Source organism: Acidobacteriota bacterium, assembly GCA_020845575.1.
GTDB lineage: Bacteria > Acidobacteriota > Vicinamibacteria > Vicinamibacterales > Vicinamibacteraceae > Luteitalea.
This window is the reverse complement of the sequence record JADLFL010000016.1, coordinates 1-115,343: the sequence shown is the minus strand read 5'-3', so window position 1 is coordinate 115,343 and position 115,343 is coordinate 1. Positions and strand designations below refer to the sequence as shown.

78 protein-coding genes, 3 tRNA genes and 1 pseudogene (1 of these 82 running past the window's edge) are annotated in these 115,343 nt (G+C 68.1%); 34 read left to right on the top strand and 48 right to left on the bottom strand.

What is annotated here, in order from left to right:
• A protein-coding gene (locus IT182_04810; protein MCC6162652.1) for an NAD-dependent epimerase/dehydratase family protein crosses the window boundary here: on the bottom strand, positions 1–335 show its 5' end (the start). Its footprint begins 703 nt before the window's first position; the window shows 335 of its 1,038 coding nt (coding positions 1–335); its start codon is at positions 333–335; the stop codon falls past the left edge of the window.
• Between the two features lies 1 nt (position 336).
• Positions 337–1,464 (bottom strand): glycosyltransferase family 4 protein, encoded by a 1,128-nt coding sequence (locus tag IT182_04805; protein ID MCC6162651.1) that lies wholly within the window; start codon positions 1,462–1,464, stop codon positions 337–339.
• 41 nt (positions 1,465–1,505) lie between these two features.
• Here IT182_04805 and IT182_04800 point away from each other — a divergent pair, with 41 nt between their 5' ends.
• Positions 1,506–5,489, top strand: a complete 3,984-nt coding sequence (locus tag IT182_04800; protein MCC6162650.1) for a glycosyltransferase family 39 protein — start codon at positions 1,506–1,508, stop codon at positions 5,487–5,489.
• 38 nt (positions 5,490–5,527) lie between these two features.
• Here the strand turns inward: IT182_04800 and IT182_04795 are convergent, their stop codons facing one another.
• The gene (locus IT182_04795; protein ID MCC6162649.1) at positions 5,528–7,135 is read right to left on the bottom strand and encodes a hypothetical protein; all 1,608 of its coding nucleotides are present in this window, start codon (positions 7,133–7,135) and stop codon (positions 5,528–5,530) included.
• Between the two features lie 108 nt (positions 7,136–7,243).
• Here IT182_04795 and IT182_04790 point away from each other — a divergent pair, with 108 nt between their 5' ends.
• A complete protein-coding gene (locus IT182_04790) occupies positions 7,244–9,697 on the top strand; it encodes an ATP-binding protein (protein ID MCC6162648.1) in 2,454 nt (817 codons plus the stop codon).
• 9 nt (positions 9,698–9,706) lie between these two features.
• Here the strand turns inward: IT182_04790 and IT182_04785 are convergent, their stop codons facing one another.
• Positions 9,707–12,403 carry a protein kinase gene (locus IT182_04785; protein ID MCC6162647.1) on the bottom strand — a complete coding sequence of 899 codons (2,697 nt, stop codon included), beginning with the start codon at positions 12,401–12,403 and terminating at the stop codon, positions 9,707–9,709.
• A gap of 65 nt (positions 12,404–12,468) precedes the next feature.
• Here IT182_04785 and IT182_04780 point away from each other — a divergent pair, with 65 nt between their 5' ends.
• Positions 12,469–13,410, top strand: a complete 942-nt coding sequence (locus IT182_04780) for a hypothetical protein (protein ID MCC6162646.1) — start codon at positions 12,469–12,471, stop codon at positions 13,408–13,410.
• Positions 13,411–13,423: 13 nt separating this feature from the next.
• Here the strand turns inward: IT182_04780 and IT182_04775 are convergent, their stop codons facing one another.
• The 3 genes from IT182_04775 to IT182_04765 form a co-directional block, all read right to left on the bottom strand.
• Entirely contained in the window at positions 13,424–13,849 is a 426-nt protein-coding gene (locus IT182_04775) for a hypothetical protein (protein ID MCC6162645.1), read from the bottom strand.
• Positions 13,846–14,610 (bottom strand): TerC family protein, encoded by a 765-nt coding sequence (locus IT182_04770; GenBank protein ID MCC6162644.1) that lies wholly within the window; start codon positions 14,608–14,610, stop codon positions 13,846–13,848. The genes IT182_04775 and IT182_04770 overlap by 4 nt, the downstream gene beginning before the upstream one ends.
• 126 nt (positions 14,611–14,736) lie before the next feature.
• On the bottom strand, positions 14,737–15,594 hold the full coding sequence (locus IT182_04765) for a Ku protein (protein MCC6162643.1): 858 nt from the start codon (positions 15,592–15,594) through the stop codon (positions 14,737–14,739).
• Between the two features lie 136 nt (positions 15,595–15,730).
• On the opposite strand from IT182_04765, the gene ligD reads away from it, so the two are divergent.
• From ligD to IT182_04745, 4 genes are all read left to right on the top strand, one after another.
• Positions 15,731–17,839, top strand: a complete 2,109-nt coding sequence (gene ligD / locus IT182_04760) for a DNA ligase D (protein ID MCC6162642.1) — start codon at positions 15,731–15,733, stop codon at positions 17,837–17,839.
• 325 nt (positions 17,840–18,164) lie between these two features.
• A complete protein-coding gene (locus IT182_04755) occupies positions 18,165–18,425 on the top strand; it encodes a hypothetical protein (protein MCC6162641.1) in 261 nt (86 codons plus the stop codon).
• Complete coding sequence (locus IT182_04750; protein MCC6162640.1) at positions 18,418–18,993, top strand: hypothetical protein; 576 nt, start codon at positions 18,418–18,420, stop codon at positions 18,991–18,993. The genes IT182_04755 and IT182_04750 overlap by 8 nt, the downstream gene beginning before the upstream one ends.
• Positions 18,994–19,104: 111 nt before the next feature.
• On the top strand, positions 19,105–21,009 hold the full coding sequence (locus IT182_04745; GenBank protein MCC6162639.1) for a PQQ-binding-like beta-propeller repeat protein: 1,905 nt from the start codon (positions 19,105–19,107) through the stop codon (positions 21,007–21,009).
• Between the two features lie 16 nt (positions 21,010–21,025).
• On the opposite strand, the gene IT182_04740 is transcribed toward IT182_04745, so the two are convergent.
• The 3 genes from IT182_04740 to IT182_04730 form a co-directional block, all read right to left on the bottom strand.
• A complete protein-coding gene (locus IT182_04740; protein MCC6162638.1) occupies positions 21,026–22,210 on the bottom strand; it encodes a rhomboid family intramembrane serine protease in 1,185 nt (394 codons plus the stop codon).
• A 12-nt stretch (positions 22,211–22,222) separates the two neighbouring features.
• The gene (locus tag IT182_04735; GenBank protein ID MCC6162637.1) at positions 22,223–23,083 is read right to left on the bottom strand and encodes a rhomboid family intramembrane serine protease; all 861 of its coding nucleotides are present in this window, start codon (positions 23,081–23,083) and stop codon (positions 22,223–22,225) included.
• Positions 23,084–23,288: 205 nt separating this feature from the next.
• A complete protein-coding gene (locus tag IT182_04730; protein ID MCC6162636.1) occupies positions 23,289–26,573 on the bottom strand; it encodes a TonB-dependent receptor in 3,285 nt (1,094 codons plus the stop codon).
• Positions 26,574–26,805: 232 nt separating this feature from the next.
• Between IT182_04730 and IT182_04725 the strand changes: the two genes are divergently transcribed.
• Complete coding sequence (locus IT182_04725) at positions 26,806–28,827, top strand: response regulator (GenBank protein MCC6162635.1); 2,022 nt, start codon at positions 26,806–26,808, stop codon at positions 28,825–28,827.
• A 60-nt stretch (positions 28,828–28,887) separates the two neighbouring features.
• Here IT182_04725 and IT182_04720 read toward each other — a convergent pair whose 3' ends face one another.
• The gene (locus IT182_04720; GenBank protein MCC6162634.1) at positions 28,888–30,360 is read right to left on the bottom strand and encodes a hypothetical protein; all 1,473 of its coding nucleotides are present in this window, start codon (positions 30,358–30,360) and stop codon (positions 28,888–28,890) included.
• A gap of 211 nt (positions 30,361–30,571) precedes the next feature.
• Between IT182_04720 and IT182_04715 the strand changes: the two genes are divergently transcribed.
• The 9 genes and pseudogenes from IT182_04715 to IT182_04675 all read left to right on the top strand — a co-directional run bounded on the left by IT182_04715 (position 30,572) and on the right by IT182_04675 (position 39,240).
• Positions 30,572–30,648, top strand: a tRNA-Arg gene (locus IT182_04715).
• A gap of 200 nt (positions 30,649–30,848) precedes the next feature.
• Positions 30,849–31,190: a helix-turn-helix transcriptional regulator gene (locus tag IT182_04710; GenBank protein MCC6162633.1), complete on the top strand. Its 342-nt coding sequence runs from the start codon at positions 30,849–30,851 to the stop codon at positions 31,188–31,190.
• A gap of 104 nt (positions 31,191–31,294) precedes the next feature.
• Complete coding sequence (locus tag IT182_04705) at positions 31,295–32,143, top strand: arsenite methyltransferase (GenBank protein MCC6162632.1); 849 nt, start codon at positions 31,295–31,297, stop codon at positions 32,141–32,143.
• A gap of 22 nt (positions 32,144–32,165) precedes the next feature.
• A pseudogene (locus IT182_04700) lies at positions 32,166–32,273 on the top strand (dihydrofolate reductase).
• 111 nt (positions 32,274–32,384) lie between these two features.
• A complete protein-coding gene (locus tag IT182_04695; GenBank protein ID MCC6162631.1) occupies positions 32,385–33,761 on the top strand; it encodes a DegT/DnrJ/EryC1/StrS family aminotransferase in 1,377 nt (458 codons plus the stop codon).
• Between the two features lie 4 nt (positions 33,762–33,765).
• Positions 33,766–36,315 (top strand): glycoside hydrolase family 95 protein, encoded by a 2,550-nt coding sequence (locus tag IT182_04690; protein MCC6162630.1) that lies wholly within the window; start codon positions 33,766–33,768, stop codon positions 36,313–36,315.
• A complete protein-coding gene (locus tag IT182_04685) occupies positions 36,312–38,183 on the top strand; it encodes an acetylxylan esterase (protein MCC6162629.1) in 1,872 nt (623 codons plus the stop codon). Before IT182_04690 ends, IT182_04685 begins: the two co-directional genes overlap by 4 nt.
• A 22-nt stretch (positions 38,184–38,205) precedes the next feature.
• Positions 38,206–38,282, top strand: a tRNA-Arg gene (locus IT182_04680).
• 67 nt (positions 38,283–38,349) lie between these two features.
• Entirely contained in the window at positions 38,350–39,240 is an 891-nt protein-coding gene (locus IT182_04675) for a hypothetical protein (GenBank protein ID MCC6162628.1), read from the top strand.
• On the opposite strand, the gene IT182_04670 is transcribed toward IT182_04675, so the two are convergent.
• Together IT182_04670 and IT182_04665 are read right to left on the bottom strand one after the other, a co-directional pair.
• Positions 39,153–41,048: a pyrroloquinoline quinone-dependent dehydrogenase gene (locus IT182_04670; GenBank protein MCC6162627.1), complete on the bottom strand. Its 1,896-nt coding sequence runs from the start codon at positions 41,046–41,048 to the stop codon at positions 39,153–39,155. The two genes, IT182_04675 and IT182_04670, sit on opposite strands and share 88 nt — an antisense overlap.
• A gap of 74 nt (positions 41,049–41,122) precedes the next feature.
• On the bottom strand, positions 41,123–41,503 hold the full coding sequence (locus IT182_04665; GenBank protein ID MCC6162626.1) for a YtxH domain-containing protein: 381 nt from the start codon (positions 41,501–41,503) through the stop codon (positions 41,123–41,125).
• A gap of 345 nt (positions 41,504–41,848) precedes the next feature.
• On the opposite strand from IT182_04665, the gene IT182_04660 reads away from it, so the two are divergent.
• Positions 41,849–41,921, top strand: a tRNA-Lys gene (locus tag IT182_04660).
• Positions 41,922–42,272: 351 nt separating this feature from the next.
• Here the strand turns inward: IT182_04660 and IT182_04655 are convergent.
• From IT182_04655 to IT182_04625, 7 genes are all read right to left on the bottom strand, one after another.
• Positions 42,273–42,629, bottom strand: coding sequence for a zinc ribbon domain-containing protein (locus IT182_04655; GenBank protein MCC6162625.1), 357 nt, complete (start codon positions 42,627–42,629; stop codon positions 42,273–42,275).
• A gap of 446 nt (positions 42,630–43,075) precedes the next feature.
• Positions 43,076–44,137: a nucleotidyl transferase AbiEii/AbiGii toxin family protein gene (locus IT182_04650; GenBank protein ID MCC6162624.1), complete on the bottom strand. Its 1,062-nt coding sequence runs from the start codon at positions 44,135–44,137 to the stop codon at positions 43,076–43,078.
• Entirely contained in the window at positions 44,137–44,757 is a 621-nt protein-coding gene (locus IT182_04645; protein MCC6162623.1) for a hypothetical protein, read from the bottom strand. The genes IT182_04650 and IT182_04645 overlap by 1 nt, the downstream gene beginning before the upstream one ends.
• Before the next feature lie 263 nt (positions 44,758–45,020).
• Entirely contained in the window at positions 45,021–45,479 is a 459-nt protein-coding gene (locus tag IT182_04640) for a type II toxin-antitoxin system VapC family toxin (GenBank protein ID MCC6162622.1), read from the bottom strand.
• Complete coding sequence (locus IT182_04635; GenBank protein MCC6162621.1) at positions 45,479–45,724, bottom strand: AbrB/MazE/SpoVT family DNA-binding domain-containing protein; 246 nt, start codon at positions 45,722–45,724, stop codon at positions 45,479–45,481. Before IT182_04635 ends, IT182_04640 begins: the two co-directional genes overlap by 1 nt.
• A gap of 653 nt (positions 45,725–46,377) precedes the next feature.
• Complete coding sequence (locus IT182_04630) at positions 46,378–47,520, bottom strand: class I SAM-dependent methyltransferase (protein MCC6162620.1); 1,143 nt, start codon at positions 47,518–47,520, stop codon at positions 46,378–46,380.
• Between the two features lie 198 nt (positions 47,521–47,718).
• Positions 47,719–49,098 (bottom strand): ATP-binding protein, encoded by a 1,380-nt coding sequence (locus IT182_04625; GenBank protein ID MCC6162619.1) that lies wholly within the window; start codon positions 49,096–49,098, stop codon positions 47,719–47,721.
• Positions 49,099–49,646: 548 nt separating this feature from the next.
• Here IT182_04625 and IT182_04620 point away from each other — a divergent pair.
• Positions 49,647–53,105, top strand: a complete 3,459-nt coding sequence (locus IT182_04620) for a pyruvate carboxylase (protein MCC6162618.1) — start codon at positions 49,647–49,649, stop codon at positions 53,103–53,105.
• 8 nt (positions 53,106–53,113) lie between these two features.
• Here the strand turns inward: IT182_04620 and IT182_04615 are convergent, their stop codons facing one another.
• The 5 genes from IT182_04615 to IT182_04595 all read right to left on the bottom strand — a co-directional run bounded on the left by IT182_04615 (position 53,114) and on the right by IT182_04595 (position 61,831).
• On the bottom strand, positions 53,114–54,421 hold the full coding sequence (locus IT182_04615) for a hypothetical protein (GenBank protein MCC6162617.1): 1,308 nt from the start codon (positions 54,419–54,421) through the stop codon (positions 53,114–53,116).
• Positions 54,418–55,659: a dipeptidase gene (locus tag IT182_04610; GenBank protein ID MCC6162616.1), complete on the bottom strand. Its 1,242-nt coding sequence runs from the start codon at positions 55,657–55,659 to the stop codon at positions 54,418–54,420. The genes IT182_04615 and IT182_04610 overlap by 4 nt, the downstream gene beginning before the upstream one ends.
• A 57-nt stretch (positions 55,660–55,716) precedes the next feature.
• Entirely contained in the window at positions 55,717–56,721 is a 1,005-nt protein-coding gene (locus IT182_04605) for an SMP-30/gluconolactonase/LRE family protein (GenBank protein MCC6162615.1), read from the bottom strand.
• Positions 56,722–56,754: 33 nt separating this feature from the next.
• The gene (locus IT182_04600; protein MCC6162614.1) at positions 56,755–58,722 is read right to left on the bottom strand and encodes a peptidase S41; all 1,968 of its coding nucleotides are present in this window, start codon (positions 58,720–58,722) and stop codon (positions 56,755–56,757) included.
• A 106-nt stretch (positions 58,723–58,828) separates the two neighbouring features.
• Complete coding sequence (locus IT182_04595; protein ID MCC6162613.1) at positions 58,829–61,831, bottom strand: protein kinase; 3,003 nt, start codon at positions 61,829–61,831, stop codon at positions 58,829–58,831.
• Between the two features lie 88 nt (positions 61,832–61,919).
• Here IT182_04595 and IT182_04590 point away from each other — a divergent pair, with 88 nt between their 5' ends.
• A complete protein-coding gene (locus IT182_04590) occupies positions 61,920–63,572 on the top strand; it encodes a serine hydrolase (GenBank protein ID MCC6162612.1) in 1,653 nt (550 codons plus the stop codon).
• A gap of 285 nt (positions 63,573–63,857) precedes the next feature.
• Positions 63,858–64,919, top strand: a complete 1,062-nt coding sequence (locus tag IT182_04585; protein MCC6162611.1) for an acetylxylan esterase — start codon at positions 63,858–63,860, stop codon at positions 64,917–64,919.
• Between the two features lie 15 nt (positions 64,920–64,934).
• Here IT182_04585 and IT182_04580 read toward each other — a convergent pair whose 3' ends face one another.
• The 4 genes from IT182_04580 to IT182_04565 all read right to left on the bottom strand — a co-directional run bounded on the left by IT182_04580 (position 64,935) and on the right by IT182_04565 (position 70,847).
• Complete coding sequence (locus IT182_04580) at positions 64,935–65,879, bottom strand: alpha/beta fold hydrolase (GenBank protein ID MCC6162610.1); 945 nt, start codon at positions 65,877–65,879, stop codon at positions 64,935–64,937.
• Positions 65,880–66,100: 221 nt separating this feature from the next.
• Positions 66,101–67,864, bottom strand: coding sequence for a hypothetical protein (locus tag IT182_04575; GenBank protein MCC6162609.1), 1,764 nt, complete (start codon positions 67,862–67,864; stop codon positions 66,101–66,103).
• Between the two features lie 107 nt (positions 67,865–67,971).
• Positions 67,972–70,518, bottom strand: a complete 2,547-nt coding sequence (locus tag IT182_04570; protein MCC6162608.1) for an ABC transporter permease — start codon at positions 70,516–70,518, stop codon at positions 67,972–67,974.
• Positions 70,515–70,847, bottom strand: coding sequence for a PadR family transcriptional regulator (locus IT182_04565; GenBank protein ID MCC6162607.1), 333 nt, complete (start codon positions 70,845–70,847; stop codon positions 70,515–70,517). Before IT182_04565 ends, IT182_04570 begins: the two co-directional genes overlap by 4 nt.
• 157 nt (positions 70,848–71,004) lie before the next feature.
• On the opposite strand from IT182_04565, the gene IT182_04560 reads away from it, so the two are divergent.
• The gene (locus tag IT182_04560) at positions 71,005–71,232 is read left to right on the top strand and encodes a hypothetical protein (GenBank protein MCC6162606.1); all 228 of its coding nucleotides are present in this window, start codon (positions 71,005–71,007) and stop codon (positions 71,230–71,232) included.
• Positions 71,229–71,759, top strand: coding sequence for a hypothetical protein (locus tag IT182_04555; GenBank protein ID MCC6162605.1), 531 nt, complete (start codon positions 71,229–71,231; stop codon positions 71,757–71,759). Before IT182_04560 ends, IT182_04555 begins: the two co-directional genes overlap by 4 nt.
• Positions 71,760–71,976: 217 nt before the next feature.
• On the opposite strand, the gene IT182_04550 is transcribed toward IT182_04555, so the two are convergent.
• The 6 genes from IT182_04550 to IT182_04525 form a co-directional block, all read right to left on the bottom strand.
• Positions 71,977–73,413 (bottom strand): beta-ketoacyl synthase, encoded by a 1,437-nt coding sequence (locus IT182_04550; GenBank protein ID MCC6162604.1) that lies wholly within the window; start codon positions 73,411–73,413, stop codon positions 71,977–71,979.
• 300 nt (positions 73,414–73,713) lie between these two features.
• Positions 73,714–74,397, bottom strand: coding sequence for a TrkA family potassium uptake protein (locus IT182_04545; protein ID MCC6162603.1), 684 nt, complete (start codon positions 74,395–74,397; stop codon positions 73,714–73,716).
• Complete coding sequence (locus IT182_04540) at positions 74,394–75,926, bottom strand: sodium:proton antiporter (GenBank protein MCC6162602.1); 1,533 nt, start codon at positions 75,924–75,926, stop codon at positions 74,394–74,396. The genes IT182_04545 and IT182_04540 overlap by 4 nt, the downstream gene beginning before the upstream one ends.
• A gap of 189 nt (positions 75,927–76,115) precedes the next feature.
• Positions 76,116–77,006 (bottom strand): substrate-binding domain-containing protein, encoded by an 891-nt coding sequence (locus IT182_04535; GenBank protein ID MCC6162601.1) that lies wholly within the window; start codon positions 77,004–77,006, stop codon positions 76,116–76,118.
• A gap of 82 nt (positions 77,007–77,088) precedes the next feature.
• On the bottom strand, positions 77,089–79,635 hold the full coding sequence (locus IT182_04530) for an ABC transporter permease (protein MCC6162600.1): 2,547 nt from the start codon (positions 79,633–79,635) through the stop codon (positions 77,089–77,091).
• A 4-nt stretch (positions 79,636–79,639) separates the two neighbouring features.
• Positions 79,640–80,005 (bottom strand): helix-turn-helix transcriptional regulator, encoded by a 366-nt coding sequence (locus IT182_04525; protein ID MCC6162599.1) that lies wholly within the window; start codon positions 80,003–80,005, stop codon positions 79,640–79,642.
• A gap of 122 nt (positions 80,006–80,127) precedes the next feature.
• Here IT182_04525 and IT182_04520 point away from each other — a divergent pair, with 122 nt between their 5' ends.
• On the top strand, positions 80,128–81,492 hold the full coding sequence (locus tag IT182_04520; protein ID MCC6162598.1) for a TrpB-like pyridoxal phosphate-dependent enzyme: 1,365 nt from the start codon (positions 80,128–80,130) through the stop codon (positions 81,490–81,492).
• A gap of 171 nt (positions 81,493–81,663) precedes the next feature.
• On the opposite strand, the gene IT182_04515 is transcribed toward IT182_04520, so the two are convergent.
• Both IT182_04515 and IT182_04510 read right to left on the bottom strand, forming a co-directional pair.
• Positions 81,664–82,170: a CopD family protein gene (locus tag IT182_04515; GenBank protein ID MCC6162597.1), complete on the bottom strand. Its 507-nt coding sequence runs from the start codon at positions 82,168–82,170 to the stop codon at positions 81,664–81,666.
• A 63-nt stretch (positions 82,171–82,233) separates the two neighbouring features.
• A complete protein-coding gene (locus IT182_04510) occupies positions 82,234–83,313 on the bottom strand; it encodes a hypothetical protein (GenBank protein MCC6162596.1) in 1,080 nt (359 codons plus the stop codon).
• A gap of 228 nt (positions 83,314–83,541) precedes the next feature.
• Here IT182_04510 and IT182_04505 point away from each other — a divergent pair, with 228 nt between their 5' ends.
• The 3 genes from IT182_04505 to corA all read left to right on the top strand — a co-directional run bounded on the left by IT182_04505 (position 83,542) and on the right by corA (position 85,993).
• Entirely contained in the window at positions 83,542–84,588 is a 1,047-nt protein-coding gene (locus IT182_04505; protein ID MCC6162595.1) for a M4 family metallopeptidase, read from the top strand.
• A 3-nt stretch (positions 84,589–84,591) separates the two neighbouring features.
• Positions 84,592–84,897, top strand: coding sequence for a hypothetical protein (locus IT182_04500; protein ID MCC6162594.1), 306 nt, complete (start codon positions 84,592–84,594; stop codon positions 84,895–84,897).
• A 118-nt stretch (positions 84,898–85,015) separates the two neighbouring features.
• Positions 85,016–85,993: a magnesium/cobalt transporter CorA gene (gene corA / locus IT182_04495; protein MCC6162593.1), complete on the top strand. Its 978-nt coding sequence runs from the start codon at positions 85,016–85,018 to the stop codon at positions 85,991–85,993.
• A 48-nt stretch (positions 85,994–86,041) separates the two neighbouring features.
• Here corA and katG read toward each other — a convergent pair whose 3' ends face one another.
• Both katG and IT182_04485 read right to left on the bottom strand, forming a co-directional pair.
• Positions 86,042–88,210 carry a catalase/peroxidase HPI gene (gene katG, locus IT182_04490; protein MCC6162592.1) on the bottom strand — a complete coding sequence of 723 codons (2,169 nt, stop codon included), beginning with the start codon at positions 88,208–88,210 and terminating at the stop codon, positions 86,042–86,044.
• Between the two features lie 28 nt (positions 88,211–88,238).
• Positions 88,239–88,733: a transcriptional repressor gene (locus IT182_04485; protein MCC6162591.1), complete on the bottom strand. Its 495-nt coding sequence runs from the start codon at positions 88,731–88,733 to the stop codon at positions 88,239–88,241.
• 128 nt (positions 88,734–88,861) lie between these two features.
• On the opposite strand from IT182_04485, the gene can reads away from it, so the two are divergent.
• Positions 88,862–89,521: a carbonate dehydratase gene (gene can / locus IT182_04480; protein MCC6162590.1), complete on the top strand. Its 660-nt coding sequence runs from the start codon at positions 88,862–88,864 to the stop codon at positions 89,519–89,521.
• A gap of 4 nt (positions 89,522–89,525) precedes the next feature.
• Here can and IT182_04475 read toward each other — a convergent pair whose 3' ends face one another.
• Together IT182_04475 and IT182_04470 are read right to left on the bottom strand one after the other, a co-directional pair.
• Entirely contained in the window at positions 89,526–93,857 is a 4,332-nt protein-coding gene (locus IT182_04475; GenBank protein ID MCC6162589.1) for an SBBP repeat-containing protein, read from the bottom strand.
• A 71-nt stretch (positions 93,858–93,928) separates the two neighbouring features.
• The gene (locus IT182_04470) at positions 93,929–94,081 is read right to left on the bottom strand and encodes a hypothetical protein (GenBank protein MCC6162588.1); all 153 of its coding nucleotides are present in this window, start codon (positions 94,079–94,081) and stop codon (positions 93,929–93,931) included.
• 343 nt (positions 94,082–94,424) lie between these two features.
• Between IT182_04470 and IT182_04465 the strand changes: the two genes are divergently transcribed.
• On the top strand, positions 94,425–96,485 hold the full coding sequence (locus tag IT182_04465; GenBank protein MCC6162587.1) for a M13 family metallopeptidase: 2,061 nt from the start codon (positions 94,425–94,427) through the stop codon (positions 96,483–96,485).
• 21 nt (positions 96,486–96,506) lie between these two features.
• On the opposite strand, the gene IT182_04460 is transcribed toward IT182_04465, so the two are convergent.
• Entirely contained in the window at positions 96,507–98,795 is a 2,289-nt protein-coding gene (locus tag IT182_04460; GenBank protein ID MCC6162586.1) for a DPP IV N-terminal domain-containing protein, read from the bottom strand.
• Positions 98,796–99,175: 380 nt separating this feature from the next.
• On the opposite strand from IT182_04460, the gene IT182_04455 reads away from it, so the two are divergent.
• Both IT182_04455 and IT182_04450 read left to right on the top strand, forming a co-directional pair.
• Positions 99,176–101,443 (top strand): TonB-dependent hemoglobin/transferrin/lactoferrin family receptor, encoded by a 2,268-nt coding sequence (locus IT182_04455; protein MCC6162585.1) that lies wholly within the window; start codon positions 99,176–99,178, stop codon positions 101,441–101,443.
• A gap of 3 nt (positions 101,444–101,446) precedes the next feature.
• Positions 101,447–102,481, top strand: a complete 1,035-nt coding sequence (locus tag IT182_04450) for a hypothetical protein (protein MCC6162584.1) — start codon at positions 101,447–101,449, stop codon at positions 102,479–102,481.
• Positions 102,482–102,541: 60 nt separating this feature from the next.
• On the opposite strand, the gene IT182_04445 is transcribed toward IT182_04450, so the two are convergent.
• A complete protein-coding gene (locus IT182_04445) occupies positions 102,542–104,023 on the bottom strand; it encodes an aminopeptidase P N-terminal domain-containing protein (GenBank protein MCC6162583.1) in 1,482 nt (493 codons plus the stop codon).
• Positions 104,024–104,042: 19 nt separating this feature from the next.
• A complete protein-coding gene (locus tag IT182_04440; protein ID MCC6162582.1) occupies positions 104,043–105,842 on the bottom strand; it encodes a c-type cytochrome in 1,800 nt (599 codons plus the stop codon).
• Between the two features lie 50 nt (positions 105,843–105,892).
• On the opposite strand from IT182_04440, the gene IT182_04435 reads away from it, so the two are divergent.
• On the top strand, positions 105,893–106,693 hold the full coding sequence (locus IT182_04435) for a hypothetical protein (GenBank protein ID MCC6162581.1): 801 nt from the start codon (positions 105,893–105,895) through the stop codon (positions 106,691–106,693).
• A gap of 1 nt (position 106,694) precedes the next feature.
• Here IT182_04435 and IT182_04430 read toward each other — a convergent pair whose 3' ends face one another.
• The 3 genes from IT182_04430 to IT182_04420 form a co-directional block, all read right to left on the bottom strand.
• The gene (locus tag IT182_04430) at positions 106,695–107,735 is read right to left on the bottom strand and encodes a hypothetical protein (protein MCC6162580.1); all 1,041 of its coding nucleotides are present in this window, start codon (positions 107,733–107,735) and stop codon (positions 106,695–106,697) included.
• A gap of 1 nt (position 107,736) precedes the next feature.
• On the bottom strand, positions 107,737–108,639 hold the full coding sequence (locus tag IT182_04425; GenBank protein ID MCC6162579.1) for a polyphosphate kinase 2 family protein: 903 nt from the start codon (positions 108,637–108,639) through the stop codon (positions 107,737–107,739).
• A 178-nt stretch (positions 108,640–108,817) separates the two neighbouring features.
• A complete protein-coding gene (locus tag IT182_04420; protein ID MCC6162578.1) occupies positions 108,818–110,845 on the bottom strand; it encodes a response regulator in 2,028 nt (675 codons plus the stop codon).
• 281 nt (positions 110,846–111,126) lie between these two features.
• Here IT182_04420 and IT182_04415 point away from each other — a divergent pair, with 281 nt between their 5' ends.
• The gene (locus IT182_04415) at positions 111,127–112,362 is read left to right on the top strand and encodes an argininosuccinate synthase (GenBank protein ID MCC6162577.1); all 1,236 of its coding nucleotides are present in this window, start codon (positions 111,127–111,129) and stop codon (positions 112,360–112,362) included.
• A gap of 139 nt (positions 112,363–112,501) precedes the next feature.
• Positions 112,502–114,850, top strand: a complete 2,349-nt coding sequence (locus IT182_04410; protein ID MCC6162576.1) for a response regulator — start codon at positions 112,502–112,504, stop codon at positions 114,848–114,850.
• Between the two features lies 1 nt (position 114,851).
• Here the strand turns inward: IT182_04410 and IT182_04405 are convergent.
• The coding region (locus IT182_04405) for a sodium/proton-translocating pyrophosphatase (GenBank protein MCC6162575.1) at positions 114,852–115,343 on the bottom strand (492 nt) is incomplete at its 5' end.

Below are 115,343 nucleotides of genomic sequence, written 5' to 3'. Positions count from 1 at the left end.
AGTCCTTCGAGTACGTTCAGCGTGCCGAGCGCGTTGACCTCGAAGTCGTGCCGCGGGTCGCGCATCGAATCGGTCACGGCCACCTGCCCGGCGAGATGGACGACGAGATCGCTGTCGCGACAGCACGCCGCAACCGCGTCGGCATCGGTCACGCTCACACGAACCAGGTCGACGGCCGCCGTGCCCAACTCCTCGCGAAGCCACTGCATGCGGCCGGCGCTGCCGCTCCGCGACAGGTCGTCGAGGATGGTGACCCGATCGCCACGCCCGACCGCGCGGTGAACGTAGCGCGACCCGATGAAGCCCGCACCTCCGGTCACCAGGACGCGCGCCATGTCAGTGCGCCCTCAGCAGCCGCTCGACGACCTGCGCGTTCTCGTCGGGTGAGAACCGGCGCGCCAGCTCCGTCCGAGACAGAGTGGGCGTCGCGGGAGACTCGAGCTGCTCGACAATCGCCGCCGCCAGCGCTGCGGCGTCACCGACCGGCACCACCCGGCCGAATCCCGTCATGCGGACGGGCTGACGCACGCCAGGAAGGTCTGATGCCACCACGGGCACGCCCTGCAGCATGGCTTCGATCTGCACGAGTCCGAAGCTCTCGGTGCAGTTGAGGCTCGGCACGACCAGCACGGACAGGCGGCGGTAGAACGCTGTCATGTCGTCCGGCGACAGCACGCCCAGAAAGCGCCAGCGGCCGGCGGCTTCGAGCGGCGCGATGCGCGGCAGCAGGCGGGCGCGCAGGTCCTCCTCGCCCCAGACGCCGTCGACCTGACCGGCAAAGAGCACCGTCGCGTCCGGAACCCGGCTCAGCACGCGGGGCAGCGCGTCGAGCAGGACGTCCACGCCCTTCTCGGTCGCCAGGCGTGTCGCCATGCCGATGACCCGTCGCTCGACGTGACCGTTCGCCGACCCCGACACCGGCGTCTCGTCGGCAATGGGTGGCAGTGCGGTCACGACCTTCGGCGCATGCCGTCGCAGGAGCGGCGAACTCGCCGCGAAGTCATCGGTGTAGGTCACCACGTGGTGCGCGGCACGTGCGGCCACGTGGTTGGCCGCGTCGACGACATGCTCGGTCACGCGATTCAGGAAGCCCGCCGGCAGTCGCAGGTCGCAATGATGGATGAGGACGGTCGGCCGCCGAAGGGCGCGTGCGCGGAGTGCGATGCCCGCGGCGTCCAACTGCGGCAGGTGCAGGAGCACGGCGTCGTGACGCAGGAGCTCTCGCGTGGCGCGCCACCCGATCGCAGGCATCAGGACGCCCTTGCCGACACGGGCCCACACGGGCACGCGCTCGATGCGCACGCCTTCGGACATTTCGCTGCGTGCGAGATGACGGTCGTACCGGGATGTGAGCACGGTCACCCGATGTCCGCGGAGCACGAGCGCACGGGCGAGACGTTCGGCATACAGCGTCAGACCGCTGATGTGGGGGCGGTAGTACGTCAGCGCCACGAGGATGCGCATCGAGGACGCGCGATGGTAGCACGCAGGTAGACTCGGTACGCATGACCGGCTCCAGCAGATGGTTCGATGTGCACTGGGCGGTTCTGGTGCTCCTCGTGGTGCTGGTGGCCGTGTGGCTGCGCGCGACGGGTTTCGACTGGGATCGTCGTCGCCTGCTGCACCCCGATGAGCGCTTCCTCGTGATGACGACAGCGACGCTGTCGCTTCCCGATAACCTCGCGTCGTATCTCGACGCCTCGCGGTCGCCCCTCAACCCGCGTCGTCCGGACCGCCCCTTTGCGTACGGCACGCTGCCGCTGACGGTCACGCGCGTGGCGCTCGCCCACGTCGAGCACCCGACGCATGCCGCCATCGTGATGGTGGGCCGCGGGCTCGGCGTGCTGGCCGACATGACCACGCTGCTCGTCCTCGGGTGGCTGGCCCGCCGTCTCTACGACACGCGCATCGCCGTACTCGCGATGGCCCTGTATGCGTGCGCCGTTCTGCCGATTCAGCACAGTCACTTCTTCGTCGTCGAGCCGTTCCTGACGCTGTGCTGCACACTGGCGCTGGCGGCCACTGCCATGCTGCATGCCCGATGGCACTGGGGGTGGGCCGCCGCGGCGGGTGGTGCGGCATCACTGGCCATCGCCTGCAAGGTGACGGGGGTGCTCGTGCTGGGTCCCCTCGCTGCCGTGATGGCAGCGTCGACGCTCCCGACCTTCACGCGTGACGGAGTACGTGCCGCGCTGCGAGCGATCGCGCCGGCCGCCATCGCCGCTGGCGCGGTGGGCCTGCTCGTGCTGCGCATCGCGGCCCCCGACATGTTCGATGCGAGCTGGGTCCCGCGACCGTCCGCACGGTGGCTCGCCGACATGCGCACGGTGGCGCGGCAGGCCGCCGGCATCGACGATCTGCCGCCGTCGTTCCAGTGGGCACATCGGCCGCGCATCTGGTACCCGTGGTGGAACCTCGTGCGTTTCGGGCTGGGGCCAGCGCTCGGCCTGACCGCCACGTGCGCCGCCATCGCCGCCTTCTGGCTGTCGCTCGGCGACTGGCGCACGCGACATTTCGTGCCTGCACTCTGGTGCGCCTTGCTCGGCGTCAGCGTGGGAACGCAGTTCGTGCCGGCGATGCGCTATCTCCTGCCGGCCTATCCGATGCTGTGCCTGCTTGCGGCGTGGGCGCTCGTGGCGTTGTGGCGGCGCGCCGCACCCCGACATCGGTGGCTGCGGCTGGCGACCGCAGGCCTCGCGGCGCTGGTCGTCGTCTCCACGGCCGCGTGGGCGCTGGCCTTCACCGCCGTCTATCGCGAACTGCATCCGCGCCTCGCGGCGTCGCGCTGGATCTTCGACACCATCCCGGCCGGAACGGTACTGACCGCCGAAGCCTGGGACGATGCACTGCCCATCTCGGCGAGCATCCACACACACGCGTCGCGCTACACGATTCTTACGCTTCCAGTGACCGACGAGGACACGCCGGCCAAGGTGGACGTCCTCGTCGACGCCCTGGATCGCGCCGAGTACGTGGTGCTCTCGAGCGGGCGCAACGCCGACATGCTCCCTCGCCTGCCGGCGCGGTTTCCGGTGATGGTCCGGTACTACGACGCGCTGCGCGACGGGCGCCTCGGATTCGACCTCGTGCGCGAGTTCTCGGTGACGCCGAGGCTGGGTCGCGTGGCCCTCGACGACGCGACCGCCGAGGAAGCCTTCACCGTCTACGACCATCCGCACGTGCGGATCTACCGGAAACACGCGCGATGGTCCGCACGCGCGGCGCGCGCGCTCCTGTCGGACGTCGACTGGCTCGGCATCGTGCGGACGTCGGCCGTCCAGGCATCGAGGGCACCTGGCCTGCTCGCCCTCTCGGAGGCGCGCCGGGAGGCGCTCGACGTCGAGGGGTCGTGGCGTTCGGGGCCACACGCACGGTTCGCGTCGCCACGGCACGGCGCGGCGGCCGTCGCCGCGTGGATGCTCATGGTGCTGATCGTCGCGATCCTGGCCTGGCCGGCGTGCTCGGTGCTGCTGCCGCACGCGTGGGGGCGGGGCGCGCTCGTGGCGCCGGCACTCGGCTTGCTCTGGATATCGTGGGCGGTGTGGATGGCAGGCAGCCTCTGGCCCGGGCATGTGACCTACGGCGTGCTGGTGGCGGCGGTCGCGAGTACGGGCCTGGTGTCGACCGCTCTCGTATGGCCGCAGCGTGACGCGTGGCTGCGGCGCCTGCGGATCGAGCGATGGCTGCTCGCTCGCCATGCCGGTGCGTTCGCGCTCGCCTGCCTGGCCGGCATTGCGCTCCGCGCCATCAATCCGGACCTTTGGCACCCGGTGCTCGGCGGCGAGAAGCCGATGGACATCGCGCTCCTCACGGCACTGGTACGCGCCGACGGATTTCCGGTCGCCGATCCCTGGTTCGCTGGCGGAGTGCTGAACTACTACTACGGCGGGTACCTGCCCGTCGCGGTCCTGTGTCGGCTCGTGGGTGTCGAGCCGGCCGTCGGCTACACCCTGGCTGTCGGCACATGGTGGGCGATGACGGCGGGCGGCGTGGCGGTCGTCGCCGGAACGCTCGTGGCGCATCTGCATCCACGGCGGCGTGTCTGGCCGTGGGCACTGCTCGGCGCTGCGCTCGGCGTGGTGGCCGGCAACCTTCGCCAGATGGACCTCCTCTGGAGGTACGTACGCGGGCACGCGGTGGAGACCACGTCGTGGTTCTGGCATGCCAGTCGCGCGATTCCCGCGCCTGCGGGCGAGGCACTGCCCATCACGGAGTTCCCGTTCTTCACGTTCCTCTTCGCCGACCTCCATGCGCACCTGTTGTCCATGCCCTGGCTGCTGGCGCTGCTGCTCGTGGCCGGGCATGCCGCCGTCCACGCACGCCTGACGGTCGGCGTCGCACTCGGCGGTCTGATTCTGGGCATGCTGGCGTCCACCAATGCCTGGGACGCACCGGGCGCCTTCCTGCTCCTGTCAACGGCGCTCTGCATCGGCGTCTGGCACCGGTCGCACCACGCGTCCCCGCTGCCGCACATCGTGCGCCGCTGCCTCGTGCTCGTCGGCGGCCTGTGCGCCGTGGCGGTCGTTGCCTCGTGGCCGTTCTGGTCCGTCTACGTCTCGCCCGCTGGCGGCGTGGGCGTGTGGCGCGGCTCGCGATCGGCGTGGTGGGCGCTGCTCGCCGTTCATGGACCGTTCCTGCTCGTGCTGCTTCCCGCGGCCGCCATCGTGCGCCGCGCCGACCGGTGGCGCGGCACCGCCGCCTCGGCGTGGATCGTCGCGCTGGTCGTCGCTGGCGTGGCGTATGTCGCGGCCGCCGAAGTCGTCGTTGTCCGCGGTGACGTCGGACGCATGAACACCGTCTTCAAGACCTACCTGCTGGTCTGGTTGCTCTGGAGCACCGCCGTCCCCGCGGCGTGGCTCGTCGCGTATACGTGGCTCGCCGAGCATCACCGCCGCCGTGCGAACGCCTTCGTGGTCGTGACGACGATGGCAGGCGTGGCCATGCTGGCGTATCCCGCGACGGCGATGTGGCCGCGCCTCGCGCTGCGTATGGCGCCAGACGCACCTCGAGGAGTAGACGGCACGGCGTTCATGCCGCACGCCACACTGCAGACCGCCGCGGGCAGTTTCGATCTCGGCGACGATCACGCCGTCATCCGCTGGCTGCTCGACACGGCCGTGGGCACGCCCGTCGTCGCCGAAGCCCAGACGGATCAGTATCAATGGGGCGGGCGCATCAGCGCGCACACCGGGCTACCCACGATTCTCGGATGGACATGGCACGCACGACAGCAGCGTGCGGCGCTACCGGTGTCCCTCGTTGCGCGCCGCTGGCGCGATGTGCGTCGGCTGTACGGCTCACGCTCGAGTGACGAGGCGTGGCGGATCGCCAGACGATACGATGTGACCTACCTCGTCGTGGGCCACCTCGAACGGCAGACGTATCCTGCCGAGGGCCTCGACAAATTCGCCGCCGATCCTCGGTGGCAGCGCGTGTTCAGGTCAGGCACGACCGATGTCTACGAGCGGATCGATGCCCGACGCAGGTGAGGCGCGCCGCGACCGTAACCGCTGCCACTCTCCTGGGCTCACGCGCCCCGTTTGAAAGCGCGCCTGATCGCGGCCTTGACGTCGACGCCGAACTCCGGGTGTCTGGCGGTGCCCTTGATGTGGATCGGGAACTCGGTGGCGCCGTCGTGGCGGAACAGGCCGTCGAGGGGGCGCAGCAGCAGCGCCTTCTTGCCGTCGATCATGCGCGACACGCCCGCCTCGAGCCTGACGCGGCCGGCGAAGTCGAGCCGCTGTCCCTCGAACGCGTAGGAACCAGCAAGCTGGACGCGCGCGCCGTCGACGCGGAACGACAGCGCCGGAAATCGGATCATGCCATCGGCCATCCGGAAGCGGCCGCTGAAGGCCGACACCACGCGCGCGATCTCCGCGTCGTTCGGTCGTCCCTGCGCGCGCCGGCTCAACTCGTCGAGCTTGGCCTGCAGCGCGGTGCTCGTGAACGTGGCGTTGGCCAGCGTGAAGCGGCCGGCGAGCACCATCCGCTGCATCACCTTCTCTGGGCCCGGCGGAATCAGGAGAGAACCGTCGACCTTGACCCGTCCGCGCATCGCGGGCTTGCCATCCACGACCAGCGACAGGATCTCTTCGAGCCGCCCGTCGAGGATCTGCATCGCGAGGTCGACGGTGCGCCCGCGCCGGTCTTCCGCCTTCACGATGCCGCCCGTCACGCGGACGGGCGTCTTCGCCCCGAGCACGGCTTCGGCTGGCTGCAGGTACGTGTTGCCGTTGGTGCCATCGACCACGACCGTGAATCGCGCGTCGACGGGCAGCGTCCTGCCGCCGACGTCGAGATCGAACTGCGGCGTGAGGCTCGTGCCGACGGCTTCGATGCGTTCGATCACGCCGCCGTAGCGACCCTCGGCCTGCAGCCTGCCACCGATGCCGCGGATCGTCGAGAGGTCGGCGTCGGTGAAGCGGAACGTCGCGTCGAGAGGCGTGCGTGCCGGGATGTCCACCTGCCACGGGCCGAAGGTGCCTGTCGTGGCGATGTTCCCGCGCGGCTTCGGGTTCTCGACGATGGCGTCGAAGGCCATGGGGCGATCCGTGGAGATGTCGCGCACGGTGAGCGCGTGCAGCACGAACCGCCGCGGCAGCTTCTTCTTGTCGCGCGGCAGCACGACCACCGTCGCATCGTCTGCCGTGACGCGGTCGATGACGACAGCCGGCTCGCCACGTACGGCCGACGGCGCTGGTGACTCGGTGCGATAGACAGGCTCCCGCGCGCGTGCCTCCGCCGCCTTCTCCGCGCGTTCCTCCGGCGTGGCCGTGCTCGGGGGAATCGCGATGGCGAGGCCTTCGAGCCTGATCTCGTCGATGCGGCGCGGCGCGTGCAGCAACGCTCGCCACGACACGGTGGTTTCGAACCGATCGATGTGAATCAACGGCGCGATGTCGCGGTGCTCACGATGCCTGATCGCGAGTGGCCCACCGGCGATGCGCGTGACGGGTCCCGGCGTCACCTCCAGCGACCCGAGTTCGACGTCGCTCGCGAGTCGCGCTTCGAGGACTTCGACGGCCTTCACCCGCAGCCACCCCTCCGCGCGCGGTGCCAGCGAGACCGCGGCGACCACGGCAAGCAGCGCGACAACGATGGCCCCGCCGAGGAGGGCCAGGACAACACGGCGCAACCGGGGTGACGGTGATGGCAAGTGCCCAGCCTAGCGCACTCCGGATCCTGCCCGGCGCGGCCGCGTCGGGATTCGCTCCTGCGTCGGGATTCGCTACCATTGCCGGCCATGCAGGACTTCGAGACTCTCGGGGCGTTCTACCTTGGCCGCCCATACGACATCGCCACGAAGACCGCGACCAACGCGCCGTTGATGTACGACTCGCGCGATCTGCTGACGCATGCGGTCTGCATCGGCATGACGGGGAGCGGAAAGACGGGCCTGTGCGTCGGCCTGGTCGAAGAGGCGCTGATCGACGGCATCCCGGCGATCATCATCGACCCCAAGGGCGACCTCTCGAACCTCGCGCTGACGTTCCCGTCGCTCACCGGCGAGGCGTTCGAGCCGTGGGTCAACGAAGACGATGCGCAGCGCGCGGGACAGGACGTGCCGACGTTCGCGCGCGCGCAAGCCGAGCGCTGGAAGAAGGGCCTCGAGAGCTGGGGACAGGACGGTGCGCGCATCCAGCGTCTGCGCGACGCCGCCGAGGTCACCATCTACACCCCCGGCAGCAGCGCGGGCGTACCTGTCTCGATCCTTCGCTCGTTCGCCGCGCCTCCGGCCGCCGTCCTCGACGATCGCGACCTGCTGCGCGAGCGGCTCAACACCACGGTGACGAGTCTGCTGGGGCTCGCCGGCATCTCCGCTGATCCCCTCCAGTCGCGCGAGCACATCCTGCTGGCCCGCATCCTCGACTCGGCGTGGCAGTCCGGTATGGACATGGACCTGCCGGCGCTGATCCAGCAGATCCAGACACCGCCCTTCACACGCATCGGCGCGCTCGAGCTCGACGCGTTCTATCCGTCGAAGGACCGCTTCGGTCTCGCGATGGCGCTCAACAACCTGCTCGCCGCGCCGGGGTTCGATCAGTGGCTCACCGGCGCGCCGCTCGACGTGGCGGCATTCCTGCGCACACCGGAGGGCCGTCCGCGCGCCGCCGTCTTCTCCATCTCGCACCTGAGCGACGCCGAGCGCATGTTCTTCGTCTCGCTGCTGCTCAACGAGATTCTCGGATGGGTACGCACGCAGTCGGGCACCACGAGCCTCCGCGCGCTGCTCTACATGGACGAGATCTACGGGTACCTGCCGCCGGTGGCCAACCCGCCGGCCAAGGCCCCGTTGATGTTGTTGCTGAAGCAGGCACGCGCGTTCGGCCTCGGCGTGGTACTCGCGACGCAGAATCCCGTCGACCTCGACTACAAGGGCCTGTCCAACACCGGTACGTGGTTCATCGGGCGCCTGCAGACCGAGCGCGACAAGGCGCGGGTACTCGAAGGGCTCACCAGCGCCTCGACATCGACCGCCTTCGACGGCGCGAAGATGAGCGAAGTGCTGTCGTCGCTCGGCAATCGCGTCTTTCTGATGCACAACGTGCACGAACAGGCGCCGCTGACCTTCGAGACGCGATGGGCGCTGTCGTACCTGCGCGGCCCGCTCACGCGCGCGCACATCAAGACGCTGACGGCGGGCGGGACGAACTCGTCACAGGCGGCCGGGCTCGGAGAGGCGGCCCTGCCCGCAGCGAGCGGGGTCGGCGGGGCGACGGCGGCCAGGCTCGGAGAGCCGTCGACGGCCGGGCCAGGAGAGCCGGCCCTGCCGACAGCAAGCGCGCCCGCCGACGGCGTGATGGCGACACCACCGGTGCTGCCGCCAGGCGTGACGGCGATGTTCGTCCCATGCCGCGGGGCGTCTGACGCGCCGGCCACCTATCAGCCCGCGCTCTACGTCGCCGCGAGCGTGCGTATCGCAGACTCGAAGCGCCGCATCGCCGAAACGGTGCCCGTACAGGTGCTCGTGCCGATCCAGAACGGTGCGACGACACTCGCGCTCGATCGCGCGGTGGAGACCGACGTCGCGCCCGACGATCTCGAAGCCGCGCCGCGCGGCCCGGCCCGGTACGCGGCCCTTCCGTCTGCGGCCACCACGCCGCGCGCGGTCGACGGCTGGCGCAAGACCGTCGCTGCGTGGCTCTACGACACGCAGACAGTCACGCTGCATGAGCATGCCGCCAGCGGCACGCACTCGCTGCCAGGCGAATCGGACGCGGTCTTCCACGCGCGGCTGGCCGACGCGTTGCGCGAGAAGCGCGACGCGAGCGTCGACGCGATCCGCCGCAAGTACGCCTCGAAGCTGGCCGTGCAGCAGGAACGCGTGCGCAAGGCCGAACAGCAGCTCGGCAAGCAGCAGCAGGACGTCACATCGTCCACCGGGTCGGCGCTTGTCACTGCCGCCACAGGCGTGTTCGGCGCACTGTTCGGCCGCAAGACGTTCAGCGCGACCAACGCGACGCGGCTCGGCAGCGCGGCGCGCGGCGCGAGCAAGGTGATGAAGGAGAAACAGGACGTCGCGCGCGCCCAGGAGAACCTGGCCACCGAGCAGCAGAAGCTGGCGGAACTGCAGGCGGCGGTCGAGGCGGAGGCCGCCGTCGTGCCCGACAACGCCATCGACCTCCGGCCCCTGGTCCTGCGCCCGAAGAAGACGGACATCGCCGTGACGACGGCGGTCCTCGTCTGGACGGTTTGAGCGCGATCCCTATCGAATCTCAGACGGTCCCTGTTCGATGCGGGCCATGCGTTCGATGAAGCGGGCGTCGTGCCTGATCGGGTCGAGGCGCGAGTCCACGCGCGCGTACGCCAGACGCGATGAGTTGGCGTCGATGGCCTTGTCGAGCCACGTCAGGGCGCGCGCGGTGTCTCCGAGACTCACGTACGCGAGCGCGATCCAGAACGCACCGTCTCCGGTGGGACGCACGTCGTACAACTCGCGCAGGCGTCCGAGTGCCTGCCGCGCGTCGCGAGGCTTTCCGGCGTCGGCGTGGATCTTCACGAACTGCGACAGCACGAACGGATCTTCGGCCGCCTGTTGCGCCCCCACGCTCTGGCAGGCCGCCGTTGCCTGCGACGTGCGACGCAGCTCCGTGTAGGCCTTGCACAACCCGATGTACGCCGCCGTGTACTGTGAGTCGAGGCGCAGCAGCGTCTCGTACGTCCGCGCGGCATCGTCGAAGCGATGCGCATAGTGCAGCGTGGCCCCGAGGTAGCCGCGCAGCAGCGATGAACGCGGGTTCAGCTTCTGCGCCTGGTCGACCTGCTCGACCGCTTCGTCCACGCGGCCGCGACCGGCCAGCAGCATGGCATAGCGGATGCGCGCGTACTCGCAGCTCGGGTTGAGCTCCAGCGCGCGTCTGAAGTGCCGCTCCGACTGTTCGAAGTTGTGACGCTCGGCATACAGGTCGCCGAGCGCCGCATAGGCCTCGGCACTTCTGTCGTCGAGACTGAGTGCCGTCGAGATGACGTTCTGCGCGAGCGGCAGCGCCTCGTCGGCGCGAAGCGCGTTGTGGCGATAGAGCGACAGCAGTGCCTCCGCCCACTTCGCGTACGCGAAGACGAAGTCGGGCGCGGCCTGCGTGGCGCTCCTGAATGCGTCAGCCGCTTCTTCCACGTCGGCACGGCCGCCGCGTCCGAGTCGCGTCTGTCCGAGCGCGTACGCCTGCATCGCGACGGCGTTGTCGAGCGGCAACCCCGTGCGCAGCGACGGCCGCGCGCCCGCGTCTGAGGCCGCCAGCTCGCCCAGGACCCGCTGCGACAGCGACGCCGTGAAGTCGCGCAGGGGCGTCGTCCCGGCCATCGTCTCCTGAATCGTGCGCGTCGGCTCACCCGCGCGGACAACGCTGGCCCTGGCGCGGATGCCCTCGGTCCGCCGTGCGACGGCCACCTCGATGTACACGTCGGCGCCCACCGCCTGCATGATCGCCGCGACAGGCTGACCGAGCATCGGCTCCACCGCCACCGGTGCAATGACGCGAAACGGCGGCGACGAGCTGAGATCCTGCGCGAGCTGCTCGATGACGAGCGGCGTCAGGCCCGTGTCGGCACCCGCCGCACTGCCGAGCGCGAGGCGCACGGTCGTCCCGGCAGGCGTCAGCGGCGACGCACCTCCCTCGGCCGTTGCGAGCGATACGGGGAGACCGCGCAGCCCGAGACCGCCGGGCAGAAGCGACCAGGCCACCGCGCCGCCAATCAGCACGGCGGTTGCGGCTACGGCGATGAGACCGTACGGCAGTCGGCGTTGCGCGGGCATCGGCGTCGCCAGTGCACCCTCGGCCACAAGCGCCGGCGTTGCCACAACGGCCGGTGATGTCACAGGATGCTTACGCGTCCATGTGTCCCAGCCAAGCGTCCGCGAGAGCGCTTCCTTGACGGCGGCAATCGTGGGATAGCGTCGCTCCACGTCGGAGTCGCACGCGCGTTCGACGATGCGGATGAAGTCGTCGGGCAGATCCGGCCGCAGATCGGCGAGCGGAACGCGCTCGTGTCGCGTATACCGCGCCTGCAGGTCGGGCACCGACGAGGCGCGCACGGGGAACGCGCCAGACACCAGGTGATACAGCACGACGCCAAGTCCGTAGACGTCGCTCCGGGGAGACGGGGCCGCGCCACCGGCGACTTCCGGGGCGAGAAACGGCAGCACGTCGGGCTGGAGGTCGAGCGACTCGATCGGGACGGCGAGCGGCCACACGTCCATCAGCACGAGTCGGCCGCCGGCCTCCCGCACGATGTTGTCCGGCGAGAGGAGCCCATGCGCCAGACCCTCCCTGTGCAGCGCCGCGACGGCGCGGCACAACTCCCAGCCCACCAGGGCCGCCTCACGCGCGCTGAAGGTCCCCTGCGCTGCCACGACCTGATCGAGGCTGCGGCCGTCGACGTACTCCATCACCAGGCCCGTCTGGCCGTCGTGCTGCTCGGCGCCGTACACCTCGACGGCGTTGGGATGGCGCACGCGCGCGAGCGTCTGCCCCGTGGCGAGGAAGGCCACGGCGACGTCGGGGGGCGACGAGTCGGGCAGGAAGCGGATGACGACGTCGCGGTGCAGGTGATCGGTGGCCCGCACGACGCGCCCGAGCGTGCCCGGTCCCAGCAATCGCAGGAGATGGTAGGGTCCCCACGTGCCGAGATCGCCCTCCTGTGTCTCGGCAGCGGGTTGATCGGTGGAGGCGAGCGTCGGCGCGCGCTCGTCGGCCTCGGGAGCCTCGGGGAACAACGGCGGCTCGGTCGCCAGTTCCTCCATCTGGCTGCGATGCAGTTCGGCTATCTCGGCGATGACGCGCAACTGCCGGAAAATCGCCCGCTCGGACTCGCTGTCGAGCTCGGACTCGAGCGCGGCCCAATCCACACCCTCGCCGTCAGCGAGCGTTGCGGCCAAATCCGTGAGACCGCCATCAGTGCGCATGCGCAGGGCCTCGATTGTCGCACAGACGAGTCGACCGCGCCCCCACGAACCGCGTCCTATCAGTCGTGGACGCTCCTGCCAGATCCGGCCCGACACGACGGCACCGGCGACGCCTGTGTTCGCTGCCGGCAGCCCTGCTGTTGACGCTCGCGGTACTCCCGGCCTGCTGGACCACCGGCGCGATGGCGGCCGGCCAGCCCGACGCGCCGCTGCCTGACGCCGCCGCGCTCATCCGCGACGTGCGGGCCGGGCTCCGGACCGACGAGGATCTGCTGCGGCAGTACACGTTCAAGGAGCGGCGGCAGGACGTCAAGGTCACCAAGCTCGGCAAGGTCTACTTCGGGCCGTGGCGCGAGTTCGAGGTCTACCCCTCACAGGTCCCGGGCGAGACGTACAAACGCCTCGTCACTGTCGACGGCCGGCCGCTGCCGGCGGCTGAACTCGCACGCCGCGACGAGGCACACCGCACGACCGTGCTCAATCGCCTCGAACAGATTCGCGTCGAAACACCCGCCCAGCGGCAGAAGCGACTCTCGAAGCAGGCGAAGGAACGACGCGAGCAGGAGGCCATGATCGACGACGTCTTCGCCGTGTACGCGATCGCCGTCATCGGCCGCGAGCGGCTCGACGGACGCTCGATGGTTCTCACGAGTCTCACGCCGCGCAAGCGCGCGCACACGAAGAGCGACGCGGGCAAATACCTGAAGCGGATGCAGGGACGCGCCTGGGTCGACGAGGTGGATCGACAGGTCGTGCGGCTCGAGATGGACGTCATCGACGACATCACCTTCGGCCTCGGCCTGCTCGCCCGCATGCACAAGGGCAGCGCCATCGTCTTCCGCCGGGAGCGCGTGAACGGCGAGATCTGGCTGCCCGCGGAGGCCGAGTACAGACTGGCCGGCAGGACGCTGATCTTCCGCCGCTTCGACCTCTCCTCGACGACGCGTTACTCCGACTACCGGAAGTTCAACGTGACCACGAGCGAGACCATCTCCGACGTCAAGTGACGGTGGCCCTGGGTCAGGTCCGGTTGTGGTCGGCGCGCCACGCCGTCACGGCGCGCTTGATCGCGTCGGCGGACATGCCCTCGTCGACGACACGATCCAGCAGCGTCGCGAACTCATCGTCTGACGCGAATCGCAGGGCAGCGACGTGCTTCTGGCTGAGGCGCTGCCAACGCGCGCGTTGCGCGGCCGAGAGCAGGCGCTCCGCGCGCAGCTGCTCTTCGAGGTGGATGATCCGATCCTGCAGCCGCGTCGTGTAGAGCCGGCTGGTCGCGACAAGCGACGCCACTGCGACGAGGAGTCCCGCCGCACCGACGGACGGACCCCACGCGTACCCGAGCCATCCCGAGACGAACCCCACGAGTGCGAGCAGCCAGCCCATGCCGGCAATGGCCGTCGGAAGCGGCCGATGCACGTGATTCCCGTAGTGCTGCGTGCTCACGACGTCCTCGGCATCGTCGAGCGATGGAGTTCGACTGGTTCGGTCGGCTTGGTGCGCAGACGCATGTTGAGCAGTTCCACGACGAGCGAGAACGCCATCGCGAAATAGATGTAGCCCTTGTCGATGTGCTGCCCGAACGCCTCGGCCACGAGCATCACGCCAATCAGGATGAGGAAGGCCAGCGCAAGCATCTTCATCGCGGGGTGACGCGCGACGAAGTCGCTGATCGGTCCGGCGAAGATCAGCATGACGGCGGCGGCGAGGATGACGGCCACCATCATGATCGGCACGTGAGGCGTCATGCCCACGGCCGTGATCACCGAGTCGAGCGAGAAGACGATGTCGATCAGCATGATCTGCGCGACGACACCCGCCATCGTCGCACCGACTCTCGCGTTCGACGTGTCGTGCGCTTCGCCTTCGAGCTTGTGGTGGATCTCGAACGTGGCCTTGCCGATGAGGAACAGGCCGCCCAGCAGCAGGATCAACTGCTTGCCCGAGACGCCCTGTCCGAGCAGGTTGAACAGCGGGCGTGTGAGGCTCATCACCCAGGAGATGGCGAGCAGGAGCGCGAGGCGCGAGATGACCGCCATGCCGATCCCGAGTTGCCTGGCCCTGGGCTGCTGCTCGCGAGGCAGCCGCCCGGAGAGGATCGCGATGAAGATGACGTTGTCGATCCCCAGCACGATCTCGAGTGCGGCGAGCGTCGCGAGGGACATCAGGCTGGCCAGGCTCCAGAGCGGCGCGCTGTCGATGCCCATGGCTGCTGCGACATCACTGAGCGCCAGCACCGCGGGCACGACGGCCGTCAACGGCTCGATCACGACAATCCTTTCACACGCGCGTTCCGTGAGCGCGAAAACACGATCATACGGGGGAGTCGGTGATCACGCGCGCTTGCGGATCTTCTTCTCGGCGGTGTCAGCCCGCCCGGACGCCAGCGTGGCCTTCGCGGGCGTCTTCTTCGCGGCACTCACCGTCTCGAGGCTGCGGCGGAGCGCTTCCATGAGGTCCACCACCTTCGCGGGGGCTTCCTCGTCGGTCTGGACGATCTCCTCGCCGCCGACTTTCGCGTCGATGAGCGTGCGCAGGGCGGCCTGGTACGTGTCGTGGAAACTCGTGATGTCGAGGTCGCCTTCGAAGGTGCCGATCACCTGCTGGGCGAGCTTCACTTCCTCGGGCCGGAGCGTGGCGGGCACCGCGTCGAGCTCCTCGATCTGCGACATGCTGCGGATCTCGTCGGCGGACCGCAGCGTGTACATCACGAGCCCGTTCTCGCGCGGCTGGACGGCGACGATGTACTCGCGCCCGTAGAGGGCGAGCTTGCCGATGCCGGCCTTCCCCTTCATGCCCTCGCGGATCACCGCGAACGCTTCCGAGGCGACGGGGCCATCAGGAGCGAGGTAGTACGGCCGCTCGAAGTAGATGGGGTCGATCTGGTCGACGGTCGTGAACTGCGTGAGGTTGATGAGCCGCGTGGACTCGGGACGCACCTTCGAGAGGTCGTCCTCGGTGACCGTGACGTAGCGCCCCTTGGAGAACTCGTAGCCCTTCACGATCTCCGAATTGGGCACCTCGCGCTCGCAGTGCGGGCACCATTTCTTCTGCTGGATGCGCGTCTGGCACACCTCGTGCAACTGGTTGAAGCTGATCGTGGCGTGCGCGTCCGTCGCCGGGAACACCCGGATCGGGATGGTCACCAGACTCAGCTTGAGATGTCCCTTCCACGTCGCTCGTGCAGCCATCGAATTCTCGATCTACAGGTGGACAGCGCTGGTCGGGCCCGTACGGCGCGCGACGCGGATGTCCGGTTGCCGGTTGCCCATTGCCGGTTGCCGGCCTTCTTGCTATCGGTCGCTCAGACTCTGATGATTACGCCGCATGGCCCGCTTGGTCCAGGTCTGGCGTGACGAGGTACCCCCGGCACCCATGTTGGCGACCGCCGCGGAGCCGACTGCCGTCAATCTCGACAATCCGGCGCTGATCTACGAACAGAAATTCGACGGCATCAGGGCCATCGTGGTCGTCGAACCCGGCCGGCCGACACCCCGCGTGGCGATACTGTCGCGCAACGGCCACGACAAATCCGCGCAATTTCCGGAAATCGTCAGGGCCCTGCGCGAACTGTCGGCGCAGGTCGAGGTGCCCCTCGTGCTCGACGGCGAGATCGTCGCGCTCGACAGCCAGGGCCGTCCGGCCTCCTTCTCCGCGCTGCAGTCGCGCATGCATCTGACCGGCGCAGCAGCCATCTCCAGCCGTGCGGCGACCACGCCGACGGCGCTCGTCGTGTTCGACCTGCTGCGTGAAGGCAAGGAAGACCTCCGTCCCCTGCCCCTCGCCGACAGGCGCGCCCGCCTCGAACACCTGCTGCACGTGCGCACCAGCGAGCACCTGCGCGAAGGCGGCTACACGGCGGGCGACGGCCGGCGCGTCCTCGCGCGCGCAGAACGCGAGGGATGGGAGGGAGTGGTCGTGAAGCACGCCGACGCCCCGTATCTGTCGGACACGCGCTCCCGGACGTGGCGAAAGGTGAAGCTGCACAAGCGCGCCACGCTCGTGATCGGCGGATGGACCGATCCGAAAGGCACCCGTGCCGGATTCGGTGCCCTCATGGTCGGCACCCCCGTCACGCCGACAGACGAGAACGCCGTCACGCCCATCGCACGTAGGGACGGCCCTTGTGGCCGCCCGTCGCTGCAGTACGCCGGCAACGTCGGGACGGGATTCAGCGTGCCCACGATCAACGCCGTCCTCGCACGGCTGCGCCCGCTCGCGACGGCACGATCGCCGTTCGTCGATCCACCGGCGGGCCGTGGTCATCATTGGGTGGAGCCGCACCTGCTCTGCGAGGTGCGCTTCGGCGAGTGGACACCCGATGGCCGTCTTCGTCATCCCGTCTTCCTCGGCCTGCGCGACGATGTCGGCATCGACGCCGTCGACGCGCCCCCCTCACCCGCCGACGCGCGCACGCCCTACATCGCGACACACGATCGCGCAACCCACACCGTTTTCGGCGCGACTGGCCACGCCCCCGAGCCGACCGATCTCGTCACGCAGATCCGGTCTCTCGAAGACGCCGGACGCGATGGCACCCTGACACTGCCCGACGGCGCGCTCGACGTGACGAGCCTGCGCAAGGTGTTCTGGCCCTCGTCGGGACTCACCAAGGGGGATCTGTTCCGCTACTACGCGCGCATCGCCCCATGGCTGCTGCCGATCGTCGCGGATCGCCCACTCGTGATGAAGCGATACCCCAACGGCGTCCAGGGCAAGTCGTTCTATCAGCAGCGCGCACCAGACGCGGTCCCGGCAGGAGTCCGGGTGGCCATCGTCGATGGCGATGACCGCGACGAGGGACCGACCCCGCGGATCATTGGCGGATCGCTGTCGACACTGCTCTATCTGGTTCAACTCGGCGCGATTTCGTTCGACCCGTGGTTCTCGCGCGTGGACACGCCGTCTCACGCCGACTTCGTCGCGATCGATCTCGATCCGATGCCCGGCGTCCCCTTCACGCAGGTGCGTGACGTGGCGCGATGGGTCCATGAGGCCCTCGACGCGCTCGACGTGCCCGCGGCGGTCAAGACGTCGGGGTCGTCGGGACTGCACGTCTACCTCCCGCTCGCGCCGGGTACGTCGTACGAGTCGGGACAGTTGCTGTGTCAGATCGTGGCCACCGCCGTGGCGAGTCGGCATCCGAAGGCGGCGACGGTCGAGCGCGCCGTGGCCAGACGCGGACGCACCGTGTACGTCGACTACCTCCAGAACATCGAAGGCAAGACGCTCGCCTCTGCCTACAGCGTCCGCGCGAACGAGTTCGCGGGCGTGTCGACCCCGCTCCTCTGGCACGAACTCGACGAGGACGTCCGCCCCGACGACTTCACGCTCGCCGCCGTCATGCAGCGCTTCGATGCCGTCGGCGACATCTGGAACCCCGTCCTCCGGGGCCGTCCCGTCGATCTCCATGCCGTCCTCGATCGATTGACGTGAGTCGTCCCCTCGATCCGGCCGGCAGGTGTGCGGTGGTGGCAGCCGCTCCACTTGACCTCTGATGCGCGAGGGGCTATGCTCCCCCAAGGTCCACACACGATGCAGGCGCTCCTCAGTTTCTTCGTCGCGGGTAGTCGTCGATCCTTCGACATGAGACTGCGCATCTTCCCGATCGCCGGTCGTCGGTAAAACACGGCTCCCCCTGAGCCGCCGCCGGCGACCCTAAGCCTCCCTTCGATCCGTTTTCAAGTTTCGTTGCTCACCCGAGCGAACGTTCGCGTGCGTCTCCTGACGCGCCGGCGCCGCCCGGGCGGAGGTCCATCTCGTGACTCACCCGTATCGGTACCTGATCTCGTCGACCGGCGCCGCCGAGTTGATCGATGAACTCTGTTCCTGGCACGACCGCATGGTCGCCCACGTCCGTCGCCACGGCGCCGCGTCTCCGGACTGCACGTGCGAGGACACCGAGTCCTGCCCGCGGCACGAGGCCGTCGGCCTCTGGGCGCAGGCCCGGCTGTCGCTCGGCGAGACGGCGGGGTCGCTGACGTTCCTGCGCCAACACGCGGAGGCGAACGATCGTGCGTAGCCTCGATCTGCAACCCGTCGACGCATTGAGAATTCGCGGTGCCATGGCGACGCAGGTGGCCGCGCACGTGCTCGCGGCCCTGCCCATCGGCTACTGGCAGCGCCGCCTGGCCGCCCGCGCCTGGTCGCTCGAGACCATGCCGATCATCCCGCGCGAGTCACAGCAGGTGCAGGCCTGGCGCCAGCCGGGCCCGCCCGCCACCTGGGTCCTCACCACGGACGTCATGGTGTGGGGCCTCATTCCCTGGGTGTGGCACGGCGACGGGCGTGTGGACCTGGCCGACGCCCGGCGGGCGCTCCAGCGATTCGTGCGGTCGGCGGGGCGACCCGCATGCGCGGCCATCTTCGTCACGCCGCACGCGATGACCGACGTGCGACAACTCCTGCCGCGACTGCGCATGGGCCCGGCGGGTTCGGAAGGCGTGGCCGTCGGCGTGGTGACGTGGCAGGAACTGGTCGACGTGTTCGGTGAAGCCATCACCGAAGTGGCCTCGTCGCGCGGCCGCGACGCGGCGGCATACGGAGCGAGACAACTGGCCCTGCTCACGCAGGCCGCGTATGCCGTCTGAGAAGGATGGCGGACCACCGACAGCGGACGTGGAGGACGGGACGCAGGACGAGGAGGGGGGCACGAGGGCGGAGGGAGATACACTGACGCGCGAGTAAGGAGATCGGTGTCGATGCTCGATTCGCACGTGAGGCCGGCCGCACGATGGGCCGCGGGGCTGGGAGTGGCAGTTGGGGTACTCGTCGCGCTGACCGGGTCGGCGCACGTGGCCGGACAGGGCGCGGCCCCGCGCGAGTGGCGCGACTACGCGGGTGGACCCGACAGCTCGCGGTTCGTCGACGCCACGCAGATCACCAGGGACAACGTCGGTACGCTGCAGGTGGCGTGGACGTATCCCGACGGCGACACGGACTTCAATCCCCTGATGGTCCATGGCGTCGTCTATTCGCGCGCACGTGGCAACCGCATCGTCGCGCTCGACGCAGCAACAGGCAAGGAACTGTGGGTCTCGGAGCCCGTCCAGGCCTTCCTCATCCGCGGGATGAACTACTGGGAGAGCGCCGACGGCCGCGATCGGCGCCTCTTCTTCAGCACGCTCGATCGCCTCCGCGCCTTCGACGCGCGGACGGGCAAGCCGATCCCGACATTCGGCCGCAACGGTGAAGTCGACCTGCGCGAGGGCCTCGATCGCGATCCCGCCGACGTGGTCCAGCAGAGTCGCCTTCCGGGGCGGATCTTCGAGAACCTGATCATCATGGGGTCTGCGACCAACCGCGAGTACACGTCGGCCCCTGGCGACATCAGGGCCTACGACGTACGCTCGGGCGCGCTCGTGTGGTCGTTCAGGACGATCCCGCGCGCCGGTGAACTTGGTGCCGACACGTGGCCCGTCAACGCGCGCGCCACGGTCGGCGGCGCCAACAACTGGGCCGAGTCGTCGGTCGACGTCGCGCGCGGCATCGTGTACGTACCGACCGGCAGCGGGAAGTACAACTTCTACGGCGGCTACCGGAACGGCGACAACCTGTTCTCCGACAGCGTCATCGCCCTCGACGCGCGGACGGGCCAGCGTCGCTGGCACTTCCAGACGGTGCATCACGACATCTGGGACGTCGACAACAACTCGGCGCCGCAGCTCACCACGGTCCGTCACGACGGCAAAGCCATCGACGTGGTCGCACAGGCGGGCAAGACGGGCTACCTGTACGTCTTCAACCGCGAGACGGGCGCGCCGATCTGGCCGATCGAGGAACGCCCCGTACCCCAGGGCACGAGCGTGCCCGGTGAGAAGCTGTCACCCACGCAGCCGTTCCCCACTCGGCCGGCACCGTTCTCGCGGCAGTCGTTCACGGCAGAAGACATCAATCCCTACATCCTGACGCCCGAGGAGCGCGCACGCTTCAAGGAGCGCGTCGCGAAAGCGCGCAACGAAGGTCCGTTCACACCGATCGGCTTCGAGGAAGTGGTACACATGCCGGGCAACCAGGGCGGGTCCAACTGGGGCAGCACGGCGGCCAACCCGCGCGACGGACGCGTGTACGTGATCGGCTTCAACATCCCCACGCTGATCCGCCTGATGAAGCCGGGCGAGACCCGTCCCGCGCGCGCGGGCGCGCCTCAGGAGGTTGTCAGGGAAGGCTACCCCGTCACCGACGGGTTCGGCCTGTATCCGACCATCATCAAGCCGCCGTACACCACGCTCACGGCGTACGACCTCAACACCGGCGACATCGCCTGGCAGAAGGGTCTTGGCGACGATCTGCGCCTGCTGCCGCTCGGCATCACGGGGACCGGATCCGCCGCGTCGACAAAGGGCGGTCTCATCGTGACATCGACGGGTCTGCTGTTCGCGACGGCCGCCGATCGCAAGGTGCACGTGTACGACAGCCGCGACGGCAACGAGCTCGCCACGTTCCCGCTCGGCGGGCCGACCAGCGGCGGGCCGGCCATGTACGAGCACGGGGGACGGCAGTACCTCCTCGTCCACGCGTCGGCGACGCAGCCGACGGGTCCTGGCGCCGTGCCCACGCCGCACACGGGACCGACAGGCCTGGTCGCCTACGCGCTCCCTCACTGATTACGGCCCCGGCGCGTCAGCCCGCGAAGCGGCGCGCCGGGAACTTCTGCTGGGCCGCCACGGCGGCCAGTCCTGCCTGCGCCTGTGCCGCCACGTTCCCGGTTGGCGCCAGGCGCATCGCGTTCGCGAAGTGCTGATACGCGAGCGTGGGCTGATGGAGCACGCGCAGCAGAGTCATGCCGGCGCCGACGTGCGCGGCGGCCGCGTCTGGTCCCGTCGGGTGCGCCTGCAGGTAGCGGCTGTAGACAGCGACGGCGGCCTGGCCGTGTCCGTGGTTGGCCAGCCACGCTCCGAGTCCGAGTGTCTCGCTCGGATCGAGCGAAGCTTCCGCCCGCTTCACCGGCATCGAGAAGTACGCACGCGCGAGGGCGTCCATGTCGCCGGTGCGACGCGCCTGCGCCAGGGCCGACTCGGGTTGCGCGATGGCACGCGCCTCCGCCCTGTACTCCGTTGGCGTGCGATCGACCTCGCGGCGCGACCACGCCCACGCCATGGCTACTCCGGCGACGAAACCACCGATGTGCGCGCCATACGCCACACCACCACCGCCCGAACCCTGGACCAGCATTGGCACGAGGTTGTCGAGGAAGAGATAGATCCCGAGGACGATGCGCGCCGGCACTTCCACGACGCGCATGAAGATGGGGAAGAACATCAGCAGCACGCGAACGACGTTGCGCGGGAACCAGATGAAATAGAACCCGAGCACGCCGGAGATCGCACCTGACGCCCCGACCATCGGAATCAGCGACGTCGGCGCCATGACGGCGAACGCCAGCGTGGCCGCGACGCCCGTGAGCAGGTACGCCAGCAGGTAGCGGACGCGTCCCAGCCGGTACTCCACGTTGTCGCCGTAGATCCAGAGGAACAGCATGTTGCCGAACAGGTGCATGAACCCGGCGTGCAGGAACATGGCCGACCACAGGTCGCTCCACCTCGCGGCGCCGGGCTTGTAGCCATGCTCGAAGACGAACAGGTCGTATGCCGAGATCGACTGGAGCGCCTCTCGCAGGGACACGCCCGGCGGCAGCGACTGCCGTATCACCTCGAGGTACGCCGCCAGGCGCGGGTCGTCCGGCGACGGCGCCTGCCCCGACAGGGGCAGCGTGTACAGCAGGAACACGATCACGTTGGCTGCAATCAGCAGGTACGTGACGATGGGCGTGCGCGTCGGATTCGGAGCGTCGCTGAGCGGAAACACGAAACCTCCTGATTACCCGACGGTGGGCAGTCCCACGAGGACCGACGCCACGATGGCCATCATGGACAGTACGAGGCAGATGAGGCCGACGAGCAGGTGGTCGATGCGCTCGGGGCGCAGCGGGTCCATGATGAGGCCCGCGAGATAGCCGCCGACAAAGCCACCCGCGTGCGCGAAGTTGTCCACGCCCGGCATGATGAACCCGAAGATTCCGAGCATCAGCGCATAGCCGAGCGCCTGGCTGCCGACGGCGCTGCTGCCGCCGCGTCGCCCGTAGTAGACGAGCGCGCCGAGCAGGCCGAAGATCGCCGCTGACGCCCCTACGGTGAACTGTGCGCCACGCAACATCGGCAGCGGGAACCACGTGAGCCACAACCCCGCGACGGAACTGGCCACGAAGCCGCAGACGCCGGCGATGGTGTACAGGATGACGGTGCGGCCGGGGCCGTAGATGTCGGCGGTGGCAGGACCGAGCTGCCGCACCCACATCATGTTGAAGACCACGTGCAGCAATCCGCCGTGGAGCCAGCCCGCGCTCAGCACCGTCCACCAGCGTCCGTAGCCGAACACGGGTGCCGCGCCGCTCGCGCCGAAGAGGAAGAGGCTCGGGAGGTCCGGCGCCAGCAGCGAGAACATGCCACCGCCGCCGAGCCCGCCGCTCGACATCAGCAGGGTCAGCACGTACAGCACGCCACAGCTGACGGTGATGAACTGCACGAAGCCGAGGTCCTGCCCCAGCCGGCGCAGGACGGGCGCGTAGCCCCAGAGGCCGGGATTGCGCCGGCCGCAGTTCAGGCACGTGGGATCGTTGACGCCCACGAGCGTCCCGCAACTGGTGCAGACGACGGCACCCTGCTTCTGTCGAGAGAACATGACGCCGATTATCGGCTGAAGTGGGTCCGGCTCACGCGCGGACAACCTGACGAACGGGTTGAAACCCGTTCGCTCCATCCCGAGCGAGGGTGACGGGCCGGAGACGGGCCAGCACTCATGGCGCGGGGCCGCGCTGACCCTGAAGTCAGTGCGGCCCCGTGGCAGGTGAACGTTGCAGGCCGAGGTCCGAAGGACCGGAGGCCTGCTAGAACTGGAAGCGCAACCCGAGCTGGATGACGCGTGAGGCGTCGGTGGCACCAGACGAGACGAACTGCAGGTACGTCGGGCTGTTGCGGCCCGTGTCCATCGCAATCCAGCGCGTGTGGTTGAACACGTTGGACGCCTGCGCGCGAATCTCGAACCGGTAGCGGCCGATCGGGATGTTGCGGAACAGCGAGAGATCGAGGTTCCACACACCCGGATACCGGAAGGCGTTGCGCCCGCTGTTGCCGAACGTGAGCCCTGTCGGGTGCGTGAAGACCGAGTCGTCCCACAACTTCGAGTCGCGGCCCGGATCGTTGATCCGCGTCAGGTCGGCGCTCTGGTTGATCGTGATCGAGCCGGCGCCCGGCGCGTTGAGCGTCGGGTTGTTGCCCCCCATCGTGAACGGCGTGCCCGAGAACGCCGAGAAGATGCCGTTCACCTGCCAGTCCTTGATGATGTAGGCCACCGGGCTGGTGCTCTCGCGCAGGAACGGCAGCTCGTACACGACGCCCATCTGGAAGACGTGCGTGCGGTCGTAGCCGGCACGGGCGTAGTTGCGGTCGAACTGGGTCGGGTGGTTCCAGGTGAGACCGGTCCAGCCGTCCTCGTCAGCCATGTTCATCGCCTTGCTCCAGGTGTAGGCGCCCTTGAGCAGCAGTCCGTTCTTGAACGGCCGGTTCACCGCCACCTGCAGCGAGTGGTACTTGTTCGTGGTCCACGCACCCCAGTCGAGGATCTGCGCCGCACCACTCCGCGCGAAGTACTGACGCCCGGCGTTGCCGGTGCCCGGATCGGCGTAGTTCCTGTCGATGTCGGCGTAACCGCCGTTGGTCCGCGTCCCCACGTACGCGACGCTCGTCACGATGTCGAGCGGCAGGCGCCGTTCGAACGTCAGGTTCCACTGGTGCAGCGTCGCGCGGTCGACGTTGTCGGGATTGGGCGTGCGCATGTTCACACCCGACGGCAGCGGGACTGCACCCGAGGTCAGATCAGGCGTCGGGAGCACGGGAATTCCCTGTTCCAGCGACGTGATGTAGTTGTACCCCGTCGCGGAGTTGCCGAACGCGATGGTCAACGGGTAGAACCCGCGGAGCGGGCGCGACCACGGCAGCGGGTTGATCGTCATGCCGTACCCGGCACGGATCACGGTCTGGTCGTCCACGCGGTACGCGCCACCGAGACGCGGGACCACGTAGAGCGGCTTGGGCGAGACACCCACGTTGCTGGGGTTGCCACCCATGCCGCCGATGAGCACGTTCCATGTGTTGAAGTCGAGGCGCTCGATACCGCGATTGGCGCGCGTCATCACCGGATACATCTCGAACCGCAGTCCGCCGTTGAGCGTCAGCTTGTCGTTCACCTGCCAGCGGTCGCGGATGTAGAAGCCGTGCTGCCACTCGCGCGTGGTCATTTCCTCGGCCTGCACGCTCTTGCCATAGGACGAGGACAGGCCGAGCAGGAAGCCGGCGTAGCCGTTCCAGCCACCGACCGGCTGATATCCAGGGGCGCTGGTGGTGTTGCCGCCGAAGGTGAACGCACCCCGGGGCCCGGACCCGATCTCGGGCTGCCAGTGGTTCATCTCGAGGTAGTTCATGTCGTAGCCGAAGCGCAGTTCGTGCCGCCCCGCCACCTTGGTCAGCGCCTGCGTGAACGAGTAGACCGACGTCGTGTAGAAGTACGGATTCCACGAGGACGGATTCCCGATGGCGCTCAGGCCCGTGCTGATGAGCGGCATGCCGCTCTCGCGGGGGCTGGGGCCGTTGGTACCCGGAATGCCCCACTCGAGACCGTAGTTCGTCCCGTAGTCGGGCGCGATGCCCTCCTGCTTGTTGAGCGTCACGCCCAAGCTGCCGTCGAGGATGAGCGTGGGCGTGAGCGTCCACGTGTGACCGACGACAGGGGCGGTCACGGTAGTCGGCGTGGGGCCGGCACCGTCGAAGCCGAGCTGGAAGAAGTCCTGCACGTCGGCCTTGAGGTACGAGATCTTGCCCCAGATCTGGTGCGAGTTCGAGCGGTTGAACGTCACCTTCGCGTCGTAGTTGTCTCGGTTGAAGATCGACTGGCGCGCGGTGACGAAGTCGTCGGCGATCCCGTTGGCGTTCAGGTCGGCCGACGAGTTCGGCATCGGGTACACCTCCTGAATGCGTCGCGCGATGGGGCTGATCCGGTCGCTCGGCACCCTGGCGCCGGCGAACACGCTGCGGCCGGCGCCGCTCGCGTCGCCCGTGAGCGGGTCGTAGATCCGGAAGTTCGGGTATCGGGCCAGCAGTTCGCTGAAGTCCCCGTTCCGCATCGCCGCCGTCGGCACGGTGTACGTGCTCTGGAGGCCCCGTTCCTCCTGATACCGCTCGTAGGACCCGAAGTAGAAGAAGCGGTTCTTGACGATCGGCCCGCCCAGCGTGCCGCCGAAAATCGAACTGCTGATCTCGGGCTTGCTCAGCTTGTTGGCGTTGTTGAAGAACGTGTTGGCGTTCAGCGTCTCGTTGTTGTGAAAGATGAACGCCGACCCCTTCAGGTCGTTGGTGCCCGACTTGGTGACGACGGCGATCGCGGCCCCGCCAGCCATGCCGGTGTCGGCATCGAAGCTGTTGGTGACGATGTTGACGTTCTCCACCGTCTCGGCAGACGCCACCATGCCCGAGTGGTGCGGCAGCCAGATGTTGATGCTGGCCGCACCGTCGATGCGCGTGCTGTTGTTGTTCGGATTCGTGCCGTTGACGAACGTGCGGAGCGACCGCTGCGGCGTCGAGCCCGTCGAGTTCTGGTAGACGCCCGGCGTGGCCCCCGGCACGAGGTTCATCAGTGCCTGATAGTTGCGGTACTGGTTGAGCGGCAGGTCGGTGATGACCTTGGGCTGCAGTTCGACGCTGACGTCCGCCTTGTCCGTCTTGAGCAGCGCCGCCTCGGTGGTCACCGTGATCGACTCGGTGAGGTCGCCAATCTCGAGTTGGGCGTTCACGCGCAGGATGTTGCCGGCCGTGAGCGGAATGCCGGTCTGGCTGAATGTCTTGAAGCCCTGCAGGGCCGCACCGAGCGTGTAGGTGCCCGGAATGACGTTGCGCACGGTATACGAACCGGCACCGTCGGTGACGGTATCCAGCTTGAGTCCGGTGCCCTCGTTGGTGACGGTGACGGTCACGCCGGGAATCGCAGCGCCGGTGTTGTCGGTCACCGTGCCCGTCAGACTGCCATACAAGGCCTGAGCGCTGGCAAGGGCGGGAACCAGCGCCACGCAGAGCGCCAGGGCCGGGATCACGACGCGGTGCAGTGGTCGAATCAGCTTCACGAATTGCCTCCTGACCGGCAAGCGCTTCCAGTTGACACGCGCGCGACAGGCGACCGAGGACACACCTGCCCCGTCGACACCCCGGATTCGCGACACGCTGGCATTGCTGCTCGCCGGATGCGGCATAGCATGAAGCGGTTTTCGATAGAGTCAACAGAAGATTTCTTCATGACAGGTTTTCCGGGACCGTCCGCGTAGAATCGAGCCCACTTCATCCAGGGCCAGGACACACGTGAGCATCGACGAGTTCCGACGGGATCCGACAGCGCTCTACACGCTCGCCGTCGAACAGGCGACCGACTACGCCATCTTCGTCCTCGATGTCGACGGCCGGGTGGCGACGTGGGCGCCTCCCGTCGCCAGCATGCTGGGCTGGCACGCCGATGAGTTCGTGGGCCTCCGGTTCGCTGATCTCTTCGCTGCCGTGGAAGCCGACGCGGGACTCTCGGAAGCAGCGCTGGCACACGCGGCCGCGCACGGCCAGTTCCGGTACACGCGCCAGCATCGCCGCCGCAACGGTCATGCGATCTGGGGACGCGGCCGCGTCGCGCGCCTCGACGATGCGCAGGGATTGGCCGGATTCGTCGTATCGCTGCAGGACGTGACGGCGATGCGGGAGGAACAGGAACGCCATCTCGTCGAGGAAGCGAGCCTGCGACACCGCGCGGCGGAGCTCGAGACGCTGCTGGAGGTGGTGCCGGTCGGGATTGGCATCGCGCGCGACGCGTGCGCCTCGCACATGACGATCAACAGGGCGCTGGCCGACATGCTGCGCATGCCGATGGGTGTCAACGCCTCGCTCTCGGCGCCCGACGGCGAGCGCCCGCACCATTTCCGCGTGCTGCGCGACGGCGTGGAGCTCCCGGCCGACGAGTTGTCCCTGCAGACGGCCGCGCGCACGGGACGCCCTGTCGTGAACGCGGAAGTGGACGTCGTGTTCACCAACGGCGACGTGGTGAGATTGCTCGAACATGCCTCGCCGCTGTTCGACGAGCACGGTGCAAGCCGAGGCAGCGTGGCCACGTTCCTCGACGTCACGGAACGGCGCCACTACGAACAGCAGCGGGAGCGCGCGCTGGCCGCCGAGCGCGAGGCGCGACAGGAGGCCGAGCGCGCCAGCGCGATCAAGGACGAGTTCCTCGCCGGCCTGTCGCACGAAATCCGCACGCCGCTCAACGCGATTCTCGGCTGGGCGCAGATCCTGCTGCACTCCCCGTCGATGCCCGAGGACGCGCGAGCCGGACTGGAGGTCATCGAACGTAACGCCAGGCTGCAGACCCGACTCATCGAGGACCTGCTCGACCTGAGCCGTATCGCCTCGGGGAAGCTTCGCCTCGACGTCCAGCCGGTGTCGCTGCCCGCCCTCATCGACGCGGCGGTGGAATCGGTGCAGCCCGGACTCGTCAACAAGGGCTTGCGACTGGTGCTGGACGTCGATCGCGGGGCGACGCCCGTGGCGGGCGATCCCGTCCGGATCCAGCAGGTGCTGTGGAACCTGCTCGCCAACGCCGTCAAGTTCACGCCGCGCGACGGCCGGATCACTGTCGCCCTCGACCGCACGGCATCACATCACCAGCTGCGCGTCACCGATACCGGCATCGGGATCTCGCCGGAGTTCCTGCCGCACGTGTTCGATCGCTTCCGTCAGGCCGATGGTTCCACCACCAGGAGCTACGGCGGACTCGGCGTGGGGCTGGCGATCGTGAAGCAGTTGGTCGAACTGCACGGAGGCGACGTCCGGGCCATCAGCGACGGCGAGGGACGCGGCGCGACATTCGTGGTCTCGCTCCCGGTGCTGCCGGTGCGACAGTCCGATGCGCCGTATGCGCTCGGACCGCCTCCGCCGCACGTCGAAACCGAAGAGGAGCAGCCGCTGACGGGTATCGGCGTGCTCGTCGTGGAAGACGATGACGATTCGCGGGCGCTGCTGGCGGCGATGCTGTCCTACAGCGGGGCCACGGTGTGGACGGCTGCCACTGCCGACGCGGCACTGACCCTCCTTGGCCACCAACAGCCGGACGTGATCGTGAGCGACATCGGCCTGCCCGATCGGGACGGCTACGCCCTGGCCCGCGCCATCCGCGCCCTTCCGGCGCCGCATGGCGGTATCCCCGCCATCGCGCTCACCGCGTACGCGCGATCCGAAGACCGGCGCCTTGCACTGCTCGCCGGCTTCCAACTCCACCTGGGCAAGCCCGTCGATCGCGACCAGCTCTGCCTGGCCGTCGCGAGCCTGGCCGGAACGCAGCGCTGAGCGGCCGAGGCCCTCGCCGTCGGCGCGCGGCGTGCGCGTCGGAGTGCGGCGGCAACCGACTCAATAGACCGGGCGCTGTGTGACGAAGAATCCGATGTTCAAGGCGAGCCAGAGCGAGCTGCCTATCAACAGCGCGTCGTGCGCGCGCTGCGACCGCACGGCGCCGCCGAGATACACGAACACGGGGAATAGTGTCGAGGCGTAGCGACCGATGCCCTCGAGCGCATTGCCCGAAAAGGGGATCAGGATGCCGATGGCGACGTAGCAGCCCATCGCCGGTCCGAGATGCCTGAATACGCTCGGCGTGAGCGCGACCACCGCCAGGCCGATCGCGGCGTGAGAGAACGCGTAGAGCGCGCCGTGACTGCTCACGAGGTATCGATACAGACCCTGCGTCTCCACGCTCTCGAGGGCGCGCTGCACGGTGGCCCACGGCGCGTTGCCGATCGAATAGCCCCAGTGCGCCTGCGCATGCAGCCACGCGAGCGGATCTCCGGACAGCGCATGGACGAACGCGCAGTACCCGAGGAGCGCGGCCGGCAGGGCCAGCAGTGCGAACCCGCGACCGAGTAGCGGACGCCATGCCCACGGCGCCTGCAGCGCCATGATGGCCAGCGGCGCCAGCAGCACGATGCCGTTCGGACGCGTGACGGTGGCAAGCGCCCCACATGCTCCGGCCAGCGACCAGCGCCCCGCAACGGCGGCCTGCACGGCGCCGACAGAGACCAGCAGGAACAACGACTCGGTGTAGATGCGCGTGAACGGGAACGAGAACGGAAACACCGCGATGTAGAGCACGGCGCGACGCGCGGCGTCACGGTTCCCGAAGCACCGCTCCGTCAATCGGTGCAGCAGGACGAGAGCGACGAAGAAGCTCACGTAGGAGAGCGCGATGGCGCTCAGCCAGAACGCCTGCGGCCCCCCTCCGAACAGGAAGGCGCCGGCCCGGATCAGCAACGGATAGAGCGGAAAGAACGCCACGCTGCTCGGCGCATCGGCGCGAAACGTGTACCCGCGTTGCGCGATGTCGAGGTACCACGCCGAGTCCCACGCGGCGAACGTCTCCGCGAAGGCGACCGCTTCGAACGGCGGCGTGAAGGTACGCGGGATGAAGTCGGGATAGGCCAGCGCGGCAGCCACGCCGACCGCCTTCGCTACAAGCCTGGTGGACACCAGCACGATCGCGACATCAAGAGCGGCCGTGGTCCAGCCACCCACACCGGTCCACGCCCGCCAGGTGGTATGAACGAACTCGACGAGCACGACCACGAGGGTCGAGACGGGAGACGACCGCGGAACGGCGGCGCGAACCGACGCGAGCACGAGACACTGCAGGAACGGCTTGGCGAACCCCGAGATGCTGAACAGCCAGAGATCCACGGGCCCGATGAGCGCGTGCAGCAGGAGCGCGATGCCTGTCGCCGCCACGGCCAGATCGAGGGCGAGGACGCAGGCATCGAGGACGCCGTCCGGAACCCGGCTGGGGCTCCTGACCGGCTCATGCGCCACAGCGTCGGCAGCTCGTCCGTTCACGCGGCGGATTTTACATTCTTATCATTCTTTACAATAGGGATTTCAACCTCGCTGCCGCCACGCCTGCCGCAGTGCAGTACAGCGTCGCACGACGCACCGCTGAACGTTCTCGCCATCGCTGTGCCAACCAGCAGGGTCCGTTCGGACGAGGTGGTACACTGGCCGGCAGTCGTGCGAGGGCCCATCTCCACGGGCCACCATCACGCCACACGCGCCCGTAGCTCAGCTGGATAGAGCGTTGGCCTCCGGAGCCAAAGGTCGCAGGTTCGAATCCTGCCGGGCGCACCATGTCGCCCTCGGCGAAATGGTCGCGCCACGGCCGGCCTCAGGCCCGTGGCTCCGCCTCCGGCTCGCGACCGGGCTCGAATCCTGCCGGGCGCACCATCCTGACTTGGTCCATTCCGATCACAGGTGACACCGCCGTACTCGAATCCCCTCTGCCCCATTCCACTTGACAACTACATTTCTATAATTGCAGCATTGTGGACATGCTCACCGCTGACAACGAGGTCACGCGCTTTGCCGACATGTTTGCTGCGCTCGGTGCCGAACCGCGCCTGCGCATCATTCGGCTTCTGCTCTCGGCGCATCCCGAGGGACTCGTCGTCGGTGAGATTCAAGCCGACACCGGAGTGAGTGGCTCGACGCTCTCGCATCACCTGGAGAAGCTGAAGAACGACGGTCTGGTCTCGGCCAAGCGCGAGAAGGCGTTCATCCGCTATCGAGCCAACACCGCTGCTCTCGAGGAATTGCTTGGCTTCCTCTATGCGGAGTGCTGCACCAGAAACAAGGCCGTCGAACCGGGACGCATCGCCGTCGTGTGCAGGTAGGGGCACCCTTGGCGGGTGCACGTTCGGGTGTGGCGTGAGCACGACAACGCCACAGCGGCGCGAGGTGGGGCTGTCATTCAGTCGCTGAAGCAAGGGAGAGAGACATGAGCACAGGTGTCACGGACGTCGTCAAGGAAAAGTACGGCCAGGCCGCGCTGCGCGCCAGGGCCGGCACCACGAACTCCTGCTGCGGCGGTGCTGGCGGAACCGATTGCGCCGACCCGATCACGTCGAATCTCTACGATGCGACCCAGGAAGGCGAGGTCCCTGAACTGGCCCTCGATGCATCGCTCGGTTGCGGGAATCCGACTGCTCTGGCTGAACTGAAGCCGGGTGAGATCGTGCTCGATCTCGGCTCGGGCGGTGGAATCGACGTGCTTCTGTCGGCCCGGCGCGTCGGCCCTGCAGGAAAGGCGTTCGGTCTCGACATGACCGACGAGATGCTCGCCATCGCCGAGGAGAACAAGAAGAAGAGTGGGCTCGAGAACGTGGAGTTCCTCAAAGGCGAGATCGAGCGCATCCCGCTGCCCGACAACTCGGTGGACGTCATCATCTCGAACTGCGTCATCAACCTCTCGGGCGACAAGGACCGCGTGCTCGCGGAGGCGTTCCGCGTGCTGAAGCCTGGCGGGCGATTCGCGGTCTCGGACGTCGTCGTTCGAGGCGCGGTCCCCGAGCGGATTCGCAAGAGCATGGACTTGTGGGTCGGCTGCGTGGCTGGTGCGCTCGGCGACCAGGAATACATCGCCAGGTTGAAGGCGGCCGGATTCGAGGCAATCGACATCGAGGCCACGCGCGAATACAGCTTCGAGGACGCGCGTACCTTTCTCGCCAGCGAGGGACTCGATGCAGACGCGCTGGCCCGGGAAGTCGACGGCACGTTCATCAGCGGATTCGTTCGCGCGATGAAGCCGGCTGCGACGGCGTGCTGCCCGCCGGGTTGCTGTAGCTGAGAGGGTGCAAGGTCTATCGACCATGGCCACGCTCGTGTTCGGGATGAACCAGTCGCTGCACGGCTACGTCGATCACATGGCGTTCGAGGCGGACCGTACGCTCTTTCGCCACTTCATCGCGGAGGCGCGGGGATAAGTACGTGCCTGTCTGACCGCCCGACGCGCCGAACGACACATCTCTCGCTGACGCCACCGCGCTGCCGCAGTAGACTGCGGGCGGCACGACTGCCATGGAGGGGTGATGACGAGCGACGATCGGACGACCGCGCGAGGTGTCTCGCGCCGTGATTTCCTCGTGACGGCCGCGGCGACGACCGCCGCGGCCTCGGTGTCGCGGCCGGCGGGTGCGGCCGCGCCCACCGTCTTTGCGCGGGCCGCAGGCGAACCCGCGGTGCTCGGCGGCACGCCAGTGCGCACCGCGCCGTTCCCGTCGTGGCCTCTGAGCGACGCGACGGAGGCCACGGCGCTGCGGGGTGTGCTCGAGAGCGGCAGGTGGAACCGGAACAGCCGCGTCGACGGGTTCGAGTCTGCTTACGCGTCTCTCACGGGAGCCGCGCACTGTCTGGCCGTGGCCAACGGCACGAGCGCGCTGCTGACGGCGCTGACCGCGCTCGACATCGGCCCGGGCGACGAGGTCATCCTCTCGCCGTACACGTTCATCGCCACCGTCAACGTCATCCTCCAGCGGCACGCGCTGCCGGTCTTCGTCGATACGGACATCGAGACGTTCCAGGTCGACGCGACGCGCATCGCGGCGGCCATCACGCCGGCGACACGCGCGATCGTGCCCGTGCACGTCGGCGGCACGCCCGCCGACCTCGACACCATCATCGCCACAGGTCGCGATCGAAACGTCCCCATCGTCGAGGACGCGTGTCAGGCGCACCTGGCGGAGTGGCGCGGGCGGAAGGTGGGCAGCCTCGGCACGTGCGGCGCCTTCAGCTTCCAGGCCAGCAAGAACCTGAACTCCGGCGAGGGCGGCGCGCTCATCACCAGCGACCGCCGCCTGTACGAGCGTGCGTACGCCTACCACAGCGCCAACGCCGCGCTGCCGGGGACTGGCGAGACGAGCCGGGGCGTGGGCAACAACGTGCGCCTCACGGATTTCCAGGCCGCGCTGCTCACCGCGCAGATGACGCGACTCGAAGCGCAGCAGTCCAGACGCGACGCCAACGCCGCCTGGCTGACGAAGGAACTCGGCGCCGTCGACGGCATCACGCCGCAGCGGTTGTACCCGGGCGTGACGCGCAGCGCGTGGCACCTCTACATGTTCCGGTACGACCCGGCTGGCTTCGGCGGGCTGTCGCGCGAGGCCTTCCTGAAAGCCCTGCGCGCGGAGGGTGTGCCGGCCTCGAGCGGCTATCGTCCGCTCTATCGGGATCCGAACGTGGTACACGCCCTCGCGTCACGCGGATACGAGCGCGTCTACGGGAAGGCCGCGCTCGCGACGCTGACCGAACGCAATGCCGCGTGTCCGCGCAACGACGCGTTGTGCGATCAGGCCGTGTGGCTCACGCAGACGATGCTGCTGGGGTCGCAGGATGACATGCGCGACATCGTGACGGCGATACGCAAGGTGCAGGCGGCTGGCGCGCGACTGGTCTCATCCACGCGCTGACAGCATGAATCGACGCACGTTCCTCGAAGCGATGACGGCCGCCGCGGCGATGGCGCCGTTGGCGCACGCGGCGCGGCAGACGGCCTCGGTCGCACAGGCCGGACGCGACGGCGATCCACTCGTCCTGTGGTACCCGCGTGCCGCGCGCCAATGGATCGAAGCGCTGCCCCTCGGCAACGGACGCCTCGGTGCGATGGTGTTCGGCGGCGTGGGTCTCGAACGGCTGCAACTGAACGACGACACGTTGTGGTCGGGGGGGCCCAGCGCCTGGGACAACCCGGGTGCGCGCGAGGCGCTTCCCGAGATCCGCCGCCTGATCGCCGCCGGGCAGTTCGCCGACGCCGATGCCGTGGCCAAGCGGATGATGGGCCCGTACACGCAGTCGTACATGCCCGCAGGCGACCTTCACGTGACGTTCGAGCATGGCGACGTATCTGCGGGCTATCGCCGCACGCTCGATCTCACGACAGCACGCGCCACTGTCGACTACCGGTTGGGCGACACGCGGTACGCGCGGACATACGTGGCCAGTCATCCCGATCAGGTCATCGCCGCGCGCTACACGTGCAGCGCGGCCCGCCAGCTGCGGTTCGCCGTACGGCTCGACACGCTGCTGCGCGGACACACGAGCGTCGACGGCACCGACCTCGTGCTCGACGGGCGGGCGCCGGCGCACGTGGATCCGAACTACTACGATCGCGCCGATCCCGTGCGCTACGCGGACGATCGCGGCATGCGCTTCCAGATTCGCGTGCGTGTGCTCACCGATGGCACGGTGGTCGCCGAGCAGGACGCGTTACGGATTGCCGACGCAACGACAGCCACGCTGCTCGTCGCCGTGGCGACGAGCTTCAACGGTCCCTGGCGCGATCCCGTGCGCGACGGGCGCGATGCCGCGCAAGCGACGCGTGTGGCGGTCGAAGCCGCGGCCCGGCGCACGTGGGACGACATCGATGCCAGGCACGTGGCCGATCACGCCGCGCTCATGTCGCGGTTCTCGCTGCACATGTCAGCGCCTGCTGACGCGCCCGCGGAAGACCAGCCCACCGACGTCCGCCTGCACACGCGCGGCGCCGCCGATCCGTCGCTCGTCGCGCTTCTCGTGCAGTACGGCCGCTACCTGCTCATCGCGAGCAGCCGCGAGGGCACGGAGCCGGCGAACCTCCAGGGGATCTGGAACGACCTCGTGCGTCCACCGTGGAGCTCGAACCACACGCTCAACATCAACACGCCGATGAACTACTGGCCCGCCGAGCCCGCCAATCTCGCGGAATGCCATCGGCCGCTGCTCTCGGCCATCGCCGAACTGGCCGTATCGGGACGGAAGACCGCGCGTGTGAACTACGGCGCCGACGGATGGACCGCCCATCACAACACCGATCTGTGGCGGCAGACGGCACCTGTCGGCGACTTCGGTCACGGCGATCCGCACTGGGCGTTGTGGCCGATGGGCGGCACGTGGCTCGCGCAGCACTTGTGGGAGCACTATGCGTTCGGCGGCGACGAGGCCTGGCTGCGCACGGCGTATCCCGTGATGGCCGACGCGGCGCGCTTCTGCCTCGCCCTGCTGGTCGAGGACGCCGACGGGTATCTCGTGACGTCGCCGTCGACATCGCCGGAGCACAGGTTCCGACAGCCTGACGGACGACTTGCCGCCGTCTCCGCCGGCAGCGCGATGGATCTCGCGCTCGTCTGGGACGTTGCGACAAACGTCATGCAGGCGGCCGCCGTGCTCGACATCGACGCGACGTTCGCCGCGCAGCTCGACACCGCGCGCGCACGGCTGCGACCGTATCGCCTCGACGCCCAGGGCGGCATCGTGGAGTGGGGTGTCGATCGGCCTCCGCAGGATCCGCACCATCGGCACTTCTCGCACCTCTTCGGCCTGCACCCCGGCCGCCAGATCACCGCCGACGGCACGCCGGCGCTGTTTGCCGCCGCGCGCCGCTCCCTCGAATCGCGAGGAGACGATGGCACCGGCTGGTCGCTGGCCTGGAAGATCAACGCGTGGGCGCGGCTGCGCGACGGCGCGCATGCGCAAGCACTCGTCGGACGGCTGTTGCGGCTCGTCGAAACCACGACGGTCCAGATGTCGAATGCGGGCGGCCTCTACGCCAACCTGCTCGACGCGCACCCGCCCTTCCAGATCGACGGCAACTTCGGCGTGACGGCAGGCGTCGCGGAGATGCTCGTGCAGAGTCATGCGGGCTGCATCGATCTGCTGCCGGCACTCCCTCCGGCATGGCCCCATGGCGAGGCACGCGGCCTGCGCGCGCGCGGCGGCTTCGAACTCGACCTGACATGGCGCGACAACGTCATGCAGAAGGTCGTCCTTCGCTCGCGTCTCGGCGGCACCGCCAGGCTGCGCACCACTGTTCCTCTGCGTCACGACGGACGCGCGCTTGCTCAGGCAACCGGCCCGCTGACGAATGCCTTCTACCCGCCACCGCCGCGCGATGCGCTGCAGCGGCCGAGTCAGCCCCCGACGCTCGCGCCAACCTACGACATCGACACGACGGCTGGCCGCGAGATCGCGCTGGAGCGCGCACCATGAGACTCATCGCCGCACTCGTACTTGCCCTCACGACGAGCGTCCTCGCGCAGCCGACATCCCTGGACGAGGAACTCGCGCGGCCGGTCCTGGCGAGCGGGCAGACGCGCGTCGACACGCAGGTCTGGCTCGCATCGAAGGTGCCGGTACTGCACGTGCCCACCGACCGTGCGGCATGGGAGCGCGAATCGGCGCGCCTGCGCGCGCGCATCCTCGATGAGGTGGTCTATCGCGGCACGGCACGAGAGTGGCGCGCGCAGACGGTCCGCATCGAGTCGTTCGGCGAGATCCCCGCCAACGGCTACCGCGTGCGCCGGATCCGCTTCGAGGCCGTGCCCGGCCTGCACGTGCCCGCGCTCGTCTACGAGCCCGTTCCCGCGCCCATGTCGCCCACCCCCGTCGTGATCAACGTGAACGGCCACGAAGGCACGGGCATGGCCAATGCGTACCACCAGGCTCGCTGCATCAACCTTGCGCGCAAGGGCCTCTACGCGATCAACGTCGAGTGGATCGGCCAGACGCAACTGGCCACCGAGGGCCTTCAGCACTACCGGATGAACCAGCTCGATCTCGTGGGCACGCCGGGCCTGGCGGTGTTCTACGAGTCGCTGCGCCGCACGGTCGACATCGCGGTCGCGTTACCACATGCTGACGCATCACGCATCGCCGTGACGGGACTCTCGGGCGGCGGATGGCAGACGATCGCGCTGAGTGCGCTGGACACGCGCGTGGCGCTGGCCGCGCCTGTCGCGGGATATTCCAGCTACGTCACGCGTGCGCAGTGGCCCGATCAGGATCTCGGCGACTCGGAGCAGACGCCCTCGGATCTCGCCACGCTCGCCGACTACACGCACCTCACGGCGATGATGGCGCCCCGCGCGCTGCTGCTCACGCACAACGCGAAGGACTCGTGCTGCTTCCGCGCCGACTACGCAGTCGGGCCGCTGCTGCAGCAGGCTCGTCCGGCCTTCGCACTGCTTGGCGCGGGCAGTCGCCTCGCGTACCACGTCAACCACGACGAGGGCCACAACTACGAACGCGACAACCGCGAGGCGTTCTATCGCTTCCTCCACACGCGACTGCTCGATTCGCGCCCCGGCTTCGACCCGACGGAGATCGACGTCTCGGCCGAGATTCGCGATCTCGCGACGCTCACGATCCCGGTGCCGGCCGACAACGCCGACTTCCGCACCCTCGCGCGCGGCGTGCTCGCCTCACTCCCTGCTCCACCACCGCCTACACGCGAACGCCTGCAGGCGCTGGTCAGGGCCCCACGGCTCGAGGCGCGCGCCGCGCAGGCCGGCTCTTCGCCCGCCGCCACGCGATGGAAGCTGCACCTCGATCACTGGACGGTGCCCGTGACCGAAATCGCGCCAGACGCGCCGAGCGGGACCACGCTGCTCATTGCCGACACCGGCCGTGCGTCAGCCGGCGCCGACGTGCGCGCACTCGTAAGTGTCGGCCAACGCGTGGCAGCGATGGATCCGTGGTACCTCGGCGAGTCGACGCTCGGGTCGCGCGACTTCCTCTTCGGCCTCCTGGTCTCGGCGCTCGGTGAGCGCCCGCTCGGCGTGCAGGTCGGGCAGGTGACGGCGACCGCGCGATGGCTGAAGGCCCGCCACGACGCTCCGGTGACGATCGTCGCGCGTGGACCGCGGACGAGTCTCGTCGCGCTCGTCGCCGCGGCGCTCGAGCCAGACGCCATCGCCGGCGTCAGGACGCATGAGGGCTGGCCGACGCTGCGCGAGGTGCTCGATCGCAACATTTCCGCGCAGCAGATGCCGGAGATGTTCACGTTCGGGCTGCTCACCGAGTTCGACATCCCGCAGATCGCGCACCTCGTCGCGCCGCGACCTGTCGTCGCCGACTGACGTGCTACGATGAACGGTCTGCGCGCCCGTAGCTCAGCTGGATAGAGCGTCGGCCTTCGAAGCCGCAGGTCGGGGGTTCGACTCCCTCCGGGCGCGCCACTCGGTGCCGCACCACGTTCAGACCGCGATGTTCAGAATCACGAGTACCTCTCCGTCCCGGTCCGCGATGTCGCGCCTCCGTCGGAGCGGCGTGATCGCGGCTGCGTGTCTCCTGCTCACGGGCTCCGCCGTGCGCGACGCACACAGCCAGGACACGACGAGCCTGCTCGACGCGCTGTCGGATCTCGGCGACAACGATCAGGCGTCGCGCGACCCGTTCTCGCAGCCGCACGACGGCCGTCGCGCCAACGTGCTGGGTGCGGTCGGCGATTCATTCCGCCTGCTGTCGATGCAGCACGGCGTGCGCATCGCGTTCCAGACCAAGACACGCCGCGAACTCGGCGGGCCGTTCCTGAAGGACTATCGCGAGTCGATCCGCCTGCCGCGCACGTGGGAAGACGGCGACGGCTGGCTCGTGAACTACCTCGGCCATCCCGCGCAGGGCGCCACGTCCGGCTGGGTGTGGATCCACAACGATCCCGGCGCCGAGCACGTGCAACTCGGGCTCTCGAAGAAGTACTGGACGAGCCGTGCGCGCGCCTTCGCGTGGAGCGCCGTCTACAGCACGCAGTTCGAGATCGGTCCGTACAGCGAAGCGTCGATCGGCAACGTGGGCCTCGACCCGCGCACCGTGGGGTGGACCGACTACGTGACGACGCCCGTCGGCGGCCTCGCGATGATCGTCGCCGAGGACGCGATCGATCAGCACCTCATCAGGCGGCTCGAACGCAGCACGGACAAGCGCGCGCTGCGCGCCGTGTATCGCTCGTTCTTCACGCCCAATCGCGCCATGGCGAACCTCGCCAGCGGACGATGGCCGTGGTTCCGCGCGACGCGGGGCCTCGACGAAGCGAGCGCCGCGCGCGCGCGTCAGCGCAGCGCGAAGGCGATCACCGCGTCGGAGATGGCGCCGACCGAGAACCTGCCACCACCGCCCGCCGCCACCACGAGGAACTGACGTCCGCTCGCGCCGCGATACGTGACGGGCGTGCCGTGCGCGCTCGCAGGAAGGTCGGCGCGCCACACCTCGCGTCCCGTCGCCACGTCGAACGCACGCAGCCGGCTGTCGATCGCCCCGCCGATGAACGCCAGCCCGCCGCCGGTGACGATGGCGCCTCCGAGGTTCGGCGTGCCTGTCCCCGTGATGCCTTGTGCTTCGAGGGAGGGCACGTTGCCGAGCGGCACCTGCCACGCGATCGTGCCCGTGCGCAGATCGATCCCGTTCAATCGTCCCCATGGTGGTGCCTGGCACGGCAGCTTCCGGCTGTCCCAGAAGCGCCCGTACGCGCCGAGCGCGCCGCCGCGCACGTACGGCACCGGACTGCCGGCCGGCGGTGGCACCATGTGCGCGATCGCGCCGACGTCGTTCGTGTTCACGACCAGCATCGACGCGCCCGCGTCCACCGCACCGCCCGACCATGTTGCGCCACCCATCGTTCCGGGGAACAGCAACGTGGGTGTGAGGCCTGGCGGCGTGTAGAGACCGCCGCTCGTCACGCTGTCGAACAGCCGCTCGCACTCCGCGCGTGATTCGGGCGTGACGCGTGTGAGGTCGTCGCGGGTGACCGGGGTGGTGCGCGCGAGAGGCGCTGGAGCGATCGGGAAGGGCTGCGTCGGCGACGTCTCTTCGCCGGGGACGTCGCTTTTGGGTACCGCACGTTCCTCGATGCCATAGATGGGCAGTCCCGTCTCACGCTCGAACGCGAAGACGAGTCCCATCTTCGTGAGCTGGATCACCGCGGGCACCGTGCGCCCGTTGCGCGGGATGTCGGTGAGGATCGGCTGCGCGGGGAGGTCGTAGTCCCAGATGTCGTGATGCACGAGTTGCTGATGCCAGCGGCGCACGCCCGTGGTCGCGTCGAGGGCGACGAGCGAATTGGCGAAGAGGTTGCGCCCCTTGCGATCGCCGCCGTAGAAGTCGTACGCCGCCGATCCGAGCGGCAGGAACAACAGGCCACGATCGTGATCGATCGCCATCGACGACCACACGTTGACGCCGGTGCGGCGCTGCCAGCCATCGCGCGCCCACGTCTCGTGACCGTATTCACCCGGACGCGGCACGGTCCGGAAGCGCCACACTTCCCTGCCTGTGCGCACGTCGAAGGCGCGGATGTCGCCGGCCGGCCCCTGCGGCCGCTCTTCAGGTGCCTGCGCACCGGTGATCACGAGATCGCGAAAGATCACGGGCGGCGACGTCATGGAGTAGGATTCGCCCGCTCGCGCGTCGACGCCTGGCCGCAGGTCGATCGCACCACCGGTGCCGAAGCTGCGACGAAGCGTGCCCGAGGCGGCATCGATCGCGATCAGCCGGCCATCACACGTTCCCGAGAAGATCGTGCGCATCGTCGCGCGGTCGTGGCCGATGGCGGGCCAGATCGCGACGCCGCGATGCGAGTCGTAGCAGCGCTTCGCCTTGCCGGCCTGCGGGTCGTGCCGCCATTGCAACGCACCCGTCTCGCCGTCGAGCGCGAAGACGGTGCTGGACGGGGTGGTGAGGTAAACGGTGCCGCGCGACACGATGGGACGCGTCTGGACGCCGGGGACCTGGCCCTTCGGCGTGGGCCCCTGACCGCCGCTGAAGTCGCCGGTGTGGTACGTCCACGCCGGCGCGAGCCGCGCGACGGTCGTGAGGTCGATGTCCGCGAGCGGACTGTAGCGCGCGCTGTCGTCGACGCCCGACGAGGCCGGCGATTGCGAGAAGACAGTTGCCGTGATGCCGCACGCCACGCCCGCCGCGACGAACCCATGCCAGATGATTGAGCGCACGAGGCGCAGTATGGATCGGAAACTCGCGGCTCGGGACTCAGCGCTTGCGGCTCACGGCTCACTGTCCCGCGCGTCTACGCGCGTGTCGCGTCTTCGACCGCGTGCCGCACACGCCTGGCGGTACGCGTTGCGGCAGACGCCGCGGCGTCGACCGCCTCTTCCGCCGACCGCGCGGCATCACCGACATGGGCACTCACATCGTCCTTGAAGTCGTGAACGCGGTCGGAGAGCTGCTGTCCACGCTCGCGCACGGTACTGCAGACGGTGTCGTAGCCGTCGCGCAGTCGTCGCCCGGCGCGCTGCGCGCCAGACGCGAGGTCGTGTCGGATCTCGCTGCCCTGCCGAGGCGCAAAGAGCAGCGCGAGGGCACCGCCCACGGCGGCGCCGGTCATGAGTCCGATGAGGAGCGCGTTGGTGGAGCGCATGCCGTCGCGGCACTGCATGGAGTCGTTCATGTGACTGGTCCTCCTGGATGGTGGCCCGCGCCCGCCGATCGCGCACGGGTGACCACGTGCATCACGACCCATGCGGCTGCAAGGCTCCTGCCACCGGCATCACCTTGAACCGCGCCCACGACGCGACGGGAAATGCGGCCGGAACGGCACGAATGCACGAGCCCGCGCGCGCCACTCCGCGAATCTCACCACCCGGCGTGGCGTGCAGGGTGTGCTCACCTGCATCAGAAGTGAACACCTGTCGCGCTTTCGCGTTCCGGCGACACGAGATGCGGTGATTGGGACGCGATGGGGGATCTGTGGTATCGTTCGGGGTCGCGCCTTGCTTCAAGAGAGGCGCTGTGTGGGCCGGTAGCTCAATTGGCAGAGCAGCAGACTCTTAATCTGCGGGTTGAAGGTTCGATTCCTTCCCGGCTCATATCCCTCGCTACGCTCGGGAAATTTCGCCAGGAATTCATCAGCCATTCGGCTCCGGTCTTCGACCTCGCCTCGTGGTCGATTCCTTCCCGGCTCACCACTCTTTCATCGGCAGTCTCGCCGAGCTCCAAGTAGTTGAAAAGCGGTGCGGTTACGGCGGTTCGATTGAACCGATTGCCGTCGTACGCGACACCTTCCGGAAAGAACAGCAGTTGCAGCCGCTGCTTGTAGTCGAGCGAGGCCTGTACCCAGAGGTCTGACGCGCGCGGCAGGATGCGTTCCGCGAACGCCAGGATGCCCTGTACGTCGAGTTCGTCCGTGGCGTCGGCGTGGTGGTCGATCTGGGCCAGCGTCAGCTCCTCGCGCAGCTTGTCGCGCTGGCGGGCGTAGTGACGTCGATCGACTCCGAGTACAGGAATGCCTCGTCCAGCCGATCGAGCTTCTGCTGGATGGCCTTCAGCCGCCGCTCCTGCTCCGCCGTCCGGTCATGCGCCTCGGCGCGCTCCTGCTCCCACACGTAGAGGATGCGGTCCTTGACCATCCGCATGTAGGCGGGCGTCGGCTGAAGCAGTTCCAGTTCGTCCACGAACGTGCCTTCGAGCACAGCCTTGCTGACGTTGACCGCGCGGCACTGCTTCTGGCAGTGGTAGTACGCGTAGTGACCATTCCGGCCCTTCGACCAGCTCCCGGTCAGAGGCCGGCCGCACACGTCGCAGCGCACGAAGCCGCGGAGCGGGAAGTCCGGATGGTTCAGAGAGGCCCCGGGTTGTCGCGTCAGGTCGTCTGGGCGATGGCCGCGTTGCGTGGTGAAGACCCGACGATTTGGCGGCTGCGGGGCGATACTCTCGTGACCTGGGCCGGCGCTAGCTACAATAGCCTCCTTGCCGCCGTGCTCCGCGCGTCGGGCCATCCAAAGGGGCTGAGGTCGTCGCCGATTGCCTTACAGGGTGTCACGATGACCGACGTTTCGCCGTCGTCCCTGGCGGACCTAGCGGTGCGTGTGCGGGAGCGACGTTTGATCCCCGTGAAGACGGCCAATCGCTTCGTGGAGCAGACTCGGTTCCTTGCTGACCTGAGCCCGAGCATGGCAAGTGAAGAGGCTCAGCGTGCCTTACCATTCCCCGGACTGATTCGCTGGCTCGCGCGGTGCCGACTTCACGCCGAGTCGAGGGGAGACGCGTGATTGGAGTCACGGGCCGAGGACGCGTTGAAGGTCGCCTCGAACGCACGAACAACCTCGATGATCTCGTCGAATCCAGGCGCTTCGCCGAAGAACATCGATTCCCGCATGGCATCGTAGTCGCGTTGCCACTGGGCGCGGCGGTCGTCGGCCGGCACAAGCCGGAGTGAACCCGACTTGAAGGACGCCTGTGCGTCTCGACTGCGGCGGAAGAACACAGCGCGGTGGGCCGCCACGCGGGCGAACAGGTTGGTGTCGCGGGCTGCGCGTTCGGCAGCGCCGCGCGTGATCAGGCACCAGAGGTCGTAGTAGTGCCGCGCGAGGCGGGCCTTCGGCGCGGCACCGCCCTCGCGATACGTCTCCTCGTGGAGCAGTGCAGCCTTCTCCCAGAATGTCCGCTCAGGCGCGACGGCGCGCACGCTGAACCGCGAGTCTTGGACCTCGTCGGGGAAGACGTCAGCTACGTACGGCGTGATCTCCGGCACGGCGGACGGCTCGGTGTCGGACCGGGCGCCAAGCTCGATTTTCACGACCGGCCGGACGTATGCGGTGGCTCCCGTGGCCGGCGGGTAGTGGAACAGCAGCGTCTGGCCGTCAGGATCGTCGGCATCGGATTCGAGCTTCCAGAGGTCCGTTGACGGCAGCAGGCGCCGGATCTCCTGCTCAAGCGACGGGCCGAGCATGTCGCGGATGTGGTGCTGCGCCGCGAGCATGAGTGCTTCGAGGCGTTTCACCCGCTGCTTGTTGCTGGGAGCATCTTCGGGAGCATCGGCACCGCCGAATCCGAGGAACTCGCGATCGATGACGACGTCGATGTCCTCGGAGAAGCGCTCGATCAGCTTCCAGCCCTTCGAGAGCGACGTGCCGCCCTTGAACGTCAGATGCGGGCCGGACGATGGCAGCTGAAACAGCGCTCGGAGTGTCCAACACACCCACATGTCCTTCTCCACGCTGCCGGCACTGAGCCCGAGGCGCCGGGCGGCCTCTTCGAAGAGCACGCGCTGGCGTTCGACGGGCTGCGTCAGGAAGGCGTCCATCACTGCACCGACGGGGCCGCGATCGTACGCATGACATCGGCCACCCACGTCGGCGCGTACCGGAGATCCTGCTGAAGCTGCCGCTTGTCGGCGCCGGACAACCGGCGCCGAAGTTTCGCCACCACTCGGTCGTCGACGTGGTCCTGGCCGAGCCAGCGCAGCGCCTGAATGACGGTGCCGCTGATGCGCCCGGCCGTCGCCATCTGGCGCGGCGTGGTGTGCTTCAGGATGATCTGCTGTCGGCCGAGCTGTACCCGGCGTGACCGGCCATCGGTCAGGAACGTGAGCCGCACGGGCACCTGGTCCGACAGGCCGAGCAGATTGGCGGCGTGTGCTCCGCTCGCCTGGAGCCGTGCGGCGTCACGCCCGGCTAGGGCCGACGCAATATCGTCCGGAGAGGGCGACAGGTCGCCGAGGCGCTTGTCACGGCGTGGCAGGTCGTAGACGCCGCGAGCGAGCTTGCGGATGGCGCCCGCGCGCGCGTTCCGGCTCAGGGCCAGATCCACGGCGTTGCGCGGACCGAGATCGGCGAAGTCGGCGGGAGTGAAGACGGTCCCCGGCCCCTGCCGGTGAATCCTCGCCAGCACCTGCGAGTCCACGGAAGCGGCCTGCTTGCCCATAGTGTTGACAGAAATATAGCACGTTTTTCTGTCGTCACTCGGCTACTATGCGACCCTTCTCAACGCCTCCACCTGCCGCAACCACCCGTCCAGCCGGTTCCAACTCGCGCAAATGCGGCTCACCACAACTCTCCCTCAATTTCACAACGACTTGCGGAAGGCACCAGGGCTGACCGCAAACGGGAATCGCCCCCCTAGGTCGACATGGGCCTCTCGATGCCCGGAGGCACAACCACTCAAAACAACCAGCGCGGGACGGGATGTCACTGCGGGCTGGATTTCGTGCGGGACTTCGATCCCCTGGGCGAGCGTGCCGTCGATGACGTCGTGCCGGCCCAGTCTTCGACTTTCAGTCCCGACACGCGCGTGAACTCCGTCGTGTTGTTCGTGACGAGGGTCAATTCGCGAGCCTTGGCCTGCCCCGCGATCAGTACGTCATAGGGACCAATCGGCGTCCCCTTTGCTGCAAGCTGAGCACGGATCTCTCCCGCGTGCCGGGCGTCCTCCTGATCGAATTCCAGCACGGGGAACTGGAGTCCGTCCACTCGCGCAACGTTCTTCTCGACGCGCTGGCTCTTGAACGCGCCGTAGTACAGCTCGTGGATCACCACTGCGGGCACGCCGAAGTCCCTCGGCACGTACCGTCGTATCCGTCGCGCGATCGGTGAGGTCGAGTCGTTGAGCAGGGCTATGACGGCGTTCGCATCGAGCAGGTACCGCATCAGCGGAACACCTTGCGCAGTTGGCGTCGCTCCATCGGCTCGGGCTGCTCGCGCACGGCCGCGACGAAGTCGTCATCCAGGTCGCCCGTCAGGGTGTCAAGCCACTCCCACGAGTCGGGTACCGGTTCCAGCACAATCGCCCGACCACGCCGGCGTATGCGGACCTCCCGGCCATCGACGCGGAAGGCGCGCGGCAATCTGACCGCTTGCGATCGCCCCGACCAGAACACCTTTGCCGTCTCCATCGCGCCTCCCAGGCGATATATATCAAACGAATATACCATCCGAGGTCGCGCTTGCGCACATCTTCGCGCCCTCACGCCACCCGTCGAAGGTTGTCCACCTGCCGCAGCCACCCGTCGAGCTGGTTCCAACTCGCGAGAATCCGGCTCACCACCACAAATCCACCCCGTTCAACAACCTGGAGACAAACTCGACTGGCTCACTCCATGACGGGATCCGCGAGTTCCGTCGCCACAATGTCTCCACGCGCGTGGTGCGAATCGCGCCAGCGCCGGGAGTCTGAGCGGCGGTTCTCCGCCTGATTCTCTGGATCGACGAGGACGCGTCACAGCACCTCTGCTCAACCAGACGTCCGGGCTGTCCGACCGCACCGTCGACATCGGCGCGACGCAGAGAGCGACCGACCTGAAGGAACATGTCGCGGCGCTGCTACCGGGCACTCCGGAAACCTGTTCACCTACACGGCGGTGCAGGCGCCCTCGCCGACCTCGATCGACTCGCGGTATTCCTCCACGAACGGCTTGCCGACCTCGCGCGGCGCGTGTCGCAGACCTGCCGCAACCACCCGTCCTTCACACTTCAGCCGCCACGATAGGCCCACCCCGGGCGCGCGGACAACTGGCGACGGTGCGCGTGCCCGGGGCGGACGTGATGCCTACTTCGTCACGTCGTAACGGAACGCGAGCCAGAGGGGGCCGCAGTGGTGGACACGGCGAACATCGAGCAGGCGGGCGCCGCAGTCGCGCAGGATCGCTTCGACCTGCTCTCGAGCGACGGCGTGCATCTCCATCACGGGCTCGAGTTCGCCGTCCGCTGCTGCAGGCGGGGCCGAATCGGGCACTGGTGACGTCGTGTCAGCAGCACTCGGTCCTGCCCACGGGGTTGTGCTGACACGGACCGCGACGTCGGCCGGTTCGGACCCGCACGACGCGAACCACGCGACGCCCTCCTGGACGACGTCGAACTGGAGGTGATGCCGGCCTGGGGCGTCTGGCGCGGTGACCACGACGTCCACGGCTGTTCGGGCGCCAGGCAGGAGAGGCGTCGGTAACTTCACCCGCACGTCGTCCTGCTGGACGATCGCACCCCTCTCGTCGAGCCAGTGGTTGCCGACGTTCAGGACACGGCCAGCACCATCCTGCCAGGTGGCGTCGCTGACGTTGGCGACAGTCACCGTGAACCGCATCGCCTGGCCAGGCCGCGCGTCGACCGGGCCGGACGGCGTGATGTCGATCCTCGCCCGCATCGCGGATGGGGGCACGCTACCGTCGGCAAGCGCGGCGTCGTTGCCGGATGCACTGGGCAGGTCGAACGACAGGTAGCCGCCCGGTGCCAGCAAGCGCACGAACTCGCGCACGTACTCCGTCGAGTAGCGGGGATCGATATGCTGAAGGGTTCGGCTCGTTTGAATCAGGTCGAACGTATCGTCTGACCAGCGCGACAGATTCGGCTCGTCGTTGACTTCGTACGTGCAGCGGTCGCCATGACGGTTGTGCGTCCGCGCGAGCGCGATCATTGCCGGCGCGAGGTCGACGCCAAGGACGGTGTCGAAGCGATCTGCGAGCGCCTGGGTCAGGCGTCCCGCGCCGCAGCCGAAGTCCATCGCGCGCCGCCACTCGCACGGCACGCCGAGTTGCGGGGCGCGGTCCAGGAGTTCGGCAATCTCCACCCTGCCAGTCTCGAAGAACTCCTCTGGCGACCACCGGTTGCCGCGACGGGCCGGGTCGGTCAGGATGGCCCAGAAGGGATCCTGCCTGCCGAAGGTGTCCCAGTGCCACTGCAACTGGCGCAGGTCCATCAGGCAATTGTACTGGTTCGTGCTCAGGTCGCCGGGCCGACAAAGGCGATCGCATTGCCGTCTGGGTCGCCGACGATGAAGTCGCGCGCGCCCCAGCTTCCTTCTGCGGCTTCTGGTCGAATGTCGCCCCGGCCGAAGGCATACGCTGCCTGGAGCGCCCAGACGTGCTCGACCTGGATGAACGCACTGATGTTACGCTCACGACGCGTCGCGAACGCTGACGACGGCTTCGAGCGTCCGGAAGGCCAGGTAGTGGGGCAGGTTGACGAGCGTGTACCGCACATCGTCGCCCTGCGTCGTGCGTACGGCTGCGCGTTGCACCGATGGCGGGTTCGCGTCGAGCCGCACGGCGAGATCGAGTCCCTTGTCGTGCATGAACTGGTGCAGGCTCTTCATCGCCCCTGACGCACCGGACTTGAGCTCGACGGGCACGACACGCGCGTCGAGTTCGACGAGATAGTCGATCTCCCCCGGACGTCCTCCATCTCGCTGCCAGTAGTACAGTTCGGGGCTGGAACCACTGGCAGCAGACAGCAGGCGCAACGTCTGACCAGCCACCTGCTCGGCGACCTGCCCGCGCACGCCAGGCGCGACCTGTTCGGGCTGCGGAAACGTCGGTCCGGCCGGCGTGCCCACGAGCGCGTGCAGCAGGCCGACATCCAGCAGGATCACCTTGCGGAACGTGTCCTTGACCTGCCCGCCAAGCGGGAGGCCGTTGGCAGCGGTATGGCGAACGAGATGGCACACGCGCGCCGCTGCGAGGAGCTCGAGTGCGCGTCGGGCCTGCTGCTGTTTGATGTCGGTCACGGCATGGGCGTACACGAACTTGCGTCCGAGAGATGCCGCCACGCCGAGCAACATCCCGTCGAGCACCACGCGATCGAGCCGGCGCGCATACTTCGCGAAGTCGTCTCGATAGGCGGCGATGAGCTCACGCTGTCGGCGTCTCACATCCTCGGGGGTCGCGCCAGCCACATCGGCGGCCACGACTGCCGGCATCCCACCGACCATGGTGTAGCGATGGAACCAGGCGGTCGCCTGTTCGTGGCTGGCCGGTGACAGCGCGATGTCCGGCGACCACTCGCTCAGCACTTCGAGCACGCGCGTCTGACCGTGCGCCGTCAGGAACTCCTGGAATCCCATCGGCTCGATGTACAGATAGGACACGCGACCGACAGGAACGCTGTACTCGTGTTCGCCGAGCGAGAGATCGAGCAGTGACCCGGCGGCCACGACGGGCAGTTCCGGGAGCTCTTCCGCGAACCATCGGAGTTTGCCCAGCAGCGATTCGGCCGCCTGGATTTCGTCGAGGAAGAGGAGGCTGCGATCCGGCGTGATGTCGCGCGCCAGCGCCAGCATGAGCTCGTTCAGGATCTCGCGCGGGTCGTTCGACGCGAAGTGACGAGCCAGCCGCGGGTCACGCTCGAAGTTGATCTCGACCAGTTCGCGCCCAGATCGACGAGCCAGTTCCCGGACAAGCCACGTCTTGCCGACCTGCCTGGCGCCTCTGAGGATCAGCGGCTTGCGGTCTGGCCGGGTCAGCCACGTGTCGAGCTGGCTATCGAGAAGACGCTCCACGAGATGGATCGTAGCAAACAACGCGTTGTTTAGATAGATATCGCAATCAAACAACGCGTTGTTTCATAGTTTTCTGGTTCGAACAGAGCTCCGGATCGACGAAACCGCGAAGTGACGATCCCGTAGACTGCCCCGCAGCCTCGGCTCACCCCGTCATCGTCCGTGTCGTGAGGCACGTCTCGCAAAGGAGGACGTCGGCCCATGTCTGGTCCGTTCGTGCACCACATCGATCCGATCATCGGGTCTCCCGCCGGCGTGCCCGTCTGGTGGTACGGCTTCGATCCCGAGCAACTGGACCCAGGACGTACCGGCACGATACGGCGCGCGGCACGCGGGCCTGACGCATTCATGGCTTTACCCGCCCCTCGACACCGCCCCGCGATGAACGACGCAACCAAGTACAATCGCTGCCGGCCCTGAACACCCGCGCGTAGCGGTCCACCCTCCGGTGCATTCAGCCGGGTTCTTCGCCAGAGACACCGACGGCAGGCTCTCTCCGGACCCGTTCCGACGCGAATCGAGCCGCGCCATGCCCAGACCGAGACACGATGCCCGTACCGACAGAGAAACTGCTGGCTGCGAACCGGGGTGAGATTGCCATCCGGATCTTCCGCGCCGCGACCGAACTGGGTCTCCGCACCGTCGCGATCTACGCCGACGAGGATCGCTTCTCGCGCCATCGCTTCAAGGCCGATGAGGCCTACCGGCTTCGCAAGGAGAAGGGGCCTGTCGGCGCCTACCTCGACATCGAGGGCATCATCCACCTCGCGAAGGAAAAGGGCGTCACCCTCGTCCACCCCGGGTACGGGTTCCTCTCGGAGAACGCGGCATTCGCGCGCGCCTGCCGTGAGGCGGGGCTCAGGTTCGTCGGCCCGGACCCCGAGATGCTCGACGTCATGGGCGACAAGGTCTCGGCCCGCGCCCTGGCCGCGCGCGTCGACGTCCCGACGCTGCCGGGTACCGAAGAACCGGTGACCGACCGTGCTGCCGCCGCGAGAATCGCCAGGCAGATCGGCTTCCCGCTCATCATCAAGGCCGCGTTCGGCGGCGGCGGGCGCGGCATGCGGGTCGTCCACAAGGAAGCCGATCTCGACGCGCTCCTGGACCAGGCCCAGACCGAAGCCGCCAACGCCTTCGGCAATCCCGCCGTCTTTCTCGAACGCTTCATCGCGCGAGCCAGGCACATCGAGGTGCAGGTGCTCGGCGACACGCATGGCAACCTCGTTCACCTGCACGAACGCGACTGCTCGGTGCAGCGGCGTCACCAGAAGGTGGTGGAGGTGGCGCCCGCGGTCGGCCTCGACGAGTCGGTGCGGCGCGAACTGTGCGACGCGGCGGTGCGCCTCGCGAAGGCCATCGGCTACAACAACGCTGGCACCGTCGAGTTCCTCTACGACGTCGACGCGCGGGAGTGGTTCTTCATCGAGATGAATCCCCGCATCCAGGTCGAGCACACGGTGACCGAGGTCATCACGGGTGTCGATCTCGTGCGCTCGCAGATTCTCGTCGCGCAGGGACACTCGCTCTTCAGCCACGAGATCGACATCCCGCAGCAGGAGCACATCCAGCGCAACGGGTATGCCGTCCAGGCGCGCATCACGACGGAGGATCCGGCCAACGGCTTCGCGCCCGACTACGGCAAGATCATCAACTACCGATCGGCCGCTGGCCTCGGCATCCGCCTCGACGCAGCCACCGGCGATGCCGGGTCTGTCGTGACGCCCTACTACGACTCGATGCTCGTGAAGCTGACGGCCTCCGGTCCGCGCTTCGACATCGCCCTGCAGCGCATGCACCGCGCGCTGCGCGAGTTCCGCATCCGCGGCGTCAAGACCAACATCCCCTTCCTCGAGAACGTCATCCTCGACGGCACGTTCCGCTCGGGCCAGGCGACGACGGGGCTCATCGACACCAACCCGAATCTCTTCAAGTTCCAGCCGCGCCGCGACCGCGCCACGAAGGTGCTCGCGTACCTCAGTGACGTCACGGTCAACGGCAGCCCGACGGTGAAGGGCTATCGTCCGCCCGAGGCGCTTCCCGCCGCGCGCGTCCCCGCCTTCGATCTGAAGGCCGGCATCGCGCAGGGTTCACGGGATCGGCTTCGTGAGCTCGGGCCGGGGAAGTTCGCCGACTGGATTCGCGACCAGCGTCCGCTCCTCATCACCGACACGACGATGCGCGACGCGCACCAGTCGTTGATCGCCACGCGCATGCGATCGATCGACATGCTCAACGTCGCCGACGTGGTGGCGCATCGCACGCCGAAGATCTTCAGTCTCGAGATGTGGGGCGGCGCGACGTTCGACTCGGCGATGCGGTTCCTGCGTGAATCGCCCTGGGATCGGCTGCGCGAACTGCGCGCGAAGGTACCCAACATCTGCTTCCAGATGCTGTTCCGCGGCTCGAACGCCGTCGGCTATTCGAACTATCCCGATGCGGTGGTCGCCGGGTTCGTGAAGCACGCGGCCGAGTCGGGCATGGACATCTTCCGCATCTTCGACTCGCTCAACTACCTGCCGAACATGACGGTGGCGATGGAGGCCGTGCGCAACCAGCCCCTCGCGGTCTGCGAAGCGGCGATCTGCTACACGGGCGACATCGACGATCCGGCACGCGACAAGTACTCGCTCGCGTACTACGTGGCCAAGGCGCGCGAACTCGAGAAGATGGGCGCGCACATCCTCGCGATCAAGGACATGGCTGGATTGTGCCGTCCGTTCGCGGTGAGAAAGCTCGTGAAGGCCCTGCGCGACGAGATCGGCCTGCCCATCCACTTCCACACGCACGACAGCTCCGGGATCAACGCCGCATCGGTGCTCTCGGCCACCGAAGCGGGCGTGGACATCGTCGATCTCGCAATCGCGTCGATGTCGGGATCCACGAGCCAGCCGAACATGAACTCCGTGTGCGCGGCGCTGCGCGGGCACGAACGCGACCCCGGTCTCGACCTCGACGCGCTCAACGAGATGTCGGACTACTGGGAAGAGGTGCTCGACTTCTACCGCCCGTTCAACACCGCGCCGCGTGCGGGATCCGCGGAGGTCTACGTCCACGAGATGCCGGGCGGCCAGTTCACCAATCTCAAGGAGCAGGCAGCAGCCCTCGGGCTCGGTCACCGCTGGCCCGAGATCGCGCGCACCTACGCGGAGGTCAATCAGCTGTTCGGCGACATCATCAAGGTGACGCCGAGCTCGAAGGTCGTCGGGGACATGTGCATGTACCTCGTCACCCGCGGCATCAGGCCGCAGGACGTGCCAACGCTCGAGCCCGGCTCGCACGACTTCCCGGCCTCGGTGATCGACATGCTGCAGGGTGGGCTCGGTCAACCCGACGGCGGCTGGCCCGCCCAGGTGCAGAAGGTCGTCCTCGGCGATCGCGTGCCGACAACGAAGCGCCCCGGGGAACTCGCCAGCCCGGTGGATCTCGACGATGTTCGCGCCGAGTTGCGCACGAAGCTCGGACGTCCTCCCACCGAGGACGACCTGTACAGCCACCTGATGTACCCGCAGGTGTTCGCCGACTTCGATCAGTTCGTGGCCACGTACGGCGAGGTCTCGGGCCTGCCGACAACGGCGTTCTTCTACGGGCTGTCTGTGGGCGAGGAGATCGATGTCGAGATCGATCACGGCAAGGTGCTGTTCATCAAGTTGATCAGCATCGGCGAGGCCGACCAGCAGGGCCGCCGCAGTGTCTTCTATGAGCTCAACGGCATGCCCCGCGAGTCGCAGGTCGTCGACAAGTCGCTGGCCCCCAGGGACGCCGTCACCAAGCCGAAGGGCAATCCATCGGATCCGCTGCAGGCGGTTGCGCCGATGCCGGGGATGATCACCGGTATCGCCGTCGGTGTCGGGACGAAGGTGAACGCCGGCGATCCGCTCATCACCCTCGAAGCGATGAAGATGCTGACGACGATCTCGGCGAGCACCGATGCGACGGTGACGGAGATTCTCGTGAAGACGGGAGACTCGGTCGCGACCGACGACCTGCTGGCGCGCCTCGAGAAGTGAATCGGTTTCTAGCTGTCGAATCCTCGAAGGTAGGACACGTTCGGCGGCCGCTCACCCGTGCTGAACTGCGGTCCCCGCGTCGAGCGGTACGTCATGTCCAGGAACGGCGTCTCGATGCGGCGGCCTGACGCGGAGTAACGGCCGTTCTCCCAGTTGGAGTCCATGTTGGCGGCCACGATGCCGGTCGACAGCAGCAGTCGCTCCGCATTGAACGGCTCCCGCCCTGTCACCATCGTCTCCGTGATCCAGTGCGGCTGGGCGTTCGAGGCGTGGTACTGCGAGAACGGGCCAGGCCATCCGAGCATCGAGATGATGGTCGGAGCCTGCTGCCCGGCGATGTCGCCCGCGTATGTCCAGCCGACACCACGGCCGGAATAGACAGCCGCCGTGGTGCCGTCGCGATACTCCACGACGCAGACGTTCGGCGCGGCGATCTGTTGGAACTGTCCCGGTTTCAGATCGAAGCTTTTCCTTACGGATTCGAGCAGGGTGCCGGCCCACGGATTGCGCTCGGTCCACGCCCATGTCTCCGGCCCGCGGATGCACTGCACCGATCTGACGCCCGTCTCGCCGCCCTTGCGGCGTTCGACGAAGGCCTGGAGCACGTCGACGCAATGGAACAGCGCGCCTTCATCTGACGCGCCTCCCACGACCACCGACGTCCGGATCGGCGTATCGATCTCGAGCTCGACTTCGGGCTTGCGGAAGTAGATGGGAATGGAGGACCCACCAGTCAGCGCGAAGTTCAGCTCTCGCGACTTGTCGAACATCCACTTCGCTTCGTCCCAGCTCCACGACAGGTGCTTGTCGTTGAAGACGGGCACCGAACGCCTGCTCTGCTCGAACACGCGCATCACCTGCTGGTAGATCCACCAGCGCGGCAGGAGCCACTGCCCCTTGAGCGAGGTGGGGTACTCCCCGTGTTCACCGACGATGACGACACCGTCGACGGCGAGCTCCTTGCCGCCGAGCGTGACGGCCCCGGCGACAGTGTCGAAGATGGGGATCCCCTTCGACTGGCAGACCTTCTGACCCAGCCCGCTCGTCGCGTGCTGATGGATGTAGACGGATACGACATCCACGCGCGACGGCATGTGGGCGCCCTGCCACCAGTAGCCGTCGAGCAGCTTGGTGACGATCCAGTCGGCATGCGAGCGCGTCGCGCCCCAGTAGCTCACGAGACACGCGATGCGCGGCCGTTTCTGCGTCGTCTGCGCACCAGCACCGGAGGCGGTGCCTGTCAGGGTCGCCAAGCCAGCCATACCAGCAACTTCCAGCACCTCACGTCGGGTAAGCCCACGGTTGCTCGATGTCATGGCGCCGCCCTTCCCTTCGGTCCGCTCGTCACCTGCCGGAACACGCGCATCAGATTGCCGCCCAGGAACTTCTCGATGCGCGCCTTCGAGTACCCGCGGCGCAGCATCGCATCGGTGACCATCGCCAGGTCGCGGACGTCGCGCATGTGGCGCGGAGGCGTCGGGCCGCCGTCGAAGTCGCTGCCCAGCGCGACGTGATCCTCACCGACCACCTGAATCGCACGATCGACGACGCCCACCCACTCGTCAACCGACATCAGCACATCGTCAGGTGCAACTGGACCGACCATCGGAAACTGCGGAGCGACCCTCCTGTCGATCTCGTAGATGGACAGCGGCGCCTTCTCGTCGCCGACCTCCGACGTGTCCCAGAACGTCTTGCCGGCCTGCTTGGTCAGCCAGTCGAAGTGCGCACGATAGTGGAACGCGTTGCCGATGTGGAATCCGATCACGCCGCCCTTCGCCGCGAGCTTCTTCAGCAGGTGGTCGGGCATGTTGCGCGGGATGTCGTTCAGGCTGCGCAGTCCGTGGTGAGTCGCGACGATCGGATCCGTACTCACCTCCAGCGCCTGTTCCAGCGTCTCGTCAGACGCGTGCGAAACGTTGATGACCATACCGAGCCTGTTCAACTCGCGCACGACGGCCCTGCCGTGGTCGGTGAGGCCGTGCCAGCGCGCCGGCGCGCAGCAGGAGTCGGCGTACGCGTTCGTCCAGTTGTGCGCGGGAAGCTGCACGACGCGGAGCCCCAGTCGATGCAGCGCCCGCAGCACGTCGAGGTCGCCGTCGAGATCGAAGCTGCCTTCCAGGTCGAGCACGGCGGCCATCTTCCCGGCGCGATTGATCCGCTCGATATCGGACGCGTCTCGGGCGAGCTCCACCACGTCGCGGTGCCGCTCGAGCTGGTCGAGCGCCATGTTCATCAGGCGGAGCGTCTGCTTGGTCTCGTATCGTGCGGGGTAGTACTGCTCCAGCACGAACAGCGTCATGAAGAAGGCGTCGACGCCGCCTTCCTTCATGCGCGGCAGATCCACCTGTCCGTCGGGAAAGCGATCGCCGATGCTTCCGCCTCCGTACAACTGGCGGTTGATCATGTGCACGTGGCCGTCGAAGACGAACGCGTCATGGTGCAGCCGGCGCGCCTGCTCCGACACCCGCGGCGCCTCCTGCGCCTGCACACCGAGCAGCAGGACGAACGGAATGGCCGCGGCAGCGAACCGGCGTCTCATCGGGATGGCCATGCGCTGAGAGGATATCGCTCAATTCGATGGCCCGCGTAGTGCTCTCGGGCGCAGCGATCAGTACTGGATCGGCATCCCTCCCGGAAAATCTGTACGAATGCGGCCGCGCACGACCTGCGTGTCGTTGGTGACGTAGATGGTCCGGCCCGGCCCGAACGCGCAGTTCGAGACGCGTCCCGCGATAGGGGCAAAGCCGATGTGTTCGCCTTTCGGCGAGAAGACGTAGATGCCCCCACGACCGCTCGCCCAGATGTTGCCGGCCGAGTCGGCCTTCATGCCGTCGCCGCCGGTGCCGCCGACCTGCGCACTGGCGACGAACTGCCGTTGTCCGGTCGGCAGACCTGACGCATCGAGATCGATGGCTACCCACCCCGAACGGTCCGTGGCGTAGAGCACGCGGTTGTCAGGCGACAACGCGATGCCGTTCGGGAAGAGATTGTCGGCAATCAGCTGCACCCGATCGTCAGGCGTCACACGGACGACGCCGGTGTAGGTCAACTCCCGAAGCGGTGACGTCTGCACGCCCGTCAGACCGTAGGGCGGATCGGTGAAGTACACGTCGCCGTTGCGGGCGACGACGAGATCGTTCGGACTGTTGAAGCGCTTCCCCTGGTAAGACTCTGCGAACACGTCCTTCTGACGCGTGGCGAGATCCACTCGCGCCAGCGCGCGCAGGCCGCTGTCGGCGATCAGCAGTCCACCACGACCGAACGCCAGGCCATTCGATCCTGCCTCGCGAATCGACGCAGGGATCGGAAAGCCTCGGTACCCGGACGGCGCCAGGAACGCATTGGTCCGCTTGCCATCCCACGCGTGGATCGCGTTGCCGGGCACGTCGGAGAAGAGCAGGTACCCCTCCTCGCCGCCCACCCATACGGGACCCTCCGTCCAGATGTACCCCGCCGCGATGACCTCGACACCGCCGTCCAGTGGATTGGCGATGCCGGGAAACGACACGGGCGACGCCGGCGCCTGAGCCGCCGCCGCGCTCCGCACGACTCCCGCGCCAAGAGCCACCACACCACCCGCCGCACGCAGGACCGATCGCCGATCTGTCTCCATCCGTTTGCCTCTCACCATTGCAGTCCAGTGGCATCAGCCGTCAGCGGTCCGGCGACGTTCGACGCCCGTGCGGCACGACGCGACGAGGCGTCCGGCGCGGTCACGGGCCTGCGCGTGGATGACGCTGCGCGCCCTGCCGGTCGCACCGAGTGCGACCTCGACGCCAGACACCGCTCCATCCCTGGCATCGATCGAACGGACGGGCCGTTGGTCCACGTAGAGATCCACGCGGGCGATCGCGCGGCTCGACTGCGACGCCGGCACCTTCGATGCGGCACTGACCACCATCCTGCCGACGCCATCGGGCTTCAGGGACAGCTGATATGACGGCCGCTGCTTGATGAGCCGTGCGGCGCGCGACAGGAGATCGACGTTGTCGCTCAGGAGATCGCGCCTCGTCATGAAGTGCATCACGTCCGGCACGACGCCGAACTCCTCCAGCGGCGAGCCCACTCGCTTCCCGACGCGAACACTTCGGCGCATCGCCACGATCAGCTCGGCCCCCTTCGGCAGCTTCCTGAAGGGCGACGCCGGATCGCCCTTCTGCGCTCGCAGCAGATCGTCCAGCGACCAGAAGTTGGCCCCGCCCGCGCCGGTGTTGCCGCTCGTGCCGAGCACCGGACCAATCCCATTGTCCTGAAAGCCCGCGGCGAAGATGTCCGTCGCGCTGTACGACAAGGCGTCCGTGATCAGCACGACAGGACCGTAGTAGACCTGCCCGATGCCATTGCACATGTCGTCGAGCGTGAGCGGGAACCCTGCCGAATAGGTGGCGCCCGTCAGCACGGCGCCGCCGATCGACGGCACCCATCGCTTCAGGTCCCAGTCATCGGGCGCGGACTTGCAGATCTGGAAGTTCAGCGGCGTGTTGAGGAACTCGAAGGCTTCCGGTTCGATGGTCCCGGGCGTCATCAGTTGCAGCAGCGACTCGGCCGCGCGGATGTTGCCGCCGGGATTGCCGCGCACGTCGAGTACGAGTCCGTCCTGCGGAAAATCCTCCTTCGTGATCAGCCTGGCGAAGGCCCGGCGGAAACGCCACGCATCCGGCACGTCGAAGCTGAAGATGCGGACGTACCCGAACGTCCGGCCCAGCACCGTCTTCTTCTTCGCGTACAGGACGTCCTTCATCGAACCGAGCGCGGCGGAATCGTCGTGCCGATACAGGTCGCGCTTGATTTCGATGATGCGTGTCCGCTTGACGTCCACCGCAGCCCTCTTCTTGCCGGCGTCCGTGGACGACGCGCGGCCGGCACGGGTCGTGTGTACCAGCCAGCACGCGCGATGGCTCGCGATCGCGCCATTCCTCGCGCGGAACACGACGTCCACCCACATCTCGTCTGGCGGCAGGGAGCTGTTGAGCGGACGGATGGTGAGGTTGTCGAGTCCGCGAGCGAACCGGGCGTCGGGGTTGCTCCCCGCCTGCGACTCGCCGTTGATCTGGATGGCGCGTGCGATCGGGACGCCGTTCCACGCGAGCACGTCGACACCCGGCTCGAACCGGACCTCGCGCCCATCGTCGGTCCGGCACAACGCATCCTCGTCGCGCAACATGGTCCGCGTCACGACGAAGCGTTCGCGCGTGCGTTCGAAACACTGCTCGACCAGGAACGGCAGATACGCGGTGCAGTCCCTGAAGGGTTTCGGGAGCAGATAGAGCGTGTGCAGGTCGCGCGTCGATCCGAAGATAGACAGCATGCGGCGATGGAAGTCGATCGTGCGTTCGAGCACGTTGTTCCACTCGGCGAGCTGGAACCGGAGCAGCTCGAGCTGCCGGATGGGATCGATGGCGTGAATGGCGCGCTTCATCGGGAGATGGACGTAGTTCATCTCCATCAGCACCAGCGCCTGCTCGACGATGCGCAGCCGCTCCTCCCTCGAGAGTCCGGCATCTCGCTCGGACGCCTCGAGGAAGGTGTGGAGGTCGCGCCTCGTCCCGCGGCCGCTCCCTGCACGGGCGATGTCCAGCAGGTCGCGCCGCTTGCCGAGTTCGACGTCAGGCATGTCTCTCTACCGCTTCTTCGCCGCCTTCTTCACTGCCTTCTTCGCCACCTTCTTCGCGGGCGCCTTCCTGCCACCGCCGCCCTGACCGCCCCCCGGATCCCCTTGTTTACTCGATGCCATGTGCCGTCTCCTTGTGTGCGTTGTCCGCCCTCGTCGACCCGCGCACCTGCGCGAGCTGCTTCAATAGACCGTCGATGTCTGGCCGCTGCGCGTACCCGCGGTAGTTGTCGTCGCCCCAGCGCGTCTCGAGCGCCGCGCGACTCGCCTCGGCACGCGTCGCGCAGTCATCGGCGAGCGCGCCGTCGCCCGCCAGCCGCGCGGCACGCGCCGCCACGAGCCACGCGCGCCACGCGGACTCGAGTTGCGACCCGGCAGCGAAGAGGCGCTGCGCGGCCTGCGCGTCGGCGAGCGCGCCCGTGGCGTCACCGGCGGCCAGTCGGACATCCGCCGACGCGAGCAGCGTCGTGGAGAGCAGTCGAGGCAGCTTCAACGCCCTCGCCTCTCTCACCGCATCCTCCATCAGCGCGACGGCTGGCTTCGATGCGCCGGAGCGGGTCTCGGCGAGCGCGAGCGTTGCCCTGGCCTGGAGCGCCGCGTCCTTGTAGTCGGGTTCCGCCAGCGTGAGGGCCGTCCTGGCTCGTGCCCGCGCCTGTGCGCGGTCGCCAAGGCTGAGGGCCATCTGCGCGCGGATCACGTCCACCCATGCAAGCTGCGACTTGAACCGTGAGTCAGGCCCGGCGGCAATGGCGTGCGCGTCATCGAGCGCGACCCTCGCTTCGTCATACCGCCCCAGCGCCAACAACGACGAGGCACGATTGACCTGGTCCCATCCCATGCCGACACGCGCCCCGAGCAACGTGTTGATGCGATGACTCTCCGTGAAATGCGGGAGCGCCTCGGCATACTGCTCCTGGTTGTCGCCGAGCAGGACGCCGATGCTGGAATGCGCCGCCGCCAGCCGCGCAGGGTCGCCGGACTGCGTAGCCAGCGCGAGCTGCTCGGTGAACGCCTTCATCGCGACCGCGTAGTCGCCCTTGTCGGCATGGGCCCGCCCGAGCAGGATCAGGGCATTGGACGTCTCGGCGCGATATCCCGCCGGCTGGAAGAACGTCCGCGCCGTCTCGAGGTGGTATACCGCGTCATCGACGTGGCCTTCCTGCGTGCTCAGGCTGCCGAGCGCGAGATGAGCCCGCGCTTCGAGGCGAGGCGACTGTTCGTATCGCGCCAGATCGAGTGCCTGTTCCAGATACGTGCGCGTGCGTGCGAACTCGCCTCGTGCCAGCAGCGTGTACCCGAGATCGATCAGCCCGTTGGTGGCGAGTGTCCTGCTGTTGATGGTCTGCGCCGCCTTCACTGCGTCGGCAGCGATCGCCTCGGCTCGCCTGCTGTCGCCGATGGCGTAGTACACGTTACTGAGCTGCAGCGACGTCCTGATCGCCTGATAGTCGTTCGACGAGGCGCGTGACAGCGCGAGCGAGTGTTCCAACTGCGCCTGCGCGTCTGGCAGTCGCCTGATCCGGGCAGACAACGCACCACGCTGATAGTGCACTTCAGCCAGGCCTTCCTGGTTCGACATCGCCCGATAGACGTCCTCCGCCTTCGAGAAGGCCTCGGCGGCCTCCGCCAACTGCTGCCGACGACCGTGCAGGATGCCTGCGCGCAAGAAGCCGGCAGCCGCCTGCGGATCGAGCCGCGTGGCTCGCACGTACGCGTCGATGGCCCGGCCGGGATCCTCGTTCTTCTCATGGGCGCGACCGAGATCGACGTAGGCGGCGGCCTTGTCCGCATCACCGGCGGCATCCGCGATCGACGTGTACTTCTCCACCGCCGTCTTGAAGTCGCGCCCGAGCGTCGCCGCGACGGCGTCGACATAGGTGGACTCGGCCGCCGTCAGCGCCGACCGATCCGGGAGGCGCGTCATCGCCTGCAGCAGTTCTTCGCGCGCCCTGTCGGCCAGTTCCATCTCCGCATACGCTTCCGCCCGCCGTGCGCGTGCCAGCGGGAAGTCGCCGTCGATCGCGATCGCCCGATCCAGCGCCTTGCTCGCCTGAAAGTACGCGCCTTCACGAATCGCGTCCGTGCCGCGGTCCAACCACGCGACGGCCTCCGGAGCAGGCACGTGCCGCCCGCGTGACATCAGGCCCGACACGAACCAGGCAGCGCCGCCCAGCACGGCAAGAGCGCACAGGGCCAGCATCGCGTGTCGGAGGGATCTGCCGCGCGCGCGCGGCGCCAACGGCGCCGGGGGCGTTGGTCGGGACGTCGAGCCATCGAGCGAGGGCGCGAGGGCGCGCAGGTCGTCGCAGAGTGCGCGGGCCGATCCGTGGCGCGCCGTGGCGTCCCTGGCCATCGCTCGCGCGATGACCGCGTCGAGCGCCGGAGGCATCGCCGGGTCGATCGCCGAGGGTGGAGGTGGCGTGAGGCTCATCACGCGCATCGCCACTTCCACCAGCGTGCCGCCGCCGAAGGCGGATCGGCCCGTCGCACATTCGTAGAGCGTGACCCCGAGCGCGTAGATGTCGGAGCGCGCGTCGCTCCCCATGCCACGCAACTGCTCCGGGGACATGTAGGCCGGCGTGCCCGCGAGGTTCCCAGCCCCCGTCAGTCCCTCGCTCGTCAGGGTCACGGCGGAATCGACAGGGGCCCGCTTCGCGAGTCCGAAGTCCAGGATTTTCAGTTGGCCGCGCGGTGTGAGAATGATGGTCTGCGGCTTGATGTCGCGGTGAATGACGCCCGCGGCATGCGCCGTCTCCAGCGCCAGCGCCGCCTGGATGCCGATGTCCACCACCTCGGCTGGCGTGAGGGCGTGCTGCGCGATCCGCTCGGTCAGGCTCTCGCCCTCGACGTACTGCATGACAATGAAGACGCAGTCGTCTTCCTCGCCCACCTCGTGGATGGCGCAGATGTTGGCGTGGTCGAGCGCGGCAGCGGCTTTCGCCTCGTTGATCAGCCGGCGCCGGGCCACGTCGCTGCCCGACGTCTGCTCGGGCAACATCTTGATCGCGACCTTGCGACCGAGCGTGGTGTCTTCCGCGAGGAAGACCTCACCCATCCCGCCGGAACCCAGCTTCCGGACGATGTGATAGTGGCTGATCGTCGATCGTGCCAAGGGCGCATCTTAAGCCCTGCCATAGCCGCCGCACAACGCGCGCCGAGCCACTGCGCCTGACGTGCAGGAAACTGGACTGAGGTCTGCCATGAGAATGCTGCAAGGATGCGCTGTGCTGATGACCCTGAGTCTCGGAGCCGCCGCGATGGCGCAACCCGAGACGCCGATGTCGGCCCCCACGTCTGACCCGAGGCGGATGGGCTGGATGCAGGGGTTCCCGCCGAGCGAGGACAAGGTGATCCGCTTCACGGATCCCGACTACTTCTCGTTTCCGAAGCTGCGCTGGACCGTCTGTCACTTCCGTGAGCTGATGCCCAGCGTCGGGGTGAACCGCGGCCCCGAGGCCGTGCGCCCCCTGCCGGTGGCCCTCGACGGGTCCATCGACGCGGTCAGGTTCACGCCGCTCGGCTCGCAGGACCCGATGACCTGGGACGCGGCGTTCGCCGCCAACTACACCGACGGCGTCATCGTGCTGCACCACGGCCGGGTCGTCTACGAGCGCTACGACGGCTGCCTGACGCCCACCTCGTTGCACGGGGCGATGTCGGTCACCAAGTCCCTGACCGGGTTGCTGGGCGAAATGCTGGTGGCCGAAGGCGTCCTGGACGAGTCGGCGCCGGTCGCCACACTGATTCCCGAGTTGAAGGACAGCGCCTTCGGCGACGCCACCGTGCGGCAGGTCATGGACATGACGACCGCGCTCGACTACTCCGAGGACTATGCCGACCCCGACGCCGAGGTCTGGGCCTTCGCCGCGGCCGGCAGCCCGCTGCCCAAGCCCGAAGGCTACACCGGCCCGCGCAGCTACTTCGCGTTCCTGCCGACCGTCCGGAAGAAGGGCACGCACGGCGAGGCCTTCGGCTACAAGACGGTCAACGCCGACGCGCTCGGCTGGCTCGTCGCCCGCACGACCGGTGCGTCGGTGGCCGATCTGCTGTCGGCGCGCATCTGGACCCGGCTCGGCATGGAGCGCGAGGCGTTCTACACGGTCGACTCGATCGGGACGCCGTTTGCGGGCGGCGGGTTCAATGCCACCTTGCGGGACCTGGCCAGGCTTGGCCAGCTCATGCTCGACGAGGGACGGTGGGACGGTGCGCAGGTCGTCCCGTCGGCCGCCATCGACCGCATCAGGCGAGGGGGCCGCCAGGACACCTTCGCCAAGGCCGGCTACGCGCACCTGGCCGGCTGGAGCTACGGCGGCATGTGGTGGGTGAGCCACGACGACCACGGCGCCTACGCGGCGCGCGGCGTGCACGGCCAGACCATCTGGATCGACCCGACGGCCGACATGGTGATCGTGCGCTTCGCCTCCCATCCGGTGGCAGCCAACGCGGCCAGCGATCCCACCTCGCTGCCGGCCTTCCGGGCCGTGGCCGAGCACCTGATGGCGAACGACCCGACACCGCTGCTGGGCCGGGAATGGGCGATCGACGACATCGCCGGCGTGGCCGCCGTCGCCGACCGCCGGGCCACGCTGCGGTTCCTGCCTGACGGGCGACTGGCTGGCAGCGCGACGTGCAATCGCCTGGTGGGCCGCTACGAGGCTGAGGGCCAGACGCTGCGCCTCCATCCCGGCGGCACGACCATGGTGGCGTGTCCTGACGCGCTGATGAGACAGGAGCGCGCGCTGCTGGCGCTCCTGCCAGCCATCGACCGCTACCGCATCGATCCCCCAGGGGTGCTGGTGCTGAGCACCGCGGATGGTCGATCGATCCGGGCCCGGCGGCGCACCGGCGACTGATCGCGGGGGCCGCGAGCCCTCCGACGGGCCGCTGACGGTCAGACCGACATGCCGGCCCTGAAACCAGCACGCATGGCCGGCGGATGGTGGACACGCTCACCGCCGCGGTCTTCGTCTTCCCTGGCCTGTCGGCAACAACGGCACCAGACGATCGGTTGCACCAGGGAATCGTCAGGTCCGTGATATGACACGTGGCGTGACAACGGAGACACGGACGTGCGCCTGACGGTGGTACTCGTGACGATGCTCGTCGTCGGTGCGTCCGCGACGACGGTCTCCGCGCAGGTGCCGCCGGCGGTCGACCAGACGGCGCTGGCCGCGCTGTTCGACGTTCCGCGGGCGTACGAGGGACGGTTCGGTGACTATCGCTCGCCACTCGTCTTCTCCGACGGTACCTTCGTGCGAACGGCCGCCGACTGGGATCGTCGGCGGGCCGAATTGCTTCGTGAGTGGCACGACCTCATGGGTGCCTGGCCGGCCGTGCTGGCCTCACCTCGATTCGAGGCGCTGTCGTCGGACCGTCGCGACACCTTCACGCAGACGCGCGTGCGCGTGGAAGTTGCGGCCGGCCAGCTCACCGACGGCTGGCTGCTCGTCCCGGACGGCCGCGGACCGTTCCCCGCGGTGTTCATCCCGTTCTACGAACCCGAAACGAGCGTGGGTCTCGGCGGCCGACCGGAGCGGGACTTCGCCCGGCAGTTGACGCGCGCCGGGTTCGTGACGCTGTCGATCGGCACACCCGGCGGTGATGCACGACTTCCGGACATGGGACCGGTGCATGGCGTGCAGCCGTTGTCGTACTACGCGTACGTCGCGGCCAACGCCTGGACTGCCCTGGCCGCTCTCCCTGAAGTCGACGCCACCCGCATCGGCATCGTCGGTCACAGCTACGGCGGCAAGTGGTCGCTGTTCGGCGGCGCGCTGTGGGATCGGTATGCCGCCGTCGCCACGAGCGATCCCGGCATCGTCTTCGACGAGACGCGGTCCAACGTGAACTACTGGGAGCCGTGGTATCTCGGCCTCGATGCCGCGCGTCCTCGTCCGACACCGGGCGTGCCGTCGGCAGAGAACCCGCGCACCGGCCCGTACGCGCGGATGATGGAGACGGGTCGCGACCTCCACGAACTCCACGCGCTCATCGCGCCACGGCCATTCTTTGTCAGCGGCGGCGCGGAAGATCCGCCCGAGCGATGGAAGGCGCTCAATCACGCGATCGCGGTGAACCGGCTGCTCGGCTACGAGCGTCGCGTCGGCATGTCGAACCGCGCGGAGCACTCACCCGACGCGCAGTCCAACGCGCAACTCGTGGCGTTCTTCATCCACTACCTCGCCAGGCCGCGCCCGTGAGCCACGCTCGGCGTGCTACTTGCTGACGTTCGCGCGGATGAATGCCTGGACCTCTGCCCGGATGGCAGACTGCTCGACGGCAATCAGGAGGTGCCCGCCCTTGTCGAAGGCCAGCAGACGCGCACCGGGGATGGTGGCCGCAGCCACTTCCGCGTTGCGATACAGCTGCAGCGAGTCGTCCTTCGCGTGGATGACCAGCGTGGGTGCACGAACCGCGGCGATCCGTTCGTTCGGCATCGCCGCCGTGTTGTCGAACATCACGCCGGCGTAGCGCGTGGCAACGGGGTTCATGTCGTCGATCACCCGGTCCACCAACGCGCGCTGACCGCCGGTGAGCCCTGCGATGACCGCGTCGTCGGCACCCATCAGTGCCATCAACTGCTTCCGCCACAGCGTACTGACGCTCCAGTAGAGCACGTCGTATTTGAAAATCCTTGTCAGCGTGTCGCCCTTCCGGCTGGCCTCCGCCTGATCGCCATCAGACGATGAGGCGACACCGCACGAGAGCAGGCTCAACGATGACACGCGTTCTGGATAGAGCACGGCGAAGAGCAGCGCGGAGGGCCCCCCGTGGGAAAGCGCGAGCACAGCAACCGTGTCGATGCCGAGCGTGTCGAGCAGGCGAGCGTAGGCCCGCGCCTGATCGTCGAATGTCGCGCCCACCGGAACCGTAGAGCGCAGGTAGCCGAACCGCGACGGTGCAATCCAGTGGAACCCGTCGCCGAGCACCGCTTCGGCGATCAATTCCCCCTGATCGAAACCGCCACCGCTGCCGTGTACCACAAGGACCGGCACGCCGCTGCCCGCCTGCTTGAACTCGATGTCGCCATGCGGCGAGGCGATGAGCACACTCGCGTCAGCGACGCGCGCATACGCGCGCCGAATGTCGATCGCGACCACGACCACGCCGGCCACGACGAATACCAGCGACGCGAACGAGAGCCATTTCACGATCGACATCGACATCTACTCTGCGACGGCCTCGGTCCCGCGCTGCCTGAGGCTTCTCGAGATGCGCCTGCATGTCCCCGATCTGGCCGGGGCCTGCGTGGGACTGCCCCCGTCCGATTCGTGGCCCCCGACAACGCGGAAGGAACTGCGATCCTCTCACGACGCCTGATGCCGCGCGTCTGGCTCGTGCACCGCGGCTGGCGTGACCATGCGGGTGTCGGCCCTTGTGACTATCGACCGTATGGCGGGTCACCATCGTCGGCCACTTCGATCATCACTGACTCGCCGGCGCGCAGCGACATGGGCAGTCCCTGGACGAGTTCCGCACCGAGTCGCGCCTGCGCACTGCCCGTCCCCACCCGGACGCGATAGCGCTTGTCGTGCCCGACGGTGAACCACTCCGGCCACTCGTTGAGCCGCGGATAGTTGATCGGAAGGTGCAGGTGATCCCGATGCCGTGGATGATCGAGCCGCAGCGTACCCGTCCAGTCGGTTTCGGCGCGGACAAGCATCGCAACGGTGTTGCCGTCACGTACGGCGCCGAGATGCACGCGCGGCGACCACGGCTCGAGGTGCGCGCCCTGCGTCTTCCACATGACGTACATCAACGCCGTGCGGATCGTGTTGCCATCGCCATACCAGTCCTCGACGATGCCGCTCGGCTCCACGACGTCGAGCATGCGATCGACAGCATCGTCGATGCGCTGTGGCAGTGCGGCGTTCGGCTCTCGATTGAGGAGCACCAGTGCCGATTCGATGGCATCGGAATACGAGTTGGCGCGCCACCAGGCGACGGGCGGCGTGTCGCTGAACAGATACGCCGGCGTGCGCGACACGGTCTCCATCGCTCGCACCACTGCATCGCGATAACGCGTCTCCCCCGTCGTCAGGTACGCCGTGTAGACGCCGTTGAACATGTATCCCCAGCAGTGCGCCGGACGATTCGCCAGGGGCTTGCCGGTGACGATGTCGATGTCGTGATGCCAGACGCCGTCTGGCGTGCGTCCCACTTCGAGGAGCTTGTCGATCATGCGCATGAATGCGGGGCGATACTGGTCCGCCTTGTCGGGCCGCACATGCGTCGCGAGGACGAACGCTTCCGACAGTCCACCGACGATCTCGTTGCCGTGATCCGACAGGACGAAGCGCGTGGTCAACGGAGTCTTCGTCGCCACGTCCCAGCGGTCGGCGGGCAGATGGTTCGTCGTCGGCAGCATGTCGAGGAAGTAGAAGTCCGCGATGGCGAGGACCTGATCCAGATACGCCCGCTCACCCGTCCTGAAATACAGGCGCGTGAGCACCTGCAGCATGTTGCCGTTGACCTCGGTGGTCTGCGCGGGGAGTCGGCCGCGTGCTGTCTCGTACGGTGCGTGACGGATGATGTCCGTAGCCAGACCGGTCATTCGGTGGTACCAGGGCGTGTCGCCGAAGATCTCTGTGAGCGGGATCAGGCCGTCCTTCATGTACTCGCTGGAGCCGAAGATGATGCGATCGAGGTCCGGCGTCGCACGCACGAAGCCGCGGCCGCCCGGCTGAAGGTCGTCGGACAACCGACCCACACGCGTCGTCAGCAGCATCTCCTGACGCAGGATGTCGAGCATGGCCCCGTGGTACACGCCGGGGTCCGTGAAGCGCGCCGCCATGACCATGAACGGATAGAGGTCGGCCGCCGAGTCGGCCACCGCCCAGTTCGGGTCCGGCGCGTTGCCGTTGAAGTGCCCCATGCGCGGCAACAGGCCCGTCACGGCATCTCGGCGCGCGAGCCAGCCGTGCATGATGCGACGGCTCTCGACCAGCGCTCGCGTGGCCTGACGTCCATGTTGCGCCGCCCGCGTCTCGCGGGTGTCGCTCGCCTGCTCCGATGCAGACAGGACAGCGACAGTCGTGACGGCCAGCAGAAGTGCTCCCACAGCCGGCCCGTACCAGCGTCTGCGGTGGCCGCCCGCGGTCGCCCTGTCGATCGTTGGCATCGAGCCCTCGTGCCGGTGTGTCATGCGCGCACTATACGCGCGTCTTCCCGGTAGTGCCGGGGCGATGCCGTGTCACGTGGAAATGGAGGCCAGGGGTATCAACCCCTGGCGACGACGCGCGGGACGCGGAGTCAGTCCTGCCTGAGCGCGACGCCGGGCGACACGCGTAACGCTCGTCTGACAGGTAGCAGGCAGGCGAGCGCCGCGACGCCGGCCAGCAACAGCGGCACGCCAACGTACGCCGTGACGTCGAAGGTCCTGATCCGCAGGGGAGACGCGGCCGCCAGGTACGAGAGTCCGATGCAGCACGGCAGTCCCACGCCGAGCCCCCAGGCAAGACATCGGGCCGGTTCGTTCAGGATGCGACCGAGCACGTGTCGCGGCCGCGCACCGATCGCAACGAGCACCCCGATCTCGCGACGACGACGTTCGACCGAGTAGCTGACGACCGAATAGAGTCCGAGTGCCGTCAGCAGCAACGCCACCATCCCGAGGCCGCCTGCAATGGCGGCAGCGGCCCGGAACGGGAACTGCTGCACGGCTGCGGCACCGGCGAGGCTGCGCACCGTGCACCCTGTGGAGCCCGGGACCTCGCCGCACGCGCGTCGGACCGCCTCGACCGACGCGGCCTGCACGTCACTCAGACGCGCCAGCGCCCAACCCATGTCCTCCTGTCCAACCGCGCCGGGCAGGTAGAACATGATCGATTCGGGGCCCTGGAAGATGAAGCCATTGATGACGTCGGCAGCAACGCCAATCACTTCGTACGTGCCGTGCCAGGCTGGCTCTCCGTCTTCATCCGCCGTGACAGTCAGCGTCTGACCAACGGCCGTTCCACCCGGCCAGAGCGATCGCGCGGTGCGCGCACTGACGATCGCCACAGGAGTGCGTGCCGCAGCCTCTGTCGGCGTGAACGTGCGCCCGCTGGTCACCGCCACGCCCGTCGTCGCGAAGTAGTGTTCGTCCACGCGCATCCACGACGCGCGGACGATGGCGTCGCCGATACGTGCGTTCGTGCGCGGCAACTGCCCCATCAACGGACCACGGGAGACGACAGTCACACCGTCGACGCCGGCCTGCGCCCGGAGATGGTCCATGACGACGGCTGTCGGTGGGTCCATGTTCACGCCGAACGTGCGGTCGACGTCGAACCCCGACGGCGTCGACGCCAGTTCCTGGACGTTGCGCACCAGGAGCCCCGCCAGGATCAACAGCACGAGGCTCGCGCCCACCTGCCCTGCCAGCAGCGTGGACCGCAATCGGCCGCGACGCCTGCTGACGAGATCGACGGCGTCGAGCGCGGGCAGCATGCCGAACACGCCACCAGCCGTCATGCCGAGTAGCGCCGCATACGCAAGTAACCGCCAGTCGACTGAGAGTGGCAGGATCGTCGCGCCGGCATCGGTGGCGATGGAGAACAGCCACGCCTGCAATTGCGAGACGCCTGTCACGGCCATCGACAGACCGATGGCCGCGCCCGCCAGCCCCAGCAGCGTGGCCTCGGTCAGGAGCTGGCGAACGATACGCGCGCGACTGGCACCAACCGAGAAGCGGGTCGCAATCTCGGGCCGGCGCGCAGCCACTCGCGCGAGAAACAGGTTGGCCAGGTTCGCGCTGGCAATCAGCAGCACCAGCAGGAACGTCGCGAACAACATCGGCGCCAGCAGCGGCACCTCGGCGGCGGCGTCAGATAGATAAGTCGTGTGATGCTCGACGACGACTCGCGCGATCGCATCGCGCCCATCACGCTCGAAACGCCGGGCGACCGACGAGAGCGCGGCTTCGGCTCGCTCGGGCGAGACGCCTGGCCGCAGCAGCGCCGACATACCGTGCCGCTCGCCGAGGTCCTCACGCAGCGCCTGCCGCATGCTCGCATGGACCCAGAAGTCGGGCACCGCGATTCCGACGCCGGAGAAGGATGCCGGCAGGACTCCGACGACGGTGAACCACGTCGACCTGACGCGTACGTGTCTTCCGAGAGGCGTCGGATCGTCTGGAAACAATCGGCGACGGCCGGCGTCACTCAGCACGACGACGGCCTGGTATCGATCGCCGGACGTGAACACGCGGCCCTGGACGGCGGCGCCGCCGAGCAGCGGGAAGAACGTCTCCGACACCGCCATGACCATGCTCTGCCGCTGCTCCGGTTCGAGAAGCAGCACCTGGAGCATCCCGGTGGCGGTGTAGATACCTTCGAGTTCTTCCGGTGCGGCAGCGCGCAGCACGTCCACTTCGTCTGTCGTCCACGCGGCCACGCGGCGCTCCTGCGCGTCGCGCGGCACGAGATCCACGTGCCTCTCGGCGCCGCGAATCGGCAGCGGCCGGAGTACGTAGTGGTTGTACAGGGTGAAGAACGCAGCGTTGACACCGATCGCCACAGCCAGGATGGCCAACGCCGATACGGTGAAGATGGGACTCTTGCGGAGGCTTCGCGTCGCGAACCTGACGTCGGCGCTCACCTCGTCGAGCAGTCGGAACCCGAGCGCCTGTCGCGCATCGTCCTGATGGGCCGTCACGCTGCCGAACTCGAGGCGTGCCCGGCGGCGCGCCTCGTCGAGCGAGACGCCGTCGTGCGCGGCCAGATCGGCCGCGCGTGCCTCGATGTGGAATGCCATCTCGGCACGCATCGACGCGTCGAGATGGCGCCGGCGGAACTGCCGCCGCAGCCAGCCGATCATTCCGCGCTCCGTGCCGCCAATGCCAACTCCATGCCGGTGGCGAAGGCCTGCCAGCCGTCCAGTTCCTCCGAGAGGCGCCGCCGGCCGGCGCGCGTCAGCGTGTAGAACTTGGCCTGCCGATTGTTGTCGGACACACCCCATTCCGCGTCGAGCCATCCTCTGGTCTCGAGCCGGTACAGGGCCGGATACAACGCCCCCTGTTCGATCTGGAGGTGGCCTCCGGAGATCTGCTGGATGCGCAGCAGGACGCCGTACCCGTGCTGCGGGCCGAGCGAGACCGCCTTGAGGATCAGCAGGTCGAGCGTGCCGGGAAGAATCGGAGTGGCCATCGGTCGTTCTCCTAACTCAATTAGGTTAACGCCGCGCTCTCCTAACCTGTCAAGGAGAATGTGACGGAGCGACGGGCCGATTCTTGCGCCAGCCGCCCGGCGCCGACGTCGCGCACGAGGACGAGCGGGCCGGAATGCGCGGCACTATACTGGCGACGTGGCTTCCGTCGCTGACGACCTGCGGCACATGACGCACCGCGAGGTGTGTGCCCTGTCCGCGCGCGATCGCATCGCACTGGCGCTGGCGCTCGGCGACGCCGACGTCGACCTCTTCGCGCGCTTCAACGGCATCTCGCCGGCAGACGCGCGATGCACGCTGCAGGCGCGGCGGACCAGGGGCCGCAGGCCCTCATGCGCCACCACGGTGTCGGTTCAGGCGCCATGACGCTGCTCGATCGCGTGGGTGCGTACCTTGCCGGGCAAGACGTGCGGTACGCCGTCATCGGTGCCGCGGCACTGGCCGTCCGAGGCGTAGCCCGCTCCACTCACGATGTCGATGTCCTCGTTGTCGACCGCCGCGTACTCGACGCGGCATGGTGGGAGGCTCTGCGCGCTGACCACTCGGAACTCGAGATCGATGTCAGGCGCGGCGATCACGAGGATCCGCTCGCCGGGGTCGTGCGACTACGAGCCCCCCGAGAACGGACGGTCGACATCGTCGTCGGACGGCACGCGTGGCAGACACGTGCACTCGATCGCGCCGATCGACATTCCGACCTCCCACCTGTCGTCGCCGCGCGGGACCTCATCCTGCTGAAGCTTTACGCTGGTGGGTCGCAGGACCTCTGGGACGTCGCGGAACTCCTGCACCTGCCCGAAGCCGACCGCCTCATCGCGGACGTGGAGACGGACCTCGCTTCAGTACCGCGCGAACTGCGCCGTGCCTGGCGGACCGTCCTCGATCGCCTCTAGCAAGGCCCTGTGCGCCGGGCAGTTGCTCACGCCACACGTCAGGTCCGGCAACGATTCTCCAGCCGCCTCAGGTGTCAGTGGCGCCCGTGGCCGTACCCGACATCGAGAACCGACATCCCCTGGCAAGGAGCCGTGCCAGACATCCGTGGTCATCGGCCAGGGTCCGCCGATCGAGGATCCGGGGATCGGATCGATGCTGCTGGCTGCCCACTGCGCGTCAGCCCTCGAAGGCGCGCGAGACGATGCAGGCGTTGATACCGCCGATGCCCATCGACAGCTTGCCGCCGAGGCCAGATGGCACATCCACGGCGTGGTCGAACACGAAGCGTGTGTGCGTGCGCGCGATCGATTCGTTGAGCGCGTCGCGCACGAGGGGCGTCGGGAAGAGCCGCCCTCGCGCGTAGCCGAGGTACTGCGCCGTCAACTCCCACCCGCCGCCGGCGCTCATGCCGTGGCCGAACGTGCCCTTGCGCGCCGTCACGAGCACCTCGTCGGACAGGATCCCTCGCAGCGTCGTCACTTCCGAGTAATCGCCTGGCGTCGCCGTTGCGTGCAGGTCCCACGTGGCGATGTCGCCCGCCTGTGCGCCGGCATCGGTGAGTGCCTGCGCGATCGCGGCGGACGGCCCCTCCGGCGACGGCGTGATGATGTGATGCGCGTCCGACGTCACGCCGACACCGACGGGTTCCATGCCAAGCGGCGTGAATCCCCGCGCCTCCATGTAGTCGAGGTCGCCGACGATCCACACGGCCGCGCCTCCGGAGACGTGCGTGCCTTGCAGGCGCGTCAACGGCAGCGACACGCCGCGGTTGGCAGAGAGCACACGCGCGTTGTAGAACGCGCCGACGGTGAGTGGATGCGGCGGTGGATCGGTGGCGCCTACGACGACGGCTTTCGCGCGCCCCTCGCGGATGGCGTGCATCGCCATGTGCAGCGCGACGCCGAACGTGGAACAGGCAGCGGCAGGCGCGAACGCCTCCCCGGTGATGCGACCGAGGATCGAAATCTGCGCCGCCGGCGTGTTCTGGAGGTTCCAGAGCAGGTCAGGCGAGACGGCCCAGGGCGGATCAGGTGCGTTCCACCGTTCCTGCAGGCGCGTGCGGTTCTTCTCCTTCTCGCGAATCACGTGGAGCTTGCCGGTCTCGACGCTGCCGTCCATGGCGGCGCTGTCGATGGCCGCGAGTTCGTCGAGATAGGTTCGCAGGTCGGCATCGCGCCCGGCCCAGAAGGCGTCCCATCGCGCCTGCCGTTCGTGCAGCGCCACGCTCTCGCGATAGATGGTGTGCAGGTTGCCGAGCCCGCTGCCGACGTAGACGTGTGCGGCAGTCCCGAGCGACTGGAGTACCTGCTCGATGCCCGCGTTCTGGCCGAGTGCCTGGATGAACGCGCCCACGGCATAGAGCGCCGGATAGTCCATCTTCTCGACCAGCCTCCGGTAGTGCCTCGGCGCGAATCGCTCGCTGACCCACCCCTCGTACACACCGAAGTCGAACGGCGGCGTCCCGACGAGGAAGTTGTCAGGACCGAAGCCGTTGAACGGCGCCAGCCAGCTCTCCGTGGCATCGAGGTTGCGCGCGAACGTATCGATGTCTGGCGATGTCGGCGCAACGATGCCCCAGCCGAAGATGCCGACGCGTGGTCGTGAATCGGACATGCGCCGAGTGTACTGCCGCGCGGGCTTGCGCTGGAGCGGCTCGTCGCTCACGGGCATGGTCTGGCCCTGTCGCACCCCGTCATCCTGGCAGCGGCGCGGACGAACGGGTTGAAACCCGTTCGCCCCATGCTGGAGGGGCGCGCTTGTCGAACCGGCTCCGCCATTCACGGCATTCGGCACCGCCCTACGGTCGGACCCGACCTTCGACTCCACTCAGGTCGCCCTGATCTCACCGCCGGGTGGAAGGTCGACCCTCCCTACTTGCCGCAGCGGGTAGGGCCGATTCTCCGAGCCAGGCCCCTACGCCGTGGCGGATGGTGCGGCCAGGGCGGTGATGGCCTGGCTCACCTCGTCGCGACTGGCGACGAGGACGACGGTGGTCCCGGCATCGATCACCGACGAGCCGCGCGGGGCCTCGACGCCGCCGCCGGCACGATGGAGCGCCGCGAACACGCCGGACCGCGGGAAATCGGGTCGCGCCGCCAGTTCCATCACGGTGCGACCGGCTGCCACGCTGCCGGCGGGAATCGTCAGTTCGAAGGCGATGGCCGAACCGTCGCCAATCAGCATCGCGTGGCGGATGGAGTCGTGCTCGACGGCCGTCGCGATCGCGCCGGTGATGAGGTCGGTTTCCGACAGCACGCGATCGATCCCTGCCTTGGCGTACACGGATCGGTACGCGTTGTCGCGCCTCCGCACCATCACGCGCTCGACGCCCGCGGCACGCGCCAGCAACGACACGGCGAGATTGTCTGCATCACGGCGCAGCATGGCGACCACGATGTCCATCCCACCGATCGCGGCATCGTCCAGGACCTCCGCGGTGGTGGCGTCGCCGGCGAGTGCCACGAGCCCGTACTGCTCGGTGGCGCGCCGTACGACGACGGGGTCGGTATCGACGATGGTGACGGCGTGGCCGAGGCGCAGCAACTGGATGGCCACCTCGAGGCCGGCGCGGCCGGCTCCCACGATCAGGATCTTCATCGGACGTCCTCTGGAGCGTGCTCGCCTGCCGACGACGCGAGCAGTTTCTCGTCGATCGCGGCGACGTGGTCGCCCGCCGTGCGATCGGTGATGAGTCCTCGCCTGGCCGCGTCGAGGATCGCCGCCTTCTGTGCGATGAGCACCGCGGGGCCCACGACATCGTGCGCCGAGTGCGCACCGGCGGCCCGCAACGTGCGCTCGGCACCGATGATGTCGCGCTGGAACGCGGCGCGCTGCTCCGCATGCTCACGCCTCGAGATCAGTCCGGACGCGAGCAACTGATCGAGTTCCATCTGCGCGCGGCGCGCGCCGATCAACACGGCACGGCCCTCGTCCACCTCGTGCGCGTCCGCCTGCCCCGCCACGCCGAGCCACGTGAGGAATCGCCGGAACGGCAGCGCCTGCGTCAGGAGCGTCACCAGCGTCACGCCGAACACGATGGCGATGAGCCGCTCTCGATACGGGATGCCTTCGGGCAGCGACAGGACCGCGGCCATCGACAGCGCCCCCTTCACGTTGCCGAACACCATCACGTGCTGCCATCGCCACGGCACGCCCTGTCCGGACAGGTGCAGCGCACCGAAGCAGATGTACACGGCCACCGCACGGCCCGCGTGCAGCGCGATCACGGCCAGCACGATCGGCCACGCTTCGCGGACCAGCATCTCGCCACTCAACTGGATGCCGACCAGCAGGAACAGCCACACGTTGATGACGAACGCCGCGACTTCCCAGAAACCCTGCAACGCCAGGACGCGCGACGCCTCGAGGTGCTGGCGCATCTCGTGGCCCACCATCACACCGGCGACCACCACCGCGATCACCGCCGATCCGTGCAGGTGCTCGGTGAGGAGCGACGTGGCGAAGACGGCCACGAGCGACGCGAGGATGGCCGTGAGATCGTCGGGGGCGAAGCGAAGCACGAACGCGCCCACCGTGCCGCCGACGGCGCCGAGCAGCAACCCGGCGACGATGGCCACCAGCAGCATCCGGGCAATCGCCGACGGCTCGGCGTAGCCCTGCATGACCACGGTGGCGCAGATGCTGACCAGCACCAGTGCCGTGCCGTCGTTGAACAGGCTCTCGCCCTCCATGATCGCCGCCAGTTTGTGCGGCACGCGCACGCTCCGGAACGCCAGCAGCACGCTCACCGTGTCGGTGATGGCCAGCACCGCGCCGAGCAGCAGCGCCACGGCGAAGGGCAGGTTGATCTCCCACGCCGCCACCGTGGCGGTGGCCACGAGCGAGATGGCCACCCCGGGCACAGCCAGGGCCAGGATCGGGCGCGCCGCGCGCTTCATGCTGACGTCGTCTGCCGAGAGCGCGCCCTGGAACACCAGGATGGGCAGGAACAACAGCAGCACGACGTTGGGATCCATCGTCGTGCGCGGCAGCACGTCCATCAGGACGAGCAGCAGGCCGACGACGACCAGGGCAACGTTATAGGGGGCGTTGACGCGCTTGGCCAGGATGGCGATGCCCGAGCCGATGGCCAGGACGATGAGCAACTGCTCGAGGTACTCACGCATGGAATCGCAACATTCTCTCTTGAAGTGATGTCGCGTGCCACACTCTGCGTCGGCCTGCCAGACGATTGGGGGTGACGGGCGCGAGCGTGCGGTCGTGGCACGGAGTTGGAGCCGCCGACCTCCTCCGATCCGCGTGATGCGCTCATCTCGGCGACGCGGACGGCGATGGCATCGTCGTCCGCGCGAGAGTCAATGGCTGTGCGGAGGCGGTTCAGCCGGCAGGAATTCGTATCTGGCGTAGATGTCGCGCGCGGCCTGGCTGGACATGAAGTCGTAGAACTTCGCGGCCGCGTCTGGACGCGGCGCCGCGCGCATCTGTCCGATGACGTACGTGGCGAACACGTTCTGCGCATCGGGGATCGCGACGCCGTCGATCGGGTGCCCGATGGCTTTCTGGAAGGCGACCTCGGTGTGCCATACGGGCCCGACGTCGGACTGCCGCGCCAGGATGCGCATCGGTGTCTGGCGATGATGGATGCGCGTGAGGAAGGTGGTGCCATTCTCCGTCTTGGCCACCATCACGCGGGCGCGCAACGCCTCGCCACCGGCCTTGCGGTACGCCTCTTCGATGCGTTGACCAACGCCTTCCCATGCCGGGTTCGGCATCGCGACACGCAACGAACGCCGGCCGAGATCCGTCAATCCCGTCACGCGCTTCGGATTGCCTGCGTGAACCATGAGCGCGAGACGATTCCTGGCGTACGTCATGGTCCGCGAGAACAACGCGTCCATCGAGTGCATCCGGGCCTGCCCTGCGGCATACACGTCGGGCTTGTGCGTAATCGTCATGTTACCGATCGTGATCTCGCCGGCCTCGATCTGTCTTGCGAGGACCCCGGGCGGCAGGGTCTCGACGAAGACGCGCTGAATCTCGGGATGCGCCTGCCGGAAGGCCTCGACCAGATCGCGGACCACCATGAACTGGTTGCCCGCGAAGAAGACGACCAGTTGCGGGTCGTTCACGTCGCCGTGAAGGTCAGGCACCGTGTCGATGCCAGCCACGGTGAAGTCGTTGGCTCGCGGCAGCGGGTTCCATGGCGGATCGAACGTCGTCACGACGGCCGGCGCGCAACCCGCCATCAGCGCACAGGCGACGACGCCCAGGCCGAGCCTGAATGAGGATGCGGTCATGGTGTCTCGCGATCTCGCGCGGCGGCGCCACTCAGGGATGCATGATCGCCCAGCCCTGCTGCTGGAGGATGATCAGCTCGCCGTTGGCGCTCGGCACGTACGAGATGAACGGCAGCATGTCGGTCTTCGGGATCTTGCGTTCCGCGAGCGTGCGTTCGCACTGCAGCAGGGCCACGCCCTCGTCTGCCAGCGCGCGCAGCGTGGACTCGAAGCCACCGTCCTTGCGAAGTGTCTTCACTCCGCTCCCATGGACGACGAGCCGCACCTGCAGCTTCCCCTTCAGGCGCGGATCCGTCAGCGCGTTCCCGATGTTCTTCAGCGCCGCCGCGATGTGCGCATCGTCGCCACTGTTGATCTGGTAGGCGACCAGATAGCGGTCCTTCGTGGCGGGCGTGCCCTGCGATCCATCGCCACCGGTCTGCGCGACGGCCGGCACGGCAACGAGGACGAGCGTGAGCGCCGCCGTCCCGGCGGCTCGAAGCAGACGGATCACAGGTGTCATGGCAACTCCCTGGCCACGGACCGATCGGGCCGCTGCCATTGAATCACGGAGTCGCGCTGAGGACAGCTCGGCGGCGCGCGAGGGCGCGCAGATCGGCACTACGCCGAGCGAAGGACGGATGCGGGGTCGACGCGCGCGGCCCTGACGGCGGGTACGAGGCTGCCGATGGCGGTCATGGCGAGAACGAGCGCCATCGCGGCGAGGGCCGTCGGCACGTCGACTGACGACGGCGACGGGCTGCGTCTCGGACGTGTCCGTCTGTGCGAGGTCCCGTCCCTCCCGCAACGGAATCCTCATCGCCTCGAAGTAGCCCGGGGTGGCGTAGCGAAGGAGCGCGACGTTGTTGTCGCGTCGATCCTCGACCACCGCACCGACGCCGACGGGGAAGATGCCGCCACGCATGTCGCCGAGCGGGAGGAAGCTGATGTACGCCGCGTGCGTGACGCCGGGCACGGCACGCACGTCGGACAGGACGCGCGCGTAGAACCGCGTGCGAGACTCGGTGTTCTCGTACTTCGGCATCGGCAGCGACGTCCGTGCCGTCAGCACGCCTGTCGTCGTGAACCCCGGGTCGACGACCCTGATGGTCCACAGCGCACGCAGGAGCAGGCCGCACATCACGAGCAGGACGACCGACGCCGCCAGCTGTGTGACGACGAGCGCGCCTCGCGCGCGCTCGCTGCCGGCTCCGATCGCACGCGCCCCTTCCCGTAAGCCCTCGCCCACACGATCGCGCGCGTGCCTGAGCAGCGGCACGAGCGACACGCTCAGCCCGGTCACCAGTGTGGCGAGCACGGCGAAGCCGAGGACGCGCGCGTCGATCGCGGGGACGTCGGTGATCGGCAACGCCGACGGCACCAGGCGCGAGAGCGCCGGCAAGGCGCCGGCTGCCAGGGTCACGCCCACGACACCGCCGAGCCCGGTGAGCAGGAGCGTCTCGGTCAACACCTGGCGTACGAGCCGTTCACGACCGGCACCGAGCGCCAGTCGCAGGGCCATCTCCCGCCGTCGCGCGATCGCGCGTGCCACCAGCAGGTTGGCGAGATTCGAGCACGCGAGCAGGAGCACGCACGCCGATGCTCCCGCGAGCGCGAGCAACATCAACCGCGCCTGCTGCCCTGCCTCGTCGCGCAACGCCGTCACATTGGCGCCCGTATGCTCGTTCTCTGTCGGATACGCCTGCTTCAGCCGCTCGGCGAGCCACGACATCTCGGTTCGTGCCTGCTCGATCGGGACATCGCTTCGCACGCGCGCGACGACGTCGAGGTAGTTGTCGTTGCGATCGACGAGCGCCTCGGCCGCGAGCCGCATCGGCACCCACAGTTGCGTACTGCGACGCGGGAAGTGGAAGTCGCGCGGCATCACGCCGGCGATGGTGTGAATCTCGTCGTCGAGGCGGATCGTGGTACCGACGACCGAGGGGTCGGCCCCGAACTCGCGCTCCCAGAGCCCGTGACTCAGGAGCACCGTGGCGGGAGCGCCTTCACGATCGTCGGCCTCGGTGAAGGCGCGGCCGAGGCGCGGCGTCGCGCCGAGCGTTCGCAGCAGATCGGCCGTCACCACGGTGCCATCGATGCGCGAGGGCCGTCCGGAACGAATCAACGTGGCGGAGAGACCGCGGTAGGCGGAGAACGTCTCGAACGACGTCGCCATGCCCTTCCAGTCGCGATAGTTGGCCGGCGACAGTTCCATCTGCGAGAAGCCCGGCCGCCGCTCCCACACCTTCACGAGTCGATCGGCGTCCGGGAAGGGCAACGGCCGCAGGAGCACCACGTCCGCCAGCGAGAAGGCCGCCGTCGTCGCGCCGATCCCCAGTGCGACGAGCACCAGCACCGTCACCGCGAACCCTGGCGCCCGGCGATACGCGCGCCACGCGTCGCGTACGTCATGTTTCAGGATGTCGCAGTGCGCCGCCGCGGCGCTCACGCACGCGTCGAAGACGATGCGCAGCCAGAACGGTACGATGCGCCACGGCGTACGCACGTCGCGCCGCTCGCGCGCGATGAGCGCCTCCAGTTCACGGCCGTGCGCGTGACGGAACGACGCCGGGTAGAGACGGAGCAGCCAGCGCACCATGGCGTCAGATCCTGCGCGGCGCCAGGCCGCGGCTGCGCGCCATACGCACGAGGTCGGCAAGCCTGGCGGCCTCGGCCTTCGCCACGGCGACACCGAACGGCGTCACCCGGTAGTAGCGCCGGCGTTGGTCATCGTCTTCGGGCGCGGGACGGTCGTCGGTCTCGAGGATGAGGCCATCGTCGAGCATGCGCTGGATGGATCGATAGAGCGTGCCCGGGCTCAACCGGATCGCACCGGCCGTGAGCGATGCCACGTCCTGGATGATGGCGTAGCCATGTCGATCGCCGTCGGCGAGCGCCACGAGGATGTGGAAGGTGGCCGGCTGCAACGGCAGCTGTCCGGCAACATCGTCGTCGGAGTGCGCAGGCATGGACGCCATTATATGCGATATGGATATATCGTCAATGGACACATGCCCAGCCACCGGGCATCGGGCATCGGGCATCGGGCACCGGGACGTGCGATAGCATGTCGGACCATCGGAGGAACTCGATGTCGGATCGCGTGAAATACCTGCTCGATGAGTCGCGCCTGCCCACCCACTGGTACAACCTCGTGGCCGACCTGCCGTCGCCGCCACCGCCGGTGCTGCACCCGGGCACGCTCCAGCCTCTCGGGCCTGACGATCTCGCACCGTTGTTCCCGATGTCGCTCATCGCGCAGGAGGTCTCCACCGATCGCGAGATCGAGATTCCCGAACCCGTGCGCGACGTGTATCGCCAGTGGCGGCCGTCGCCGCTCTTCCGCGCACGCCGTCTCGAACGCGAGCTGCAGACGCCCGCACGCATCTACTACAAATACGAAGGCGTGAGTCCGGCAGGCAGCCACAAGCCGAACACGTCGGTGGCGCAGGCGTTCTACAACCGCGAGGCCGGCATCAGGAAAATCAGCACCGAGACAGGCGCCGGGCAATGGGGATCGTCGCTGGCGTTTGCCGGCGCCCTCTTCGGCATCGAGGTGCAGGTGTTCATGGTGCGCGTGTCGTACGATCAGAAGCCGTACCGGCGCGCGTTGATGGAAACCTACGGCGCCCGCTGCGTCGCCAGTCCGTCGAACGAAACGGCCTACGGTCGCGACGTCCTGGCGCGTGATCCGTCGTGCCGGGGCAGCCTCGGCATGGCGATTTCGGAGGCCGTCGAAGTTGCCGCGACGCGTGCCGACACGAACTACGCGCTCGGGTCGGTCCTCAATCACGTGCTGCTGCACCAGTCGGTGATCGGCCTCGAAGCGCTCGCGCAATTCGAGATGGCCGACGACTATCCCGACGTCATCATCGGTGCGGCGGGTGGCGGGTCGAACTTCGCGGGTATCGCGTTCCCGTTCATCGGTGCCCGCCTGCGCGGCGGGCCGTCGCCGCGCGTCATCGCCGTGGAACCGGCCGCGTGCCCGAGCCTCACGCGCGGACGCTACGCGTACGACTTCGGCGACACGGCGCACCTCACGCCGCTGACGCGCATGCACACACTGGGTTCGACGTTCATGCCACCCGGGTTCCACGCCGGTGGCCTGCGGTACCACGGCATGGCGCCACTCGTGTCGCACGTCAAGGAGCTTGGCCTCATCGAGGCGCAGGCGCTGCTGCAGACCGAGTGCTTCGCCGCCGGCGTGCAGTTTGCCCGCGCCGAAGGCATCGTGCCTGCGCCGGAATCGACGCACGCCGTGAAAGCGGCCATCGACGAGGCGCTGCGCTGCCGCGAGGAGGACGTCTCGCGCGCAGTGCTGATCAACCTGAGCGGACATGGCCACTTCGACATGCAGGCCTATACCGACTACCTGTCGGGCGCGCTCACGGATCAGAGCTATGACGAGGGAGAACTGGCGACGTCTCTCGCCGGCCTGCCGACGGTGGACGCGTAAGTCCCGGCAAGGGGCAACCGGCAACCGCACACCCGGGCACGGGGCCCGTCTTCGCGCCTGCGGCGCTGCCGCGCGGCAAGCACCGGACAACCCGGCGGCCGCGCGGCAGCCTCGGAGTGGTCGATCACACCCGAACAGATGTAGGGACACCCCTTGTGGGTGCCAGCGCTGCTAGCGCGGCCAGCCTCTGACGATCGCCACGGCGATGACGAGCAGCGCGAGCGCGAGCAGCGCGTTGGCGCGGCCGAGGAGGCTCGCCTGACGGCGCAACCGCGCGGCTTCCGGTCCGGTGGGATCCTGCTCCAGCGCGCGCGTGGCACGTGGCCCGACACTGAAATCGTGGATGACGCTGATGCCGAGCACCGCGGCGAAGACCGCCAGCTTCAGCGCGATGGCACTGCCGAACGACGACCGCAGCCATGCGGGATCGATGAAGTGCCACGGCCTCACGCCCCGGTACCAGAGATTGAACGTGCCCGTCACGATCAGCACACCGAAGCACGTCCAGCCGACGTTGCGGAAGCGCAGGCCCGTCTCGCGCAGGAACACGCCGGCGGCCACTCGGCTGCCGCTGCGCAGCCACGGCACCACGACGAGCACCAGGAACGCGATGCCGCCAATCCAGATCGTGGCGGCGAGGATGTGGAGCGCGACGGAGATGAAGTAGAGCGTGTGCATGCGGGGGTCTTACGGTTTACGGCGTACGGCTTGCGGCTTGCGGCTTGCGGCTCACAGGTCAAGTCAGGGCTTGCGTGTCGTGAACCGGCTGAAGAAGGCTGAGGCCGCGAACAACAGCAATGCCCCGATGTTGGCCACGCCCGCCCATTGTCGCCACGCGCCTGCGCCGCTCCAGTCCGCGACGACGCGCACCACGAGTGAGATCTGGAGCAGGGCCAGAGGCACGAAGAACACGCGATGGTACGGAATCGCGATGCCGACGATGGCCGGCAGAATGATCGGGGCATGCGCCATCACCATGGTGAGGACGAACCCGACGAAGACGGCGTGCAGCGCCGCGTCGTACAGAGGACCCGCCACAGGCAGGCCGGTCAGTGCGATCTGAAGCCCCGCCACTCCCAGCCACGCGCTGCCACTCAGGACGGCCACCGCCGTGAACTGCGCCAGGCCCGTCTGGCGCACGAGGCGACGCGCGATGTCGAACCGCAGCAGCCACGCAGACACGATGACGAGCGCGCTCCCCGTGATACGCAGCGCGACGCGGGGTGAGGCGATCGCGATCACCGACGCCACGGCGAGCGTGAGCGACGCCAGCGTGAGCGCGCGAACGGCCCACGCCGGCGGCGAGACGAAGCGCGAGATCTCCAGTCGCTCCGACGAGATGGTCAGGGCGAAGAACGCGATCCACGACGGCACCAGCAGGGGCACCGGCGCACCCGTCGCCCAGGCGATGGCCGACGCCACCAGCACCAGCGACGCGAGCAGCATCAGCCATGTCGGCGTGCTGGCCTGCCGTCGCACGATGGCCACGTTCAGCGCGGCCATGCCTGTCGCGCCTGCCACGGCCAGCACGGACGCCACATCCGGCATCCCGGAGACGAGCGCCAGCGCCGTGAGCACCGCCGCGCCAGGCCCGGCGTACGTCCATCGCGCCTCGAACGCCGCTGCGCGCTCGATTCCGATGAGCGCCGTGAACACGCCGAACACCAGGAGCGGACCATGCACGGCACCAACGCCCGCGCCGATCGGCACGTTCCAGCCCATCCGCGCCAGGCCCGCCACCAACCCCGCCATGAGCCCCGCCATCGTCACCACCAGCAGCGGGACGCGGATGGACAGGACTCGTGAACGGGTGGCGCACATGGGACACGCTCACTCTATCGCGACACGGCCGGGCACCGGGCACCGGGCACCGGGCACCGGGCACCGGGGGCAACAACGACGATATGGCCCCGGGCGACGTGCGCTCCAGCTCGGATGGAGGCCGGGGTCTCGCCGTCGCGTCGCGAAGGCGGAAGCCCTGACTCGCGGAGGCTCCTGTACGCAACAGCGTGGACGGGCGTTTGAAGGAGAGCACGGAGGAGCCCCGTCATGCGCTGCCATCACGATCCCATCCACTGCATCCTGCCGCCGTACGTGCTCGACCGCCTGGCGGAGTCCGACGACGTGAACGTCCGCAAGCACGCGATCAGCGCCATCGCACGCTCCGCCACGTTGCGCGCCACGCGCACGACGCTCGCGCAGATGCCGATGATGGCGGCGATTCCCGCGGCCGATCGCAAGAAGGAGCGCCTGGTCTACGACATGAAGCACCAGGGCGCGACGTTCCTGCCCGGCACGCTCGTCCGCCGCGAGCGCGATCCCCGTTCGACCGATCCGGCTGTCAACGAGGCGTACGACCACTCCGGCTCGACCTACGATTTCTACAAGCGACTCTTCGGGCGCAACTCGCTCGACGACCGCGGCATGTCCCTCATTTCGAGCGTCCATATCAGCCGCAACTACAACAACGCCTTCTGGAACGGCGAGCAGATGGCGTACGGCGACGGAGACGGCATCGTCTTCACGCGCTTCACGCGCTCGCTCGACGTCGTCGGGCACGAGCTGACCCACGGCGTCGTGACCCACACGTGCAACCTCGAGTACCGCAACGAGCCGGGCGCGCTCAACGAGCACTTCGCCGACGTCTTCGGCGTGCTCGTGAAGCAATGGAAGAAGAAGCAGACAGCGGCGAAGGCCGACTGGCTGGTTGGCGCGGAGATCATGGGACCGGCCACATCCGCGCGGTCGTTGCGCACGTTCACGGCCGCGAAGGCGTACGAGAACGACGTGTATCTGGGCACCGATCCGCAGCCCAAGCATCTCTCCGGCAAGTACACGGGCAGCGCCGACGGCGGCGGCGTCCACATCAACTCGGGCATCCCCAATCACGCGTTCTTCCTCGTCGCGACCACGCTCGGCGGACACGCGTGGGAGAAGGCCGGCGCGATCTGGTATCAGTCGATGCTGGCGCTCACGCAGACGAGCCAGTTCGCGGACATGGTCAGCACGACGCTCGAGAAGGCCGCGACGATGTACGGCGTCGGCAGCGCCGCGGAGAATGCGGTGGCGAAGGCCTGGAAGACCGTGGGATTCTGACGCGTGCGCATCACCAGGGTCTGCCTGCGACAATCGGGGGGCTTTGCCGGCCTCATCCGCACGAGTGAACTGCCGGCCGCGGAACTGACGGCTGACGAACGGGCGGCGCTCACCCGTGCGGTCAGCGCCCCTCGACTGGCGCCGTCTGCCGCTGACGCAGTTGCCGCTCGCGACACGCTCTGCTATGAGCTCGACATCGATACCGACGCAGGCCGGCGTCGGTTGACGTTCGACGAGTTGAATCTGCCCGACACCCTCTTCGCGCTCGTCGAACGCCTGTCGGCTCGCGCGAAACCGGGGCACCTCTGAACGCTGGCCGCCGGATGTCGTCTCGCGGCGACGTCCCGGGTCGGCACCGGACACCGGGCACCTGGCCCGGAGGCCGGTTGCCCGCGACCCGTGCGCGGCCGCATCATGTGCCGGCACCATGCTCGTCAACTGCGTTGTCTACCAGAACGGCACGAGGCTCGCCGACATCGGCAGCGAGGCGATCTCCGAGTACGTCGTCCGTCCCGACTGCTTCGTGTGGGTGGCCCTGCTCGATCCCGACGATGCCGAACTGGCGCACATGGCCGAGGAGTTCGGACTCCACGAACTGGCCGTCGAGGACGCGCGCAAGGGACAGCAGCGGCCCAAGGTCGAAGAGTACGGCGCCAGCATGTTCGTGGTGCTGCAGACCATCGACCTCGATCCCGCCAATCCCGACGGCGACTTCATCGTCGGCGAAGTGGACGTGTTCGTGGGCCGCAACTACGTGCTGTCGGTGCGACGCAAGTCGCCGCTCGGCTTCCGCGACGTCAGGACGCGCGCCGAGATGGATCCCGAGAACCTCGCGCGCGGATCGGGGTTCGTGCTCTATGCGATCATGGACGCCGTCGTCGACAGGTACTTCCCCGTCCTGGATCGCCTCGAAGCCGAACTCGAACGGCTCGAAGGCGAGATCTTCCGCGGCGTGCCGAGTGCGAAGAACATCGAGGCGTTCTACGACCTCAAGTACCGGCTCATGGTGCTCAAGCACGCCGTGGCGTCGCTGATGGAAGCGACCGCGCGGCTCACGGGCGGACGCGTGCCGTCTGTCTGCCTCGGCGCGCAGGAATACTTCCGCGACGTCTTCGATCACCTCATGCGGATCAACGCGGCGATCGATTCACAGCGCGAAATGCTGCAGACGGGTATCACCGTGACGCTCGCGCTCATCGGGATCGCCGACAGTCAGGTGACCAAGAAGCTCGCGGCGTACGGCGCGCTCATCACCGTGCCGACGCTGCTGGCGGGCATCTACGGCATGAACTTCACGCACATGCCGGAACTGCACTGGGTCTGGGGGTATCCGCTCACGCTGGCGACGATGCTGGCCATCGACGCCGTGCTGTACGTGAAGTTCAGGAAGTACGGCTGGTTGTGAGTGGACGGCTGCCGGCCCGCGAGCCGACAGCCGTCCACACGGAGTGCATCAGGCCACGTCGAAGCGGTCGAGGTTCATCACCTTCGTCCACGCCGCCACGAAGTCGCGGACGAACAGTTCGCCCGCATCGTCGCTGGCGTAGGCCTCCGCCAGCGCGCGCAGCTCCGAGTTCGACGCGAAGAGCAGGTCGACGCGCGTGGCCGTCCATCCCGCCGAGTCGCCTGACGAACGCGTCCCTTCGAACGTCTCGGCAGCAGGCGATGTGGGCGCCCACTTCGTGTCCATGCCAAGCAGCGTGACGAAGAAGTCGTTGGTCAGCGCGCCGGGGCGGCTCGTGAAACCCGTCCCCTGCGCCGTGATCGTTCTGAGACCACCGACGAGTACCGTCATCTGCGGTGCCGTGAGCGTGAGCATCCGCGCACGTTCGACGAGTGCGACCTCGGCCGGCACTGCGAGCATGTTCGTCGTGACGTTGCGGAACCCGTCGGCCACTGGCTCGAGCACGCCGAACGACTCGACGTCTGTCTGGTCCTGCGTGGCGTCGGTACGGCCCTGCGTGAACGGTACCTGTACGTCGACGCCCGCCGCCCTGGCCGCCTGCTCGACGGCGGCATCGCCACCGAGCACGATCAGATCGGCGAGCGACACCTGCTTGCCTGACACAGCGTTGGCCGTGTTGAACGCCTGTTGCGCCTGCTCGAACACCGGCAGCACCTTCGCGAGTTCGGCGGGCTGGTTGACCTCCCAGTCCTTCTGCGGCGCGAGGCGGAGGCGCGCGCCGTTGGCGCCGCCACGCTTGTCGGTCCCGCGGAACGACGAGGCGGACGCCCACGCCGTATTCACCAGTTGCGTCGTGGACAGGCCAGACGTCAGCAGCGCCGCCTTGAGTCCGGCGATGTCGGCCTCGTCGAGTGGCGCAGACGATGAGGGCGGCACGGGATCCTGCCAGAGCTGCAGATCACTCGGGACTTCCGGGCCGAGATAGCGCGAGACGGGCCCCATGTCGCGGTGCGTGAGCTTGAACCACGCCTTGGCGAACGCCGTCGCGAACTCGTCAGGGTTCTCGAGGAAGCGGCGCGAGATCTTCTCGTACGCCGGATCGAAGCGCAGCGACAGGTCCGTCGTCAGCATCGTCGGTGCATGCTTCTTCGTCGGGTCGTGCGCATCGGGGACCGTGTTGGCACCCATTCCGTGCTTCGGCTTCCACTGGTGGGCACCCGCCGGGCTCTTGGTGAGCTCCCACTCGTAGCCGAACAGGTTCCAGAGGAAGTTGTTGGTCCACCGGGTGGGCGCCGACGTCCACGTCACTTCGAGGCCGCTCCCGATCGTGTCGCCGGCCTTGCCCGATCCGTACGTACTCGCCCACCCGAGCCCGAGCGCTTCGAGCGGCGCGGCTTCTGGAGCCGGGCCGACGTGCGTGGCGGGACCGGCACCGTGCGTCTTGCCGAACGTGTGCCCCCCGGCGATGAGCGCCACCGTCTCTTCGTCGTTCATCGCCATGCGGGCGAACGTCTCGCGGATGTCGCGCGCCGCCGCCACGGGGTCCGGATTGCCGTCTGGCCCCTCCGGGTTCACGTAGATGAGGCCCATCATCGTCGCGGCCAGCGGGCTGGCCAGCTCACGATCGCCCGAGTAGCGCTTGTCGGCACCGAGCCACGTGCTCTCGGTGCCCCAGTTGACGTCTGTCGGCTCCCACACGTCTGGCCTGCCGCCGCCGAAGCCGAACGTCTTGAAGCCCATGGTCTCGAGGGCCACGTTGCCGGTGAGCACCATCAGGTCCGCCCACGAGATCTTGCGGCCGTACTTCTTCTTGATCGGCCACAGCAGGCGCCGCGCCTTGTCGAGATTGACGTTGTCGGGCCAGCTGTTGAGCGGGGCGAACCGCTGCTCGCCGGAGCCCGCGCCACCGCGCCCATCGAAGGTTCGATAGGTGCCTGCCGCGTGCCACGCCATCCGGATGAACAGCGGGCCGTAGTGCCCGAAATCGGCGGGCCACCAATCCTGCGACTGCGTCATCAGCGCGGCGATGTCCTGCTTCAATGCCGCGAAATCGAGCGTCCTGAACTCGGCGGCGTAGTCGAATCCGGCGCCCATCGGATCGCGCGACGGCGAATTCTGGTGCAGGACCTTCAGATCGAGCTGGTTCGGCCACCAGTCACGATTGGTGGTCCCGCTGTGAGTCCTGGCCGAGAAGGGGCACTGCTGGGTGCTCTCCATGTTCACGTGTCCTCTACTGGTACTGGGGTTACTGGTGTGGGGTGACGCGAGTGGTCCGGCGGCGGGTTCGTCCCGGAGCCGAGGCGGGCGATGGCGACGGCACGCGCGACTGCGCCACGCAGTCGGGGCACCGTCCCCAGAACGAGATCTCGGCCTCGTCGATCTCGTAGCCGTTGTGATTGACAGCGGACAGGCAGGGCGCCGCGCCGACGACGCAGTCGATGTCGACCACGCGGCCGCAGATGCGGCAGATCATGTGGTGATGGTTGTCGCCGACACGGTCCTCGAAGAGCGCCGGCGATCCTGACGGCTGCAGTCGACGCAACAAGCCTTCGGCGACGAGCAGCCCCAGCGCGTCGTACACGGACTGCAGCGAGATCGTCCCGATCCGCTCGCGCACGATCTCGGCCACGCCCTCGGCCGTCGCGTGCGGACGCGCCGCCACGGCTTCCAGGACGGCCAATCGCTGTGCCGTGACCTGAATGCCCCGCGCCCTGAGGCGCTCCGCAGGTGCGATCCGCATCACGCGGCAGATTCTATCACAATTTTGAATGATTCCAATATGTGATTATTTCTACCGACTACGGGCGGGGCCGGTTCGATCACCATTTCATCACTCGCGATTCCGCATTTCCACGATACGGTGCGCGTATGCACATCGCGCAACTGTTTGCGAACAACCGGAAGTGGCAGGCCGACATCGTCGCGGACGATCCGCAGTTCTTCGAGACCCTCGCGGCGCAGCAGCGGCCGCACTACCTGTGGATCGGGTGTTCCGACAGCCGGGTACCCGCCAACCAGATCGTCGGGCTCGCGCCTGGCGACCTGTTCGTCCACCGCAACGTCGCCAATGTGGTGGTCCACACGGACCTGAACTGCCTGTCGGTGCTGCAATACGCCGTCGAGGCGCTGGAGATCCGCGACGTGCTCGTGGTGGGGCACTACGGCTGCGGCGGTGTGAAGGCTGCCCATGACGATCTCTCGCTGGGCCTCATCGACAACTGGCTCCGCCACGTGCAGGACGTGCGGGAGCGGCACGGCGCGCTGTTCGGCGACGACCTGTCGCCGCAGGACCGCGTCGACCGCCTCACCGAACTGAACGTGATCGAGCAGGTGCGTAACGTGGGCCAGACCACCGTCGTGCGCACCGCGTGGGAGCGCGGTCAGCCCCTCGCGATCCATGGCTGGATCTACGACATCCACGACGGCCTGCTGCGCGATCTGGGCTGCAAGCTGACGGGACACGACGATGCGGCCACCTACGCGAACGCGGTGGCACGCATCGGTGCCCGTGCGCCTCGGACGGCGTAGCCGTTTACTGCGGAATCATCAGACGCGTTCCCAGCGAATTGCTTCCGGCGGCCCACTTCACGCCGCCGGCGTCGCTGTACAGGGCGCGTTCGACAACGAGTTGTGCCGGCGTGGATCCAAGACTCTCGATGATCGCGCCGAAGCGCTTGCCCACGCTCGTGGGGAACTCGTGCTTCACGTCCACGTTGAAGCGGCTCGTTGCTGTCACGGGGAACGCCTTTGTCGCGCTCGAACCGTCTTCGAAGCGCAGCGTCACGCGGACCGAACCATCGAAGGCCGACGTGTTGGCCAGCAGGATGTACGTCGCCACGTTGGCGGCACCACCAACCTCGCCCTCCGCCAACGCCCACGCCGTCCCGACGTCCGTCGCGCCGGCGCTTGCGTGCGCCTCGAACCACGTGGACCCCGCGCCCGGCCACCACATCGCGCGATCCACGACGATGGGCACCGCGTTGGTGGATTCGATGATGGTAGAGACAGCCGCGTCCGCCAGGCGCGGATCCTCCTTGTCGACCCAGATGTTGCTGCGACTCTGCGCGGCCACCACGTGACTGCGCTGGATCACGCTGCCGTCCGGCAGCAGATACCGCACGTCGACGTTGGCGTCCGTCATGCCAGAGTTGGCCAGCAGGATGAAGAGATCGAAGTACGGTCCGGTGGCGCCTTCGGCGAGGAACCACGAGGTCGCCGGTGCCGTCACGCCCGCGCTGTTGTGACCCGCGGCGAACGGCATCCCGCTGGTACTCCGATACATCGATCGCTCGGCGATGATCGGGCTGCCCGCAATCACGCGCATCGTCGCGCCCATGTCGGCCGCCGCAAGGCGTGGATCCTCCGTGTCCGCCCAGATCGTGAACCGCGTCCCCGGGTCCACCGTGTACGTCTTCACGACAGGGGCGGCAGGGGCCGGCAGAAGGTAGGTGACCTCCACCGTCGACGCGGTGTCGCCGGGGTTGTGCAGCAGGTAGAACAGGTCGAACGCGCCGAACGTCGCGCCCTCGGCGAAGTACCACGTCGCGGCCGGAGCGGGCACCGCCGTTTCCGCATGCGATCCGTACCCGTTCTTGTCCCAGAACATGGTGCGGTCAGCCACGATGGGCTGCTCCGAGTCGATGCGCGTCGAAAACTCCGCTGTCTCGAGGCCCGCGATAGTCGCCGGCCGCACCGTCGCGCGCGCACCGGCCGCCAGCGTCATCGTCGACCTGATCACCACGGCGTCGGCACGCTGGAACGAGAACAGCACTTCGGCCGGAACTCCTGTCGGATTGAGGAGCGCGATCCGCGTGTCGAAGAAGGATCCGGTGGCGCCTTCCGCGAAGTACTGCGTGTGAAGCAGGTTGTCGGCGAGCAGTTCGACGGTGGCCGTCGGGATGGCGCCGAGCGTGCTGCCGCCCGTCGGAGACGACAGCGTCACGGTGAACGCTTCGAGTGACGCGTTCCCGCTGCCTGCGCCAACGGGCACGCTGATGGTGGTGGACGTCTGACCCGCCGCGAAGCTGACGGTGCCACTGCTCGCCGTGAAGTCGCTGCCCGCCGTCGCCGTACCAGCGGCGGTGGCATAGTTCACCGCCACGGCCGACGTGGTGTCGCCTCCACGCGTCACGGTGAGCACTGTCTGGCCGGCACGGCGGATGACGCGCTGTGACGCACGTGCGAAGGTGAGCACCGACGGCGTGACGGGCACCGGGTCCGTCGTCGCCTCCATCGTGAAGCCGGCGCGCGCCACATCGAACTCGAGCTGGATCGGGAACGCAAGCGGGTCCTCTGTTTCGAGTGCCGGCGCGATGCCGGAGACGTTGAAGTTCTTCACGCCGACACCGTTCACCAGCAGGACGCCGAGTTGCGACGCGTAGTGGCTGAAGCGCACCGGCTGGCTCGGACCGAACTCGCCGAGTACCACGCCCTCGACCGAGATCGTGAAGCGATTGTCGGCGTCGATATCGGTCGGAAAGTCGAGGACCGCCGTGAACAAGGCCGACCCCGTCATCGTGTACTTGTAGCCGGTGGCGATCGGCGGATCGAACCAGAGCGCACTCTGGTCGAAGAACCTGTAGACGGGCGGATTGCCTGTCACGCCGGTCGGGGGCAGGGGTTTGACCTGCGTGCCCCCCTCGACGTCGCAGCGCGAGAACGGCTGCTGGGTCGAGACAGGCGCGAGCTTCATGATGAACGCGTCGCTCTCGCGTCCACCGAAGTTCCTGGCGGCACCACCGCGGTGCGCCGCCTGGAAGGGCGAGACCAGCGGGAAATCTCCCGACGCCGTGTCGCCGACCACGTACACGTTCTCCGCCGCATCCACCGCCAGGCCGAACGCATCGTCGGTGTTGCCACCGCCGAACAGCGTCGAGTAGCCGATCGCACACCCCGACGTGTCGAGCCGCGTGACGAACGCGTCCCAGGGACCGGCCTGGGTGCCGAGCTGCAGCGGGTGTACCAGCGGGTAGTCCTCCGAGCTGGAATAGCCGATGACGTACGCGCGACCCGTGCCATCCACGGCGATCGCACGGCCGACCTCGTTGCCGCTGTCGAACGTGCTGCCGCCGCCCCCCAGGTACGTGGAGTAGACCAGCTTCTCGCCCTTCGCATCGATCTTCATGACGAACGCGTCGAGCCTGCCCAAGGGGTCGCTCTGGAACGCGCTCACCGTCGGGATGGACGACAGCGGTGTGCCGCCGACCGTTCCGCCACTTGTCGCGCCGGTGATGTAGATGGCACCGTCGGCGTCGACAGCCACGTCCTCCGCCGATCCGCCGAAGCCGCCGGTGGCATCGCCGATGACGGTCGAGAAGACGAGTGCGGAACCGTCGGCGGCGAGCTTTGTGACGAACGGACCGCCGTAGTACCCGGGCCTGAGCGGATCCTTCACGGGGAAGTCCATCACGACCTCCGTGCCCGTCGGAATGCCGCCCGCGTACCCGGCAACCACGATCGCCCCCGTGCCGTCGAGAGCGACCCCACGGGCCGAACTCCCGGACCGGACGCCCAGATACGTCGAGAACACGAGCTGCGTGCCCGCCGGATTGAGGCGGCTCACGAACGCGAGCGCCGTGTCCGAGTAGTACCCGTTGTTGGTCGGATAGAGCGCATTGCTCATCGGGAAGTTGCGCGACCGCGTGGCGCCCACGACAACGACGCTGCCATCGGGCCGCACGGCGATGTCATTGGCCTGCTCGGCCGCGCCGTCTTCCCCGCCGAGATACGTGGAATAGACCAGTGTCCCCGTTGGTGAAAGCTTGGCGACGAACGCGTCCCTCCCCGCGCCCGTGGCATGCGCCGGCTGTACCACGCCCGTCGTTGTCGGGAAGCCGGGGCCGGCATGGCCGGTGATGTACGCATTGCGGTCCGCGTCGAGCACGATCGCCCTCCCCTGCTCGCTGCTCGAGCCTCCGAGGAACGTCGTGTAGGCGAGCCCATCGCCGGCCGGTGTCAGCTTCGCGACGAAGACGTCGGTGCCGCCGGCAGCCGCGCCAGTGTGTGTCGACGACTGCGGGAAGTTCGCCGAACCTGTCTCTCCCACGATGTACGCCGCCCCCGTCGCGTCGACGGCCACGCCGTACGCCGTGTCGTCGCCGGTACCACCGAGGAACGTCGAGTAGACGATCACCGGATCGATCACGAGCGGACGCGTGGCGTCGTAGGCTCCCACGTCGAACCGCACCACGCGCCCTTGGACGACGTAGCGCGACTCGACGACGTCCGGTGCGTTGCGAGAGCCCTGGTAGCTGAAAGGCTTCGGCTGGCGGACTTCGCGCCCGCCGACGTCGAGCACGAGCTCGCCCGTCGTGCCGTCCACGCGCACGCGATCCGCACCGGCGAACGTCACGCCCACTGCACGCCAGTCGGCGCCTGGCGCGATCTCGAAGTCGTATTCGAGGCGTCTCTGGTTGCCGTAGTACACGAGATCGATGCCGGGGTAGACAGCCCGATAGCGAACACGCCCGTACGTCGGAACGTTCGTGCGCCAGTCCGACGACGACGCACCCACGTAGTAGTGCGTCACGCCTGTCCGCGCCTCGGGCACCGGCGCCGACAGCCGGCCGCCATCCACCTGCAAGCGGACCGACGCGGCGACGGCTCCCTCGTGCGTGACGTCGAGGCGCGCGCCGTCGGGCGCGAGCGCCACCAGGTAGCCGGCTCCGCGCGCGACGAAGCGCCGGTCGGCCGGTGTCGCGTCCGGCGACGGCTCGAACTGGAGCGGCAATCGGCCGTATTCCTGCCTGCCGAGCCGCGGATGGCCAGGGACTGTGCGCCCGTCGTCTGCAGCCAGAGGCAGAGCGGTCGCGAAGGTGAGTGTCGAACCGAGGACCAGTGCGCGCGTGAGTGTGGGCATGAGCATCCTGGGATGGGCCTACTCATGTAGCGGGACGCGCGGTCAAAAGGTGACACGCACCCTGACGCGCCGCTCGGTCAGTGGCGGTCGAAGTCGACGACGAAGGTCTTCGGGAAGGCCCCGGCCGTGCGGAGACGACCGGCGACGCGGCGCGATCGGCGCAGGCCGGGCAGCATCAGGATGGCCGACACCGCGAGCGATGTCACCGCGGCGTGCGGCGTCGGTCGCATCCCGCCGTTGGGCATCGTGGCCGAGGAGATAGTCCACCACGCTTCAGACGGCGGTGTTCACGTTGTCGATCATGCCGGACACGCTCCACAGCAGCGCGTCGCGAATCCAGGCGTCTGTCAGATCCCGGTCGTCGGTCTGCATCGCCACGAGCCGCCCCATGGCGTCCATGCGGGGTACGCGCTGCGCCAAGTCGGTGTGTGTCCGCGCGATGAGCGTTCTACGTCGGGCGCGCGCCAACTGCGCAGCCGTTCGCCCCCCGATTCGAGCGACTCCTCCCTTCGCTGGTGCTGCACGCATCACAGCTCGCGCACTGACCCGTCGATCCGGTCGTATGCTGTGAGCATGCGTTCACTCCGACTTCTCGCAGTATCGGCACTGGCCGTGCTCGTTGGCGGTTGCTCAGGCAGCAGTTCGTCCACGACACCTGCCGCGCCCACCGAGGCCGCGACGGCAGCGCTCGGCGCGTTCGGTATCGACACCGGCCACATGGACCCGGCAGTGAAGCCGGGCGACGACTTCTTCCGCTACGTCAACGGCAAGTGGCTCTCGACGTTCGAGATTCCGGCCGACAAGGCGCGCTACGGCGCGTTCGACGCGCTGGCCGACAAGTCGGAAGCCGACGTCAGGACCGTGGTCGAAGGTCTCGCCGCGGACAAGCCCGCCGCCGGCACGACGGCCGCCAAGGTCGCCGACATGTACTCGAGCTGGATGGACGAAGCCGGCATCGAGGCACGCGGCCTCGCACCGCTGCAGCCGTACCTGGACCGCATAGCCGCCGTGACGGACACCGCAGGGGTGCTCGCCCTGATGGCGACCCCGGACTTCAACGCGCCGTTCGGCCTGGGCATCGACGCCGACCCGCGCGATCCAACGAAGTACGCGATCTGGGCCATCCAGGGCGGACTGGGCATGCCCGATCGCGACTACTACCTCGGCAAGGACGCGTCGTTCGAGCGTTACCGCGCCGCGTACAAGACGTACGTCACGCGCATCTTCGAACTGCTGGGCGATCCGGCGCCGGCGACGTCGGCCGATACGGTGATCGCACTCGAAACGCGCATCGCGCGCGGGCACTGGGCGCAGGCGGCCCTCCGCGACGTGAGCAAGGCGATCAAGCCGATGCCGTTCGCCGACTTCGTCAAGTACGCGCCCGGCATCGCATGGGAGACGTTCCTGCCGGGACTCGGCTTGCCCGCGAGGCCCGAGGCCATCGTCGCGTACGGAGACACCTCCGTGCGCGACGGCGCGGCGCTCGTCGGCAAGGAACCCGTCGACGCCTGGAAGAAGTACCTCGCCTTCCACATCGCGTCAGACAACGCCACGCACCTGCCCAGGGCGTTCGACGATGCGAGTTTCGAGTTCTTCGGCAAGACGCTGCGCGGCGTCCAGGCCAAGCGCGATCGCTGGAAGCGCGGCATGACGCTGCTCGACCAGCAGATCGGCGAAGGCGTCGGCCAGGTCTACGTCGCACGTTTCTTCCCGCCCGAGAACAAGGCGCGCATGGAAGCGCTCGTCGCCAACCTGCAGAAGGCCCTCGAAGGCCGCCTGAAGACGCTGACGTGGATGGACGACGCCACGCGCGCCGAGGCACTGAAGAAGCTCGCCACGTTCGAGGCACGCATCGGCTACCCGAACAAGTGGCGCGACTATTCCGCCATGCGCATCGAAGCCGGCAAGCATTTCGAGAACATCGTCAACGCGCGGACGTTCGAGTGGGAACGCCAGGTGAAGCGGCTCGGCGAGCCCGTCGATCGCGACGAATGGCACATGAACCCGCAGACCGTGAACGCGAGCTACAACCCGCTGATGAACCAGATCACGTTCCCTGCCGCGATCCTTCAGCCGCCGTTCTTCGACGTGCACGCAGACGCGGCGGTGAACTACGGCGCCATCGGCGGCGTGATCGGCCACGAGATCGGACATGGCTTCGACGATCAGGGTCGCTCGTTCGACGAGGCGGGCCGCACGCGCAACTGGTGGACGCCGGAGACCGACGCGCGCTTCCGTGCGGCAACCGCGCGGCTCGGCGAGCAGTACGGCAAGTACTGCCCCGTGCCGAACGGCTGCATCAACGGCCAGCTCACGATGGGCGAGAACATCGGCGACCTGGGGGGCCTGACGATGGCGTACACGGCGTACACACTGTCACTCGACGGCAAGGATGCGCCGGTGATCGACGGCTTCACGGGCGACCAGCGGTTCTTCCTGGCGTGGGGTCAGGTGTGGCGATCGCTGGGGCGCGAGGACGACACGCGTCAGCGACTGGTGACCGATCCGCACTCGATGCCCGAGTTCCGCACCAACGGCGTCGTGCGCAACATGGACGAGTGGTACGCGGCGTTCAAGGTCGAGTCTGGCGACAAGCTCTTCCTGCCCGTCGACGAACGCGTGCGCATCTGGTAAGCCCTCGCGCACCGCAGGCCTTCAACTCGCGGGTGGGCGCATCGGCGCCCCCTGCGGCTTCATCCGGTACTCCTTGGGCGGTTCCGCGCCGAGCAGGTGGCGGACGAAGTAGTCCCACCGGCGGCGCATCACGTACGCGCCGTCGGCGCCATACCCGTGGCGCTGGCCGGGGAGCAGCAGCAGGTCGAAGTCCTTGTTGGCCTTGATGAGCGCCTCCATCACCAGGTACGTGTTCTGGGGCGGGACGTTGTCGTCCATCATGCCGTGGATCAGCAGCAGCTTGCCCTTCAGGTTCTTCGCCACGGTCTGGTTCGCTTCCGCGGCGTAACTGTCGGGCGCGCCCTTGTCACCCTTGCGCAGCAGCCCCTGATAGCGCTCGCCCCAGTCGTCTTCGTACACGCGCTGGTCGTGGTTGCCCGACTCCGCGATGCCGACCTTGAAGAAGTCGGGATGGCGGAACATCGCGTCGGCGGTGATGAACCCGCCGCCCGAGTGCCCCCACATTGCCGCGCGATCGATGTCGATCCACGGGAAGCGCGCCGCGAGATCCTTCATCCCCGCCACCTGATCGGGCAGCGTGTTGTCGCGCCCCATCGCGCCGTAGTACGTGTCGTGGAAGGACTTCGAGCGACCGGGCGTGCCCATGCCGTCGATCGCGACGACGATGAACCCGAGTTCGGCGAGGGCCTGGTTGTCGCGACGCGCCACCGAGAACGCGCGGCTGCCCACGCTGCCCGACTGCGGACCGGGATAGGCGTAGTTGATGATCGGGTACTTCTTCGACGGATCGAACCGCAGCGGCCGATAGAGGAACCCGTACACGTCGGTCTTCCCGTCGCGTCCCTTCATCGTGACCCGCATCGGCGGCTGCCAACCCGTCGCAAGCAGCTTCGAGACGTCGGCCTTCTCCAGCGGCATCACGAGCGCACCCGTCGCGTCGCGCACGACCACCTCGGGCGCACGCTCCGGCGTTGACGCGGTGACGATCGCGAAGGCGCCAGACGGTGCGAGTTGCACCGCGTGGTGCGCGTCGCCCGGCGTAAGGGCGACGTACCCCTTGCCGTCGAGGCCGATGCGGTAGACGTGCGAGAAGTACGGATCCTGCCCAGGCTCGCGCCCGTTGGCGGCAAACGTCACCGTACGCGCACGCTCGTCGACCTTCAGGATGCGCATCACGGGGCCGGGCCCCGACGTGATCCGGTGTTTCAGCGCACCCGTCGTGAGGTCGTAAAGATAGAGGTGGCTCCAGTCGTCGCGCTGCGAGTTCCAGATGATCTCGTTGGACGCCCACAACACGCGCCAGCCGGCAGGCGCCTCGAAGTGGGTCTTCTCTTCTTCCTCGAAGAGCGTCCGCACGTCGCCTGTCGCCGCGTCTGCCACGCGCACCGTCGCTGTCTTGTGATCGCGTCCCGTCGACACGAACGCGAAGCGCGTCGCGTCCGGACTCCATGACATGTCATTGAGCGACACATCGTCTCCGAGCATCGCGCGGTGGTAGTCGGGCGCCATCCTGAATCGCACGACGGCGGCAGACTCCACGTCGATCGCGACGCGGTGCAGCATGGCGACATGCTCGTCGCCCGGCAGCGGATACTTCCACGCATCGAGCACCGGATGACCGGCGCGCGTGTCGACGAGATACATCTGGCCCACCTTCCGCTCGTCCTGCTGGAAGGTGGCGACCTTGCGCGAGTCGGGCGACCAGAGCACCACGGGGCGATGGCTCCGGCGCCAGCCGGCGTTGTCGGTGGCGTAGCCGAAGTGCGGCTCGCCATCGGTCGTGAGCTGGCGCTCCGCCCTCGACGCGACGTCGCGCACCCACAGGTTCCAGTCCCTGATGAAGACCGCCTTCGCGCCGTCGGGCGAGAGGACCGCGTCGGGGTCGAACAGCGGTGGATTCGTCGATGCGCACGCCTCACCGGCCACGTCGCACGTGTAGCGCTTGCCACCCATGTCGAACGAGACGGCGCGTCCGTCGACAGACAGCGTCGCTGCGCGGAACGGGAGCCGCGCCGGGTCCGCCTTCACGCCCGATGCAGTCGTGAGGGCGGCCGCGAGCTTGTCGTGATCGAAGAGGCGGGTGCGCGTGCGCGCGGCTGGATCGACGAGCAGGAACTCCACGCCGGTGGCCGTCGTGCTGCGGTACGTGAACCTGTCGCCGGGGAGCCACGTCGCCTCGACGGTGCCGCCCACCACGAGCGGAGTCAGGGTGTCGGCCAGGAACGACTCGGCACGCGCGTAGTCGTCGGTGGTGAGTGCGGCGGGTGCCGCCTGCGCCGCAACGGGTTGCGCCTCGAGCCGCACCGGCATGGTCGCGGCAGTCACCAGGACAACAAACAGCGGTGCCATACGAAGGCCCATCGTCATGGCCCGGAAGTCTAGCAAGACCGGCTTACGGGCAGCCGGTAGGGCCGAGTCTCCGAGCCCGGGCACGAGGGCTTGCGGTCTGCTCGCCAAATCAGACTTGACAGGTCGTATTTCCGGCTCTACGCTCGTTCGGTGTTGCGACGGGGTCGCATGATTGCCCCTCGCACAAAGGTGCCCGTCGAGTGCTGGAACACCCGACGGGCTGATCGAACGCATCCGGATCCTGCTGAGGAACCCGTCCCGTACGCTGCGCGCATGGGGTACGTCCGACCGCCGAGTAGCTTAGCGGGCGTGCTTCACGGCGTGCAACTGGAGTTCATGCCGTGATACCCCTGTTCCGCCCCCTTCGCCGCACCGCCTGGTGTGGCGCCGGCCCACTCGGCGCCCTCCTGCTTTCGGCGTCCATCTGCACCGCGCAGTCGCAACAGCCCGCATCGACCGCGCAGGACGCGCAGGATGCCAAGCCCGACGCGACGTCCGCCCCGCAACCCGACAAGCCACCGCAATTCTTCAACGACGTGACGGTGACCGCGACGATGAGTCCAGCGGTCGTGAAGGACGTGCCGGGCACCGTGTCGGTGATCGACGCCGACGCCATCGCGCGCGGGCTGATCGAGAACACGGCAGACCTCGTCAAGTTCGAGCCGGGCGTCTACATCGAGTCGAACCTCACGCGCATCGGCCTGAACGGCTTCAATATCCGCGGCATCGGCGGCAATCGCGTGATGACGCAGATCGACGGCATCGAGACCACCGAGCAGTTCGACTTCGGGCCGTTCAACGTCCACCAGTTCGGGCTCGACCTCGACACGCTCAAGTCCGCGGAGATCGTCCGCAGCGCGGGGTCGTCGATGTACGGCAGCGACGCGCTCGGCGGCGTGGTGTCCTTCTTCACGAAGGATCCCGCCGACTACCTCGCAGGCCAGCGCCTGCACCTCGGCGCGAAGGTCCTGTACGACGGCCGCGCGAAGGACACGAGCGGCAACCTCGTTGTCGCCGGCGGCAGCCGGCGCGTGCAGGCGTCGCTCTTCAGCAGCTACGCGTCCGGGCACGAACCGCGCAATCGCGGCAGCGTCGCGTCGCAGGACGCCACGCGCACCAGGCTCAACCCGCAGGATCGCGACGGCGCGCAGGCGCTCGGCAAGGTCGTGGCGACATTCGGCGACGGCAACCAGCTTCGGGCGTCAGTGGAGGTGGTGGACACGCGCGTGGAGACACTCGCCTACTCCCTGCGAACCGCCGCCGTCCCGAACACCGAGTCGACCGACGAGATGCGTCGGCAGCGCTATTCCGTGGATCAGGCGCTGACCGACCGCTTCGGGCTGAACACGTTCAGCTGGAGTCTCTACGCGCAGACGAGCGACACCAACCAGGTCGTCGACGAGTTCCGTCTCGCCGCCGGACCCACGCCGGCGATGAACCGCAGCGCGACGCTCGACTACACGCAGGACTCGTTCGGCGGCACGCTGCAGGGCCGCAAGGCACTCACGCCGGGCGGACGTCCGTTGCTCGTCACGTTCGGTGGCGCGTACAAACACCACACGTTCGACACACTCCGCGATCGCCTGGACCTCAACGCCGCCACCGGCGCCGTGATCCCCGTCACGAACCTGATCCTTCCGACCAAGTACTTCCCGAAGAGCGACGTGGGCGAGACGGGCGCGTACGTGCAGGGCGAGGTGCGCTTCGGTCGCCTCACGGTGCTGCCGGGCGTGCGCTACGACAGGTTCACGCTCGACGCCGACGCCAATGACCCCGTGTTCATCGCGAGCCTGAGCCCCGCGGCGGCCGACTTCTCCGACGACCGTGTCTCCACGCGCCTCGGCGCCTCGGTCAAGGTCTCGGAGGCCATCACCGCGTACGCGCAGTACGCGGGCGGATTCCGCGCGCCGCCGTACAGCGCGGTGAACAGCGGCTTCACGAACCTGGCCGGCGGCTACACCTCGCAGCCGAACCCGAACCTTCGGGCCGAGACGAGCGACAGCTTCGAGGTGGGCGCCCGCGCGACTGCCGGACGGGTGAGCGTCGGCGTGGCGGTCTTCTCCAACCACTACGACGACTTCATCCAGCAGGAATCGCTCGGCGTCAACCCCGTGACGCGCCTGCTCGAGTACCAGTACCAGAACGTCTCGAAGGTGCGCATCGAAGGCGTCGAGTTGAAGGGCGACGCGCAAATCACGCGCACGCTGCGCGCGAGGGCCGCGTACGCGCGCATCAACGGGAACGACGTGTCGGCGAGCACGAAGGTGCCGCTGTCCACGATTCCTCCGGATCAGGCGACGCTCGGACTCCAGTACGGCGACATGCGCAGCCGATGGGGCGGCGACCTCACGCTGCGGCTCGTCGGTGCGCAGGATCAGGCCAACGCCGGCACCGGGCTGTACGCGCCCGAGGCCTATCAGGTCCTCGACCTGTCTGGCTGGTTCTCGCTCGGACGCTCGGTGACGCTGCGCGCGGCGGTACTGAACGCGGCAAACCAACGGTACTTCGAGTGGATGAACGTCCGCGGCCGCAGCGCCACGGACGTGACGATCGATCGGTACTCCAGCCCCGGCCGCACCGGCATGGTGGCGCTTTCCTATGGGTGGTGACCTGTGATCACGTCGTTGAGGATGGCCGGCCGCGCGCCGGCCCGGGTTGCGATGGCCGTGTTGGCGTTCGCCGGCGGTATCGCCGGGATGACCAGCCGCGCGCACGCACAGACCGCGCCTGCCGAACTCGCACCCGTGGCGCAGGCAGGCACGATGCCGCAGCCGGCGTCGAGCTTCGGCGCCGCGCTGGCCGACGGCTGGATCTACGTGTACGGCGGGCACATCGTACCGACGCACTCGTACTCGGTGGACGCGGTGTCAGGGAAGTTCGCGCGCCGCAGGGTCGCCGATGGCTCGGCATGGGAGTCGCTGCCATCGGGCCCCGCCGTCCAGGGCATGAACATCGTCGCGCACGGCGGGCGCGTGTATCGCGTCGGCGGGATGGAGCCGCGCAATCGCGCGGGCCAGCCCGCCGACAACTGGTCGCTCGACACCGTTGCGCGATTCGATCCGGCGCGTGGCACATGGGAAGCCCTGCCGCCGCTGCCCGCGCCCCGGTCGTCGCACGATGTCGTCGTGTCCGGCAACCGGCTCGTCGTGGTCGGTGGCTGGAACATGCGTGGTGTCGGGCAGGAGTCGTTGTGGCCAGACACGATGGAAGTGCTCGACCTCTCCGCGCCGACGCTCGCGTGGAAGAGCGTGCCGCAGCCGTTCAAGCGGCGCGCGCTCGTCGCCGCGGCCGATGCGCAGCGCATCTACGTGGTCGGCGGCTTCGATGATGCCAACGCGATCGACAAGGGCCTGGCCATCTACGACGTCGCGACGGGTACGTGGTCGGAGGGACCGATGCTGCCCGGCGGACAGCGCAGCGGCTTCGGCCCTGCGGCCGTGATGGTCGACGGCCGCCTGTACGTGAGTATCGACGATGGCGGTCTCCATCGTCTCGACCGCGCGGGCAAGGCATGGGAGCCCGTCGCGAAGGCCACACCGCGCATCGTCCATCGACTGGTGAGCGACGGCTCACGCATCTTCATCCTCGGCGGCGCATCGCGCGGCGGCAACTCGGACCTCATCGAAGCCGTCGCCGTGAAGCCGTAGCGAGCGCGCCTGCCGCCCCCGGCGTGGCAGGCGCGAAGGCGAGGTCGACGGGCGGCTCACTCACCGCGCCTGGCGGCCTCGCATGTGCGCCTCGATTTCCTCGATCGAACGGGGCACGGTGGCCGAAAGGCGCGTGAGGCCCGTATCGGTGAGCAGGAACGAGTCCTCGATCCGGATCCCGATCTGCGCGTACTTGCGCACGGCAGGCAGCACAGCGGTCTTGAACGCGCGGTTCTCCGGCGAGTCTGGCAGTTCGTCGAGCGCCTGCGGACGGATGTAGAGGCCAGGCTCCACCACGAACGTCATCCCCGCGGCGAGCGGACGCTGGTAGTCGCCCACGTCGTGCACGTCGATGCCGATCCAGTGACAGATGCCGTGCGTGTACCACGTGCGGAACTGATCGCCGCTCGCATCGGTGATCAACCCGAGCCTCAGCAGGCCCGCCTTCACCACCTCTTCCGCCGCACGCTCGACGTCGGCCGTCGTCTGCCCGATGCGCGCGGCGGCGATGCCGGCAGCCTGCGCATCGAGCACCAGGCGATAGATGTCCTTCTGCGCCTCCGTGAACGTACCGTCGACGGGATACGTGCGCGTGATGTCGATCGTGTAGCCGTCGTAGTTGGCCGCCGCGTCGACGAGAAGCAGGTCGCCCGGCTCCATCTTCCGGCTCGACGCGTTGTAGTGGAGGATCGTCGCGTTCGGGCCGCTGCCAACGATCGACGGATACCCCGGATTCATCGCGCCGTTGGCGAGGTAGACGTGCTCGATGGCGGCCTCGACCTCGTACTCGAAGCGGCCTGGCCGCGCGGCAAGCATGCCGGCCCTGTGGGCGTCGCTCGAGATGGCGCCGCTCCTGGTCATCACCTCCTGCTCGTACGGCGTCTTCACATGCCGCAGGTCCGCGATGATCGGCGCGGTGTCGACGAACCCCACGTTGAGGAAGCGATCGCGTACCTGTGTCGCGAACGTGTACGGCTCGGTGAGCGACGCCGACGGCGCGGGCCGCGGCCCGAACGGGAGCGCCAGGGTCGCGCGGTTGGCGGCGACCGCCTCGAAGAACGTGTCGAAGTCCGTGGTGGTCTCGCCACGCCGCAGTCCGTACGCGCGCCTGTTGAAGAGCGCGGTGACGAACGGTTCGAAAGCGTCGACGTAGTACACCGTCGCGATGCCGCTCTGCGCCGTCGCTTCCTCGCGCGTGAGGATGTGGCCTTCACGATGCTCGCGCCGCGGATCCGGCTGCCGGACAAACAGCACCTCGCGACGCGTCTTCGCGCCGGGCACCAGCACGAGAATCGTGTCTGGCTGCGTGATGCCGGTGAGATACAGCAGGTTGCTGTCCTGCCGGTACTCGTAGTCGACGTCCAGCGAGTACACGCGCGCCGGCGCGCTCCAGACGATGGCGAGCGCGTCGGGCCCGAGCCGCTCCATCAGCCGCGCCCGTCGCGCCGCGAGATCGTCCTGCAGCGGGCCAGCCATCGCCAGCATCGGCAGCAGCACGACTCCGCACGCGGCGAACAGGAGACGGACCAGGAGTCGAGTCATCGATGTCCTCACAGGCTTTCTAGCTTGGGGGTCGCGGGCGGCGGGTGGGTGGGGTCCATGGGCCGGCGGCGCGCTGGGTGGCGACGTCATCGGCGCTGACCGCCGGCGCGTGGTTGCCGAAGTTCTGGCGCAGGTACGTGAGCAACTGCGCGACCTGCTCGTCGGTCAGGAAGGCGTTGGCGGGCATCACGCCGTCGAACGACTTGCCCTCCACCTCGATCGGTCCCTGCAGGCCGTGCAGCACGATCGAGATGAGCCGCTGCGGACTGCCCGACACCCAGCGCGTGCTCGCGAGCGACGGAAACCGCGATCCGTCTCCTCTGCCGTCGCCCTGATGACATGCGACGCAATAGGTCTGGTAGATCTTCGCGCCCGCCGCCGTCGTCTCGCCGCCGAGGATATCCTTCTGCTCGTCGGGGTTGCGGATGTGCTGCTGCTGGACCTTGCGCACTGCCATCTTCGCCAGCTGCGTCTGCCCGAACGACGCGCGCGAACCGGCGAACGTGATCTTCCAGATCTTCCCCTTCACGCTCTCGCTCACGTAGATGGCTCCGTCGGGTCCCTGCGCGAGCCCTACGGGCCGCGCCGCGGCGTCGCTCGTGTTGGGAATCGGATCGATGCCCGAGAACCCGTCAGCGAACACTTCCCACTCTCCGGACGGCACGCCATCGCGCATCGGCACGAACGCGACGATGTAGCCGGCCTGCGAGTAGGGCATCCGGATCGTGGATCCGTGGAACGCGATGAACGCGCCGTGCCGGTACCGCTCGGGAAACATGTCGCCGTCGTAGAACAGCAGGTCGTTCGGGGCGAAGTGTCCGGGGAACCCGATGAGCGGCTTTGTGAGCGTCGCACCGTCGCCTTCCTTCTTCCCGTCGCCCCCGTACTCCGGATTGAGCAGCTTCTTCCCCTGCATCCAGTCGAAGTAGTAGTACGGCCACCCGCCATCGAATCCTTCGGTCACCCGGAAGAACTCCTCGGAGGGGAGCACGGCACTGTGCCAGCGCGTGTAGTACTGCGACCACGATCGATAGAGATCGTCGCGTCCGTGCTGCAGCGCGTAGAGATCGTGCACGTGCCGATTCCAGGACATGCCGACGATGCTGCGGATACCGGTGGCGTAGCGGCGTCCATCCTTCTCGGTCTGGCCCGTGCGACGCGCGTCGAACTGCCACACTCCGCCGTGCCATTCCAGCTGGCCGCAGGGCATCGCACCCGGTGCCCCCGGTTCGCGGTTGCGGTCCTGGCACGCGTCGCCGGGCGCCCCGAACGGCAGGTACAGGTGGCCGGTCTCATCGAACGCAATCGGCTTGGCGATGTGTTCGTACGACCGGACCTGCTCGCGGTAGTTGTGCTTGATCACCAGTTCGACGGGCGTGTCGGGAACCAGCCGCCCGGGCACGAGCTTCTGGCGATACACCTCGCCGGCCGTCGTGAAGTAGATGTAGCCCTCGTAGAGACGCATCGCGGTGCCGTAGTCGCCGCGATCCTCGTACGCCCCGAAGTACTCGACCTGGTCGGCCCGCCCGTCGCCTCCCGTGTCCTGCAGTCCGACCACGCCCTTGAAGTCCGCGGGAGCCTGCCCCTGCACGGGCCCGCGCAGCTTCACGTACACGGCACCGTCATCGGTCACCGCGAGATGACGCGCCCGCCCCACGCCGTCGTGGAACACGGTGGCGGCAAAGCCATCGGGCAGGAACAGCCCGCCGTTGCGGGGGATGTCGGGTGGTTGGGTGGCGGGACGACAACCGAACGCCGCAACAGCCAGCAACGAGACGAGGGCACCACGGATGGCAGACACTGGCCGAGACTTGTACACAAACTCTCGACACCTGTCGAGAGCGCGCCACCCGTAGCACAATCGTGCGCATGCGCTTCATGCCGCACCGCCTCGTCACGACGGTTCTCCCCGCCTGCGTCGTCGTCATCACCGCAGCGCCGCTCGCGGCACAGGACGGACGGGTCGCGGCATCACCACCGCCGGTGGCAGCGGCCGGGCGTGACGTTGCCGTCGATCGTTTCGTCGATCGCGTCTGGATCGTGGCGCCCGGCAGCGGCGTGCCGGAGGGCACGCGCTACATCTTCCTGTCCGACAACACGCTGCTGATTGCCGCCGCCAACGGCACCACGGCGACGGGGACGTGGGCCGAGGACCTGGGCGGTCTGGTCATCACCGAGAAGGGACCAGCGTCCTCCCGCGGTTCGGGCGCAACGGGCGGTTCGTCGAAAGTGGAGGTGCTCTCGCTCACGGCCGACTCGTTCCGGTTGCGCATCGCAGGCCCCAGGGGGCCCACGGAGATCTCGCTCAGGCCCGCCATCACTCCCCCGGCAGCGCCGGCCACGACGGCCGTCGACCCGACGGCTGCCGGTGCGGCGACGGCACCGCCGCGCGCCTCGGTGCCGGCACCATCCGTCGCCCCACTCGGCTCGCCGTACCGGTGCGGCGCCGATGCCTTTCGTGTGGCGTTCGAGAACAACAAGGCGTACGTGACGTGGCCCGACGGCTCGGTGCTCGTTCTCGACGAAACGAAGGTGCCTGATGCACCGGCGTCGCGGCGCACGTACTCCGATGGCGAGTACCGCGTGGTCGAGGACACGAGCGAGGTGTACACGCGCGTGCTCTTCGCGCGCCCGGGATTCCGTCCGCGTCCCTGCACGCCGGCCCGCTGACTTACCTTCCCTCGGCCCTGTTCTTCATGGCTGCGAGCGTGGCGCGGACACCCGCGACGCCGCCACTCGTGACCTTGCGCTTCACGACGCCGCCGAAGATGCCCGTGAGGCCATCGGCGCGCGCGAGGCTGAGCATGATCAGGTAGTGCGCGCGGCCCGGCTGCTCGGGATCGTCGAGGAGCACGCGCACGTCGAGCGCGGCGTGGAAGTAGTGGCTCGCGTACAGCTGCTTGGTCGTGATGGCGTACTGCAGTCCGGACGATGTGCCCGTCGGATGGATGACCGTGTGGTTCAGGCGCAGGACGGGCTTCAGGCCGAACTCGGCCAGCGACCAGTAGAAGAAGTCGTCCACCGACGCCGGCCGTCCTGCCGGGTAGGCCAGGAGGTAGCGCGACACCTCGGGCAGTGTGGACGTGAGCACCGACGACCGCCTGACCATGTCGTCGATCTCCTTCGCGATGTCGATCGGATCCGGCGTGTCGACGTAGACGGCCAGGGCCTTGTTGCCGTCGGCCTTGTACTGCTCCACGTAGGACACGGCCATGCGTCGTGCGAACCCGTTGACCTGCTCGGCGGCGTTGGGCGCGCGCCAGTCCACGCGTGCCAGATCGTCGAAGGCGCCCCGCCCCAGCTTCACGGCACAGCGTCCCGGACGGCACGACCGGAGATCCTCGATGTCGCCGTCGGGCAGGCGCAGCGTCGCCACGTCGGCAAGCGACGGGGGCGACGAGAACTTGTGCGTCGCCAGAAACCCCTTGCCACGCTCCAGCCGTTCGATGTCACGCACCATCGCCACCATCCGCGACGCGGGCGCCGCGATGCGAACCGCCCCCACGACGGCAACCTCGCGAGCGACGCTCGATGCCATCGACGCGACCACGGGCTGACCGCTCCGCGCCGCGGCGATCTGGGCGTCGGTGAACGTGAACTCGCGCGAGAGCAGGCGCCGGACCTCTTCGGGCACCGGCGACTGCGTCGACGCGGCAACGCCGGCCGCCACGGTCGCGGCAAGACACGCGACAAACAGTCGGTATGCGCGCACGTCAGCCCTCCGGTTCGCTCAGGAGTCGCGTTCGCGCTTCACGCAGCGTCACCAACTGCGCCTCCGACACGCGGCGGGGCTTCAGGCCCAGGCCACCGATCGCGTTGGTCAGGATGGCCGAGACCAGCGCGCGCGACACCCACTTGTTGTCCGAGGGAATCACCCACCATGGGGCCCACGGCGTACTCGTCTGCGTGAGCGTGTCCTCGAACGCGTGCTGGTACTCGTCCCAGACCGCGCGCTCGCGCAGGTCCGCCATCTCGAATTTCCAGTGCTTGTCCGGGTTGTCCAGCCGCTCCATGAAGCGCTTCTTCTGCTCCTTCTTCGAAATGTGCAGGAAGAACTTCAGGATGAGCGTTCCGTTGCGCGTGAGGTGCCGTTCGAAACCGTTGATGTCTTCGTAGCGCTCGGCCCAGAACGTCCTGTCGCGCGGACCGGGCGGCAGCCGCTGGCGCTCCAGCACTTCCGGGTGTACGCGCACCACGAGCGTCTCTTCGTAGTAGGAACGGTTGAAGATGCCGATCCGGCCGCGCTCGGGCAGCGCGCGCCAATAGCGCCACAGGAAGTCGTGATCGAGCTCCTCCTCCGACGGGCGCTTGAAGCTGAACACCTGGCAACCCTGCGGGTTCAGGCCCGACATCACGTGCTTGATCATGCCGTCCTTGCCCGCCGCGTCGATCGCCTGCAGCACGACCAGCACGGAGTACACATCGTTGGACGCGAGCCGGTCCTGCGCCTCGTTCAGCCTCACGAGGTTCTGCTCGACGAACGCGCGGGCCGTGGCCTTGAGTTCGTCGTGCTCGAGGCGCTTCAGATCCGCATCGCCGGCCCACGCCGGATCGTGCTTCTTCAGTCGCAGGCGCGACCCCGGCTCCACGCGGAACAGGCGGCTCGCCTCCTTCATCGTCAGCATGCGTGCGATGGTAGCAGCGGATCGTGCGCCGGACGCACGGGTTCAAATCCGTTCGCTCCATCCGCGTAGCTGCCGGACTTCATCCGGCAGTCAGTGATGCTCGTCCGCCGGATGGAATCCGGCGGCTACCTGCGAGTGGCGTTTCGGTTGCCCGCTGCCGGTTACCGGGCTACTTCCCCGACAGGACGTCGCGGACGCGGGCGGCCAGCGCGGTCGGACTGAACGGCTTGGTGATGAGCGCGTCATCGGCCGACAGCAGGCCGCGTTCGGTGACCACGTCGCTGGCGTAGCCGGACATGAACAGGACGCGCAGCGCCGGATCCAGCCCGCGCAACTGCGTCGCGAGCTCGCGTCCGTTCATGCCGGGCATGACGATGTCGGCCAGGAGGAGGTCGACGCGCGCATCAGGCTCCTGCATCGCGCGGATCGCGCGCTCGGGCGTGCTCGCGTGCAGCACCGTATACCCGAACGACTCCAGCGTGCGCCGCACGAGCTCGAGCACGGCAGGCTCGTCCTCCACCAGCAGGATGCGCTCCGAACCGTCGATGGCACCAGCCGGCGCCCCGGCCGGCGCCATCGACGCCGCGGCGGCGGCCGCGCCGGACGCGCGCGGCAGCAGGACGAGGAACGTCGTGCCGCCTTCGCCCGTGCGCTCCACTTCGACATGACCACCGGCCTGTTCCACGGCGCCGACGATGCTCGCCGTGCCGAGCCCGGTGTGACGCGACGGCGAATCGCTCGCAAAGAACGGCTCGAAGACGTGCGGCAGCGCCGACTCGGGGATTCCCGCTCCCGTGTCGCTCACGCGCAACGCCACGTACTCGCCCGCGCGCAATCCGCCGTGCGACGTGGCGTCTGGACCCGTGAGCGATACGTTACGCAACGAGAGGTCGACCGCTCCACTCCCGCGGATCGCCCCGCACGCGTTCGTGACCAGGTCGATGATCATCCTGTCGAAGGGTGCCGGATCGATCAGCACGGGCCAGATGTCGGGTCCCAGCGAGAACCCCAGTCTGATCTCGTCGCCCGCCAGCCGCTGCAGCGTGCGCGCGAGCGCGGCGATCGCGTGCGCCGGATCCAGTACGAGCGGGTGCACGACGTCGCGCCGCGCGAACGTGAGGAGTTGCTGCGTGATGCCGGCGCCGCGCGTGGCGGCGTCGAGGATGGCCTCGACGTCTTCACGCAGTGGATCGCTCGGCGGCAGTTGCCCCAGCAGCAGATGCGCGTGACCGACCACCACGGTGAGCAGGTCGTTGAAGTCGTGCGCGATGCCGCCAGCCAGCCGTCCCGCCGACTCGAAGCGCTGGTGCCGTTGACGCGCCTCGCTGGTCGCGCGCGCGACGGCGCGCGCCTTTTCCTCGGTGACATCCTCCGACACGCGGACGAAGTGCATGACAGTGCCACGCGCGCCGAACACGGGCAGGATCACCGCACGCTCGAAGAACGGTGAGCCGTCGCGGCGCCTGTGCTCGAACTCGCCGCGCCACGACTGGCCGGTCAGCAGCGCGGCGCGAATCTCGAAGGCCTGGCCGGCGTCTGTGTGACGCGTGCGCAGTACGGCATGCGTCTGCCCACGCACGTCGCCCGTCGAATACCCGGTGACTTCCTCGAAGCGCCTGTTCACGAACTCGATGCGCCCGTACGTGTCGGTCACGCTCACGAGCGACGGGACGTGATCGAGCACGCGCAACAGGCCGTTCAACGAGTGCACCTCGTCGATCAACTCGAGATTGCGACGCTCCAGCGCCGCGATCAGCGCCTCGTTGTAGAGGCGCCACGACTCGGTCTCGCCGAGCCCCCCGTCGCCGGGCGCGCGCGGCGCCGCATCGTCCTCCCGCAGTGCGTCGGTGACGGCGCGGATGATCTCCTCGGCGGCCATCGACTTGACGACGAACCGCGAGGCGCCGAGGCGCGTCGCCCGCGCGACGTCCTCCGCCGTCGTGTGCGTGCTCGTGTAGAAGACGAACGGCGCGCGAGCGAAAAGCGGTTCGGATCGCGTGGCGCGGCACAACGCGAAGCCGTCCATCTGCGGCATCAGGATGTCCGAGACGACGAGATCGGGCGGGTGCTGTCGCGCTCGCTCGAGCGCATCGAGGCCGTTGGCGGCCTCGGTGACCACATGGCCCTCCGCCTGCAGCCACGTCCGCAGGCGCGTGCGGCTCTCCACTTCATCGTCGACGATCAGGACACAGGACATGGCGACTGACGGCACGAGCCGACTCAGCCATTGTGACCAGTTCCCGCAGCAAATCAAGCGTCTGTTGATGCGTCGTAACTATTTGACTTTATTGGAGTTGAACGAATTTCGTAAGTGCTCGTCGCGCGTACCTCCGATGCCGCTCCGGCGCAGGACAAATGTCGCCACACCGAAGGTCTTGTGCAGGCACGACATGGCGCTCGTCCCGACAGTCGTCGATTACAGATCTGTTCAGGGCGACAGGCGAGGCAGAGCGTCACTTGCCCCTATACTGGGCGGTCATGAGTGCTGCGTCATCGCCCAAGAAGATCGTGCTCGCCTATTCCGGCGGCCTCGACACGTCCGTCATCCTGCCGTGGCTCAAGTCGCGGTATCCCGGCGTCAAGCTCTACGCCTTCGCCGCCGAGCTCGGTCAGGGGGATGAGCTGAAAGCCATCGAGACGAAGGCGCGCCAGAGCGGCGCCGACGCCGTCCTCGTCAAGGATCTGCGCAAGGAATTCGCCGAAGAGTATTGCTTCCCGATGCTGCGCGCCCACGCCACGTACGAGCAGGACTACCTGCTCGGCACGAGTATCGCGCGTCCGCTCATCGCGAAGCACCAGGTGCTGTACGCACAGAAGGTGGGTGCCGACGCCGTCGGGCATGGTGCGACGGGCAAGGGCAACGATCAGGTCCGCTTCGAACTCACCTATCAGGCGCTCGATCCGACGCTGAAGATCGTCTCGCCCTGGAAGGATCAGCAGTTCCTCGACGATGGGCTCACCGATCGCGAGACGGCCATCGACTACGCGCGCAAGCACGGCATCCCGATCGCCCAGACCAAGAAGAAGATCTACTCGCAGGATCGCAACCTGTGGCACATCAGCCACGAGGGTGCCGAGATCGAGGATCCCGCCTCGGAGCCCAACGACCGCGTGTACGCGATCTCGGTGCCGCCGTCCAGGGCCCCCAATCGCGCCGAGTACGTCACCATCGACTTCGAGGCCGGCGTGCCTGTCGCCGTCAACAAGAAGCGGTTCCAGGGCAAGGGACACGCCCTCATCGCCCTGCTGAACGAGATCGGCGGACGTCATGGCGTGGGCCAGGTGACGCTGGTGGAGAACCGGCTCGTGGGGATGAAGAGCCGCGGCGTCTACGAGACCCCGGGTGGCACGATTCTCTACGAGGCCCACAAGGCGCTCGAACAGATCTGCCTCGAACGCGAGCTCTATCACGAGAAGCAGCGCATCGCCCTGAAGTACGGCGAACTGGTGTACTACGGCCAGTGGTTCCATCCGCTGCGCGAGGCCCTGCAGGCGTTCGTGGACCATGCCAACCAGGTCGTCACCGGCCAGGTGCGCGTGAAGCTGTACAAGGGCCGCGCCACGGCCGTGAGCGCCACGTCGCCGCAGTCGCTCTACGACACGAGCCTGGCGAGCTTCGCCATGGCCGACTACGACATCACGGCCGCCCGCGGGTTCATCGACCTGTTCGGCCTGCCGATGAAAGTCAGGGGCCTCCGCCAGCAGTCGCGGTAAAGCCGCGGGCAATCCGGCCGATGTCTGCGGAGGACGACCACAGTCGCTCCGCAGACGCCTCGTGCCCGCCGACTCCCTTTCTTCCGACCGTGTCCCTCTGGCACTCCCCGCCGCGAAGCTGGCGGTGTACCTGCGGCGCATGCACACGACGTGGCGGCGCTGGGTCCCGGCCACGATCACGGTGGTCCTCGCCGCGTGCACCATCGCCTTTGCCACGGCCCTCGGTTCGCAGCAGGCCAGCCACGTGGACGGACTGCCGATCCTGGTCCTGGTCCCCGGCCTGCTGCTGGCGGGCGTGGCGGGGCTGGCGACGCGCGTCTACGCCACCAGTCGCGAACACGCAGAGGCCCTGACCACGAGCAACGCCTCGCTGCAGGCATCGCTCAAGGCGCTGGCGATGGTGCGCGACCAGTTGATGGCGTCGGAGGTGCAGTTTCGCGGCCTGTTCCTGACCTCGCCGCTCGGTCTGATGCTCTCGCGTGCGGACCGCGCCATCGAGCACGTCAACCCCGCGCTCCTGGCGATGCTCGGCTACTCCTCCGAGGAACTCTCGTCGATGGAGCCGGGCGATCTGTTGCTCGACAAGGACGTGCTGCGCGCGCAGCGCGACGAGATGAAGGCGCGCGGATCGTTCGGTCCGCTCCGGACGCACCTGCTCGCGCGCGACGGCACGGAACTGCCGGTCCTGCTCACGGGCACGCTGATGCGCGACGCCAGCGGCGCGCCGATGGTGTGGTCCTTCGTGCAGGACAACACCGTCGAAGCCGTGGCCGAAGCCGACCGGGGACGCTACCTCGCGGAACTGGAGACACACGCCGTGGAACTGGCGGAGGCGCGCGATACGGCGCTGGCCGCCACCGCCGCCAAGAGCGGCTTCCTCGCGACGATGAGTCACGAGATCCGGACGCCGATGAACGGCATCATCGGCATGACGGGCCTGCTGCTCGACACGCCGCTCGGCGCCGAGCAACGCGAATACGGCGAGGCCGTCAGGGCGTCGGCCGAGCACCTGCTGACGATCGTCAACGACATCCTCGACTTCTCGAAGGTCGAGGCGGGCAAGCTCGCGCTGGAGACCGTCGACTTCGACATGCGCGCGATGGTCGAGGACGCCCTCGATCTCGTGGCCGAGAGCGCGAGGAAGAAGGGCCTCGAGTGCGGCTGCTTCGCGGCGCCGGACGTGCCGCAGATGGTCAAGGGCGATCCGGGCCGCATCAGGCAGGTGCTGCTGAACCTGCTCGGCAACGCCGTGAAGTTCACCGCCCACGGGTCGGTGAGCGTCCACGTCTCGGTGGACGAGACAGTGGGCTTCCCGTCCAGGATCCGGTTCGAAGTGACAGACACGGGCGTCGGCGTCCCCACGCACGTGCAGCAGCGATTGTTCCAGCCGTTCACGCAGGCCGATGCATCGACCACGCGCAAGTACGGCGGCACCGGCCTCGGCCTTGCGATCAGCCGGCACCTGGCTGAAGCGATGGGTGGAGAGGTCGGCATCCGCAGCGTGCCCGGCCATGGCAGCACGTTCTGGTTCACGGTGCGCGTGGAGCACGTGGGGGGCAACGGCGACGAGGTGACGACCGCGCAACTGCGCGGCAGGCGCGCGCTCTGCGTCGACGACCACGAAATCAGTCTCCACGTATTCCGCTGCCTGCTCACGGCCTGGGGCGTGGACGTGACGTGCGTCTCGACGCCCCAGGGTGCGATGGCGGCCCTCGATGCGGCCGACGCCACGGGACAGGGGTTCGACTTCGCGATCGTCGATCAGCAGATGCCCGGCATCGACGGCTACACGCTGGGCGGCCTGGTGCGCGCGCGCGCGACGACAGGGGCGCTCCCCCTGCTGCTGTCGTCGTCTGTCGTGACGCCGGGCGCACTCGACGAAGCGCTCGCCCACGGCTTCAACGGCCTGGTGACCAAGCCGGTGCGCAAGCGGTACCTCCTGCAGGCCCTCACGCGCGCCCTGTCCCTGCAGTCGGCGCCCGTGTCGCCGGGTGCGGGTGCCGCCGCGGCCGCATCAGGCACGACGAGCACGACGGAACGCGCCGGGGCGGCGGTCAGGCGCCTGCGCCTCCTGCTGGCCGAGGACAACGCCGTGAACCAGCGCGTGGCCGTGCGCATGCTGGAGAAACTCGGACATCGCGTCGACGCCGTGACCAACGGCCTCGAGGTGGTCGAGGCGCTCGGGCGGCTGCCGTACGACATCGTGCTGATGGACTGCCAGATGCCCGAGTGCGATGGATACCAGGCCACCGCGCTCATCCGCGAGCGTGAGGAGCGCGGCGCGGCGCGCACGCTGATCGTGGCGCTCACGGCCAACGCCATGGAAGGCGACAGGCAGCGCTGCATCGACGCGGGCATGGACGACTACCTGCCCAAGCCCCTGCGTTTCGACGACCTGCGCGCGATGCTCGAACGCTACGGGCGCCGGATGGACGGCGCCGGACCGGGCGCGTCAACGGCTCCCACCGTCGACGCGCTGGTGCACTGATTTACGCCTTCTTCGAGATCTGCATCCCGTAGAACGACCTGTAGACGAAGTACACCGACACGACGAGGAACGCTGCCGTGAGCGCGAGCGTGGCCGGCGTGTGTGCGTAGTCGGCGCCCTTCATGCTCACCGCCAGTTCGACCGCCAGCAGGCCGAACAACGTGGTGAACTTGATCACGGGGTTCATCGCGACAGACGAGGTGTCCTTGAACGGATCGCCGACGGTGTCGCCCACCACCGTCGCGTCGTGCAGCGGCGTGCCCTTCGCCTTGAGTTCGGTCTCCACGATCTTCTTGGCGTTGTCCCACGCCCCACCGGCGTTGGCCATGAAGATCGCCTGGTACAGCCCGAAGAGCGCAATCGACACGAGATAGCCGATGAAGAAGAACGGCTCGTAGAACGCGAACGCGAGCGTGCCGAAGAACACGCCGAGGAAGATGTTGAACATCCCCTTCTGCGCGTACTGCTTGCAGATCCCCACGACCTTCCGGCT

Bases quoted from the DNA above. Each gene is read 5' to 3' on its own strand.
- IT182_04805 (MCC6162651.1), bottom strand. From the start codon at position 1,464: ATGCGCATCCTCGTGGCGCTGACGTACTACCGCCCCCACATCAGCGGT.
- IT182_04800 (MCC6162650.1), top strand. From the start codon at position 1,506: ATGACCGGCTCCAGCAGATGGTTCGATGTGCACTGGGCGGTTCTGGTG.
- IT182_04790 (MCC6162648.1), top strand. From the start codon at position 7,244: ATGCAGGACTTCGAGACTCTCGGGGCGTTCTACCTTGGCCGCCCATAC.
- IT182_04785 (MCC6162647.1), bottom strand. From the start codon at position 12,403: ATGCGCACTGATGGCGGTCTCACGGATTTGGCCGCAACGCTCGCTGAC.
- IT182_04770 (MCC6162644.1), bottom strand. From the start codon at position 14,610: ATGGGCATCGACAGCGCGCCGCTCTGGAGCCTGGCCAGCCTGATGTCC.
- IT182_04765 (MCC6162643.1), bottom strand. From the start codon at position 15,594: ATGGCTGCACGAGCGACGTGGAAGGGACATCTCAAGCTGAGTCTGGTG.
- ligD (MCC6162642.1), top strand. From the start codon at position 15,731: ATGGCCCGCTTGGTCCAGGTCTGGCGTGACGAGGTACCCCCGGCACCC.
- IT182_04745 (MCC6162639.1), top strand. From the start codon at position 19,105: ATGCTCGATTCGCACGTGAGGCCGGCCGCACGATGGGCCGCGGGGCTG.
- IT182_04735 (MCC6162637.1), bottom strand. From the start codon at position 23,083: ATGTTCTCTCGACAGAAGCAGGGTGCCGTCGTCTGCACCAGTTGCGGG.
- IT182_04710 (MCC6162633.1), top strand. From the start codon at position 30,849: ATGCTCACCGCTGACAACGAGGTCACGCGCTTTGCCGACATGTTTGCT.
- IT182_04705 (MCC6162632.1), top strand. From the start codon at position 31,295: ATGAGCACAGGTGTCACGGACGTCGTCAAGGAAAAGTACGGCCAGGCC.
- IT182_04695 (MCC6162631.1), top strand. From the start codon at position 32,385: ATGACGAGCGACGATCGGACGACCGCGCGAGGTGTCTCGCGCCGTGAT.
- IT182_04690 (MCC6162630.1), top strand. From the start codon at position 33,766: ATGAATCGACGCACGTTCCTCGAAGCGATGACGGCCGCCGCGGCGATG.
- IT182_04685 (MCC6162629.1), top strand. From the start codon at position 36,312: ATGAGACTCATCGCCGCACTCGTACTTGCCCTCACGACGAGCGTCCTC.
- IT182_04675 (MCC6162628.1), top strand. From the start codon at position 38,350: ATGTCGCGCCTCCGTCGGAGCGGCGTGATCGCGGCTGCGTGTCTCCTG.
- IT182_04665 (MCC6162626.1), bottom strand. From the start codon at position 41,503: ATGAACGACTCCATGCAGTGCCGCGACGGCATGCGCTCCACCAACGCG.
- IT182_04650 (MCC6162624.1), bottom strand. From the start codon at position 44,137: ATGGACGCCTTCCTGACGCAGCCCGTCGAACGCCAGCGCGTGCTCTTC.
- IT182_04645 (MCC6162623.1), bottom strand. From the start codon at position 44,757: ATGGGCAAGCAGGCCGCTTCCGTGGACTCGCAGGTGCTGGCGAGGATT.
- IT182_04640 (MCC6162622.1), bottom strand. From the start codon at position 45,479: ATGCGGTACCTGCTCGATGCGAACGCCGTCATAGCCCTGCTCAACGAC.
- IT182_04635 (MCC6162621.1), bottom strand. From the start codon at position 45,724: ATGGAGACGGCAAAGGTGTTCTGGTCGGGGCGATCGCAAGCGGTCAGA.
- IT182_04630 (MCC6162620.1), bottom strand. From the start codon at position 47,520: ATGGACCTGCGCCAGTTGCAGTGGCACTGGGACACCTTCGGCAGGCAG.
- IT182_04620 (MCC6162618.1), top strand. From the start codon at position 49,647: ATGCCCGTACCGACAGAGAAACTGCTGGCTGCGAACCGGGGTGAGATT.
- IT182_04615 (MCC6162617.1), bottom strand. From the start codon at position 54,421: ATGACATCGAGCAACCGTGGGCTTACCCGACGTGAGGTGCTGGAAGTT.
- IT182_04610 (MCC6162616.1), bottom strand. From the start codon at position 55,659: ATGGCCATCCCGATGAGACGCCGGTTCGCTGCCGCGGCCATTCCGTTC.
- IT182_04605 (MCC6162615.1), bottom strand. From the start codon at position 56,721: ATGGAGACAGATCGGCGATCGGTCCTGCGTGCGGCGGGTGGTGTGGTG.
- IT182_04600 (MCC6162614.1), bottom strand. From the start codon at position 58,722: ATGCCTGACGTCGAACTCGGCAAGCGGCGCGACCTGCTGGACATCGCC.
- IT182_04590 (MCC6162612.1), top strand. From the start codon at position 61,920: ATGAGAATGCTGCAAGGATGCGCTGTGCTGATGACCCTGAGTCTCGGA.
- IT182_04580 (MCC6162610.1), bottom strand. From the start codon at position 65,879: ATGTCGATCGTGAAATGGCTCTCGTTCGCGTCGCTGGTATTCGTCGTG.
- IT182_04575 (MCC6162609.1), bottom strand. From the start codon at position 67,864: ATGACACACCGGCACGAGGGCTCGATGCCAACGATCGACAGGGCGACC.
- IT182_04570 (MCC6162608.1), bottom strand. From the start codon at position 70,518: ATGATCGGCTGGCTGCGGCGGCAGTTCCGCCGGCGCCATCTCGACGCG.
- IT182_04565 (MCC6162607.1), bottom strand. From the start codon at position 70,847: ATGGCCACTCCGATTCTTCCCGGCACGCTCGACCTGCTGATCCTCAAG.
- IT182_04555 (MCC6162605.1), top strand. From the start codon at position 71,229: ATGACGCTGCTCGATCGCGTGGGTGCGTACCTTGCCGGGCAAGACGTG.
- IT182_04550 (MCC6162604.1), bottom strand. From the start codon at position 73,413: ATGTCCGATTCACGACCACGCGTCGGCATCTTCGGCTGGGGCATCGTT.
- IT182_04545 (MCC6162603.1), bottom strand. From the start codon at position 74,397: ATGAAGATCCTGATCGTGGGAGCCGGCCGCGCCGGCCTCGAGGTGGCC.
- IT182_04540 (MCC6162602.1), bottom strand. From the start codon at position 75,926: ATGCGTGAGTACCTCGAGCAGTTGCTCATCGTCCTGGCCATCGGCTCG.
- IT182_04535 (MCC6162601.1), bottom strand. From the start codon at position 77,006: ATGGCGGGTTGCGCGCCGGCCGTCGTGACGACGTTCGATCCGCCATGG.
- IT182_04530 (MCC6162600.1), bottom strand. From the start codon at position 79,635: ATGGTGCGCTGGCTGCTCCGTCTCTACCCGGCGTCGTTCCGTCACGCG.
- IT182_04525 (MCC6162599.1), bottom strand. From the start codon at position 80,005: ATGCCTGCGCACTCCGACGACGATGTTGCCGGACAGCTGCCGTTGCAG.
- IT182_04520 (MCC6162598.1), top strand. From the start codon at position 80,128: ATGTCGGATCGCGTGAAATACCTGCTCGATGAGTCGCGCCTGCCCACC.
- IT182_04515 (MCC6162597.1), bottom strand. From the start codon at position 82,170: ATGCACACGCTCTACTTCATCTCCGTCGCGCTCCACATCCTCGCCGCC.
- IT182_04510 (MCC6162596.1), bottom strand. From the start codon at position 83,313: ATGTGCGCCACCCGTTCACGAGTCCTGTCCATCCGCGTCCCGCTGCTG.
- IT182_04505 (MCC6162595.1), top strand. From the start codon at position 83,542: ATGCGCTGCCATCACGATCCCATCCACTGCATCCTGCCGCCGTACGTG.
- corA (MCC6162593.1), top strand. From the start codon at position 85,016: ATGCTCGTCAACTGCGTTGTCTACCAGAACGGCACGAGGCTCGCCGAC.
- katG (MCC6162592.1), bottom strand. From the start codon at position 88,210: ATGGAGAGCACCCAGCAGTGCCCCTTCTCGGCCAGGACTCACAGCGGG.
- IT182_04485 (MCC6162591.1), bottom strand. From the start codon at position 88,733: ATGCGGATCGCACCTGCGGAGCGCCTCAGGGCGCGGGGCATTCAGGTC.
- can (MCC6162590.1), top strand. From the start codon at position 88,862: ATGCACATCGCGCAACTGTTTGCGAACAACCGGAAGTGGCAGGCCGAC.
- IT182_04475 (MCC6162589.1), bottom strand. From the start codon at position 93,857: ATGCTCATGCCCACACTCACGCGCGCACTGGTCCTCGGTTCGACACTC.
- IT182_04470 (MCC6162588.1), bottom strand. From the start codon at position 94,081: ATGCGACCGACGCCGCACGCCGCGGTGACATCGCTCGCGGTGTCGGCC.
- IT182_04465 (MCC6162587.1), top strand. From the start codon at position 94,425: ATGCGTTCACTCCGACTTCTCGCAGTATCGGCACTGGCCGTGCTCGTT.
- IT182_04460 (MCC6162586.1), bottom strand. From the start codon at position 98,795: ATGCCGGTGCGGCTCGAGGCGCAACCCGTTGCGGCGCAGGCGGCACCC.
- IT182_04445 (MCC6162583.1), bottom strand. From the start codon at position 104,023: ATGACTCGACTCCTGGTCCGTCTCCTGTTCGCCGCGTGCGGAGTCGTG.
- IT182_04435 (MCC6162581.1), top strand. From the start codon at position 105,893: ATGCGCTTCATGCCGCACCGCCTCGTCACGACGGTTCTCCCCGCCTGC.
- IT182_04425 (MCC6162579.1), bottom strand. From the start codon at position 108,639: ATGAAGGAGGCGAGCCGCCTGTTCCGCGTGGAGCCGGGGTCGCGCCTG.
- IT182_04420 (MCC6162578.1), bottom strand. From the start codon at position 110,845: ATGTCCTGTGTCCTGATCGTCGACGATGAAGTGGAGAGCCGCACGCGC.
- IT182_04415 (MCC6162577.1), top strand. From the start codon at position 111,127: ATGAGTGCTGCGTCATCGCCCAAGAAGATCGTGCTCGCCTATTCCGGC.
- IT182_04410 (MCC6162576.1), top strand. From the start codon at position 112,502: ATGCACACGACGTGGCGGCGCTGGGTCCCGGCCACGATCACGGTGGTC.